Genomic DNA, 115,343 nt, shown 5'->3' with positions numbered 1-115,343 from the left:
GCCCCGAGTGGCGAAGGAGAACGGCGAGGACGATGGACGACCTGAACCGACCCGACCCGATGCAGACCAAGGTGGTCCTGGACGAGTCGCAGATGCCGACGCACTGGTACAACATTGTCGCCGACCTGCCGACGCCCCCGCCGCCCCACCTGCACCCGGCGACGAACGAGCCGCTGGTCCCCGACGACCTGACGGCGCTGTTCCCGATGGGCCTGATCGCGCAGGAGGCGTCGACCGAGCGCTGGATCGAGATCCCCAAGGAGGTGCACGACATCTACCGGCTGTGGCGGCCGTCGCCCTTCTACCGGGCGCGCCGGCTCGAGCAGGCGCTCGGCACCACTGCCCGGATCTACTACAAGTACGAGGGTGCATCCCCCGTCGGGTCGCACAAGACGAACTCTGCCGTGCCGCAGGCCTACTTCAACAAGCTCGACGGGCGCTCCCGCCTGACCACGGAGACCGGGGCCGGGCAGTGGGGCTCCGCGCTCGCGTTCGCGTCCCAGATCTTCGGGCTCGAGTGCGAGATCTGGCAGGTGCGCAGCTCGTACGAGGGCAAGCCGTACCGGCACGTGCTGATGGAGACGTTCGGTGCGAAGGTGCACTCCAGCCCGTCCGAACTGACCAACTCCGGACGCGCGCTGCGCGAGCAGTTCCCCGACACCACGGGCTCGCTGGGCATGGCGATCTCGGAGGCCGTCGAGGCGGCCGCGACCGACCCGAACGCCGCCTACTCCCTCGGCAGCGTGCTCAACCACGTGCTGCTGCACCAGACGGTGATCGGCCAGGAGGCGCTCACGCAGCTCTCCCTGTTCGGCGAACCGCGCGCCGACTACGTGTTCGGCTGCGCGGGCGGTGGCTCCAACTTCGGCGGCCTGGCGTTCCCGTTCCTGCGGGAGAACCTGGCCGGGCACGCGGAGGCGAAGATCATCGCCTGCGAGCCGAAGGCGGCCCCGTCGCTGACCGAGGGCGAGTACCGCTACGACTTCGGTGACACCGCGCACCTCACCCCGCTGCTGAAGATGTACTCCCTCGGCGCGGACTTCGTGCCCGACCCCGTGCACGCCGGCGGCCTGCGCTACCACGGCATGGCGCCGCTGGTCAGCCACTGCTACCACGAGGGCCTGATCGGTGCGATCTCCGTCAAGCAGCGCGAGGCGTTCGAGGCGGGCGTCCTGTTCGCCCGCTCCGAGGGCATCGTCCCAGCCTCGGAGTCCAACCACGCGATCGCGGGCGCCCTGCGGCAGGCCCGCCAGGCCACCGAGGACGGCGCGTCCCCGGTGATCGTGATCGGGGTCTCCGGCTCCGGCCAGCTCGACCTGCCGGCGTACGCCGAGTTCCTCAGCGGGGACATGGCCGACAGCTGACGCGCAGAACGTCGAACGCCCCCGTCCACGGCATTCGTGGACGGGGGCGTTCGTCGTCTGCGGGCTCAGGAGGTCGGGGCGTCCGGCTTCTTCTCCTCCGGCTCGGGCTCCGGCTCGGTGGCGGAGACCGGTGTCACGGGCGGCGCGGTGACCGGGTCGGGATAGCCGAGCCCGGACGGCGTGTCCTGGGGCTGGCCGTAGAGCGAGCCGGTGGGCGGCGGGTACGCGGCGTTGCCGTAGCCGGGGTGCGGGTAGGCCTGCGGGTAGCCCTGCCCGGGGTAGGGCTGCTGCGGGTACCCGGGCTGGCCGTACCCCTGCGGGTAGCCGACCGGGGCCTGGGGGTAGCCGGCCGGCGGCTGCTGCGGGTAGCCCGGACCGGGAACGGGGGCCTGCGCACCGGAGAACGGCCCCACCGGGCCCTGCGCCGGGGTGAACTGGGCCGCCCGCGCACCCGGCATGGCCGCGATCAGGTCCTTGGCCTGCCCTGCCACCTTGTGCTCGGCGAGCACCTCGTACTTGGTCGCCATGGTCTGGGAGACCGAACGGAAGTCGCGCTTGCCCTGGCTCATCCAGTAGCCGATCGCCGCGAAGGCGATGCCGACGAAGATGCCGATGGCCAGCGCGGAGGCGACCAGCAGCGCGAAGTTGACGGTCGGCTGCAGCACCCACATCAGGAGGGTGATCATCAGGCCCGTGGAGAGGCCGCTCTGCACGCCCTGGCTGATCACCGTCCCCCAACTGCGCCGGCCGAGCACCCGCTCGATCGACTTCAGTTCGGTGCCGACGATGCACAGGTTCTCGACGGGGAACCGCGCGTCGGCGAGGTGGTCGACCACCTGCTGGGCCTCGTCGTAGGTGTCGTAGACCCCGACCGACTGCGGGTACTCGAGCTTGAAGAGGCTGCTCAGCCTCGGAACCGGCTGGCTCATCTCGTCTCCTCCATTCCGGCGGCCCGTCCCCGGGCCAGGATCGCGGCGGCCAGTTTGACCCCCGCCTCGTCGACCATCTCCTCGTCCACCACGATCGCGCCGACGGCGCCCCGGGCCAGGTCGGTCGCCTGCGCGTAGGCGGCCATGATCCGCTGCGCCCTCTCGAAGTCGGCGGCCGACGGGGAGAACACCTCGTTGCCCGCGTCCACCTGGGCGGGGTGCAGCACCCACTTCCCGTCATACCCCAGCGCGGCACTGAGCTGCGCCGAGCGGCGGAAACCGTCCACGTCGCGGATGGCGACGAACGGGCCGTCGACCGCCTGCAGGCCGTGCGCCCTCGCGGCGACGAGGATCGACATCAGCACGTGGTGGAACGCGTCCGCGGGGTAGCCGGCGGGCTGCGCCCCGACGTTGAGCCCGCCCATGCCGAGGCTGGCCATGAAGTCGCCCGGGCCGAACACGAGGCTGGCCAGGCGCGGGGAGGCGGCGGCGATGGCGTCGACGTGCAGGAGGCCGACGGCGTCCTCGATCTGCACCTCGAGGCCGATCCGGCCGACCGGAAGGCCGGCGTTGTGCTCGACCTGGGTGAGCAGAAGGTCGAGGGCCTGCACCTGGGCGGCCGACTGGGCCTTCGGCAGCACCAGCGCGTCGATGCGCGCGCCCGCCGCGGAGACGACGTCGATCACGTCCCCGTAGGTCCAGGGGCTGTCCCACCCGTTCACGCGGACGGTGACCAGCCCGGCGGCGAACCCCGCGTCGCTGTTCAGCGCGTCGACGATCCGCTGCCGTGACTCGACCTTCACCGCGGGCGCGACCGCGTCCTCGAGGTCGAGGAACAGCCCGTCGACGGGCAGCGTCCGCGCCTTGTCGATGAACCGGTCCGACGAACCGGGAACGGCGAGGATCGTGCGCCGGGGTACTGCGCGGCTGGAGGTCACGGCTCCACCCTATTGCAGCGTCCGGACACCCGCCTGTGCCCCGGCTGTGGCGACCCTTGGGGCCAGCGGGACCCGCCAGGGCTCAGGCGCCGGCGCCGAACCGCTCCTGGGCGATGACCGGACGCAGCCGCCGCTCGACCGTGCGGGTCGCGAACGCCCTGCGGACGACGTCGCGGCCCAGGACGTTGCCGACCGCGCCCATGACCATCGCCTGGTCCAGCGAGAGGTAGCGCCGGGCCACGGTCCCCGACCTGCTGGCGATGGCGTCGTAGAAGCCGCCGTCGCCGTAGCTGTCGTACTCGCGCTGCAGCGTGGCCAGGTTGGCGTACGCCTGCCGCGGCTCGTGCATCATCGCGAGGAACGAGGCGTGCGGCGTGACCACCCCGTCCTGGAAGTCGGGGTGCGGGTTGGTGGCCTCGCGGCAGGTGCCGAAGCCGGGGTCGTAGTTGGTCTTCTCAACGTCGGAGAAGTAGCCGTCGGGGTTCAGCCCGAGCGCGTCCACCCCGTACTCGCGGTAGTTCGCGAACGGGTCGGACGACGGCGAGAACCCCCACACGCCGTACTTCGCCTCGACCAGCCCGTGCTCGCGCTGCGCACGCACGTGGAGCGGGTGGTTGAGCCCCCACGAGCGGGGCGCCCAGCGTGCCTCCGGCACGAACACGTCCGGCATCAGCTCCTCGAACATGCTGCCGCCCCAGCCGGGGACGATCCGCATGCCGCGGTAGCGGTAGGCACCCTCGTACACCTCCACGCCGAGGTACGTGCGCGTCCGCCCGACCGGCTGCGACTCCTGCCACGACCAGTCGCAGTCGGCGGGGAACGTCCGCCACATCGCGAAGTACTGCCGGGCAGGAATCTGGCCGGTCGCGATGCCGAGGTAGCTGGTGATCCTCGTCTCCGACACGGTGGTGTCGTAGTGGTGGTTGGTGTACCACACGTCCGGGCCCACCCCGATGTGGTTGCCCGCGTACCCGGAGAACCCGGGCGGGGTCTCCCCGTCGTAGAAGCCGCCGTGGATGAGACCGCCGGGACGCACGCCGGGGTGCGCGGTGTCGGCGTCGTAGAACATGTCCCAGCGCATCCGGGTGAACAGCCGGTCGGCCAGTTCCCGCACAGGCGGGACGGCGTTGCGCACCACCCACAGCGCCGCTCCCAGCCAGCCGTTGTCCACGCTGGAGACGAACGGGTAGACGCGACTGCCGTCGGTCGGCCAAGTGGTCAGCACCTCGCCGGTGGCCTCGTCGTACCAGTTGTAGTACAGGCCGGACGGGGCGTGGTGCTGGATGGTGAGCAGCGTGCGCAGGGTCTGCCGGCAGCGCCGGGCCAGCTCCGCGGCGTCGATGATGCCCAGTTCGCGGGCGACCACGGCGCTCCACAGGTACCCGCCGATGTTGGTCGGGGACGTGTACCCGCTGCGGTCGGCCGCGGCCAGGGAGGCGGGGATGTTGTCCGCGGGAAGCCCGGTCTCCGGGTCGGTCATCGCGACCAGGGATCGCCACGTGTCCGCGGCCCAGCCGACGACCCGGCCGGCGTCGAAGGACGTGCCGCCGGCACGTGGCGTGGCAGGGACGCGGACGGGCACGGCGTGCGCCGCGACGGCCGGGAGGCCGGCGGCCAGCCCGACGGCTGTCGCGCCGGTGAGCACGGTGCGGCGGGAGAGGGGTGTGGGTTCGGTCATGGTGGTGTTCCTCACTTGATTCCGGTCGTGGCGATGCCCTCGACGAAGTGCCGCTGGAAGAGCAGGAAGACGAGCATCAGCGGCAGCACCACCACGCACGCCCCGGCCAGCAGCAGCCCGTACTGGGTGCTGTTCTGTCCGGTGGAGTACAGGGCGAGCGCCACCGGCAGCGTGTAGTTCCTCTCCGTCTGTGCGACCACCAGCGGCCACAGGAAGTTGTTCCACGAGCCGAGGAAGGTCAGGATCCCCAGCGTCGCGAGCGCGGGCCCGCACAGCGGCAGGATGATCCGGGCGAAGATGCCCAACTCGCTCGCCCCGTCCACGCGCCCCGCGTCCAGCAGGTCGGACGGGAGCCCGGAGACGAACTGACGCATCAGGAACACCCCGAAGGGGGTCACGAGGAAGGGCAGGATCAGCCCGGGCAGGGAGTCGATCAGACCCGCGTTGGCCACGATCACGAACAGCGGGACGAACGTGACCACGCCGGGGATCATCAGCGTCCCGAGCACCACGGCGAGCAGCACCCTGCGTCCCGGGAACTCCAGCTTCGCGAGGGCGTAGCCGAGCATCGAGCAGAACAGGAGGTTCCCCGCGGTGACCGCGACGGCGACGATCGTCGAGTTGGTGAAGTAGGTGCCGAAGTCGAGCCGCGCGAACAGCTGGGTGTAGTTGTCGAGGCTGGCCGCCTCCGGCCACCAGGTCGGCGGGACGCGACGGAGTTCGCCCTCGTCCTTGAAGCTGCCCAGCACCATCCAGACGAACGGCGAGATGACCAGCACGAGGGCGACGCTGAGCAGCAGGTAGATCCACCAGCGGCCGGACCGGTGCTTCGACGGGTTCACGACGCGCTCCTCACCTGTTCTCGCGCAGCAGCCGGAACTGCAGCGCCGTGACGACGGCGATGACGACGAAGATCAGGTAGCTCATCGCCGCGGCCAGGCCGTAGTTGCCGTAGCCGAACTGGTTGTAGGTGTACATCGACAGCGAGATCGTGCTGTTCAGCGGGCCGCCGGACGTCATCACGAAGGGCTCCTCGAAGAACTGCAGGTAGCCGATCGCCGTGGTCACCGACACGAACAGCAGCGTGGGCCGCAGCAGCGGGAAGGTGATGCTCCAGAACCGCTGCCAGCCGCTCGCGCCGTCGATCGCGGCGGCCTCCTGCAGGGAGGCTGGGACGCCCTGCAGGCCGGCGAGGAAGATGATCATGCCGGTGCCGAAGTTGCGCCAGACGGCCATCATGATCAGCGACGGCATCGCCCAGTGGGGGTCGCCCAGCCAGTTCGGGCCCTGCACGCCGAACCAGCCCAGCACGGTGTTGGCCAGGCCGGTGTCGGGCTGAAGGATGAACCGCCACACCACGGCGACAGCGACGATCGAGGTGATCACCGGGGTGTAGAAGCCGAGCCGGAACACCGAGCGCAGCCGGGTGATCCCCTTGTCCAGGGCGACGGCGGCGAGCAGCGCGACGGCGAGAGTGAGCGGTACCCCGACCAAGACGAAGTAGGCGGTGTTGGCCGCGGCCTTCAGGAAGGTCGGGTCGCCCAGGGCCCGCGCGTAGTTGTCCAGGCCGATGAAGTTCACGGCGAACGGTGTGCGCAGGTCCCTCTGCTTGGTGTCGGTGAAGCTCATGAACAGGCTCTGGAACACCGGCCACACCGTGAACGCCGCGAACAGCAGCGTGAAAGGGATGGCCAGCGTCCACGCTGCCCTCGCCTCGCCGGGATGGCCCCGCCGCCGGGGCGGCGGGACCATCGGTGACGCGGGGGTGGGGGCGGGCACCGGGGCGGCGGGCAGCACGGTGGTCGTCGCCATCGTCAGCTCCCTGTGCCGATCGACTGGGCCTGCGACTGGACGGTCTGGAGCGCGGCCGACACGTCCGCACCGCTCTTGGTCACGTTCTCCAGTTCGGTGTCGAACTTGGCAGCGACCTGCTCCCAGGTCGGGAACGACGGCGGCGCGACCGCGGTCTCCAGCTGCTTCCCGAACGTAGCCAGCTTGGTGTCGGACGCGAGCGCCTCGTCCTGCCACGCCGACTGCACCGAGGGCAGGTCGGTCGACAGCTGGTACCACTTCACCTGCACGTCGGGCTGGGCGAGCCACTGGACGAGCTTCCAGGCCGCGTCCTTGTTCTGCGAGTTCTTGAAGACGGCGAAGTTCGACCCGCCGACGAAGGACGAGGAGGTCTTCCTGACCGGCATCGGCATCACCGAGTACTTGTCGGCGAAGCCCTTGCCGCCGACCTTCTCCACGGCGCTCATCTCCCACGGGCCGGAGATGAACATCGGCTGGCTGCCGTCGACGAAGGAGGGCTCGACGGTCTCGTTCGGCGCCGGCTCGCGGTTGGAGATCCCGTCGGTGAAGAAGCTCTGGTAGTACTGCACGGCCTCGGTCATCTCGGGGGTGTCGAACGTCCACTGGTCGCCGTCGTTCAGCTGCGCGCCGTTGGACCAGGCGAACGGCATCACGCTCTGCCAGGAGCCGGTACCGCCGGGCTGCAGGTTGATCCCCCACTTCGCCCCCGCCTTGTCCTGCATGGCCTTGGCCATCGCCTTGAGGCCGTCCCAGTCGGTGGGCGGCGTGGTGATCCCGGCCTTCTCGGCGAGGTCGGTGCGGTAGTAGACGAGCCGGGTCTCGACATACCAGGGGATGCCGTAGGACGTCCCGTTCACCTCGGTCGTCTTCCACGCGCCGGGGAAGAACACGCTGGAGTCGATCGACGAGGGGGTGGGGTCGAGGGCGTCGAGGCCGGCGAACTCCCCCATCCAGGTCGTGCCGATCATGGCCAGGTCGGGCGTCTTCTGGGCGGTGATCGCGGTGGTGAACTTGTCGTGCGCAGAGCTCCACGGGATCGGGGTGACCGTGATCTTCACGTCCGGGTTGTCGGCCTCGAAGTCCTTCAGCAGGGTGGGCAGGTTCTCTCCCTCCGCGCCCATCGCCCAGATCGTGAGCTCGCCGGTGGCGGGCCCGCTGGCGACGGTGCTGGACGGCGCGGGCGCGCTCGCCTGGGTGTCGGCCGGACGTCCGCAGCCGGCGAGGGCGAGGGCGATCGCGGTGAGTGCGACGGCGAGGACGGGTCTTCTCATGGTTCCTCCTTGGTGGTCGGTCAGGCGGGCCGCGTCCACGGGCTGCGGGGGCAGCCACAGAACCCGCGCCACGGCAGTGGGCAGGGACATGGAGACCTCGTGGGAGACGCCGCCGATGGCGTCGCGCAACGAGGACGCGGCGAGCTGACCTGTTCGCCGGACCCGATCGGTGGTGTTCGATTCAGGTCCTCACGGGTCCAGCGAACCTCGTGGGGGGTGCAAGCGCTTACGCACGCCCAGTACCCCGCCGGACGCAGCCCCTCACGCCGCTACGCAAGGGTGAGTACGCGTCCGCCGCACCCGGCCTGGACCGAAAGGGGGACGGTTCTCGTTCCGCGCCACTTTCGACCGATGGTGGGACGAAAGCGACGCGAGTGGGAAACCGTCCCGCGCGTCACGGCACGACGGGGTCGTCCCGCGCCACATCACGTCACGGTCCCTGAGGAGCCCGGACGGCGAGGAACGAGCAGCCCAGGCGTGACGAAGGGCCGCCCCCACCGGTGCGCGTGACCCGATCTCCACGTGAGTGCGGCGCAACTCGGAGTGGCGCGTTTCCAGGGACGGTTCTACTTCCGCGCCACCGGCACGAAAGAACCGTCCCCGCGAGCCGGGGGCAAAGAACCGTGCCGGGCGGTTCGGGTGTCCGGACGTCGAGGGCCACCGTTCGAGCGCGAGGGCCACTGCTCGCGTCGAGGGCCATTGCCCGGACACAGGCCCTCGGCGCGAACGGTGGCTCTCGGCGACGAAGGATGGTCCTCAGTGTCCGGCACGACGGGACGGTTCCAGCGGACCGGGCACGAAGGAACCGGCCTGCAACCCCGACCCGGGACGTTGCCGACCACGCCCATGACCATCGCCAGGTCCAGCGAGAGGTAGCGCCGGACCGCGGTTCCCGACCTGCTGGTGATGGCGTCGTAGGAGCCGCCGTCGCCGTAGCCCTCGCATGGCGGCGGGCAAGGCGTATTCGAGTTCGACCGCCAGCACGGCCCGGAATGATATTTGCTTTCCGAACCTGCGCCACCATGTTCTCGCACGCGCGTTTGCCGCAGCTGCGCGTTCTTCACCGAAGACGAAATGTACAACCTCGATTCAGCACTTGAGTTTGAATTTGTTGTGTACGCGTGGTTTTCGGGTGGGGTCGACGCGTTTCGGGGGAAGGATTTCCGGGACGCCGTCTGGTCGGAGTTGGATGGTCCATCGGTCGGCGGTGGGGTCGTGGCCGGGTTCGACGATGCCGTGGTGGTGTGGGCACAACAGTGCGAGGTTGTGGAGTGCGGTCGTCCCGCCGGCCCACCAGGGGGTGAGGTGGTGGGCGTGGCAGTCCCGGGGTGGTTTGTCGCAGCCGGGGAACACACAGCCGGCGTCGCGTTGTTCGAGGGCGATCCGGATCTCGGGGGTGACCAGCCGTTGGGCCCGTCCCACGTCGAGGATCTGCGAGGGGCCGCCGAGGACGATGGGCAGCAGGTCGGCGTCGCACAGCCATTGGCGCAGCACCGAGGCCGGGACCGGCTCCCCGGACCCGACCAGCTGCCCGGCGGGGAACCCGTGGTCGATCGCGGTCTTCGCCAGCGTGTCGTAGGACACGGTCAGGGTGATCCGGGGCCGGTCCCCACCATGGGCGGGGGCGAGCGCGTTCTGGGTGTGTTGGTGGACCATGGCGAGCAGGGCGTCGGCCCGCCACATCGCGGCGGTGAGGTGTTCGGCGAGCGGGTCGAGCCGGTCCAGCCCCCGCCTGGCCTGCGCGGCGTAGGCGTCGAGGATCTGGATGAACGGTTCGGCCTCGGCGACCGGCAGGCTGCCCCGGAACCACACCTGCCCGTGCCCGTCGTGGGTGAAGCTCAGGTGCCGGTTCCGCACCGCCCGGGTGTGCTCCCGCTCCAGCCGTTCCGCTTCACGCGCATCGGCACCCTCAGGATCGAGAACCTCGACCAGATGGTGGGTGAGCCGCCGCAACTCCATCGCGTTGTGGCTGCCGGCGAACTCGACCATCAGTTCTTGAGCTTCGTGGACAGACTGTGCAGGAAGGTCGTCGGGCAGCAGATCGAGAACACCGGTGATCGCCTCCGCCTGCCCGGGCAACACCCTGCCCGCGGCCGCGGCCTGCGCCACCGTGTCGAACCGGGCCAGGCCCTGCCCGGCGGTGATGATCCGGCCCGCCTCCCTGCGGGTCAGGTTCAGCCGGTCAGCCAGCCACGTGCTGGTCGAGGTGCCGTGCTCACGCCACGCCACCTCCCCGGCCTCCACGTGCGCGGCGACACCGGCCTGCCAGGCGTGCAGCCGAGCCCCCAGCCGCACCCCCGCCTCCAACAACTCCAACTGCTCCCGATCACCCGCCAGCCGCAACCGGTCATCGGTCAAGGCGTCCAGCGCAGCATTCAACACGGCGACCAATTCGCCGTCCGTGCACTGCCCGAACCCCATTTCCACAACAACGACGCTACACACCGCCACTGACACTTCTTGCCCGGGCGAAGGCTATTTACGGACGGCGGCAAAGAATGCGCATGAATGCCTATACGGCGTCACCACGGCCGATGGTGGCGGCGGCCCAACGCGGGCACTCGCTGGCGCTCGCTCCTCAGGGACCGTCCTCGGCCGGAGCCCGGAAGTGCCGCACGGGCAGGAACTATCGCCCGAGCCTCAGACGGGGGTCACCCCGAGCTTGAAGCCGGCGAGGTTGCGCTTGCGGCTGGACAGGCGCTCGGCGAGGGCGCCGAGCGCGATCGCGGCCGGACGCATCGGATCGGTCGCGATCAGCGGGACGCCGAGGTCGCCGCTGGAGGACATCTGCGGGTCCATCGGCACCTCCGCCAGCAGCGGCACCTCGTAGCCGAGCCGGGTGCTGAGCGTGCCGGCGACCTCCGCGCCGCCGCCCTTGCCGAACACGTCGACGCGGTGGGTCTGCCCGCAGTGCGGGCACTCCGCGTCCAGGTAGGCCATGTTCTCGACGACGCCGATCACCTTCTGCTCGAGCATCGAGGCCATCGTGCCCGCGCGCTCGGCGACCTCGGCGGCGGCCTGCTGCGGCGTCGTCACGACGATCACCTCCGCGTTGGGCAGCTTCTGGCCCAGCGACAGCGCGACGTCGCCCGTGCCCGGCGGGAGGTCGACGATCAGGAAGTCGAGGTCGCCCCAGTACACGTCGGCGAGGAACTGCTGCAGCGCCCGGTCGAGGATCGGGCCCCGCCACGCGATCACCTGGTCGCGACTCTCCTTCAGCATGCCGATCGAGATCACCCGCATGCCCATCGTCGGCACCGGCATGATCATGCCGTCCACCGACGTCGGCATCGCGTCGACGAGCCCCATCATCTGCGGGATCGAGTGGCCGTAGATGTCCGCGTCCAGCACCCCGACGCTGCGGCCGCGGGCGGCCAGCGCGATCGCAAGGTTCACGGTCACCGAGCTCTTGCCCACCCCCCCCTTGCCGGACGCGACGAGCAGCACCTGGGTGAGCGAGTCCGACCGCGCGAACGGGATCTCGCGGTCGTCCCTGCCGCCGCGCAGCTGCTTCTTCAGCTCGGCCCGCTGCTCCTCGCTCATCGCGCCGAGGCGCACCCGGACGTCGGTGATCCCCTCGATCGTCGCGACGGCCTTCGTCACGTCCGCCTCGATGGTGTTCGACAGCGGGCAGCCGGCGATGGTCAGCAGGATCCCGACGGACGCGGCGCCGTCGGCGTCCACCTCCACCGATTCGACCATGCCGAGATCGGTGATCGGACGCCGGATCTCCGGGTCGATGACGGTGGTGAGGGCCTGGTGGACGGCGTCGACGAGAACGGACATGCCGCAACCCTAATCCGGCCCGCCGCGTTGTCAGAATCCGGGCCGGGGCGTCCTCACGACGAGCGGTCGGCGTCCTTCTCCTCGTCGCGCTCGGTGAGCTCCTCCAGCAGCTCGCGGAGCTCCGAGCGGATGAAGTCGCGCGTCGCCACGTCGTTCATCCGCATCCGCAGGGACGCGATCTCGCGGGCGAGGAAGTCCATGTCGGCCCTGGACTGCTCGGAGACCTCGCGGTCGTGCTCGAGGCTGACCCGGTCCCGCGCCTCCTGCCGGTTCTGCGCGAGCAGGATCAGCGGGGCGGCGTAGGACGCCTGCAGCGACAGCGCGAGGGTGAGGAACAGGAACGGGAACGGGTCGGGCGCGTTCGGGACGAACACGTTCCACAGGATCCACGCGATGATCGCGACGGTCATCCAGAGCAGGAAGTTCGCCGTCCCCATCCAGCGGGCGAACGACTCCGCGAAGGACCCGAACGTGTCCTGGTCCATCCGGACGCGGGGCAGCCACTCGCTGCGACGGCGGCCCGGGGTGTCGAGGCGTTCCTGCCTAGCCATCGCTCACCTCCGCGTCGAGCCGGTCCAGCTGCACCCCGCGCCAGTCGTTGGGCAGGATGTGGTCGAGCACGTCGTCCACGGTCACCGCGCCGAGCAGCCGCCGCTCCGCGTCCACGACCGGCGCGCAGACGAGGTCGTAGGTCGCGAAGTAGCGGCTCACCTGCGCGATGTTGCTCTGCGGTGTGAGCGGGGCGATGTCGGGGTCGATCAGCCCCGCGACCAGCACGGACGGTGGCTCGCGGAGCAGCCGCTGGATGTGCACCGCGCCGAGGAACCGTCCGGTCGGGGTGTCGAGCGGCGGCCGGCACACGAACGCGAGCGCCGCCATCGCCGGCGTGATCTCCTGGCGGCGGACGGAGGCCAGCGCGTCCGCGACCGTCGCGTCGACGTTCAGCACCACCGGCTCGGGGTTCATCAGGCCACCGGCCGTCGCGGCGTCGTACCGCAGCAGCGTCCGGACGTCCTTCGCCTCCTCCGGCTCCATCTGCTCCAGGATCGTCTCGGCCAGGTCGGCGTCGAGCTCCGCGATCAGGTCCGCGGCGTCGTCGGGGTCCATCTCCTCCAGCACGTCGGCCGCCCGCTCGGTGTCGAGGGACGCGATCACGTCCACCTGCTCGTCCTCCGGCAGCTCTTCGAGCGCCTCGGCGAGCCGGTCGTCGTCCATCGCCTGGACGACGGCGGCCCTGAGCATCGGGTCCATGTCGTGCAGCTCGCGGGCGACGTCGGCGGGCTTCAGCTCGGACAGGCGCATCGCCTGCTGCTCCGCGTCGCGGGGGGCCGGGGCCTCGATGAAGTCGGGCACCTCCGACCAGTCGACGATCGTGACGTGGCCGCGCTGGAACGGCCGGCGTCCGGTCTCGCGGAGCGCGACCTCGTCCAGCACCCAGTCGCGGGACCGGTTGTGCTTGATGGCGACGTCGTAGATCGTCTCCGGGCTGGTCGCGCCGACCCGGGTGATCGTGCGGTCGAACAGGTTGTCCACCACCAGCATCTCCCGCTCGCGCTGGGAGAACCGGACCGTGTTGACCAGCCCGGAGATGATCACCTGGTTGGCGTCGATCGACTTCACCCGCTCGATCGGGAAGAAGATCCGCCGCATCGCGAACAGCTCGACCACAAGGCCCTTCACCCGCGGCGGGCGCTTGCCCGAGCGGTTCTGGACGACCACGTCGCGCACCTTGCCCACCTGCTCGCCGTTGGGGTCGAGCATGGGCAGTCCCTTGATCCTCGAGACGAAGATCGACGATGCCGCAGTCACGCCCGCAGGCTATCCCCTGCGGGCACTGCTTCCCAGCAGTTCGGGGTCAGGTGGCCTCGGTGTCGAAGAGGACGGGGACGGGCTCCGGCTCGGGATCGGGGAGGTAGGACGGACGTCCCTCGACCGCGGCCTTCACCGGCTCCAGCTCCGCCTTCAACGGCGTGAGCTCCGACTTCACCGGTTCCAGCTCGGCCTGCATCGGGTCGAGCAGGTGCTTGGTGACCATCGCCTTCGGGTTGGTCAACTCCAGGTCGGCGAACTCCGGGCCGAGTTCCTCGCGCAGGCGGCCCTGCGCGTCGTTGGCGATGTTGCGCAGGTAGTTGATCACGCGGGCGGTCTTGCGGGCGAGCTCCGGCAGCTTCTCCGGGCCGAAGATCACGACTGCCAACACGGCCAAGACCAGGATCTCGGAGATGTTGAAGTCGATCATGGGCGCAAGGGTAGCCGCTGGGGGGTCACAGTCCGGCCGCGGTGAGGATCTGCGTGAACGCCGCGGCCTGGGCCGGCGTCGCGTCCAGCAGCGGCTTGCGGACGGGGCCCGGCTCGAAGCCCCTCGCAGCGAGGCCCGCCTTGACCAGCATGCAGCCCTGGGTGGCGAAGACGCCGAGGTAGACCGGCAGCAGCGCGGCATTCAGGGACGCGGCGCCGGCGACGTCCCCAGCGAGGAAGGCGTCGATCATCGCGCGGGTGCGACGTCCGGTGAAGTGGGTGGACGTGCCGACCACGCCGACCCCGCCCACGGCCATGAGCGGGAGCGTCATGGCGTCATCGCCCGCGTAGAACGCGAGGTCGGTGGCCGCGATCACCTGGGCGGAGTCGACCGGCCTGCCCTTGGCGTCCTTCACGGCCACGATCCGGGGGTGGGCCGCGATCCGGATCAGCGTGTCGGTCTCGACCGGGACGCCGCTTCGATGCGGGATGTCGTAGATGACCACGGGGAGGCCGGTGGCGTCCGCGACGGTGACGAAGTGGTCGGCGATCGCGTCCTGCGGGGGCCGGCTGTAGTACGGCGTGACGACCAGCAGCCCGTGCGCGCCGGCCTGCTCGGCCTGGCGGGCGAGCTCGATCGTGTGGTGGGTGTCGAAGGTGCCGACACCGGCGACGACCCCCGCGCGGTCGCCGACCTCGGCGAGCACGGCCTCGAGGACGGCGAGCTTCTCCGCGTCCGTCGTCGTCGGCGACTCCCCGGTGGTGCCGTTGATGACGAGCGCGTCGTTGCCCTGGTCGTCGACGAGGTGCGCGGCCAGGCGCTTGGCCTCCGCGAGGTTCACCGATCCGTCCGCCCGGAACGGGGTGACCATGGCAGTGAGGACCCGACCGAAAGGCAGCGCTGTCATGGACGCAAGCCTAAGTGCTGGCGCTCCCCTGCACGGCCCGGTCGTCTCACACCGCGCGTCGACCCTGCGATCGGGGCCGGTCTCCCCGCAGGCGCGCGTGGGGCCGTAGGCTGGCACCCGTGAATCCCGCACCGAAGAGTTCCGCTCGCACGGTCTCGCCGTCGACCACGCTCGCCTACGCCGAGGCGTTCGTCGCCGAGCCGGACGGGGCCGCGTCCGCCCGCCAGCGCGGGGAGGACCTCGGCGTCGAGAGCGTCAGCACCGGCGTCGCCGCGACCCTCACCGTGCTGGCACGGATGCTGAACGCCCGCGCGGTCGCGGAGATCGGCACCGGCACGGGGGTCTCCGCGCTGGCGCTGCTCGCCGGGATGGCCGCGGACGGCGTCCTCACCAGCATCGACGCGGAGGCCGAGCACCAGCTCGCGGCCCGCGAGGTGCTGACCGGGGTGGGCATCGCCACCCGGCGCGTGCGGCTGATCGCCGGCCAGGCACTGAATGTCCTGCCCAAGCTCACCGACGGCGCCTACGACCTGGTCCTCGTCGACGGCGACCCGCTGGAGTATGTCGAGTACGTCGCGCAGGCCGAACGGCTGCTGCGTCCCGGCGGGGTGGTCGTGCTCCACCACGCAGTGTGGCAGGGCCTCGTCGCCGACGAGCGCGTCGACGACGACGAGCCGCTGATCATCCGCGAGGCGCTGGCCTCCGTCCTCGAGAACGAGGCGTTCACCCCCGCGCTGCTGCCGGTCGGCGACGGCCTGCTGGTCGCCGTCCGCAACTGAGGCGGCCAGCGCCCGCCCGACGCGGCGCGTTCTGTGAGAGACCCCGGGTCAAGCCCGGGATGACAGGGACCGGCTGCCGGGCGCTGCGAAAACGCACAGTGGATGGCCTGGCGCAGCCCGTAGAGCCACCTCCCGACCATCCAGCGCGCAATTCCGCAGCCGCGCCACACCCCGCCCGACGCGGCGCGTCCTGTGAGGGATCCCGAGTCAAGCCCGGGACGACAGGGACCGGCTCCCGGGCGCGCTGCGAAAACGCACAGTGGATGGCCTGGCGCAGCCCGTAGGGCCGCCTCCCGACCATTGAGTGTGCAATTCCGCAGCAGTGCACCCATCGAAACAGCGCCCGGGCCGCCTACGCGAGCGCCTCGGCGTCCGCGGTCGACAGCGGGAGGTCGGCCCCGTTCCCGAGCGCCCTGGCGAGGTAGCCGCACGCGAGCAGGCACACCAGCACCGCCCCGACGAAGGTCACGGCGAGCCCGAACTGCTCGGCCACCAGACCGCCGGTGAGGGCACCCAGTGGCATCAGCCCGAACCCGAGCGCGCGGCTCGCTCCCCCGACCCGGCCCAGCAGCGGCCCCGGCACGAGCCGCTGGCGCCAGGACTGGGTGACCACGTTGCCGAGCGTATTCACCACCCCGACCACGGTCAGCGTCGCCCCGACCACCCAGGGGTTCGGCCACACAACGGGAAGCAGCAGGAGCGCCGCGCTGCCGAACAGCGACACGTTCACCGTGACCAACTCCCCCACCCGACGCTGCACCGCCTCCACCAGCACCGACCCCAGGACGGCCCCGGCCGCGAAGCCGAGCATCAGCAGCGGGTACTGCGATTCGGTCAGCCCGAGCGCCGAGCCGGGACCGACCACCCAGAGGACGAACACCGCGAAGTAGCCGGTGAAGGCGAAGTTCAGCACGCTGCCCGCGATCACCAGCGGACGCAGCGCCGGGTGCCGGAACAGGAACTCCAGCCCTTCGCGCACCTCGCCCAGCGGGCCGCGACGGCCGTCCTGAAGGAGCCCGCGGTCCTTGCGGAACCGCCCCCGCAGCCCCACGGCCAGCACGAGCGCGGCCAGGGCGGCCAGCGCGGCCGAGGTGCCGAAGCCCACGCCGGCGCCGAGGACGACCAGCGCTCCGGCGAGCGGTGCCCCGAGGAAGGAGTTCGCCACCTGCTGTACGCCCACCACCCGGCCGTTGGCGGCCGACAGCCGGTCGGCGGGCACCAGGTCGGGGACGATCGAGGTCGCCCCGAGGTCGGCGAACACCTCGGTGACGCCGTAGGCGAGCACCAGCAGGACCAGCCACGTCATGGTCAGGCCGCCGGACGCGCCCAGCCACCCCCCGAGGCCGAGCACCGCGGCCCTCGCGGAGAGCGCGACGACCTGCGCGCGACGCCGGTCCACTCTGTCGATCACGACGCCGGCCGCGATGCCGAACAGCAGCCAGGGCAGCCAGGTCGCTGCCGACAGCAGGGAGATCAGCAGTGGTGAGCCGGTCAGTGACAGGGCGAGCAGCGGTGCGAGGGTGCCGAGGATGCCGTCGCCCAGGTTGGCCAGCCCCGTGGAGGCCAACTGTGCGGCGAACGGACGTCCCAGCCCGCGGCCGGCACCCGTCGACCGACCGCCCCCGATCGCTGACATCCGGGCCTCCATCCTCCTAGACTGCTGCCATGCAGAGAGTTCTCTGCAAAGAAATCTATGCAAAGGTATCTCTGCATATGGCGGATGGCAAGAGCGGGGAGGCCCGGCGCACGCCGATCAGCCCGGAGAAGCTGAAGGCGTTCACGCACCCGCTGCGGCTCCGGCTGTACGAGGAGCTGCAACGCCGTGAGTCGGCCACGGCCAGCCAGCTGGCCCGCATCATCGGCGAGAGCAGCGGGCAGACCAGCTACCACCTGCGCCAACTCGAGCGGCACGGCTTCGTGGAGGACGACCCGGCGCACAGCGGCGGCCGCGAGCGCTGGTGGCGTCCGGTCGGCTTCGTGCTGTCGGACCCCGACCTGGCGGACCCGGACACCGGCCCGATCGCGGAGTTGATGATCCGGAACGCCATCGCCGAGCGCGCGGCGGCGCTCACCTCGTGGCTGGACCACCTCGACCCGACGTCCGCCGACGACCAGGGCGCGTTGACCCGGGCGAACCTGAGGCTGACGGCGCAGGAGGCCGACGCCCTCGCCGCCGAGCTGTCAGAAGTCCTCGAGCGCCACTCGGCGGCCGTTCGCGGGCGGACGCCGCCGCCGGGCGCGGGCCGCTACGAGGTGCACGTCGACGTCTTCCCCCTCGCCGTGCCGGAGGAGCCGGCCGGCTGAGGGGCGCCGCCCCGGATCACCAGTTGCCGGGGACCTTCTCGTTCTTGGCGACGACGGTGATGCCGCTCTCCACGTGGAAGCCGCGGGCACGGTCGTGTTCCTGGTTCACGCCGATCTCGACCCCGTCGGGGACGACAACGTTCTTGTCCAGGATCGCGCGCCGGACGACGGCGTTGCGTCCGATCCGGCAGCCGGAGAAGATCACCGACTCCTCGATCTTGGCCCACTTGTCGACCATGACGTTCGGCGAGAGCACCGATCGGTCCACGTCGCCGCCGGAGATGATGCAGCCGGAGGACACGATCGAGTCCTCGGCCGTGCCGCGCAGGGTGAACTTCGCGCCGGGCAGCTGGGCCTGCGACGTCCAGATCGGCCACTTCCGGTTGTACAGGTTGAAGTCGGGCTCGACCGAGACCAGGTCCATGTGCGCGGCGTGGTAGGCCTCGATGGTGCCCACGTCACGCCAGTAGTTGCGGTCCTTCTCCGTGGAGCCGGGGACGTTGTTCGCCGTGAAGTCGTAGACCTGGGCCGAGCCGGCCGCGACGAAGTCGGGGATGATGTTGCCGCCCATGTCGTGGCGCGAGTCGGCGGTCGCCGCGTCGTCGTTGAGCGCCTCGACGAACGCCTTCCGCGTGAACACGTAGTTGCCCATCGACGCGAACGACTCCTCCGGGCTGTCCGGCAGGCCGGGCGGGTCCTTCGGCTTCTCCAGGAAGGCGTTGATCTTCCCGTCGGTGGCCGCGTCGATGATCCCGAACGCGCTCGCCTCCTTGCGGGGGACGCGGATGCCGGCGACGGTCGCGTCCATGCCCGAGGCGATGTGCGAGTTCACCATGTCCTCGACGTTCATCCGGTAGATGTTGTCCGCCCCGAACACGACCACGTAGTCGGGGTCCTCGTCGTTGATCAGGTTCATCGACTGGAAGATCGCGTCCGCGCTGCCCTGGTACCACTGCTTGCCGGTCCGCTGCTGGGCGGGCACGGACGTCACGTAGCTGCCGAGCAGGTTGGACATCCGCCAGGTCAACGAGATGTGCCGGTCCAGGGAGTGCGACTTGTACTGGGTGAGCACGCAGATCTTCGTGAGATCGGAGTTCGCCAGGTTCGACAGGACGAAGTCGATCAGGCGGTAGGTCCCGCCGAACGGGACCGCGGGCTTGGCACGGTCGGCGGTGAGCGGCATCAGCCGCTTTCCCTCGCCCCCCGCCAGGACGATGGACAGGACATTCGGCCCACTAGTCATGCCACTGAACCTAGGCCGTCCGCAGGGTCGCCACAAGGAAACACACGAAATGTCGGACGGGAGCCCGAACCGATCCGCCCAACCCCTCCTCGGCGGAGCATCCGGTGTGACACGATCGCCCCATGGCCCTACGAGTCTCCATCCTCACCAGGGAGTACCCTCCCCACATCTACGGCGGCGCGGGCGTCCATGTCGGCCAGCTCGTGCCCCAGCTGCGCAAGTTCACCGACTACGTCGAGGTCCAGTGCATGGGCGAGCCGCGCGAGGGCGCGACGGCCCACGCCGAGGACTTCCCGCCCGGAGCCAACGCCGCTCTCCGGGTGCTCGGCGCGGACGTGTCGATGGCCAACGCCATCGGCGACGTCGACGTGATCCACTCCCACACCTGGTACGCCAACTTCGCCGGCCTGATCGGCTCGAGGTTCCGCGACGTGCCGCACGTGGTCACGTCCCACTCGCTCGAACCGCACCGGCCCTGGAAGGCCGAGCAGCTCGGCGGTGGCTACCGCGTGTCGTCGTGGGCGGAGAAGACCGCCTTCGAGGACGCCGCGGCCGTCATCTCGGTGAGCGAGGGCATGCGCCGCGACGTCCTGGACTCCTACTCCGCGCTCGACCCCGACCGGGTGTACGTGGTGAAGAACGGGATCGACCCCGACGAGTTCAAACCTGACACCGGCACCGACGTCGTCGACTCCCTCGGCGTCGACCGCGACCGGCCGCTGGTGGTGTTCGTCGGACGGATCACGCGGCAGAAGGGTCTGGTCCACCTCGTCCGCGCCGCGCAGCAGCTCGACCCGGACACCCAGCTGCTGCTGCTCGCCGGCGCCCCGGACACCCCCGAGATCGCGGCCGAGTTCGACGGCGCCTTCGCCGAGCTGAACCGGGTCCGGTCGGGCAGCGTGAAGTGGGTGCAGGAGATGCTGCCTCGCGCGTCGGTGCGCCAGGTGCTCACCCACGCCACCGTGTTCGCCTGCCCTTCGGTGTACGAACCGCTCGGCATCGTGAACCTCGAGGCGATGGCCTGCGAGACCGCCGTCGTCGCGTCCGCCGTGGGCGGCATCCCCGAGGTCGTGGTGGACGGGGAGACCGGCACGCTGGTGCCCTACGACCCCAAGCAGGCCGGCGACCCGGCCTACGTCGCGGCCTTCGAGGACCAGTTCGCCGCGGCGATCAACGAGATCACGCGCGATCCCGCCCTCGCCGAGCGCTACGGCAGGGCCGGTCGGCAGCGGTGCATCGAGGAGTTCTCCTGGGAGAAGATCGCGCGGGAGACGATCGCTGTGTACGAGAAGGCGATCGCGTTCCACCAGTCGCGCTGACGACGGAAACGAAAGAATGCGGGCCCCGGGGATCTCCCGGGGCCCGCATTTCTCGATCAGGTTCAGGCGACGACGACGCCCTCCAGCGCGGCCTTCAGTTCCGCCGCCTCGGTGGCGTTCATCTCGATGACGAGCCGGCCGCCGCCTTCAGCGGGGATGCGCATGGCGATCACGCGACCCTCCTTGGCCACCTCGATCGGCCCGTCGCCGGTCCGCGGTTTCATCGCTGCCATCGCATACCTCAATTTCTGGCTGGTTGTGGATCCAACTCCCCCATTATTCCATCCCCCGCCGACTGGCGGGGCACGCTCAGGACTCCGGGCGCTGGTCGGTGTCGAGCTGGCGGGCCAGGAGTTCCAGCAGTTCGTCCACCTGCTGCATCGAGTAGCCACGCGTGACGACGCCGAAACGCAGGCCCCTCAGGTCGTCGCCGGTGAGCTCCCCGGACGGGAGGTGCGGACGCGGCGTGTCGGTCACGGTGGACGGCATCTCGCCCAGTTGCCCGCTCGCGGCCACGGCCGCCAGACCGAGGATCGCCACCGCGATCATCCACAGGACCCACTCCATGCGCGGAACTCTACCCAGCCGGGGCCCCGTCGAACGCCAACCGCCTACATCTGCGGCGTCGGCGCGGGCGGGCCAGCCGGTCCGGGACCGGTGACCAGCGCCACGGCCTCGTCGGGGTCGTCGGCCAGCTGGAACAGGTCGAGGTCGCCCGCCGACACGTAGCCGTCGACGAGGACGCGGTCCTTCAGCCAGCCCAGCAGCGGCGTCCAGAACGCCGACCCGAACAGCACGATCGGGAACGAGGTGACCTTGCCCGTCTGCACGAGGGTGACGGCCTCGAACACCTCGTCCAGCGTCCCCAGGCCGCCCGGCATCACCACGAAGCCCTGCGAGTACTTCAGGAACATCACCTTCCTGGCGAAGAAGTAGCGGAAGTTGATCCCGAGCGACACGTACTTGTTCAGTGACTCCTCGAACGGGAGCTCGATGCCGAGCCCGACCGAGACACCACCGGCCTCCAGCGCCCCCTTGTTCGCCGCTTCCATGATCCCGGGGCCGCCGCCGGTGATCGTCGCGAAGCCGGCCCGCGCCAGCCCTGCGCCGATCCGGACAGCCGCGCCATACATCGGGTCCTTCTTCTGCGTCCGGGCAGAGCCGAACACGCCGATGCCGGGCCCGAGTTCCGCCAGCGTCCCGAACCCCTCCACGAACTCCGCCTGGATGCGCAACACCCGCCACGGGTCGGCGTGCACCCACTCCCCGTCGCCCTTGTTGGCGAGCAGCCGCTCGTCCGTCGTCGTCGGCTGGACCTGGTCGTGGCGCCGGATCACCGGGCCCTGGGTGCGGACGCTCTTGCTCACGGTTCGCATTATCCGGCAGGACGGCGCGGTGCGCGACGGGTCCGCGCGGTACCGCAGGGCCGCTCAGGTCAGCGCAGCCCCCACCGCGGCGACGTCGTCGAGGGTGTTCCAGACGTGAAAGGCGAGCCGCAGGCGTCCCGCCCTGCCCGACGCCCTGATCCCCGCGGCGGCCAGGCGGGCGAGCCCACAGCCGTCGGGATCGGGGAGCGTGACGATCGCGCTGTGCTGCGCGGGCGCGCCCAGCCGGCGGCACGCCTCGGCGCCGAGGGCCGACGCGTGGCGCCAGATCGCGGGGACGTCGGCGCCGGCGAACAGCCCGATCGACACCTCCGCGCCCACGAACGCCTGCCAGGCCGGCGAAACGTCGAAGCGCCGCGCATCGGTGGCGAGCTGCATCCGGGTGCCGTAGATGCTGTCCCACGGGTCGTCCCCGGCGTACCAACCGGCGGCGACCGGACGCAGCCGCGCGGCGAAGTCGGGGGCCACGGTCAGGAACGCGACGCCGCGTGGCGCGCACAGCCACTTGTAGGCGTGGCAGACGGTCGCGTCGAAGCGGCCCGCGTCCACCGGGAACACGCCGGCGGCCTGGGTGAGGTCGACGAGCGTCGCCGCACCACACGCCCTCGCCGCCGCGACGACCGCGTCCGCATCGGCCACCTCGCCTGTCGCGGACTGGACCAACGAGAAGACCACGAGGGCCGTGCGCTCGGTCACCGCCGCGGCGAGCCCGGCCAGCGGCGCCTCCCGCACCACCAGACCATCCACGGCCAGGAACGGGTACACGACCGAGGTGAAGTCCCCGGCCGCGACGAGGACCTCCGAACCCGCAGCAGCGACGCTGCGATGTTGGCGACCAGCGCGGAGGTCTGGGACCCGATCGCGACCTGCGCGACGGGCACCCCCGCGACCCGGGCATAGCTGGCCCGGGTGCGCGCGACCACGTTGTCGTACGCACCCGGGTCCGCCCGACCGCTCCGCCACCGCTCCAGGTCAGCCTGCAACGCCTCGACCGCCCGGCGCGGCACCACCCCACAGGTCGCCGCCGCCAGGTAGCCGGGTCCGACGTCGAATTCGCCGGCCAGCCCGGGCACGGTCAGCAGCGTCGACGGGGCGTTGAGCAGCGCAGTCATGGGACCAGCCTGCTCCGCGTGCCCTGATCACACCAGAGCATGTTTCCTGTCCTATCGATAAGCTGGACGCATGAGTTCGGAGCCGCGCCTCGACCTGCACACGATCCGGATCGTGCGCGCGATCGCCGACCACGGGTCGATCACCGCCGCCGCGGCTGCACTGGGCTACAGCCAGCCGGCGCTCAGCCAGCACCTGCGCAGGGCGGAGGCCCGGCTGGGGGCGCCGCTGGTCCTCCGCGTCGGACGCGGCGTCCGCCTCAGCGAGCCCGGACGCGTCGTCGCGCGGCACTCCGCCACCGTCCTCGCCGCTCTCGCCGCCGCGGAGGACGAGCTCACCCACCTGGTCGACACCACCACGGGGACGGTGCGGGTGGCGGCCTTCCCGAGCGCCTCGTCGACCATCGTCCCCACCCTGATCGCCCGCCTCGCCGAGGGCCACCCCGGCGTCCAGCTCGCCTACACCGAGGCCGAGCCGCCCGAGTCCCTCGCGCTGCTCTCCGACGGCAGCATCGACGTCGCGATCACGTTCAGCTATCCCGGCGACGCCGCCGATCCCCACGCCGAGCTGTCCGGCGCGTCCGTCGTGCCGCTGTTCGACGACCCCGTCGCGGTCGTGCTGCCGGCAGGGCACCGGCTGGCCGGTGCGGCGTCCGTCCGCCTCGCCGACCTCGCCGACGCGGCCTGGATCGCCGGCTGCCCGCTGTGCCGCGGCCACTTGCTGGCCGCGTGCGGCGCGCTGGGGATGACGCCGCGGATCGCCCACGCCACCGACAACTCGGTCGCGGTCCTGGGCCTCGTCGCGGCAGGGGTCGGGGTCGCCCTGCAGCCCCGGCTGGCCCTCGAGCCGCTCGAACTGCCGGCGGGGACGAGCGCCCACGACGTGCTGCCGGCCAGCGACCGGAGCGTGCGGGCCGTCACGGTCCGCGGCGCGGAGGCCGTGCCGACGGTGGGCGCGGTGCTGGCGACTCTGCGCGCGGTCACCGCAGCGCGGCGGCCTCAGGCCAGCCAGCGCAGCAGGGCGTCCCTGCAGGTGTAGAGGTCGGCGACGGGGCAGCACTCGTCGTCGGCGTGGGCCCGGCCCGGGTCCGCGGGCCCGAAGTTCACCGCGGGGACGCCGAGGGCACCGAACCGGGCCACGTCCGTCCACCCGAACTTGGGCCGCGGCTCGCCCCCGACCGCAGCGAGGAACTCCTGCGCGATCGGACGGTCCAGGCCGGGCCGCGCCGCAGGGGCGAAGTCGACGACCTCGAGGTCGTAGCCGGCGAACAGCTGCCGGCAGTGGGCGACGGCGTCCGCCTCGTCGCGGTCGGGAGCGAACCGGAAGTTCACGGTCAGCACGCAGGTGTCCGGGATCACGTTGGTGGCGATGCCGCCGGCGATCCCCACCGCGTTCATCCCCTCGCGGTAGGTGAGGCCGTCGACCTCGACCTCGCGGGGTTCGCAGGCCTGCAACAGCGCGAGCGGGCCCGCGGCGTCGTGGATCGCGTTGTGGCCCAGCCACGACCGGGCCGAGTGCGCGGCGCGTCCCCGCGTGGTGACGGTGAAGCGCAGCGTGCCCTGGCAACCGCCCTCGACGCCGGCGGAGGTCGGCTCCATCAGGACGGCGAAGTCGCCCTCCAGCCACTCCGGGTGCTCGCGGGCGATCCGGGTGAGGGAGTTGTCGGCCGCGGCGACCTCCTCGTGGTCGTAGAAGACCCAGGTGAGGTCGCGGTTCGGCGAGGTCAGCGCGGCCGCGCACGCCAGCGCCACCGCCACCCCGCCCTTCATGTCGGCGGTGCCGCGGCCGTGGACGACGTCGTCGACGAGCCGGGACGGCAGGTTGGCCGCGACCGGAACCGTGTCGAGGTGTCCGGCCACCACGACGCGCTGGTCGCGGCCGAGGTTCGTGCGGGCGATCACGGTGTCGCCGTCCCTGACCACGTCCAGGTGGGGCTGCTCGCGCAGGGCAGCCTCGACGAGGTCCGCGAGTTCCCGTTCGTTCCCGCTGACCGACTCCACGTCCACGATCTGCCGGAACAGGGTCACGAGGTCACCGGTCAGGTCGAGGCGCATGCCCGAAGTCTAGGCATTCGCCCCCTCGGTAGGCTGGCCGCCATGACCCGACCCGCCCACGGCTGGGGCCTGGCGGGAGTCCACGACTCCGGCCAGGTCCTCGACACCTGGTTCCCCGCCCCTGCGCTCGGGGCGGCCACCGACCGCGAGCCTCCCCAGGCCCTGGTCGCCGCCGCCCAGGACGACGACGAGCGGCGCGTGCACACCGAGCCCCGGCTGGTCGAGATCGACCTCGACGCACCGCCCGCGGACACGCCGGACGCGTACCTGCGCCTGCACCTGCTCAGCAGCCGCCTGTGCGCGCCGCGGACGATCGACCTCACCGGGCTGTTCGGGGTCCTTCCGAACGTCGTGTGGACGAACTTCGGTCCGTGTGCGGTCGACGACTTCGAGGACGTCCGGCTCGCCCTGCTGTCCGCCCGGGGGCGCGTCGCCGTCCTCGGCGTGGACAAGTTCCCGCGGATGACCGACTACGTGGTGCCGTCGGGGGTGCGGATCGCCGACGCGGACCGCGTCCGGCTGGGCGCCCACCTCGCCGCGGGCACGACCGTGATGCACGAGGGTTTCGTGAACTTCAACGCCGGGACGCTCGGCACGTCCATGGTGGAGGGCCGGATCTCCGCGGGCGTGATCGTCGGCGACGGCTCGGACATCGGCGGCGGCGCGTCCATCATGGGGACGCTGTCGGGCGGCGGCCAGGAGCAGATCACGATCGGCCGGCGGTGCCTGCTCGGCGCCGAGTCCGGCGTCGGGATCTCCCTGGGCGACGACTGCGTCGTGGAGGCCGGGCTGTACGTGACCGCGGGCACGAAGGTCACGCTCCCCGACGGCTCGGTCGCCAAGGCCCTGCAGCTGAGCGGGCAGAGCGGCCTGATGTTCCTGCGGAACTCCGTGACCGGGGCGGTCGAGGCCCGCTCGCGCACCGGCTCCGGCGTCGAGCTGAACTCGGCGCTGCACGACAACTGAGGTCCGCGTGAAAACGGCCAGGGCAGCGCTCTGGGCAGTCCTGGGGATCGTCGTGGTGCTCGCGCTGGTGGCGGGCGGCGTGGCGCTGTGGGCCGGCTACAACAAGTCGCCACTGCCGATCGAGGACCGCTGCACGGCCACCGCGGGCGACCACACGACGACCATCGACCCCGAGCAGGCGCGCAACGCCGCCATCATCGCGGGGATGTCGATCAAGCGCGGGCTGGTGCCGCGGGCCGCGTCCATCGCGCTGGCGACCGCGTACCAGGAGTCCGGGATCCGCAACCTCGACTACGGGCACGCGGACTCGCTCGGACTGTTCCAGCAGCGGCCGTCGAAGGGCTGGGGCACGCAGGAACAGATCATGGACCCGTGGTATTCGACCCGCTCGTTCTACCGCGAGATGGTGAAGGTCTCCGGCTGGCAGACGAAGGACATCAACGACGTCGCGCAGGCCGTCCAGCGCAGCGCCTACCCCGAGGCGTACCGACGCCACGAGCAGAACGCGCGCACCCTGGCCAGCTCGCTGACCGGGGAGACGCCCGCGTCCTTCACCTGCGTGGTCGCCAAGCCGGCCGTGGCCGACCCCGGGGGGATGGACGACTTCCTGGTCAAGACCCTCGGCAGCGAGAACGTCACGGTCTCCCGGAAGGACGACCGGCTCACCGTCACCGCCGGCTCCCCCATCCAGGCGTGGGCGGTCGCGCACCTGGCGATCGCCAACACGTCCGCCTACGGGCTGTCGGGGGTCACGCTCGGCCCGTACAGCTGGGCGCACTCGACGTCGGGCCTCGCCGAGTGGGTCGGCAACGGGCCGACCGACACCGCCTCCGAGGTGGTGCTGGTGTTCGACGGCGCCACGCCCCGCTGAGGACGCTCAGCTTTCGCCGCGGAGCCGGCGCACGGCGGCGGCGATCCGCTCGTCGGTGGCGGTGAGGGCGATCCGGACGAAGTCGCGGGACGCCGGGCCGTAGAAGTCGCCGGGGGCGACCAGGATCCCCAGCGATGCGAGGTGGTCGAGGCTGTCGCGGCCGTCCTCGTCGCGCGTGCACCACAGGTACAGCGAGCCCTCGGAGTGCTCGATCCGGAAGCCGTCCGCCTCCAGGGCCGGACGCAGCAGCTCGCGGCGGCGGAGGTAGCGCTCGCGCTGCTCCTCGACGTGCGCCTGGTCGTCCAGCATCGCGGCCATCGCGGCCTGCACGGGCGTGGGCAGCATCATTCCGGCGTGCTTGCGCACCTCGAGCAGCGTGCGGACGATCGACGGGTCGCCCGCGACGAAGCCCGCCCGGTAGCCGGCGGCGTTCGACCGCTTCGACAGCGAGTGGACGGCCAGCACCCCGTCGAGGGAGCCGCCGTTCACGAGGGGGTTCAGCACCGAGACCGGCTCGGCGTCCCAGCCGAACTCGCCGTAGCACTCGTCGGACACGAGCACGGCGCCGACCTCGCGGGCGGCCCGGACCCACTCCCTCAGCTCGTCCGCGTCGAGGATCGCCCCGTGCGGGTTCGCCGGGGAGTTGATCCAGACCAGGCCGGGCCGCAGGGTGGACAGCCGGGACGGGTCGTCGCACGGCAGCGGCGCCGCCCCGGCCATCAGCGCTCCGACGGCGTACGTCGGGTACGCGGTCTCCGGGATCATCACCCCCTGCCCCGGCCCGACGCCGAGCAGCGTCGGCAGCAGCGCGACAAACTCCTTCGTCCCGACGAGCGGCAGCACGCCCTCGTCGGTCAGGCCGGACGCGCCCCAGCGGCGGGTCAGGTAGCCGATGATCGCCGCGCGCAGGGTCGGCGTCCCCCACGTCGTGGGGTAGCCGGGCGCGTCCGAGGCGTCGGCGAGAGCGCGGCGGGCGAGCTCGGGGGTGGGATCGATCGGCGTCCCCACCGAGAGGTCGACGATGCCGTCGCGGTGTGCGGACGCCACCGCACGCGCGTCCGCGATCGTGTCCCAGGGGAAGTCGGGCAGCCGGCCCGCCGGCCCGCGGGTCACTCGCCCTGGGGCGGCAGGGCGGCGACGGTCGGGTGGTCGGCGTCGATCGGCCCCAGCTTCGCGGCGCCGCCGGGCGAACCCACCTCGTCGAAGAAGTGGACGTTGATGTCGTAGTACTCGGCCTGGTCCGCGGGGACGTCGTCCTCGTAGAAGATCGCCTCGGTCGGGCAGACCGGCTCGCACGCTCCGCAGTCGACGCACTCGTCGGGGTGGATGTAGAGCATCCGGTTGCCCTCGTAGATGCAGTCGACCGGACACTCCTCGACGCACGCGAGGTCCTTGACGTCCACGCACGGGAGGGTGATCACGTAGGTCATTGCTGGGCTCCTGGTTCGAGACGTGCCAAACTCACGAGCACTCTACAACTGACAACGGGAGATGATGGGGAGTGGCCCACCGGCGTCCCGAACCCGGCCCGGTCCCGGGCAGCCGGGTGAGCGTGCGACGCGTCCGGCCGGACGGTCAGCCCGGCGACCTGGTCGGCTTCGTGCTGGCCGTGGACGCCGACCTGCTGCGGCTGCGGGACCGGCGCGGGACCGACCACGAGCTCGCCTGGTCGAGCGTGCAGGTGTGGCGCCGGGTCGGCGTCGCCCGTGGACGCGACCCGCTGCGCACCCCGCTCGCCGACCTCGACCGACTGGCTGCGGCGGCCGGTGTGGGCGGGCGGACGTTCGTCGCCCGGCTCTGCGACCTCCTCGACCGGCTCGACCCGGTGCCGCTGGGCGCCTGGACAGACCCTCCCCCGGCTCCTGCGAGCGTGGACGGTGAGTGGGTGACCGCGGCGTGGAGCCCCGTGCTCACCGACGTGCTGTGGTGGGCGAGCCACCACGACGCCCGCAGCGTCCAGGTGCGCACCGAGGATGCGGACGTCGCCGCGAGCCTCCTCGCGCAAGGGTTCCGGGAACGGGTGCCCGCTGACCGCTAGCTGGACGGCTCGGCCGCGTCGCTGAGGTCGTCCACCGGGGCCGACGGGAGGCCGATCTGCGAGACGAGGATGCCGGTCACCATGAGGGCGGCGCCGACGTAGCCGCGGAGGTCCATGAACTCGCCGAGCAGGAGGGCGCCGCCGATCGCGCCGAAGACCGACTCGGTCGCCATGATCAGGGACGCGTGGGTCGCCAGCGCGTGCCGCTGCCCGACGACCTGCAGCGTGTAGGCGATGCCGACGGAGACCAGACCGCCGTAGAGCAGCGGGACGAGCGCGTCCCCGACCCCGTCAAACGGGGTCGGCTCGAACAGCAGGGCGACCGCCAGGCTGAGGACCGCGCAGGTGAGGAACTGGGCGGCGGCGAACCGCAGCGCGGACAGCCGCGGGCTGTAGTGCTCGATCACGAGGATCTGGAGCGCCCACGGCAGGCAGCTGACGATCAGGAGGAGCTCGCCGCGTCCGATCATCAGGCCGTCGGTCACGGTGATCAGGTACAGCCCGGCCAGGGACGCCACCACCCCGATCACCGTCGGAACGCTGCTGCGTCGGCCGCGGAGGGCCGCGATCACGGGGACGGCGACCATGTACAGGCCCGTGATGAAGGCGGCGTTGCCGACCGGGGTGTCGATCATCGCCGCCTGTTGGAGGTTCACCGCGACGGTGAGCAGGACGCCGGCCAGGACGCCGGGCCCGATCACGGCCCGGGTGGCCGCGCGACGCCGGGCCGCCGGGACCCGCCGAATCCGGTCCCTGCCCAGGATGATCGGGACCAGCACCAGCGCACCGAGGGCGAACCGGAGTCCGGTGAAGGCGAAGGTGCCGACGTGGCCCGCGCCAACCCGCTGGGCGACGAAGGCCAAACCCCACAGCGCCGAGGCCAGCAGCAGCGCGCCGTTCGCGCGCAGCCGCTGGCCCCGGGAACTCGCCAGTTGGGCGCCGGTCACCGTGCTCGTCGACAGCTCCCGGTCACGCGTTGGCGAGGGCGGTCCTGGCGTGCGCCGCGACGTTCTCGGCGGTGAACCCGTACTTGGTGAACAGCAGGGCGCCGGACGCGGACTCGCCGAAGTGGTCGACCGAGACGATCTCGCCGGTCGGGCCGACGTACTCGCGCCAGCCCATCGCGATGCCGGCCTCGACCGACACCTTCGCGACCCCGGCCGGCAGGACGGACTCCCGGTACTCCGGGCTCTCGGCGTTGAACCACTCCAGGCACGGGGCCGAGACCACCCGGGTGCCGATCCCCTCGGCCTGCAGCTGGTCGCGGGCGGCCAGGGCCACCTCGACCTCCGAACCGGTGGCGATCAGGACGACCTGAAGGTCACCATCGGCGTCCACGAGGGTGTAGGCGCCCTTGACCAGGTCGGACGCGGGCGCAACACCGGCCGCGTCCCTGTCGACCGTGAGCAGGTCCTGCCGGGACAGGATCAGTGCCGACGGCCGGTCGGTGTGGGACAACGCGGCCAGCCAGGCCTGCGCCGTCTCGTTGGCGTCGGCCGGACGGATCACGTCCAGCCCCGGGATCGCCCGCAGCGAGGCGAGGTGCTCGATCGGCTGGTGGGTCGGGCCGTCCTCGCCGACGCCGATGGAATCGTGCGTCCACACGAAGACCGACGGCACCTTCTGCAGGGCCGCCAGGCGCACCGATGCGCGCATGTAGTCGGCGAAGACCAGGAACGTGCCGCCGTAGCAGCGGGTCAGGCCCGACATCGTGATCGCGTTCACGATGTTGCCCATCGCGTGCTCGCGGATGCCGAAGTGCAGCGTCCGGCCGGTGTAGTCGCCCGCGAACTCGTGGCTCGACTGCTCGGGCGGCAGGAAGGACGGCTGGCCCTTCATCGTGGTGTTGTTGCTGCCGGCCAGGTCGGCCGAACCGCCCCACAGCTCCGGCATCACGTCGGCGATCGCGCTCAGCACCTCACCGGACGCCGCCCGGGTGGCCTTCTTGCCGGCCGGGAACACCGGCAGCGCCGCGGCCAGGCCCTCGGGCAGCGCCCGGGTGATGATCCGCTCGAACAGGGCGACCTTGGCCGGGTTGCCCGCCATCCAGTCGGCGAACCGCGGATCCCAGGCGGCCTTGGCCGCCGCGGCCCGCTCGGCCGCGTTCGCGCGGGCGTGGGCGAGCACCTCCGGCTCGACGGCGAAGGAGGCGTCCGGGTCGAAGCCCAGCTCGGACTTCAGGCCTGCGACCTCCGCGGCACCCAGCTTCGAGCCATGGACGGAGTGGTCGCCGGCCTTGGTCGGCAGCGGCCAGCCGATCACGGTGGTCAGCTTGATGAAGGACGGCTTGTCTGTGACGGCCTTCGCGGCCTCGATCGCGTCCCACAGCGCCTGCAGGTTCTCCGTGTAGCCGGTGCCACCGTTGGTCCAGTCCACGTGCTGCACGTGCCAGCCGTAGGCTGCGTAACGGGCCGCGACGTCCTCGGTGAACGCGATCTTCGTGTCACCCTCGATCGAGATCCGGTTGTCGTCGTAGAACAGGATCAGGTTGCCCAGCTTCTGTGCCCCGGCAAGGCTGGACGCCTCCGACGCCACCCCCTCCTGCATACAGCCGTCCCCGGCGATCGCGTACACGAACCGGTCGAACACGCTCGACTCGCCCAGCGGGACCTCCGGGTCGAGCAGCGCCCGCTCCCGCCGGGCCGCCATCGCGAAACCGACCGCGTCCGACACGCCCGCGCCCAGCGGGCCGGTGGTGCACTCCACGCCCTTGGTGTGCCCGAACTCCGGGTGCCCCGGCGTCAGCGAGCCCTCCGTCCGCAGCGACGCGAGGTCCTCCACCTCCAACCCGTAGCCGGCCAGGAACAGCTGGCAGTACTGGGTCAGCGAGGAGTGCCCCGCCGACAGCACGAACCGGTCCCTGCCCACCCACGTCGGGTCGGCCGGATCACCGGTCATCACCTTCTGGTACAGCAGGTACGCCAGCGGCGCCAGCGAGATCGCCGTGCCCGGGTGGCCGTTCCCCACCTTCTCCACCGCATCCGCCGCCAGCACCCGCGCGGTGTCCACCGCACGCTGGTCGAGGTCCGTCCAGGTGAAACCGGTCATCGTTGGCCTTCCTCCAAGTCATTTGAAACGTAACAATAGTCGTTCCCGCGTTCGCGCCCAGCCTTTCACACCCTGACGGACAACCCGAGCGGTGGCCAGCAGTTGCCCGCGGTCCGGAACCGGTCGGGAACTTTGCCGAACAGCTGTGCGTCCGATACCCCCTTGGGTATAATCGTACGTAATCCTGCTGACGGGAGTTCACTGATGAAACGGCTGGTCATCCTGGGTGGCGGCACCGCGGGCACCATGGTCGCGAACAAGCTGCGCGCGGAGCTGGGCAAGCACGAACTGCACATCACCGTCGTCGACAGGGACGACGCCCACCACTACCAGCCGGGCTACCTGTTCATGCCGTTCGGCATCTACAACACCACCGACATCGTGCGGTCGCGGCACCGCTTCCTCGACGACGGCGTGGACCTCGTCCTCACCGAGATCGACCGCGTCGACCCCGACCACAGGGCGGTGCACCTCGCCGACGGCAGGACGCTGGGCTACGACTACCTGGTCGTCGCCACCGGCGTCTCGCCGCGTCCGGACGCCACCCCCGGCATGCAGGGCGCGCTGTGGCGGGAGAAGGTGCACGAGTTCTACAGCCTGCCCGGCGCGCAGGCGCTGACCGAGGCGATGCGGCGGTTCCGCGGCGGCCGGCTGGTCGTGCACATCACCGAGATGCCGATCAAGTGCCCGGTCGCGCCGATGGAGTTCACGTTCCTCGCGGACGACTGGCTGCGCAGCCACGGCATCAGGGAGAAGACCGAGATCACCTACGTGACGCCGCTGGACGGTGCGTTCACCAAGCCGGTGGCGTCCCGCGAGCTGGCGACAGCGCTGGTCGACCGGCAGATCACGCTGGAGACGGACTTCGCCGTCGAGCACGTCGACAACGACGCGTCCGAGCTGGTCTCCTTCGACGGCCGGCGGATCGGCTTCGACCTGCTGGTCACCGTCCCGCTGAACATGGGCGCCGACTGGGTGGCGCGGTCGGGCATGGGCGACGAGCTGAACCTCGTGCCCTGCGACCAGCACACGATGGCGAGCCTCGCGCACCCCGGGGTGTGGGTGCTGGGGGACGCGGGCACGCTGCAGACGTCGAAGGCCGGTTCGGTCGCGCACTTCGCCGTGGACGTGTTCGTCCACAACTTCGTCGACGAGTTCAACGGACGCCCGGTCACGCACGGCTTCGACGGGCACGCGAACTGCTTCATCGAGTCGGGCGGCGGCAAGGGCATGCTGCTGGACTTCAACTACACCACCGAGCCGTTCACGGGCACGTTCCCGCTGCCCGTCGCCGGGCCGTTCCAGCTGCTCAAGGAGACCCGGCTGAACCACCTCGGAAAGCTGGCGTTCCGCTGGATCTACTGGAACCTGCTGCTGCCGGGCCGGCCGATCCCGATGATCCCGACCGCGATGAGCCTGGCCGGCAAGCGCGTCGAGAAGGACGTCACGCCGGCAGCGACCGGGCTCCCGTCCGTCCAGCCCCCGTCCAGCCCTGCCCCGGCGCCGCGGGCGGCGCCGAGGGTCGCTGCGGCTCCGACGAAGGGCCGCGACGTCCCGAAGCCGCGACTGGCGACAACGCCGCTGGCGACGGCCGCGTCCGCAATGCCCGACGAGACGTGGGACGAGCGCAAGGGCGCCCAGCTCGCCCACGAACTCGGGATCGAGATGACGGATGCGCACTGGGCGCCGATCCGGTTCCTGCGGGACGACTACCCGGGGCGTGGTGAGACCGCGACGCTCCGGCGGACCAGCACGGTGGGCGGCTTCCCGATCCCGGACCTGTTCGAGCTGTTCCCCGGCAAGCCGGCCAAGACCATGGCCTACATCGCCGGGCTCCCCAAACCCAAGGGCTGCGTGTAGGAGACGACCATGACGACCACCATCGAGAACCCGACCACGCCCGAGGCGAGCGTCGCGGACGCACCCGTCCCGCCGCCGACCCCCACCCGCCGCAAGCTGGTGATCATCTGCTCGAAGGGCAACCTCGACATGGCCTACCCGGGGCTGATCCTGGGCACGGCCGCGCTCGGGGAGGGCATCGAGACCCACCTGTTCTTCACGTTCTGGGGACTGGACATGATCACCAGGGAGCGCATGGACGACCTCAAGTTCACGCCGCTGGGCAACACGGCGATGCACCTGGTCCAGGCGCCGAGGATGCCCATCCCCGCGCTCGCCGGTGCGATCCCAGGGATGACCGGCATGGCGACCAAGATGATGCGCAAGCAGATCGCGGACCTGGAGATCCCCACCGTCCCCGAACTCCTGGAGCAGGTCGTGGAGATGGGCGGCCACCTGTGGGCCTGCCGGATGTCCTTCGACATGATGAACCTCACCGAGGCCGACCTCTTCGACGGCGTCGAGGCCGTGATCAGCGCCACCGACTTCATGGAGATCTCCGAAGGCGGCCAGGTCATCTTCGTCTGAGGGGCGACCCTGTCATCCCGGCGAACGCCGGGATCTCCACGACGCACCCGCCATCACCGACACGGAGATCCCGGGTCAAGCCCGGGATGACAGGACAAGGAACCCTGTCATCCCGGCGAACGCCGGGATCTCCACGACGTACCCGCCATCACCGACAAGGAGATCCCGGGTCAAGCCCGGGATGACAAGACAAGGAACCCTGTCATCCCGGCGAAAGCCGGGACCTCCACGACGCAGCCGCCACCACCCACACGGAGATCCCGGGTCAAGCCCGGGATGACAAGACAAGGAACCCTGTCATCCCGGCGAAAGCCGGGACCTCCACGACACACGCGCCACCACCCACACCGAGATCCCGGGTCAAGCCCGGGATGACAAGACAAGGAACCCTGTCATCCCGGCGAAAGCCGGGACCTCCACGACGCACCCGCCACCACCCACACGGAGATCCCGGGTCAAGCCCGGGATGACAAGACAAGGAACCCTGTCATCCCGGCGAAAGCCGGGACCTCCACGACACACGCGCCACCACCGACACCGAGATCCCGGGTCAAGCCCGGGATGACAAGACAAGGAACCCTGTCATCCCGGCGAAAGCCGGGATCTCCACGACGCAGCCGCCACCACCCACACGGAGATCCCGGGTCAAGCCCGGGATGACAAGGACGCGGCACGGTGGGGACGGTTCCTGGCGTGCCGCTTCAGCGGGGGCGGACGAAGACGGCGGCCGTGCGGGCCGGGACGGTGAGCCAGTCGGCGCCGACCTCGCAGGTGCGGACTTCCGGGTCGGCGCCGGACGCCTGGACCGGGTGGAGGCGGTAGCCGCGCGCGTCCAGCGGGAGGGTCTGGCGGACGAACCACGGGGTCGCGTTGAAGACGACCAGCACGCTCGACCAGCGCTCCTCGACCTCGCCGGACGGGTCGTCGATCGCCATCACGACCACCCCGGGCAGCTGGTGCCAGCTGTCCGCGACCGGGAAGCGGACCATCGCCGCGATCCGGTCCGCACGGGCCAGCCGGAACAGCCGGGTGGACGCGCGCAGCCGGAGCAGATCGAGCGCCTGCTCGTGCGCGCGGCGGATGTCCTCCGGGTGCGGCTTCAGCCGCGGATCGGCCAGCAGCGGCGCCAGCACGTGCCAGGCGCCCGCGTTGTCCGGCTCCGGCGGCAGCCCCGCGCCGAACCCGTTGTCGGTCATCGTGAAGTCGAGGTAGTTGAACCAGTCGCCCGAGTTGTACGAGTTCCGGTCCAGGCTCTTGCTGCGCAGGATGTCGGTCCCGGCGTGCCACATCACCGGGCTCTGGCCGAGGGTCGCGAACGCCAGGCAGACCGTGTTCAGCCGCACCCTCGCGTCCATCGGCGTCGCCGGGTGCACCTTCAGTGTGATCGCGTCGAACAAGGTCTCGTTGTCGTGCGCGTCCACGTAGCTGATCACCTCGCCGGGTTCGTCGGCGTACCCCGCGGGACTGCCCCCGAACTCCAGTTCGTCGCCCCGCACCACCGCGTGCCGCGAGTTCGACCCGAACCGGTAGCCGCGCAGCGTCCCCGCCAGCCCCAGCTGAGCGATGTCCGTGCACCAGGCCAACCGCTCCCCCTGCGTCGTCTGGTCCCCGTTCACCCCCCCGCCGTTGTCGGCCGTGAACAGCCCCGTCCCCAGCCCCTGGCCGCGGGGGTCTCCGTCCCCCACCGACCCACCGCGGACGGCGTCGCGCAGCCGGTCCGAGAACGTGGCGATGCCGGTGCCGCCGAGCTGGCCCTGGGTGGCCTGCACGAACTGGGCGTTGCCCGCCACCTCTCCGAAGTCCCAGCCCTCCCCGTGCATGGTGATCGCGCGCCCGTCCACCCCGTCCGCCTCGGGGGTGAGCGCGTCGAGCGCGGCCCGCACCGCCAGCATGTTCGCCCGGCTGTGGTGCCCCATCAGGTCGAACCGGAAGCCGTCGACGTGGTACCCCCGCGCCCAGTGGACGCAGGCGTCCACCATCAGCTTCTGCGCCATCACGTGCTCGGTGGCCACATTGGGGCAGCAGGTGGACCGCTCCACCGCGCCCTCCGCGTCCAGCCGGTGGTAGTAGCCGGGGACGATCCGGTCGAGCACCGACTTGGTGTCCTGCCCCGCGCTCGCGGTGTGGTTGAACACCTGGTCGAGCACGACCCGCAGGCCCGCGGCGTGGAACGCCCCGACCATCGCCCTGCACTCGCTGACCCGGCCGCCCCCCTCCGCGCTGGCGAGGGTGGACGAGAACGAGCCCTCGGGCGCGAAGTAGTGCCACGGGTCGTACCCCCAGTTGAACGCGCTGCGTCCCCCCGCCCGCGCCACGTGGAGCTGCTGCTCCGGGCTGTCCGGGGGAAGCCCGCGCAGCACGTCCCACGCCGGACGCAGCTGCCGCGCCGGGTGCTCCTCGACACTCGCGTTGTCGAACAGCGGCAGCAGCTGGACGCTGGTCAGGCCCGCCTCGGCGAGCCGCCGCAGGTGCGCCATCCCGACGCTGTCCACGGTCGGGGCGAGGAAGCTGCCCCGCAGCCCGGCGGGAACGCTGGCGTCGGACACCGAGAAGTCGCGCAGGTGCAGCTCGTAGATGACCTGGTCGACCGGGTCCTCCAGCCGGGGCGCGACAGCCTCGCGCCACTGCGCCGGCGCCCACGCCGCGTCGTCGAGGTCGACGAGCACCGAGTGGGTCGAGTTCACGGTCAGCGAGGTCGAGTAGGGGTCGGTCACCTCGTTCGTCACCACGCGGCGGTGGTGCGGCGCGTAGACGGTGACCTCGAACCGGTACCGCGCGCCCTGCCAGTTCGGCTCGCCCGTGATCGCCCAGGTGCCGTCGATCGCCGGCACCATCCGGCGACGCTGCGGCGGATCGTGCAGTTCGGTGCCGGCCGGCCAGAGCTGGAGGGCGACCGACCGCGCCGTGGGTGCCCACAGTCGCAGCGTCGGGGTGCCGATGTGCCAGGTCGGACCGAGCTCCGCGTCCGGAGCGGCCAGCAGGTCGTCGATCACCCCGCCGAGCTGCAGCGACCCCGCGTCCACCAGTCGCCCCGACGGCAGGTGGACGCTCACCGCGACCTCGCAGCGCACGGCCTCCCGCACTTGGGCCACGGCCGCGGCGGGCAGCCGCAGGCACAGCCGCCCACGCAGGTGTGGGTAGGCCTCGGCGAGGTCCGCGGGCAGGCCCGCGGGGTCGAACCGCAGCAGGGCGTTGGGCCAGGGCAGCGGGTCGCTGGCCTCGGGGTCGATGTGGTCGTCGGCCGACCAGTGCAGGCGCCAGTCGAGGCTCGCCGGGTCGACGCCGGGCGGCAGCTCCCAGCCCGGCCAGGCGATCCCCCCCGCGCGCAGCCAGTGCCCGGGGGCCCGCTCGAGGCCCCGGACGCCATCGCCCGGCCGCAACACCCTGCCGATTCTGCCACCAGTTGCTGGTAGCGCTCCCACCGACGCCCTCAGCGGGCGAGGTGCGCGTACCGTCCGCCCGCGGCGAGCAGGCCCTCGTGGGTCCCGCGCTCGACGATCCGGCCCTCGGCGAGAACGACGATCTCGTCGGAATTCTGGACGGTGCTGAGCCGGTGCGCGATCGTCAGCGTCGTCCGGCCCTCCATCAGGTGGTCGAGGGCGGCCTGCAGTTCGCGCTCGGTCTCGGTGTCGAGCGCGGACGTCGCCTCGTCGAGGACGAGGATCGGCGGGTTCACCAGCAGCGTCCGCGCGATCGCCAGCCGCTGCCGCTCCCCGCCGCTGAACCGGTGCCCCCGCGCGCCCACCACGGTCTCCAGCCCTTCGGGCAGCGCAGCGATCACGTGGTCGACCTGCGCTGCCTCCAGCGCGGCCCACAGCTCCGCGTCCGTCGCGTCGGGGGACGCCTGGCGCAGGTTCGCGGCGATCGTCGTGTGCGAGAGGTAGGTCTCCTGGGTCACCATGCCGATGATCCGGGTCCGGTCGGAGGCCGCGATGTCGCGCAGGTCGACCCCGTCCACCGTGACCCGGCCGGACGTCGGGTCGGCCAGCCGCACCAGGAGCGCTGCGAGGGTCGACTTCCCCGATCCCGTCTCCCCCACCACCGCGACCGAGCAGCCGGCGCCGAGGTCGAGGTCGATGTCGCTCAGCGCATCCGTGTTGCCGTCCGGGAACCGGTAGCTGACGTGCTCGAACCGCACCTCGCCGCGCACCGCGTCGCGGCCCAGCCGCACGGGGTCCACGGGCTCGGCCACGTCCACCCTCAGGTCGAGGTAGCCGAAGATCCGGCTGAGCAGCGCCATCGAGGACACCCACTGGGCGCCGACGTTGAGCAGCCCCATGATCGGCCGGAAGATCGTGCCCTGCAGGCTCGCGAACGCGATCAGCGTGCCGATCGACAGGTCCCCCGACAGCGCGGGGAAGCCGGCCACCAGGTACAGCAGCGCGGGGATCGCTGCGAAGACGATGCCCATCGTCGCCATCCGCCAGCGGCCGGCCAGCTGGGAGCGCACCTCCAGGTCGATCAGCCGTGCGGACGTGTCGGTGAACTCCCGTTCCCGCGCCGGCCCGCTGCCGAGGGTCTTGGAGAGCATCGCGCCGTTGATGCTGAGCGCCTCCTCCACCTCGCTGTGCAGCTCGGCCAGCGCGCGCTGCTGGGAGAGCGTGATGTCGCGGCGGACGAGCGCCACCCGCCGGGTGAGGGCGATCGCGGGCGGCAGGACGAGCAGGGACAGCAGCGACAGCCGCCAGTTCAGGACGACCATGGCCGCGGCGGTCGCGACCGCCGTCGTCAGGTTGGACGCGATCGAGGTGGCGGTGTTCGTGATCACCGACTGCAGCCCGGCCACGTCCTGGAGCAGCCGCGACTGGATCTCCCCGCCGCGGGTGCGCTTGAAGAAGTCCAGGGACTGCGCCTGCAGGTGGGTGAACACCCGCACGCGCAGGGTGTGCATGACCCGCTGCCCCATCGCGGTGGCGAGCCAGGTCTGCCAGACGCCGAGGACGCCGGTCACCGCGGCGATGGCCACCATGCCGACCACCAGCCAGACCAGCAGCGTGGTGTCGCCGTTCGGGAGCGCGACGTCGATCACCTCGCGCAGCAGGAACGGCTGGGCGAGCCCGACGACGGCCGCCACGACGATGATCGCCGTGACCGCGATCAGTTCGAGGCGGTGGCCCTGGAACAGCGCGGCGACGCGGCGCAGGCTCACCGGTGACTCGGCGAGCTGGGTGCGGTCGGCGGGGTTGACCCGCGCGGGCCCGCGGAACTCCTGGTGCGGAGCGGTCATCGTCATGCGGCCTCCCGATATACTGAGGTAACCACAGCATATAAGGACGGGCGACATGGAGGTATTCCCGGAGGCCCTCGCCGAGTCGTTCCTGCGCGTGTCCCGGCGGCTGCGCGGCGAGACCCAGCGCCGGATCGCGCCACTGGGGGTGAACCTGCACCAGTCCCGCGCGCTGCGGACGATCGCCGAGCAGGGGCCGCTGCGCCCCTCCGAACTGGCGGGACAGCTCGGCATCACCCCCCGCTCCGCGACCGACTCGGTGGCACCACTGCTCGCGTCCGGCCTGGTCCAGCGACGGACCGATCCGGGCGACGGACGCGCGTACCTGCTCGCCATCGCCCCCGCCGGTGAGGAGGCGCTGGCCGGGATCGGACGGGCGCGGGCCGAGGTCGGTGCCGAACTGTTCGGACGCCTCTCGCCCGGCGAGCGCGAGGCCCTCGCCACCCTGCTCGACCGGCTGGGCGAGGAACGCCCCTAGACTTGCTCACCGACCCTGGGCTTCGTCGAGGAGGTGTGCGTGGACCGGTTCGGACTGGACACGGTCCTCGCGCTGCTCGTCGCGGTGTGGTTCGTGGTGGCAGGGCTCGTCACCCTGTTCTCCCGCGGACCCGCCGCCGGGCGTCGCGCCGTCTCCGCCGATCCCGGCTGGTTGCGCACGCTGCGCCGCGTCCGCGGGGGGCTGGAGGTCCTCGGCGGCCTCGCCGTCGCCGCGGGCGCCGCGATCTCCGTCCTCGGCCTCCGGCTGGGGTTCCCCGGGCGCGCGGTCGGACTCGCGCTGGCCGCCCTCGCCCTGTGGGCGGGAGCGGAGTCCGCCCGGCCGCCCGTGCGCTGGGTGCGCCTCGTCCTCGCCGCCGTCGGGTTCGGCCTGGCGGTGTTCTACGCGGGTTTCCGGGGCTGACGTGCTCCGCGAGGAGGTCATCGCCACGCGGTTGGCCACCCAGCGCCTGACCGGACCGCCCGCGTCCGATCCCGCCCAGGTGGTCCGCGAACTCCTCGCCGTCCAGGCGCAGGACGCCCCGCTGGCCCGCGCGATGGTCGCCCTGCGCTGCGCGGGGACGGCGGCCGACGTCGCGGCGGCGGTCGCGCGCGGCGAGATCGTCCGCACCCACGTCCTTCGGCCCACGTGGCACTACGTCGCCACGGACGACCTGCGGCGCCTGCTCCGGCTCACCTCGCCGAAGGTCGAGGCCGGGATGGCCTCCCGGCACCGCCTGCTGCAGCTCGAAGGCACCCGTCTCGACGCGGCGATCGAGGTCGTCGCGTCCCGGCTGGCCGGACGCCGTTTCGCCGGGCGGACCGAGCTCGCGGGCGTCCTCGCCGCCGCGGGCGCGCTGGCCACCGACGACCCCCAGTACTGGGCCCAGGTGACGCACGTCCTCCTGGTCGCGGAACTGCGCGGCGTGCTCTGTTCGGCCCCTGTGGCGGACGCCGAGCACCACTACGCGCTCGCCGACGAGGTGCTGCCGGCCGAGGAGGAGTTCGACAGGGACGCCACGCTCGTCGACCTGGTCGGACGGTTCGTCGCGAGCCACGGCCCCGTCGCGCTCCCCGACCTGGTCCGCTGGGCGAAGGTGACGCTCACCGAGGCCCGGCGCGCGCTCGACGTGGTCGGCGAGCGGGTCGACCGCGTCCGGGTCGACAGCGAGGAGCTGTGGTTCGCGCCGTCGGCGCTGCGGCCCGCGACGCGACCGCAGCGCGCCTGGTTGCTGTCGACCTTCGACGAGGCGTTCCTGAGCTATCGCCGGGTCGGGTGGACGCGGTCCGCGGGCAACCCGGACGGGCCGGACGAGCGACGCTTCGCGCAGTCCGCCGGCGGTCCGGTGCTGTGCGACGGGCTCGATGTCGGCGGGTGGAAACGCCGCTGGGACCGCGGCCGCGCGTGGATCGACCTCACGCTCGACCCGGGCCTGGCCGCTGGGGCACGGGACGCGGTCGACGAGGCGGTCGACCGGCTGCTCCTCGTGATCACCGGACCACCATCGAGCGTGGGCGGCAGCACCTACGCTGGGGCGTAACCCCAGGAGGATGAATGAACCAGTGGCCTGAGCCGGAAGGGCCGGGTGTGACGCCACCCGAGCCCGGCGTCGACTCGACGCCGGGACAGGGCTGGGCGTCCACGCAGGTCCCCGCCGCGCAGCAGGCTCCCGCTGCATCCTGGGACCCCCCGCACACGGGGAATCCACAGCAGGGGTGGTATCTGCAGCAGGGTGGGAATCCGCAGCAGCCCTGGAGTGCGCCCCAGGCATGGCCGCCGCCGCAGTACCCGGTGGCGCCGCAGGGGCTGCCCCCCGCCTCGGGGACGGCCGCCTACCAGCCCCCGAACGCGCCGCAGGGCTGGGGCCAGCAGGGCTGGGGCCAGCAACCCGGCCCCCCGCAGCAGTGGCTGAACGCGCCACCACCGCCCCTCACCGACCGCCCGTCGACCCCCCGGCCCCCATCCGGACGAGGCTGGCTGGTCGCCGTCCTCGGGGTCGTCGCCGTCGTCCTGATCGGCCTGGTGGGCGCGCTGGTGGTGCCGTCACTGGTCGGCCTGCCGGCCCGGAACTCGTCGGCCGCCGGCGGCCCCTCCCCGTCCTCGACGTCCGGAACCCCCGGCTCCCAGTCCACGGCGGCCATGCCCAGCGACCCCGAGGTGATCCTGAAGAAGAACCCGGTCTACGCGCTGACGGTGCCGGCGCACTGCCCGTCCCAGCAGATCCCGAACAGCCCGGCCGCCTTCCGCAAGCAGGTGAAGGCGCTGATGGCGTGCGAGAACACGGCCTGGCGCTCGGCACTGGCCGCCACGCCGGTGGAGTTCGCCAAGCCCAAGGTGACCTTCTACGGCTCGTCGACGTCGTCGCCGTGCGGGCACCTCGACACGACCTTCCCCGCCGCCTACTGCTCGAGCGATCGCACGCTGTACTTCTCGACCGCCTCCTACCAGCAGGGCCGGTACTACCGGCTCGCCGTCGCAGAGTTCGTCATGCACGAGTACGCCCACCACGTGCAGGAGCTCGCCGGCATCTTCGACTCCACCTGGGTGACCGGCGAGGGCGACAGCCTGACCAGCCGCAGGATCGAGCTCCAGGCCCACTGCATGGCGCACTACCAGCTCACCCACTCCGGCATCGGCTTCAGCGCGTCCGACCGGGCCGACTCCGAGTACCAGTTCGGCTACTCCAGCGACGCGTCCGGCCACGGGTCGGTGAAGGCCGAGCGCTACTGGGGACGCCGCGGCCTGGCCGCGGAGTCGGTGGGCGCCTGCAACACCTGGAAGGTCACGCGCGCGAAGGTGAAGTAGTGCCTCCGCTGCCACGTCGGTGAGGATGGCAGACGGGCACCGCCACAGGTTAGGGTCACCTCACTTCCGACCCCTTATTGGTCAGACCATTAAGCAATTTCCTGTAGACTGGCCTCTGGCGGGCAGGGCCCGCCCACCGCGTCCGGCGTACTCAGCCCGTTCCCGCGGCGTGCACAACCCCCGCAATGTCGCAGCGCGCGCTCCGCGCTGCCCGCACGCAAGGAGAGACATGACCGCAGAGGTCGAGGCCCCCGCAGCGCTTCACCGCGACGACGCCTGGCAGGGCTTCATCACGGGCCCGTGGACCGGCACGATCGACGTCCGCGACTTCATCCTCGCCAACTTCACGCCCTACACCGGCGACGCGTCCTTCGTGGCCGGGCCGACGCAGAAGACGCTGACCGTGTGGGAGACCCTGCAGCGGGACTACCTCTCCGTCGAGCGCGCGAAGCGGGTCTACGACGTCGAGACCCACATCCCCGCCGACGTGGACGCGTTCGCCGCCGGCTACATCTGCGACGACGACAACGTCATCGTCGGCCTCCAGACCGACGTGCCGCTCAAGCGGCCGATGATGCCGGCCGGGGGCTGGCGGATGGTCGAGACTGCGATCCGCGAGGCGGGCCTCGAACCCGACCAGCGGGTCAAGGACGTGTTCACGAAGTACCGCAAGACCCACAACGAGGCGGTCTTCGACATCTACACCCCGCGGATCCGCGCCGCGCGCTCCGCGCACCTGCTCACCGGCCTCCCGGACGCCTACGGCCGCGGCCGGATCATCGGCGACTACCGCCGGGTCGCCCTCTACGGCATCGACCGGCTGATCGAGGCCAAGCTCGCCGACATGGACTCCGTGGTCGACCAGCCCTTCAGCGAGAACTGGGCGCGCTACCGCGAGGAGCACGCCGAGCAGGTCAAGGCGCTGAAGAAGCTGCGCAACCTCGGCGAGGAGTACGGCTTCGACCTGTCCCGTCCGGCCGCGACCTTCGTCGAGGCCGTGCAGTGGACCTACTTCGCCTACCTGGCCAGCGTGAAGAGCCAGGACGGTGCAGCGATGAGCATCGGCCGGCTCTCCGGCTTCTTCGACGTCTACGCTGAGCGCGACCTCGCGTCCGGGCTGATCACCGAGTCCGACGCCCAGGAGGTCATCGACGCGCTGGTCACCAAGCTGCGGATCGTCCGCTTCCTGCGCACGATCGACTACGACCAGATCTTCTCCGGCGACCCGTACTGGGCGACCTGGTCCGACGGCGGGTTCGCGAATGACGGCCGCACCCTGGTCACGAAGACCTCGTTCCGGCTGCTCCAGACCCTGCGCAACCTCGGCCCGGCGCCCGAGCCGAACATCACGATCTACTGGGACGCCGCTCTCCCCCAGGGCTACAAGGACTTCTGCTCGCTGATCTCGATCGAGACCTCGGCGATCCAGTACGAGTCGGACGCGGAGATCCGCAGCCACTGGGGCGACGACACCGGCATCGCCTGCTGTGTCTCCCCCATGGCCATCGGCAAGCAGATGCAGTTCTTCGGCGCCCGGCTCAACGCGGCCAAGGCGCTGCTGTACGCCATCAACGGTGGCCGTGACGAGGTGACCGGCAAGCACATCGTGCCCGGCTTCGCCCCGCTGACCGGCGACGAGCCGCTCGACTTCGACACCGTCTGGGCGGCCTACGACAGCATGCTCACCTGGGCGGTGGAGACCTACGTCGAGGCGCTCAACATCATCCACTACAGCCATGACAAGTACGCCTACGAGGCGATGGAGATGGCGCTCCACGACGATGAGATCATCCGGACGATGGGCTGCGGGATCGCCGGGCTCTCCATCGTCGCGGACTCCCTCGCCGCCATCCGGTACGCCACGGTGACGCCGGTCCGCGACGAGAGCGGCCTGGTCGTCGACTACATCACCGAGGGCGAGTTCCCGATGTACGGCAACGACGACGACCGCGCCGACGACATCGCCCAGCTGGTCGTGAAGACCGTGATGGACAAGATCCGCAGCATCCGGATGTACCGCGACGCGATCCCCACCCAGTCGGTGCTGACGATCACCTCCAACGTGGTCTACGGCAAGGCGACCGGCGCGTTCCCGTGCGGCCACGAGGCGGGGACGCCGTTCGCGCCGGGCGCGAACCCGGAGAACGGCGCGGACACGCACGGCATGCTCGCGTCCATGCTGAGCGTGGGCAAGCTGTCCTACGACGACGCCCTGGACGGGATCTCGCTGACCAACACGATCACCCCGTCCGCGCTCGGCCGCACCGAGACCGAGCGGGTCGCCAACCTGGTCGGCATCCTCGACGCCGGGATGGGCGAGGGCCTCTACCACGCGAACATCAACGTGTTGAACCGGGAGACCCTGCTCGACGCGATGGAGCACCCGGAGGACTACCCGCAGCTGACCATCCGGGTGTCGGGCTACGCGGTGAACTTCACCAAGCTCACCCGCGAGCAGCAGCTGGACGTCCTGTCCCGCACCTTCCACGAGGACCTCTGAGTGACCGCCCTCGTCGCAGCCCAGCCCTCAGCCGCCCACGCCGGGCGGCTGGGCGGGCTGCCGACCGCAGAGGGACTCGGCAGGCCGGAGCTGCTGCTCGGGCTGCGCACGGGCGAGATCGGCACCGTGCACTCCTGGGAGCTCGTCACGGCCGTCGACGGGCCGGGGACGCGGATGACGACGTTCGTCGCCGGTTGCCCGCTGCGCTGCCTGTACTGCCACAACCCGGACACGATGAGCGCCCGCAACGGGGTGCCGGTGTACGCCGACGACCTGCTGGCGCGGATCCGGCGCTACCGGGGCGTGTTCCGGGCCACCGGGGGCGGGATCACGCTGTCGGGCGGGGAGATCCTCGCCCAGCCCGCGTTCGCGCGCCGGGTCCTGCGCGGGGCGAAGGAGCTGGGCGTCCACACGGCCATCGACACGTCCGGCTTCCTCGGCCGGAACGCCGACGATGCGATGCTGGCCGACGTGGACCTCGTCCTGCTGGACGTGAAGGCCGGCGACGAGACCACCTACCGCCGGGTGACCGGACGCGCCCTCGCGCCGACGCTGGAGTTCGGCCGCCGGCTCTCCGGCCTGGGCATCGAGACGTGGCTGCGCTACGTGCTGGTGCCCGGCCTCACCGACCACGCGGCGACGGTCGCGTCCGTCGCCGACTACGCGGCGTCGCTGCCGACGGTGTCCCGGGTCGAGGTGCTGCCTTTCCACCAGCTGGGCCGCGACAAGTGGACCCAGCTCGGCCTCGACTACGCCCTCACCGACACGCAGCCCCCGTCCGCCGACCTCGTCGAGTCCACCCGGGCGATCTTCCGCGACCGGGGTTTGCTCACCTACTGAGTGGGGTGTCGGACGCGGCCCACGCCCGGTCCAGAAGCTCGGTGATCTCCTCCAGCGCAGCCCGGAAGCGCGCGACCTGCGCCTCGTCCCAGACGATCTCCGGGTCCGGCTCGAGGTAGGACAGCAGGAGGCCGGTCAGGGCGAAGCCCGGCACCGTCCACTCGAGCTCGTCGGCACCGAAAGCGGCGAGGGGGAACGTCCCGGTCAGCAGGCTGGGACGGGAGGCGATCTTCACCACGAACCCGGTCATCAGCGCCCCGGCAGCCTCCGCCATGACCTCGAAGCCGTTCGCGGCGTCCAGCGGAGGAACCAACCGGTAGCCGAGCAGCCGCGGCAGCCGCGCGTAGACGCTCACCCGGTGCGCGGAGAACTGCTGCTCGGCATGGGCGAGTGCGCCGGTCACCTCGGCGCGCAGGTCGCCGTCCGGGAGCCCGCGTCCGGTCGCGCTGAGGGCGAGGTACGTCGCCCAGCGGGGTGAGGCCACCATCCGCTCGATGTCCGCCTGGACGCTGACCCGCAGGCCGTCGACGACCACGTGCCGGCGCCGGCCGGGGTCGGTGGCCAGGTCGGGGTTGCGCGCGACGAGGTCGAGGATGTGCGCGACCTCCCGCGGGGAGTCGACCTCGAGGGTGGTGGCCCGGACCGCGGCCACCATGACGTCCGCGAGGAAGGCCTGCTTGTTCGCCCAGATCCGGTAGGCCGTCGCACGGGAGACCCCGGACGCCGAGATGACCTCCTCCAGCGAGATGTGGTCGAGACTCACGGCCAGCCCGCCGGCCGTGACCTGGGCGAGCGCTGCGGCGATCACGCGCTCCCTCGGAGTGGGTTGACCCATCGGCGTCATGAGACATAGCATCTCATGTGAGACATAATGTCTCACGCAGCCGTGCCGAAGGAGAGAGATGCCTGTCCATGTCCTCATCGCCCACGTCGCAGCGCTGGTCGGGCCCGTCAGCTCCGCGCTGGTGGTCGTCTACGCCCTCGTCCCCGCGGCGCGGGCGCGCCTGCGCTGGCCGATGGTGGTCACCAGCCTGGTGACCGGCGTCCTGTTCGTCGTCACCGCGTCCGCCGGGCGCGCTCTCCTCGCAGACCTCGATCAGACCGGGGTCGACGTCAACGCCGCCTACCGACACGCCAAGTTCAGCGACACGGCGACGACCCTCGCAGTCGTCTCAGCGATCCTCGTGCCCGTCGCTGCCCTGCGGCCATTGCGGCCCGGGGTCGGCCGCGGGCCGTCCACCAGGGTCTGGGCCGTCCTGCTCTGCGTCCTGGCGGTGGGCCTGCTGGTCATCACCGGCTACACAGTCCTGATGGCCGTCGGCGCCGCATGGGGGGCCGACGCATGACCGCCCCCACGGCTGCACTGGTCGTGCGGGAGTCCTGCTGGGGCAACACCGCGGCGGTGGCGGACGCGATCGCCGAGGGGCTCCGGGACGGCGGCGTGGACGTCACGGTGGTGGACGCGGCCGGCGCCCCCATCGGGATCGACCCAGCGGTCCGGCTCGTGCTGATCGGCGCCCCCACCCACAACATGCGCCTGCCCACCGCGGCGAGCCGCCGATCGGCCGCCGAACGCGGCGCGCCCGCGACCGGAACCGGCGTCGCGGAGTGGATCGCGAGGGCCCGGTTCGGGACGGACGCGGCCGTGCTCACCTTCGACACCCACATCGCGTCACGCTTCTCCGGTTCGGCGGCCAGGCACGCCGCCCAGCTCCTGCGGAGGTCCGCCCGCGCCCGGGTGGGCGAACGCTTCGTCGTCGCGGGCGAGCCCCCACGGCTCACCGACGGCGAACTGGACCGGGCACGCGCGTGGGGCGGGATGCTGGCCGCCGACCTCGTCCGCGGGAGGTGATCCGTCCGGTCAGGACCGGGTTTGTTGGAGGGCGTCCACCCCGGCGTTGATCCGCCCGATCAGGGCGATCCGCTCGGGCAGGCGCACGAACGCGCTCTTGGCCGCGTTGACGCTGAACCGGCGCAGGTCGTCGAGGTCGTAGCCGAAGGCCTCGCTCAGCAGCGCGAACTCGCGGCTCATCGTCGTGCGGCTCATCAGCCGGTTGTCGCAGTTCACCGTGACCCGGAACCCCAGCCTCGCCAGCCTCCCGAACGGGTGGTCGGCGATCCGGGAGCAGATCCCGGTCTGGAGGTTGGAGGACGGGCAGAGCTCGAGCGCGATCCTGCGGTCCCTGATGTAGGACGCGAGTTCGCCCAGCGAGCCGTCGGGGGCGATGTCCCCGATCAGCCGGACGCCGTGGCCCAGCCGGGACGCGCCGCACACCTGCACGGCCTCCCAGATCGACGGCAGTCCGAACGCCTCGCCGGCGTGGATCGTGAACTCGAAGTTGTTGCGTCGCAGCAGTGTGAAGGAGTCGATGAACCGGCTCGGCGGGAAGCCGTCCTCCGCCCCGGCGATGTCGTAGCCGCACACCGAGTCGTGCCGGTACTTCAGGGCGAGCTCTGCGATGGTCGTGGTCGGTGTGGCGTGCCGCATCGCGGTCAGGATCTGCCGGGCGATGATCGGACGCCCTTCCGCCTCCGCAGCGGCCATGCCCTCGGCCAGCCCGTCCCGGACGGCCTCGATCGCCTCCCTCAGGGTGAGGCCGGACGCGAGGTGCTGCTCGGGCGCCCAGCGCGCCTCGGCGTACACCACGCCGTCCGCGGCCTGGTCCTCGACGAACTCCCGCGCCACCCTGCGCAGCTGCGCGGCGGTCTGCATCACGGCGATCGTGTGGTCGAAGGTCTCCAGGTAGCGCACCAGCGAGCCGGAGTCGGCCGCGGCGTAGAACCAGTCCCCCAGCGCCACCGGGTCGGTCGTCGGCAGGACGTGGCCGACCGCGGCCGCCTCCTCGACGATGGTCGCCGGACGCAGCCCGCCGTCCAGGTGGTCGTGCAGCGCCACCTTGGGCAGCGCGCGGCAGACCTCGATCGGAACCCCCACTACGAATCCTCCCCGTCCTGCGCAGCCCCGGCACCCCCGGTGATGCGGTCGATGTCCTCGGCGCCGAACGCCTGCGGCAGCACCTCGCTCATCGGCAGCACGCCGAGCGGGGTGTCGACCAGCAGGCCGGCGCCGCCGTGCTCCCACAGCAGCTGCCGGCACCGCCCGCAGGGCATCAGCCGCTCCCCCACCGCGTTGCAGCAGGTCACGGCCACCAGCCGGCCGCCGCCGCCCGCGACGAGTTCGGAGACCAGCCCGCACTCCGCGCACAGGGCGACGCCGTAGCCGGCGTTCTCCACGTTGCAGCCGCCCACGACCCGTCCGTCGTCGACCAGAGCGGCCGCCCCGACCGGGAAGTGCGAGTACGGCGCGTACGCCCGGCCGCTGAGCTCGCGGGCCCTGGCCCGCAACGGCTCCCAGTCGACGCCGCTAATCGGCCTCACCCTTCCGGTAGACCTGCCCGTCGGCCTTCGGCATCCGCAGCCGCTGCGCGGAGAACGCCAGCACGAGCAGGGTGGCGATGTACGGGGTCATGTTGGTGAACTCCGAGGGCACCTCGGTGGTGAACGCGTACCAGGCCAGTACGAGCAGCGACATCCCGATCCGCCACAGCCCGCCGGACAGCGACTTGCCCTCCGCGCGCCGGACCAGGGCCCAGATGCCCCAGCCGAGCAGCAGCAGCCCGATCGGCAACAGGTAGGCGTGGATCACGTCGCCGCCGCCGCGCAGCTGGATCGCGTCCGCGTAACCGAAGAGCATCGCGCCTGCGGCCAGCCCTCCGGGGCGCCAGTTGCCGAAGATCATCGCGGCCAGGCCGATGTAGCCGCGGCCGCCGGTCTGCCCCTCGCGGTACAGGTTGGACGCGACGAGGACGAGGAAGCCGCCGGCGAGCCCGGCCAGCGCGCCGGAGACCAGCACGGCGACGAACTTGTAGCGCAGGACATTCACGCCGAGGGTCTCGGCGGCATACGGCGCCTCGCCGCAGGAGCGCAGCCGCAACCCGGTCGCCGTCCGCCACAGGAACCAGCCGGTGAACACCAGCAGCCCGACGCCGATGATGGTGAGGGCGTTCACGTTGGTGGTCACCGCCCGGAGGATGCCCGCCACGTCCGCCACCAGCCAGGTGCGCGACTGCTCGAGCTGCAGCAGCGCGTCGCCCAGGCCCGGGACGGAGAGGAACGGCAGCTGGTCCAGGGGCGGCGACTGGGTGGGCCCGCCACCGGGCAGCCCGGTGAACGTCCGGACGGCGAGGTAGGAGCCGGTGCCGGCGCCGAGCAGGTTGATCGCCACGCCGGAGACGATGTGGTCGACGCCGAAGATCACGGTGGCCAGCGCGTGGATCGCGCCGAAGACGACGCCCATGAACACCGCGCCGAGGATGCCCGCCCACGGCCCGTAGTGGAAGCCGAAGAAGGCGGCCCCCCACGTGCCGACGATCATCATGCCCTCCAGGCCGATGTTCGTGACGCCCGCGCGCTCGCTCCACAGGCCGCCGAGGCCGGCCAGGGCGAGCGGCATCGCCAGCCCGATCGCCGCGGTCAGCGCCCCGGAGGAGTCGATGTCGTTCGCTCCCGTGAGCACCCGGACGGTCGAGATGACGAGGATCGAGCCGACCACGATCGCCGGCCAGTACCACCACGGACGCGTCGTGGCCGCGGGCAGCGTCGGGGAGAGCGCGGGGGCCGTGGTGCTCATGCCGCCACCGCCTCGGCGCCGGCCTCGGGACGACCCTGCGCGGCCAGTTCACGGGCCACCCTGCGTTGCTCCATGCGCTGGCTGGCGCGGCGGACGAGCTCGTAGGCGATCACGACCGACAGCACGATGATGCCCTGGATGATCTGGACGAGCCGGTCGGAGACGCCCGCGCTGATCTGGAGCCCGTTGCTGAGCTGGTCGAGGAAGCCCCACAGGACGGCGGCGAAGGCCATCCCGACGGGATGGTTGCGTCCCAGCAGGGCCACCGACATACCGGCGAAGCCGAGCCCGGCCTGGACGGTGTCGCCGTAGGCGTAGTCCTGGCCGAACAGCAGCGGCATCCCGACCAGACCGGCCGCCGCTCCGGAGAGGATCATCGCGGTGAGCACCATCTTCTTCACGTTCACGCCGCTGGCCACCGCAGCCGACTCGGACGCGCCGGTCGCTCGCAGGTCGAACCCGAACCGGGTCCGGGCCAGCAGGAACCAGTACGCGATCCCGATCAGGATCGCCAGCACGACCAGCCCGTAGACCTGCCGGGGGGTGCCGAGCAGCCATTCCATGCTGATCCCCGGGACGCGGGAGTCCTCGGCGAGGATCTGCGTGTTGGTGGCGTTCGAGCCCTCCACCTTCACCGCGGCCATCCGCAGGAAATAGGCGACGAGGTAGGTCGCGATGTAGTTCAGCATGATGGTGCTGATCACCTCGGACACCCCGCGGGTCACCTTCAACAGGCCCGCGATCAGCGACCACAGGGCGCCGCTGGCCATCGCGACGATCAGCGAGACGATGATGTTCAGCCACCCGGGCAGGAAATGCGCGCCGGCGAACACAGCAGCGACGAACGACGCCACCCGGTACTGCCCGTCCACGCCGATGTTGAACAGGTTCATCTTGAAGCCGATGGCGACGGCCACCGCCGACAGGTACAGCACGGTCGCCTCGTTGATGATCGACACGACCTGCCGCGGCAGCGGCGCCTTGAAGAGCACCTGCCAGACCGCCAGCACGGGGTCGCCGGCCAGCAGCAGGATCAGCGTCGTCAGCAGCAGCGCGACCACGATCGCGAGCACCGGCGCGGCCAGGCCGAGCCCGATCCTGCGGACGTCCACCTTCATCGACCGTCCTCCTTGTTCGCACCGGTCATGGCGGCGCCGAGTTCCTCACGGGTGACCACGTCGGGGTCGAAGTCGGCCACGAGGCGTCCGCGCAGGATCACCTTCAGCGTGTCGGACAGCCCGACCAGCTCCTCGAGGTCGGCCGAGACGAGCAGCACGGCCATGCCCTCCCGCCGCGCGGCCTTGATCAGGTCCCAGATCGCCGATTGCGCGCCCACGTCGACGCCACGGGTGGGGTGGGCTGCGACGAGCACACGCGGCGACTGGCTCATCTCGCGGCCGATGATCAGCTTCTGCTGGTTGCCGCCGGACAGCGAGCCGGCGCTGACCTGGATCGATGGCGTGCGGACGTCGAAGGCCTCGACGATCTTCTGCGTGTTCGCCCGGGCAGCGGCGCCGTCGATCAGCGGGCCGCGGACGTTCGGCGGCTGGGTCTGGTGGCCGAGGATCGTGTTCTCCCACAGCGGCGCGTCCAGCAGCAGGCCGTGGCGGTGCCGGTCCTCGGGGATGTAGCCGACTCCGGCCTCGCGGATCTCGCGGACGCTGGCCGCGGTGATGTCCGCGCCCTCCAGCAGCACCCTGCCGGCGTCGGGACGCCGCATGCCCATCACGACCTCGACGAGTTCGGCCTGGCCGTTGCCCTCGACCCCGGCGATACCGAGGACCTCACCGGCGTGGATCGTCAGGTCGATCCCGTCCAGCGTCTTCGCGTGGCCGGCGCCGGCGAGCTCCACACCCTCCAGCGCGAGCATGACCCGGTCGGTGACCGTCGACTCCTCGGTCTGGGGGGACGGCAGCTCGGAGCCGACCATCAGTTCGGCGAGCTGGCGGGCGGTGACGGAGGTGGGATCGACCTCGGCGACGGTGGTGCCGCGCCGGATCACCGTGATGTCGTCGGCGACGTCCAGCACCTCGTCGAGCTTGTGGGAGATGAAGATCACGGTCAGGCCCTCGGACTTCAGCTCGCGCAGGTGCCCGAACAGCTCGGTGACCTCCTGCGGCACCAGCACGGCGGTCGGCTCGTCCAGGATCAGGATCCACGCGCCGCGGTAGAGGACCTTCAGGATCTCGATCCGCTGCCGGTCGCCCACGCCGAGGTCGGCGACGAGCGCGTCCGGCGGGACGTGCATGCCGTACTCGGTCGAGATCCGGCGGATCTCCGCGCGGGCGGCGTCGCCGATCCCGTGCAGCTTCTCCGCGCCGAGGACGACGTTCTCCAGCACGGTCAGGTTGTCGGCCAACATGAAGTGCTGGAACACCATTCCGATGCCGGCGCGGATCGCGTCGGTGGGGCTCTTCAGGACGACCGGCTCGCCGTTGATCGCGATCGTGCCCTCATCAGGGGCCTGGACGCCGTAGAGGATCTTCATCAGCGTGGACTTGCCGGCGCCGTTCTCCCCCACGATCGCGTGGATGGTGCCCTTGCGGACCCTCAGCGCGATGTCGGAGTTGGCGACCACGCCGGGGAACCTCTTGGTGATCCCCTGCAGTTCGACCGCCAGCGGGACGCCGTCCGCGCCGGCCTCCGGTGCAGCCGGCTCGGCAGCTGTTGTCATGGGCACGCTCTCCTCGTCGAAGACCCGAACGGACGCACTCTATTCGGAAAAGTGACGGCCCGGACCACACCCTCCGGTGTGGTCCGGGCCGACATCAGTGATTCAGCGGGACCGCGAGATCACTTGTCGGGAACGGTGATCGTCCCGTCGATGATCTGCTGCTTGTACTCGTCCAGCTTGGCGATCGTGTCCGCGGACAGGTGGTCACCGGTGGTGGAGTAGCCGACGCCGTCGGTCTTCAGGTCGAACACCTGGGTGCCGCCCTTGAAGGTGCCGTCGTGGATCGACTTGATGAAGTAGTACACGCCGGTGTCGACGCGCTTGATCATCGAGGTGAGGATGACGCTCTGGACGTCCTCGGCAGCGGTCTTGGCCTGGTCGGAGTCGACGCCGATCGCCCACTTGCCGGCCGCCTTGGCCGCGGTGAACACGCCGCCGCCGGAACCACCGGCCGCGTGGTAGACGACGTCCGCGCCGCCCTGGTACATGCCCTCAGCGGCAGCCTTGCCCTTGTCGACGGAGGAGAAGCCCGAGAAGTCCGGCGGCTGGGTGAGGTACTTGGAGTCGATCTTGATGCTGGGGTCGACGGCCTTCACGCCCGCGTCGAAGCCGGCCTCGAAGCTCTTGATCAGGTCGGTCTCGACACCGCCGATGAAGCCGACGTGCTTGGTCTTGGTGGTGAGCGCCGCGGCTGCACCGACCAGGAACGAGCCCTGGTTGGCAGCGAAGGTGAGGTTCATCACGTTGTCGGCCGTGATCGAGCTGTCGTCGACGATCGCGAACTTCACGTCGGGGTTCTCGCTGGCGACCTTCTGGACCGACGTGGCGTAGGCGAAGCCCACGGCGACGATGTTGGTGTAGCCGGCCTCGATCAGCTGGTTCAGCCGCTCCTCGCGGGCCGACTCGGCCTCGCCGTTGGTGGCGGCGGACTCCTGGGACTCCACGCCGAAGTCGGTCTTGGCCTTGTCGAGGCCGGCGGCGGCGGAGTCGTTGAACGACTGGTCGCCGCGGCCGCCCACGTCGTAGGCCATGCCGATCTTCAGGGCCGGGGCCGAAGAGCTGGCAGCGGACGTGGCAGTGGTGGCAGCGGGGGTGGTTGTGCCACTGGCACACGCTGTGAGGGTGAGAGCGGCGGTTGTCGCCGCGATGACGATCTTCATCACCTGTCGCACGGTGTCTCCTTGTTGGAAAGTCGGGCGCGGGATGCTGCGCCCACCGACGCGACTCTAGACCTCGCGGACAGGTGCTCCTGACCGCATCGGTGCCCTGTGACGAACCGTTACCGAACCGAAACCACAGGCAGCCGACAGCGTTGTCCGGACGATCACGCCCGCCCGGCTCGGCGATCTCCTACGCACCGTCGTAGACTGGGCCGGTGACGATGGACGCGTTCCGCGCCGAGGCGGAGGGGCTCGTGACGAGCCGTGCCCTCGGCTATGACCAGAAGCTCCGCCGGCTCGCGACGCTGGCCGACAACGCCCTGCCCTACCCCGGGTTGTCGCCCCTGTGCGCGGAGGCCCTCGAGGCGCGGGTGATCTGCGACATGTTCGAGGGGAACCGTCCGTTCACCCCGCGCTACGTGCTCCCTGACTACGCGCTCGCGCTGCGGCAGGGGGTGGCGTACCTCGAACTGGAGCCGCCGACGACCCTCGACGACGCGCTGTCGTTCCTCACGATTCTCTACAGCCAGGTCCCGTCGGTCACCACCTACCCGGTCTACCTCGGCGACCTGGACGCGCTCCTGGAGCCGTTCGTCCCCACCGAACTGCCGGACGCCGAGCTGGACGCGAAGCTGCGCCGGTTCTGGATCCAGCTCGACCGGATGCTGCCGGACGCGTTCGTCCACGCCAACGTCGGACCGGGCGACGGCCGGGTCGTCCGCGCGATCTGGCGGGTGGAGCGCTCGCTGCGCCAGGTGGTTCCGAACCTCACCCTGAAGGTGTCGCCGGAGACCCCGGACGACCTGATCCGCGACGCGGTGGAGACGGTCTTCGTGACCGGCAAGCCGCACGTCGTGAACCACCCGATGATGGTGGCCGACCACGGCGACGAGTACGCGGTGGTGAGCTGCTACAACTCCCTCAAGGTGCGCGGCGGCGCGCACAGCCTCGTCCGGCTGAACCTGAAGGAGGCGGTCACCCGCCACGTCGGGGGCATCGACGCCTTCTGCGCGGAGGCGCTGCCGCACTGGGTGGAGCTCACCGCAGAACTGGGCGAGGCCCGGATCCGCTCGCTGGTCGAGCAGCAGGGCTTCTTCGAGAGCAACTTCCTCGCCACCGAGGGCCTGGTCGACCTCGACCGGTTCTCGCTGATGTTCGGCATCTTCGGGCTGGCCGAGTGCGTGAACGAGTTGATGGCGCGCGAGGACGTCGACGCCCGCTACGGCCACGACGCGCGCGCGAACGAGGCGTCCTGGCGGGTCACGCGCCGGATCGCAGAGCTGGTCGCGGCCCGTCCGCTGCCGTACTGCGGGGGCGGGGCGGGCTTCGCGTACCTGCACAGCCAGAGCGGCATCGACCTCGACCTCGAGACCACGGCCGGCACGCGGATCCCGATCGGCGACGAGCCGGGGCTGCGCGAGCACATCACGGCCTGCGCGCCGCACCACGCGCTGTTCGCGGCCGGGATCTCCGACATCTTCCACGTCGACGAGACGGTGCAGGCCAACCCCCAGGCGATGGTGGACGTGATCCGCGGAGCGTTCGAAGTCGGCATGCGCGACTTCACGTTCAACCTCGACAGCAACGAGTTCATCCGGATCACCGGCTACCTCGTCCGCAAGTCCGACCTGGTCGGGGTGGACGAGCACGGCGCCCGGCACTCCTCGGACTACCTGGCCGCCACCGCGGAGGTCAACCACACGGTGACCACCCGCGCGATCAAGCGGGTGATCGCCGCCGAGCTGAGCCCCCAGGCGTGACAACGGTCCCTGAGGAGCGTTCGTGAGGAACGATCGAACGCGTCACGAAGGGCCGCCGTCACCACCGGGCCTCGTCAACAACACGATCGAGTTCTCGGCCGTCGACGGGCCGGGGAACCGGTTCGTGGTGTTCACCCAGGGCTGCAACCTGGACTGCGTGGCCTGCCACAACCCGTACACGATCAACCCCTGCATCGACTGCGGCGACTGCGTGGTCGCGTGCCCGTCCGGGGCGTTGAGCCTGGACGGTGCCGGGAAGGTGGTCTGGGACGCCGGGGTGTGCACAGGCGGGGACACCTGCATCGACGTGTGCGAGTACGACTCGACGCCGAAGGCGCGGACGCTGGCCGTCACGGACCTGGCCGAGCAACTCCGGCCCGCGGCGCCGTTCCTCTCGGGCGTCACGGTGTCCGGCGGGGAGGCCACGCAGCAGCCCGCGTTCGTGCGCGCCCTGTTCACGGCGGTGCGCGCGCAGTTCCCGCGGCTGACCTGCTTCGTGGACACCAACGGCGACACCGACCCGGCCACCTGGGACCTGCTGGACGGCGTGATGGACGCGGCGATGGTCGACCTGAAGTGCCTCGACGACGGGATCCACCGGCGCATCACCAGGGCCTCGAACGCGCGCGTCCTCGACTCGATCCGGCTCCTGTCCGCCCGCGGCAAGCTCCACGAGGTGCGGCTGCTCCTCCTCGAGGGCGTGAACGACGCCGACGACCTGCTGGCGGCGACGGGCCGCTGGCTGGCCGCGGTCGACCCGGCGATGCGCGTGAAGGTGATCGGCTACCGCGACCACGGCGTCCGGCCCTCCCCCGTCCCCCTCCGCGAGCCGACGGCCGCGCAGCGCGCCCACTACGCCGAAGTCCTGCGGGCCCAGGGGAACTTCGAGCTCGTGGCGGTCTGAGCGACCTCCCTGCGGATTCGCCCTCCAGATGGCTCCTGCGCCCTGGGATGGTCGGATTCCGGGCGCCGACAGGGCGATTCCGCAGGCCAGGGGCAAGCGTGCCCGGAACCGCCCGTCCGATGGTCTGAGCGACCTCCGTGCAGATTCGCCCTCCAGATGGCTGCCGCGTCGCAGAATGCCCGGATTCCGGACGACTGCGGGGCAGATTCGCGGGTCAGGCGAGGTCGACCCGCCAGCGCATCAGGACACTGCCGGACGCGGGCCAGGTCGCCGTCTCCAGCAGCTTCAGCGCCACCGGAGGGCGGGCGTCGAACAGGGGGACGCCGCCGCCGGCGACCAGCGGGAACGTGACCAGGTGCAGCTCGTCGACCAGGCCCGCGTGGATCAGGTCGTTCCACAGGACCCGGCCGAGCAGCACGAGGACGTCGCCGCCGGGTTCGGCCTTCAGTCGGCGGACCTCCGCGTGCGCGTCCTCCCGCCGCAGGATCCGGGTGTTCGGGTACGGCGCGATGTCCTCGTCGGTGATTGTGTCGGACACGACGAGCTTCGCGGTCTCGAGGAAGCGCTCCGCGAACTCGGCCCGGATCGGTGACGGCGGCTCGGCCACGACGGACGTCCAGTAGGACAGGTTCCCGAGCGCCGAACGCCGCCCGGCGAGCAGCAGGACGTCGCTCGCCCGGAGCAGCGAGGTCGTGTAGTGGTCGAAGTCGTCGGCTCCGGCGTAGTCGGGGTGCAGGTGCTCGAAGAAGGACGCGATGTCGTGATGGTCGTCCTCGTAGCGACCGTCCACGGTGACGAAGTTGCACACGACCAGCCGGCGTCCGGGCATGCCGAGAGCGTACGAGTTCTTCCGCCAGTCTGCCCAGAGCGGCGGCGGGTGGTCACACTGGGACCATCGGAGGTGGGGCATGAAGCGGAGCGCCGGGCTCGTCGCACTGGCGGTCACGCTCGCCTGCACGGCGTGCGGCGCAGCGACCGAATCGCCGGTCCCCACCCCCGTGCGGGACGCGAGCCCGATCCTCGACGTGAACTGCGACGGTGTCGCCGACGCCGTGTCGGGCACCCCGACCGCCGACTCGCCGGACGGCACCCGTCCGGCGACACCGGGGGCGGTCCACGTGCAGTTCGGCGGTACCGGCCGCGTCCAGACCGTGACGCAGGACGAGCTGGGCGACCCGGCTCCGCTGTTCTCGGGCCGCTTTGCCGGCGTGGGCGGGGTGATTGCCGGTGACCTCGACGCCGACGGGTGCACCGATGTGGTGGTCAGCGACCCCGCGGCCGGCGGTGGCAGGGTGTGGGCGTTGTGGGGGTCGCCGCGTGGCCTCGCGCCGGACGCGGCGAGCCTGCTCATCGTGGGCTCGGGGAGCGAGCAGCTCGGCGGCGTTCTCGCGTTCGTACCGCGCCCCGACCCGGTGCTCGTGGTGAGCGAGGAGTCCACCCGTCGCGTCCTCCGCCTCTACCCGCTGGGGGCGGACGGGTCCCCGGGCGCCCCGGAGCTCCTCGACGTGTCCTCGCCCGTCGACCGGAGTGCCTGGAACACCGACACGTTCGCCTGGCGCCTGGCCGCCGACGACGACCTGCTGGTGATCGGCTCGCCCGAGTACAGCGACGAGGGCGCCGGCTATCCCGGCGAGGTGTTCGTGGTGAGGTTCACCACCGGGTTCGCCCACGGTGTGCTCCGGTTGGCGCAGGACGCGCCCGGCGTCCCCGGCCGCCACCGCCTCGGCGACGGCTTCGGCGACGCGGTGGCCATCAGTGGCGACCGCCTCGCGATCGGCGTCCGCGACCGGGCCGGCGCAGACACGACCCAGCTGTACGACGTCGGGCCGGGAGAGACCCCGTCCGTGACCTGGGTGGAGACGCGCTCAGGGACGCCCTGAGCCCGGCCCTCGCGGGTCGTGCCGCGCCGGACTTCCACAAACGCTCCCGAAACACGCAGACGCTCCTGAAATTCCGGGAGCGTCTGCGCGTTTCGGGAGCGTTTGTCGTGAGGGTGACTGTCAGACCCGAGTGCTGGGATGGAGACATGGAAGATCTCCCGGCCCGGCGCGCTCGAGCGGTTACGGCTCGCGGCGGACGCGCGCGTGCGCGCGGAGATCGACGAGGCGGTGGCGATCGCCGACCTCGCGGCGGAGAACGCGTGGGCCGAGGACGCCACGTTCGACGTGATCGGTGCGCGGCCGGTACGCATCGGAGCGGACGGGACGGCGCTGATCGACGAGTTCCTGCCGCTGGAGGTCGCCGCGCTGAAGGGCATCTCCCTCGCGGCCGCGACCTGGCTGATCCGTGACGTGGTGAACCTGAAGGCGCGGCACCCGCTCCTCTGGTACCAGGCCACCCGGGGCCTGATCCCCATGTTCCGCGCGTGCCAGCTGGCCGCGGAGGTCGCCCGCTTCGACCTCACGCTCGCGCAGGCACAAGAGCTTGACGCCCGGCTCGCCCCGAAGGTGGCGACCCTGCCATGGCGACGCGTGCTGGGCCTCGCCCGCGCGCTGGTCACCGAACTGGCCGCCGACAAGGTGGAGCTCCTGGCCCAGCGGGCCCGGGCGGCCCGGTTCGTCCGCAAGTTGCCCACCGACGACCCGACGGTCGCCTACTTGTCAGCCAGGGTCGACACCGCGGACGCCATCTTCTTCGACGCCGCCGTCGACCGCATCGCGGACATCCTCGGCGACCGTGGCGATCCCGACACCAAGGACATCCGCCGCGCGAAGGCCGTCGGCATCCTCGCCACGCCGGAGCGGGCGCGGCTCATGCTCGCTGAGGCGGCAGGGGTTCCCGATCCGTCGGGGCTGCGGTCGGACGACCCCCGACTACTCCCCTCCGCAACCCTGTACGTCCACGTCGCGGAGGAGACCCTGCTCACCGGCCACGGCACCGCGCGCGTGGAAGGCGTCGGGCCACTGGCAGCGACGATGCTCGCCCGGCTGATCGGGCACGACCGGATCCGGCTCACCCCGGTGATCCGCCCCTACGCCGAGGTTGCCGTCGACTCCTACGAGATCCCCGACTGGATGCGTCGGCAGGTCCTGCTCCGCGACACCTGGGAGGTCTTCCCGCACAGCTCCCGCTCGGCGCGGAAGCAGGACCTCGACCACACCATCCCGTGGCGCCCGGGCGTCCGCGGCCAGACCCGCGCGGGCAATCTCGGCCCGTTGTCCCGCAAGGCCCACCGCGGCAAGACCCACGGCGGCTGGCGGGTCGACCAGCCGCGCCCGGGCGTCTTCTGGTGGACCTCACCGGCCGGCTACCGCTACCGCGTGGTCCCACCGGCACGACGCGTCCCTTCAGCAACCCCCGCCACCATGCCTACGACCAGGCGCGCTGGGACCACGACCAGGGACCGCCGGGCTGATCGCGGTCACCACGTAGCGCTCGTCGCTGATCGGTCCGCCCCAGTAGGACGGGTCGGTCAGCGGCTCGACCGCCACCGCGCGGCCGAGTCCTTCCAGTAGCGCGGCCACGCGCCCGCTCGGCAGGCCGGCGCCGGTCGACCACAAGCCCTCGATGAGGACGATCCTGCCGTGGGGACGCAGCAGTCGGGCCCACCGTTCCAGCGACGCGCGAGGGTCGGGCAACGCCCACAGGACGTGCCGGCACAGGACGGCGTCGAACCCGGCCGGGGCGAGAGGAGGCGTGGACACGTCGGCCTGCACGAAGGTGACTCCGCCCGTGCGACCCGCCTCGCCCGCGAGACCGGCCGTGCTCGCGCGACCTGCCTTCGACGTCGCCACCGCCAGCATGGCCCCGGAGAAGTCGACCCCGACGACCCGATGGCCCTGCTCGGCCGCCAGCATGCTGAGGCTTCCGGTGCCACAGCCCAGGTCGGCGATCACACCAGGGGCCGACGGCAGGACCCGCTCCAGCAGGGCCGCCCACGCCGCCCTAACCGTGCCGTCTGTCAGACCGTGGTCGGCCGCCTCGTCGAACCCGGCCGCGACCGCGTCCCAGGCCTCCGCCGTCCGCTCGCTCACGCCGCCAAGGTAGTGGTCAGGGCGCTCAGCCGGCGAAGCCGGAGTCCTCGGGGACCGGCTGCGTCCAGCGTGCGGGGACATCGGTGGCGAACGCGGCGAGGATGGCGTCGGACGCCTCCAGGGCGCTCAGCTCACCGTCCTCGACCTGCGCCTCCAGGCGGCCGCGGATCGCCGACACCGCCTCGGAGGTGCGCAACGCGTCCACCAGTTCGCCGTTCACCAGCGCCCACAGCCACTCCCGCTGTTGCCGGGCCCTGCGCGCCTCCAGCTGGCCGGACGCCTCGAGCCGCGCCCTGTGGTCGACGATCGCCTGCCACACGTCGTCCAGCCCGGTGCCGGTGAGCGCGGAGCACGTCATCACCGGCGGCCGCGGCGCCTTCGGGTCGGACGTGATCAGCTTCATCGCGATGCTGAGTTCCCGCGCGGTGACCCGGGACTCGCCCTCGTTGTCGCCGTCGGCCTTGTTCACCGCGATCACGTCGGCCATCTCCAGGATGCCCCGCTTGATGCCCTGCAGCTGGTCGCCCGCCCGCGCCAGCGCGATCAGCAGGAACGTGTCGACCATGCCCGAGACCGCGACCTCCGACTGCCCGACACCGACCGTCTCGATCAGCACCACGTCGTAGCCGGCCGCCTCCAGCACCAGCATCGACTCCCTGGTCGTGCGCGCCACCCCACCCAGGTGCGACCCCGCGGGCGAGGGACGGATGAACGCCGCGTCGCTCTGGGCGAGCTCACCCATCCGCGTCCGGTCGCCGAGGATCGAGCCACCGGTCTTCGCCGAGGTCGGGTCGACCGCGAGGACGGCGATCCGGTGCCCCTGCCCGATCAGCCGCTGGCCGAGCGCGTCGATGAACGTCGATTTGCCCGCCCCGGGGACGCCGGTGATCCCGACCCGCGTCGCCCTGCCGGTGTTCGGACGCAGGATCCGCAGCAGGTTCGCCGCGACCGCGTGGTGCGCGGGCTTGCTGGACTCGACCAGTGTGATCGCGCGCGCGATGCCGCCCCGGTCCCCCGCCAGCACCTTCTCGGCCAGCTGGTGCGGGTCGAGCGTCCGCCGTCGGACCGCGGCCGGGTCACGGCGCGGCGGCTCGGCGTCGCCGTACTGGCGGCCGGGGGCCGAACTCGACTCCGCCCAGAGCGGCGTCCGTTCGTCGGTCATGTGTCGAGCCTCTCAATGTCGGGGGTGGAAAGCGAGATCCCGGGCCGGGACCGGGATGACGGTGCGGGCGGGCGCCCTGTCATCCCGGGCCTGACCCGGGATCTCATCGTTCGTCCTCGTGTCCTACGCGTCCAGGCGCTCGCGCAGCTTGGTCAGCAGCTCGATCGCCGCGTCCGGGATGATCGTCCCGGGCGGGTAGATCGCGTCCGCGCCCTTGGCGTACAGCTCGTCGAAGTCCTGCGGCGGGATCACGCCACCGACCACGATCATCATGTCCTGACGGTCGAGCTTGTCGAGCTCCCCGCGCAGCGCCGGCACCAGGGTGAGGTGACCGGCGGCGAGCGACGAGACGCCGACCACGTCGACGTCCGACTCGACGGCCTGGCGGGCCGTCTCCTCCGGCGTCTGGAACAGCGGGCCGACGTCGACGGTGAAGCCGAGGTCGGCGAACGCCGTCGAGATCACCTTCTGGCCGCGGTCGTGGCCGTCCTGGCCCATCTTCGCAACCAGGATGCGCGGACGCCGTCCCTCGGCCTTCTCGAAGTCGTCGACGAGCTCGCGGGCGGTCGTGACCGCCTTGGTCGAGCCGGACTCGGAGTTGTACACACCCGAGATCGTACGGATGTTCGCGGTGTAGCGGCCGAACACCTTCTCCAGGGCGTCGGAGATCTCCCCGACGGTGGCCTGCGCACGCGCGGCGTCAATGCTCAGCTTGAGCAGGTTCCGCTCGGCGTCGGTCGGGTCGGGGTTGGACGCCGCCCAGGTGAGCTTCTCCAGCGCCTCGTCGGTGGCGGCCTGGTCACGCTCGGCGCGGAGCTTGTTGAGCTTCGCGATCTGCTCCTCGCGCACCTTGGCGTTGTCGACCTTCAGCACCTCCGGCAGCACGTCGTTCTCGACGATGTACTTGTTCACGCCGATCAGCGGCTGGCGTCCGGAGTCGATCCGGGCCTGGGTGCGGGCCGCGGCCTCCTCGATGCGCATCTTCGGGATGCCCGCCTCGATCGCCTTGGCCATGCCGCCGGCCGCCTCGACCTCCTGGATCAGGTCCCAGGCCTTGGTCGCCAGCTCGTAGGTGAGCTTCTCCACGTACGCCGAGCCCGCCCACGGGTCGACCGTGCGGCAGGTGCCCGACTCCTGCTGGATGAACAGCTGGGTGTTGCGGGCGATCCGGGCCGAGAAGTCGGTCGGAAGGGCGATCGCCTCGTCCAGCGCGTTGGTGTGCAGCGACTGGGTGTGCCCCTGCGTGGCGGCCATGGCCTCCAGGCAGGTGCGCATGACGTTGTTGAACACGTCCTGCGCGGTCAGCGACCAGCCGGAGGTCTGCGAGTGCGTCCGCAGGCTCATCGACTTCGGGTTCTTCGGCCCGAACTCCCTGACCAGCTTCGCCCACAGCATGCGCGCGGCGCGGAACTTGGCGACCTCCATGAAGAAGTTCATCCCGACGGCCCAGAAGAAGCTGAGCCGCGGCGCGAACTGGTCGACCTTCAGGCCGACCGACTCGCCGGCGCGGATGTACTCCACGCCGTCGGCCAGCGTGTAGGCCATCTCGATGTCGGCGGTCGCCCCGGCCTCCTGCATGTGGTAGCCGGAGATCGAGATCGAGTTGAACTTGGGCATGTTCGCGGACGTGAACGCGAAGATGTCGGCGATGATCCGCATCGACGGCGCCGGCGGGTAGATGTAGGTGTTGCGGACCATGAACTCCTTGAGGATGTCGTTCTGGATCGTGCCCGCGAGCTGCTCCAGCTTCACCCCCTGCTCCTCTGCCGCCACCACGTAGAGCGCCAGCACGGGGAGCACGGCCCCGTTCATGGTCATCGACACCGACATCTGGTCCAGCGGGATGCCCGCGAACAGCTGCCGCATGTCGAGGATCGAGTCGACGGCCACACCGGCCATGCCGACGTCACCGGTCACCCGCGGGTGGTCGGAGTCGTAGCCGCGGTGGGTGGCGAGGTCGAACGCGATCGACAGGCCCTTCTGGCCCGCGGCCAGGTTGCGCCGGTAGAACGCGTTGGACTCCTCGGCGGTGGAGAAGCCGGCGTACTGCCGGATCGTCCACGGCTGGTTCACGTACATCGTGGCGTACGGCCCGCGCAGGAACGGCGGGATGCCCGGGTACGTGTTCAGGAAGTCGAGGCCCTCGTACGCGGACGCGTCGAAGTTCGGCGGCACCAGGATGTGCTCGGGGGTCTGCCAGCCCTCGGAGTACGACGGCGAGGACTCCAGCAGCGCGTGGAACTGCTCTGCGGAGTCGGCGGGCACGCTCGGCGCGCCGAGGTCGACCTCGGAAAAGTTCGGGATGCTGCTCACTTCGCCACTCCAATCCGGTCCATCGCCTCGGAGAGGAACGCGACGACGTCCATGCCGTCGAACACCTCGCCGTCGATCACGGAGTCGACCTCGTCGGAGGCCGTCTCGGTCTTGCGTCCCGCGATGTACACCGTCGGGACGCCGGCTGCCTTCAGCGCCTTCGCGACCTCGATGGCCTGCGCCGCGTAGACCTTCGCCGACGAGCACAGGATCACGAACTTCGCGCCCGCCTCGGTCACCTTGGCGACGATCTCCTCCGGTGTCCCGCCCTCGCTGGACGGACGCGCGAGGCCGCCGACACCCAACAGGGCTCCGGTGAACGTCTCGCGACCACCGAAGTCGCGGCGGGCGCCCAGGCAGGCGAGGAACACCGACGGCGCCGGGTCCGCGGCGGCCGCGCGGTCACGCAGCGCCTCGAACACCTCGGAGTCGCGGCGAGGGGCGAGCCCGTGCCGCTCGGGGGCGGCCGGACGCGGTCTGGCCTGCACCGGCTCCTCGTCCGGCTTGGGGAACATGCTGACGCCCGTCACGGGCAGCTTGCGGGTGGCCAGCCGGGACGTCCGCTCCGCGGTCGTGGCGGCGATCCGCTCGGCCACCTGGCCGGACGTGAGGGCGGTCACCATGCCCCCGGCGGCCTCGATGGCCTGGAAGGCCTCCCACGCCTTGCCGGCGAGGGCGTTGGTGAGCTCCTCCACGTACCAGGAGCCGCCCGCCGGGTCGGAGACCCGTCCGATGTTGGACTCCTCGGACGCGATCGCCTGCGTGTTGCGGGCCATCCGGCGGCTGCGCTCGTCCGGCAGGCCCCAGGCCGTGTCGAAGGGGAGGCAGGTGATGATCTCCGCGCCGCCGACGGCGGCGGCGAAGGTGGCAATCGTGCCGCGCAGCAGGTTCACCCACGGGTCGTCGCGCGTGATCATGCGGTGCGAGGTGACCGCGTGCTGGACGGCGCCGCGGGCGCCGGCCGGAACGTTGCTGGCCTCGCCGACCCGCGCCCACAGGCGGCGCAGTGCGCGCAGCCGGGCGATGGTCGTGAACTGGTCGGCGTTCGCGCTGACCCGGAAGGCGATCTGGCCGAACGCCGCGGACGGCGCGATGCCGGCCGCCTCGAGGTCGCGCAGGTAGGCGACGCCGGTGGCGAGCGCGAACGCGAGCTGGTCGACGTCACTGGCGCCGGCGTCGTCGTACGGCAGCACGTCGACGGTGAGCGCCCGGACCAGCGGCAGCTCCGCGAGCGCGGCGGCCACCCACTCGGCCTGGGCGCCGAGGTCGGGGGCGTCCCCGGTGCGGGCGGCCTGCGCGAGGGCGTCGAGGCCGAGGTTGCCGCGGGCGTGGTGGGCGTCGGCGCCCTTCCACCAGGCGGCGAGCGCCTTGGCCGCGGCGACCTGGTCCTCTGCGCTGCTGATCGAGACCGGGGCGAGGTCGGGCTGGACGTCGGCGAGGACGGTCGCGACGTCGTCGACGGCGATCGCGTCCGAGCCGGTGCGCAGCCACACGGAGCTGGCACCGCGCTCGAGGTCGGCGACGATCTCACGCGCGGTGAACGCCGCGTCGGGGTCCTCGTGCAGCTGGCGGATGTCCCAGCCGGTGAGCGGGCTGGTCTTGACCATCGTTCCGCGGGTGAACGGCATCACGCCCGGGTGACCGAGCGGCACGTCCGTCTCGGTGTACAGGGGTTCGATGGTGAGGTTGTCGACAGTGGTGGTCCGCAGGCGCTTCATGGCCTGCTCGATGGTGAGTTCCTTGCCCTCGGGACGCCGCCTGTTGAGGACCTTGAGGACCTCAACCTCCCAGTCTTCCCTGGTGGGGGTGGCGAAATCTCCGGCAAGCTGCAGGGGCGTGTCGGTCATGGTTTCACCCTATAGCGCACGTGTCGCCCGATGAGTTGGTCCGACCATTTCGGGACGAATGCGCAACCCCGCTCCCACATGCTGGACGCCGTACTGCTACGCAGTGGTTGGTTCGACCGATCCCAGCAGCCTCTCACCGAGCTCCCGGACGGCCGCCCGCAGTTCCGGCCCCTCACCGACGTGGAACGGCATCGGGAGCGCGGCGAGCATCTCGGCGTACCAGTCGGGCGAGTTCGTCGTCCCGACGAGGCGGCAGTGGCCGTCGTCCACCGGCTCGAGGCGTCCGATCGACCGGGGGAGCCAGGGCTGCACCTCGGCGACCGGGCCGTCGACGAGGACGTCCACGGCGAGCTGCCAGCCGACGGCGAAGTTCTCCTCCAGCGCGGCGACGGGGTCGAGGTCGGCGGGCGGGTCGAACCCTTCGTCCAGTTCGACGACGGAGAGCACGCGATCGACGCGGTAGGTGCGGATCGCCCCGTCGCTCGAACGCCGGCACAGCAGGTACCAGCGTCCGTGCCGCACCACGACCGCCCACGGCTCGACCACCGACTCCCACTCGTTGCCCGAGCCCGTGCGGTAGCCGATCCGGACGGCGTGCCGGTTCGACGACGCCAGGACCAGCGCGGCGGTCGTGGTCGGGTCCGGCGGCACGCCGTGCCGGTCGGGCACCGGACGGGCCGTCCTGCGCACGACCTCGGCCTGCGTGGCGATCGCCTCGGGCAGCGCCCGGATGATCTTGCGCAGCGCGTTGCCGACCGGGTCGGAGGTGTCGGCCGCGTCGTGGTGCCCGTCCAGCACGGCCATGACCATGCCGAGCGCCTCGGTCGAGGAGAACACGAGCGGCGGCAGCCGGACGCCGCGTCCGACCGTGTAGCCGCCGCGCACCCCCCGCGTCGACTGGAGCGGGATCTCGGCCTCGCGCAGGATCCCGACGTAGCGCCGGGCCGCCCGCTCGGTGACGCCGAGGGACGCGGCCAGCCCGCCCGCGGTGATCCCCGGGCGGCTCTGGATCAGCTCGAGCGCGAGCAGCGCCCGGGCCGTGGGGCTGGCGGCATCGGCCATCGTGGCAATCCTGCGTAGGTCGGGGTCCGAACAATCCGGAAGCAGATCGTCCGGTATCGATCCTACGGTCTTTCCATGACACAGCGAACCCTCACCCCGCAGCTCAGCCACGGTGTCTGGTCGGCCACGCGGCCGGCACCCTCGCACCACGTCCGCGAGGCGCTCGCCACGTTCCTGCAGCGCCTCACGCAGACCCGCCCCGTCCTGCCGCCCGAGGTCGGACGCGACCACGACCCCGTCCTGCACGCGTCGCTCCGAAGCGCGGAGCAGGCCAGGGAGGCGCTGGACCCCTCGCGCCGAGCGCTGCTGTACTGAACCCCGAGGAGCGGAGGCCGGATGGAACTCGAGTTCACCGCGGACGTGATCGAGTGGCGCGGCCCCGCGCCCTACTACTACGCGGTGGTGCCCGTGGCGGAGAGCGACGCGATCGGCGACCTCGCCGGGGCCCTGACCTACGGCTGGGGCTGCATCCCCGTCGAGGTGCGGCTGGCCGACCAGCGGTTCACGACCTCCCTGTTCCCGAAGGACGGCGGGTACGTGGTCCCGCTCAAGGCCGCCATCCGTCCACCGGGTCTGGGAGCCGGTGACCGGGTCCGGCTCCGGCTGGGCTTCGACATCCACGGCTGAGGACACCCGAGGAGGCACCATGACGCGTTTCACCGGCTCCGACGACCTGCGCGGCGCCGAGTTCACCGACGCCGACCTCAGCGGCGCCCGTTTCGTCCGCTGCTCGCTGGCCGGCGCGGTGTTCCGAGGAGCCGACGTCGACGGTGCGGACATCGACGCGCCGTGGCTGACCGACGGCGGCACCCTCCTCGTCAACGGGGTGAACGTCGCCCCGTTCGTTGACGCCGAACTGGATCGCCGGTACCCCGGGCGCGAGCAACGCCGGGCGGCCGACCCGGACGGGCTGAGGACGGCCTGGTCGGCGCTCCGGCAGACGTGGGCGGCCACCCTCGCCCGGGCCGCAACCCTGCCGGCGGGGACGGTGGACGTGTCCGTGGACGGCGAATGGTCGTTCGCGCAGACGCTGCGGCACCTCGTGATGGCCACCGACACGTGGCTGGGCAGGGCGATCCTCGGGCTCGACGCGCCCTACCACCCGGTGGGCGTCCCGAACGCGGAGGCGGCGTCCGACGGCTTCGACCTGTCCGTCTTCACCATCCCCGAGCCGTCCTACGATGAAGTACTCACCGCCCGTGCCGATCGGGTCGCCATGGTGACCGACTTCCTCGCCGACGTGACGACCGACGACCTCGCGCAGGAGCGCCGCAACCCGTGGACCCCCGACCACCCCGAGACCGTCCTCTCCTGCCTCCATGTGATCCTCGAGGAGGAGTGGGAGCACCACCGCTACGCCGTCCGCGACCTCGCCGCCGCCGAGAACGCGCACCGCCCGCACGAACACGGAGATCCCGGGTCAAGCCCGGGATGACAACCACGCATTCACGGTCCCTGAGGAGCGGTCCCGAGGAACGAGGGACGGCGTCACGAAGGGCCGCCGCCATTCCTGTCATGCCGGGCTCGACCCGGCATCTCACGGCACACCCGACCGGACGCGCCCGCTCAGACCACTTGGCGGACGAGGGCTTCGGCGGAGCCGACCATCGTGGCGGTCTCGCGCTCCCAGTCGGGTTCCTGGCCGCGGAACGGGCCGGTGGCGAGCGAGATGATCACGGCGGCCGAGCGCAGGCGCAGCTCCGTCGGATCGACGCGGGTGTCGAAGACCGGGACCCAGCGCCGGATCAGCTGGTGCACGCGCGCCTCCTGGGACGCGCTCATCCGCTGGATCGTCGACAGGTGGGCGACCAGGCAGGCGAGGTCGTCCGCCCGGCGCCCGGGCCCGATCGTGTCGGTGTCGAGCATGCCGCAGACGTGCCCGCCCGCCACGTGCACCTGGCCCTCGTGGAAGTCGCCGTGCGTGGCCTCACCACCCGGCGGGATCGGCGACAGCCCCTGGCTGATCGTGTCGACCAGCCAGCCGAGCCGTGCCTCGAGGGCCGGCATCGCCGCGGCGACCATACGCGCGTAGTGTCCGACCGCGTCCGACCACGGCGGACGCCGGTCGAGCCGCGCCACCGAGGCCGGCATCGCGTCCAGCAGCCCGATCAGCTCCTCCGCCGTGCAGGGATCGGACGCGTCGAAGATCGCCCGCGCGAGCGGCTGTCCTGACAGGCCGCGCAGCACCAGCAGGTGGTCGTCGGTCGTCGCTGCCACCTCGGGGACGGGCAGGCCCGCGTCCGCGAGGAGGCGGTGCCGCGAGAGCACGTCGTCGAAGAGGCGCGCCCGCAGCACCTTGACGTAGACGACCTGCTCGCCGCAGGTCACCTTGACGACGGCACGTCGGCGCGGACGGTAGCCGATCATCTGCAGCGTCAGGTCGTCGGGCCCGACCGTCCGGGAGAAGATGTGGTGGCTGTTCGCGAGTTCGGCCATCGATTCGGCGTACGCAGCCCTGGCCAGACCGGGCAGGTCGGGGTCCTGCGGGTAGATCCAGACGGCCACCTCGCGCTCACCGTCGGCGAAGATCTCCGCGACGTTGTCGGTGTCGGCCGGCCCGGACGCCCGGGCGCTCACCCCGAGCAGTTCCTCCCTGCGTCCGTACGGCCAGTCGACCAGCGCGGAGTAGGTGGCGGTCGTCGACTGCGCGGGGTTCGCGTCGATGTGGTCGAGTGCCCACGAGACCAGCGTGCCGCCGGCGTGCTGGACGGCCGCGGCGAGAAGGGACCCGACATCGTCCGAGGTGAGCAGCACCGAACCGTCGGGGTCGGACGCGGGCACTTCACCTCCTTGTCAGCGCGGGCAGGCAGCACCTTACTTCGACAGGGCGACGCTAGTACTCCTCGGCGGACACTTCGCCGAGATTCGTCAGGCGGAGCCGGGCCGCCCTGCGTCCGTCAAGCTCGGTGACCCGCAGCTCGAACCGCCGCGGCTCGCCCTGCTCGTGGTCGGGAACCAGGTCGACCGTGCAGCTGTCGCCGACCTGCGGCAGGCTCCCCAGCCGCGCCATCACGAACCCCGCCACGGTGTCGTAGGGGCCCTCGGGCAGGACGTAGCCGATCTGCTGGCCGAAGTCCTCCAGCGTCACCAGGCCGTCGAGGTCGATGGTCTCGTCCGCGTTGTCGGTGGAGCGGACGGACTCGACGTCGAACTCGTCGGTGATGTCGCCGATCAGCTCCTCGACCAGGTCCTCGATCGTGACGATGCCCGCGGTGCCGCCGTACTCGTCCCGCACGATCACCAGGTGCTGCCGGGTCTGCCTCATCTCGGTGAGGGCGCGCAGGATCTTCACCGACTGGGGCAGCGACGCCACCGGACGGACGAGGTCGCGCACCGGGACGTTGCGGCGGGCCGGGTCGAGGTCGGCGAGGTCGCGGACGTGCACGAAGCCGATCACGTCGTCCGGCCCGTCCCCGATCACCGGGTAGCGGCTGTGGGACGCGCCCTGCATGCGACGGAAGGCCTTGTGGGCGGACAGCGACCCGTCCAGGAAGTCGACCTCCGTGCGCGGGATCATCGCCTCGCGCAGGCTGACCTGGCCGGCGGCGAACACCTCGTCCACGATCTGCCGCTCCTCGTCGCCGAGCGTCTGCGAGCTGCCGACCATCTCCCGCAACTCCTCGTCGGTGACCTCCTCGCGGGACGCCTTCGGGTCCCCGCCGAGGACGCGGACGAGCAAGTCGGTGGACACCCCGAGGAACCAGATCACCGGACGCGCGAGCCGCGCGATCGCGTTCACCATCGGCCCCAGCGTCATCGCGAAGGCCTCGGCGCGCTGCATGGCCAGCCGCTTGGCGGTCAGTTCCCCGATCACGATCGAGAAGTAGGAGATCACGACGGTGATCAGCACCAGCGCGAGCGGGGACGCGACGCCGGCCGGCATCCCCCAGCCGACCAGGACGCCCGCCAGGCTGCTGGAGAGGGTGGCACCGCCGTACGCCGCCGACAGGAATCCGGCGAGCGTGACGCCGATCTGGACCGCGGACAGGAACCGGTTGGGGTCTGCGGTGAGCTTCGCGACGGTCTGGCCGCGCTTGCCGCGGGTCGCCAGCTGCTTGACCTGGGACTCGCGCAGGGACACCAGCGCCATCTCGGCGGAGGCGAACACGCCACCGATCACGATGAAGAGCAGGATCAGCAGGATGTCGCCGACGATCGGGTTCAACAGGCCCCCAGGGTTGGTGAGTGCCCGATTCTACCGACACGCCGTGCGGTGTAGCCTCTGGGGCCATGTCGAGCGGGGGATTCCGGTTCGCCCGGGGGAACCTGGGCAAGCTGCTCGCCCTCCCCCGCTACGCGTGGGGCGCCCTGCAGGCCCGCTCGTCGAAGCGGAACCCGAAGCTGTGGGTGGTCGGCTCCGCGTTCGGGCCGGCGGACGGAGCCCTCGCGTTCTGGCGCGCGGCGAAGGCCCTGCCCGACCCCCCGCGCCTGGTCTGGCTGAGCGGGTCGGCCGAGGAGACCGCGAAGGCCCGCGCACTCGGGCTGCACGCGGTGGTCGACCGCGACTCCGCCGAGGCCCACCGCCTCACGCTGCGGGCCGGCCTGGTCGCCGTGACCCACGGCTTCGGGGACGTGGACCGCTACGGCGTCAGCGGCGCGGTCATCGTCCAGCTCTGGCACGGCGCCCCCGTCAAGAAGCTGCACTCCGACTCGCCCGCGGTGACGTCGCTGGGTGGGCTCGAGCGCGTCCCCGGCGTGGCGGCCCTGATGCGCAGGGCCTACCGGACCGGCACCAGCCGGATCTCCCTTCTGCCGACCGCGTCCGGCTTCTTCGCGCCGTTCCTCGCCTCGGCGTTCCACCTGATCAGGGGCGAGGTGAAGGTGCTGGGCGAGCCCCGGACGGACGTCCTGTTCACCGGCACGCCCGAGGAGAGGGGCGCCGCGTCCCGGGCCCTCCTGGCCCCCCACCTGGGCGAGCACGCCGGCAGCAGGGTGGTCCTGTACGCGCCGACCTGGCGCGACGGCGACGCCGATCCCGGGGTGCCGACCGAGCTGCAGTGGCTGCGGATCGAGGAACTGTGCGAGCGGCTCGACCTCGTCCTGCTGGTGCGCCCGCACCAGCTCGGGGTCGGCGAGTACAACCACTCCTCGTCCAGGGTGCGGCTGCTGACCGCGCAGGACCAGCCCGAATCGATGCCGCTGCTGTGGGGCCTGCACGTGCTGGTCACCGACTACTCGTCCATGCTGGTCGACTTCGTCGTCACCGGCCGACCCCTGCTGCTGCTCGCCCCCGACCTCGACGCGTACCGCGCGAGCCGCGGCCTGTACGTCGACTACGGCTGGCTCTCCGGTGGCCGGTGGAGCACGGACTGGGACGACGTCGTGGATCGGCTGGAGGCGCTGTTCACCGACCCGGCTGCGGCGGACGCGGCGTCCGCGCACTCCCGCGAGCTCGCCGCTCGCTTCCACGAGTGGACCGACGGACGCAGCGCGCAGCGCGTGGCCGAGGAGGCGTCCGCCCTGGTCGCCCGCGAGTTCGGCTGAGCCGGACCGAAGGCAGTGGGCTCAGGCCACGCGAGAGCGGTCGACCGTCGTCGCCGCGCCGGTGAGCCAGCCCTTGAGGAAGCCGGAGCCCCAGGCCAGGTGCATGGTGGCGAGGACGACCACGTTCAGGAGCCGGTCGACGACCCCGTCCCCGCCGAGCCGGGTGAGGCCGACGGCGCTGACCCCGGCGAGGTAGCCCAGCGACGGCACGTGCGCGAGCGCCCAGCCGGCGCCGCGGGCGACGCCGAGCACCTGCAGCAGGGCCACGAGCAGGCTGATCGCGACGAGCACGGTGACCGCGGGCGGCGGCAGGTAGCGCCACGGCGTGGACTGCTGCCGGCGGACCAGGTGGCCGCGCCACACCCCGGTGGCGAACATCTGCCGGCGCAGCGCGTCCCAGCTGGCCCGCGGCCAGTAGACGACCCGCTGCCGCGGGGTGAACAGGATCAGGTGTCCGGCAGCGCGGATCCGGTGGTTGAGCTCCCAGTCCTCTGCGCGCCGCAGGCCCTCGTCGTAGAGGCCGACCTCCTCGAGCACCTCACGGCGGAACACGCCGAGGTAGGCGGAGTCGCACTCGGCCTCGTCCTCGCCGTGGTGCCAGGACCCTCCGCCCAGCCCGAAGGGCGAGTTGTAGGCGCGGGCGACAGCCTGCTGGAAGCGCCCGCGTCCCCTGGCCTCCATGACGCCGCCGACGTTCGCCGCGCCGGTGCGGCGCAGCATCTCGACCATCGCCGCGGTGTAGCCCTGCGGGAGCTCGGCGTGGGCGTCCACCCGCACGACCACCGGGTACCGGCTGGCCCGGATCGCGAGGTTCAGCCCGATCGGGATGTCGTTGCGGGGGTTGGCGACCAACCGAACCCTGGGGTCGGACGCGGCGAGCTCGGCAGCGACCGCGTCGGTGCCGTCCGTGGACGCACCGAGCGCCAGCACGAGCTCCTGCTCGCCGTCGTACTCCTGGGAGAGCACTGCCCGCACGGCCTCGGCCAGGTGCCCGGCCTCGTTGAGCACCGGCATCACGTACGACACGGCCACGCCGTCCGGCAGCGGCGCGAGTACCGGCCGCGTCACGGACCCCGGCGTCGCACTCACGTCCGCCATCCTCTCAGACCTCCCCGTGGCCCTCGGCAGCAGCCGTGGCCGGGTCAGGCCAGCGTGGCGGCGAGGTTCTCGTCGAGGGCGGCGAGGAACTCCTCGGTCGTCAGCCACGCCTGGTCGGGGCCGACCAGGAGCGCGAGGTCCTTGGTCATCTTCCCCTCCTCGACGGTGGAGACGCAGACCTGCTCCAGCGCCTCGGCGAAGGCGGTCACCTCGGGGGTGCCGTCCAGCTTGCCGCGGTGCTTCAGCCCGCCGGTCCAGGCGAAGATGGACGCGATCGGGTTGGTCGACGTCGGCTTGCCCTGCTGGTGCATCCGGTAGTGCCGGGTGACCGTGCCGTGGGCGGCCTCCGCCTCGACGGTCTTCCCGTCCGGGGTCATCAGCACCGACGTCATCAGGCCGAGCGAGCCGAAGCCCTGCGCGACCGTGTCGGACTGGACGTCGCCGTCGTAGTTCTTGCACGCCCAGACGTAGCCGCCCTCCCACTTCATCGCGGATGCGACCATGTCGTCGATCAGCCGGTGCTCGTAGGTGAGTCCACGGGCGTCGAACTCGGCCTTGAACTCGGCATCGAAGACCTCGGCGAAGATGTCCTTGAACGCACCGTCGTAGGCCTTCAGAATCGTGTTCTTCGTGGAGAGGTAGACCGGGTAGTCGCGCATCAGCCCGTAGCTGAAGGACGCCCGCGCGAAGTCGCGGATCGACTGGTTGAAGTTGTACATGCCCATCGCCACGCCGCCGTCGTCGCCGTAGTTGGCGACCACGTGCTGGATCGGCTCCGAGCCGTCGGACGGGGTGAAGGTGATGGTCAGCTGGCCGGCGCCCGGCACCTTGAAGTTCGTCGCCTTGTACTGGTCGCCGTGGGCGTGGCGGCCGATCACGATCGGCTTCGTCCAGCCCGGCACCAGCCGCGGGATGTTGGAGATGATGATCGGCTCACGGAACACCACGCCGCCGAGGATGTTGCGGATCGTCCCGTTCGGGGACACCCACATCTTCTTCAGCCCGAATTCGGTCACCCGGGCCTCGTCGGGCGTGATCGTCGCGCACTTCACGCCCACGCCGTGGGCCTTGATGGCGTTGGCCGCGTCGATCGTGACCTGGTCGTCGGTCGCGTCGCGGTTCTCGATCCCGAGGTCGTAGTAGTCGAGGTCCAGGTCGAGGTAGGGGTGGATCAGGCGCTCCTTGATGAACTGCCAGATGATCCGGGTCATCTCGTCGCCGTCCAGCTCGACGACCGTGCCCTCGACCTTGATCTTCGCCATCTCTGCGCGTTCCTCCCGTGTGCGACGTTGCGGCAAACATACCGGAGCGCCACCGCCGCCGAGTTCGCGGTGCGGGGACGCTACCCTGTCAGCCGTGATCGACTCGACCCACTGGCTGCTCACCCTCTCCTGCCCCGACCGGCCCGGGATCGTGCACCAGGTGACGGGCGCCATCGTCGAGGCCCGCGGCAACATCACCGAGCTGCAGCAGTTCACGTCCACCGAGTCGGGACGCTTCTTCATGCGGGTGCAGGTCCAGTCGGGCTTCGACCGCTCACACTTCGAGCGGGACTTCGCCGCGATCGCCGAGGGTCTCGGTGCGCAGTGGGTCCTCGACTACGTGGGACGCCGCCGGCGCACGCTGGTGCTGGCGTCGAAGGCCGGCCACTGCCTCAACGACCTGCTGTTCCGGCAGCGCTCGGGCTACCTGCCGATCACGATGCCGCTGATCATCGCCAACCACCCCGACCTGGCCGACCTCGCGAAGTTCTACGGGATCCCGTTCGAGCACCACCCGGTCACCCCGGACACGAAGGCGGAGGTCGAGCGGCACATCCTCGACGTGGTCGCCGAGCACGACATCGAGCTGGTCGTGCTGGCCCGCTACATGCAGATCCTGTCCCCCGAGCTGTGCGCGGAGCTGGCCGGGCGCGCGATCAACATCCACCACTCGTTCCTGCCGGGGTTCAAGGGCGCCAACCCGTACCGCCAGGCGCACTCCCGCGGCGTGAAGCTGATCGGCGCGACCGCGCACTTCGTCACGTCCGACCTGGACGAGGGCCCGATCATCGAGCAGAACGTGCGCCGCGTCGACCACACCATGGAGGTGCCGGAGTTGGTCGCGATGGGCCAGGAGCAGGAGAGCAGGACGCTCACCGAGGCGGTGAAGCTGTTCGCCGAGTACCGCGTCCTGCTGGACGGCGGCCGCACGGTCATCTTCAGCTGACCGGGTCCGTCGTCAGCTGACCGGGTCCCCCTGCTCCGCGTCGTCGGGCATCCAGTAGCTGCGCACCCCGTCGAGCTCGACCAGGGTCCAGCCCGCGTCGGGGGCACCGTCGGCGATGATGATGCCGGTGTTCTCCAGGTGGCCCTTGCCCAGCGCCTCGTCGAACCCGGGGACGCGGGCCGTCGCCCAGGTGCGCAGGGCGGCGCCGTGGCTGACGACCATCGCGACGGCGTGGTCCGCCGCGGCGACCTCGTCGATCGCGGCGTCGAACCGCGCCAGGAACTCGGTCGCGTTCTCGCCGCCGGGCACGCGCGCGTCCACGTCGCCCCCGTGCCAGGCCACCATCGTCCCGATGTAGCGGGTGGCGTCCGCGGACATCTCGTCGTCGCCGGCCGACACCTCGCGCAGCCCGGGCAGGACCGTGTACCCGAGGCCGAGGCGGCGGGCCAGCGGCGCGGCCGTCTGCTGCGTGCGGACCAGGTTGGACGTGTAGATCGCCTCGATCGGGAAGCCGGCCAGCCGCTCCACCAGTCCCTCGGCCTGTTCGCGTCCGGTCTCGTCCAGGTCCGCTCCCGGCGCCGCGGTGTCGAGCAGGAAGCCGACGTTGGACGTGGTTCTGCCGTGGCGGACGAGGATCAGGCGCATGGTTGCCACCCTAGTCCGCCACGACGGGCCTGCCGGCCCGGAGCCCGGCGGTGACCCGCGCTCAGCCGGCCACCACCACAGGGTCGCTCGGTTCGCTCCAGGTGGTCACGTCGGCGTAGCCGGGGCGCTGGGCGACCACCTTCACCTTCAGCGCGAGACCGAGGTCGGCGGACGCCACCTTGTAGGTGACCTTCGTCGAGCCCTTGATCGCCACATCGCCCGCGTCGGTCACCCGGTACCACTGGTAGGAGAGCACGGGGACGACCGTGGCCCCGCCGGCGGCCTGGTAGCGGCCCGGGTCGGCGACCAGGGTCCGGCCGACGACGGCGTCGCCGGTGATGGCCAGGGTGCCGACCTCGGCGTACGAACCCGCGATGACCTTCGCGGAGACCGTGGACGTGGTCGATGCGGACGTGTAGCCCGACCGGGAGCCCGTGACGGTGGTCTTCAGCCCGTAGCCGACATCGGCTCCCGTCGGCACGTAGGACGCCTTCGTCGCCTTGGAGATCGCCTTGGCCTTGCCCTTGGCGTCCACCCGGTACCACTGGTAGCCGACGGTCACGGGGACGGGGCCCCAGCCGGTGGCGTCCACAGCACACGCGACATCGACCTGGGGGGCGTCGCAGGAGAGCGCGGCCGCACCCTTCGCCAGCGTGCCCTTGATGACCTTCGCCGTGGCAGCGGAGGTCTTCGAGCTCGCCCGGTAGTACTTCGAGGCAGGAACGGACACCTTCGCCTTGAGGGTCTTGCCGAGGTCAGCCGCGACCACGGTGTAGTCCGCAGCGGTCGCGCCCTTGATGGCCGAACTGCCGCGGTACCACTGGAACGTCGGGGTGACGTCGGTGGGCACCGGGCCCGGATCGGCTGTCACGACCGCACCCACGGCGGGCTTGGTCACGTCGAGCTTCGGGGTGGCCTGCGGGTAGGTCGTGGCCGTGTTCGTGATCGTGACGGTGCCGGACACCGCGCCCGCGGCGGTCAGGTCGACCAGTCCGCCGAAGCCCTCCAGATGCCACGAGTACGTGCCCTCCTCCGCCGGCACGCCGGCGATGGTCCCGTCCCACGTGATGCGCAGCGACCCGTCCACCGAGGCGTCCACGGGGACGACGGTGGCGTCCTTGCCGGCAGCGCTGATCACCAGCGAGCCCTCCGGCAGCGCCTTGGTCGCATCGACCGAGAGCTTCCAGCCCGCGGTGTCGCCGGCCCACGAGTTGAACGTGGCCGCGGCGGACGTCCACAGTGCCCGCGGAGCGGAGGTTCCGCCGAACCCCAGGTCGTGGACGACGAGTTCGGAGCCCGTGGCGTACAGGGCGTGACCGGCGGCGTCCAGCGCGGGAGCCACGTTGGCGTCGGAGTCGGAGAGCTCGGTCAGGCTGGAGGCCGCGAGGTCGACCGCCTGCCAGTCACTGCTCTCCCCCGTCTCGACGACCGCCACGCCGTCGCTGAGGGCGGTGAGCCAGAGGCCGTCGTCCGAACTCCGGCTCCACACCACGGTGCCCGTGCGGAAGTCCGTGACCTTCGCGGCCGTGGTGTCGGAGTCGGTGGAGCCCGTGACCGCGACGTTGTCACCCCAGAGGAACACGCCATCGAGTTCCTGGAACTCGTCGATCGGCACCGCTCCCAGGATCTGCGGCTTGCCGGAGCGGATGTCCCAGACCCGGATCTCCCACGAGGTGTCGGTGTAGCTGATCGTCGCGACGAGACCACCGAAGAGGGCGTACGGGTAGTCCCACTTTCCGAACGTGATCGGCGTGGTTCCTGCCAGCACGGAGGGCTTGCTCGCCTTCGCCGAGGCGTAACCCAGCACGTAGGGACCGCTCAGCTCGCCGAGGTAGGCCCACTTGGCCAGTTTGGCGACCTGCGTGCCGCGGTCGAGCAGCAGCAGGCCGTCAGAGGACTGCACCGCCGTGCGGCCCGCCGAGACCAGGACGCCGAGGCCGCGCTCGGACAGTGTGGTCTCCGTGGTCGGGGCGGCAAGGGTGCGCTGCCACGCCGTGCCCCTGGCCCTGCCGTCGAGGCCGGCCATGCGGGAGGGGGCGAGGGACAACTGTTCGGGGACCACGGGTCCCAACGGGCCCTGCGAGAAGCGGCTCGCCTTGCCGGAGGCCGCCACCTCGAACACGCCGCCACTGGTCGGTGTCGTGTCGGAGACGACCGGGAGGTCGCTCCGGCCGACGCGGGCGAACTCGGTGTGGGTCAGGTCGCCCTGGTCCGGCGCGACGCCGGTCACCTTGACGGTGGCGGGGAACTTCCCTGTGCCCGCGGCCCGGACCAGCTTCGTGACGTAGAGCGACGAGCCGACCTCCAGCTGCGCGAAGTCGCCCAGCTTGCGTCCGAACGACATCATCGCGTCGTTCTTGCTGATCTTCGTCTTCAGCACGTCGCACGTCGGAGTCGAGCCGGCGCCGCTGACCGTGCAGTAGTCGAACTGGAAGGTCGAGGCCCCCTTCGTCTTGTGCAGGCTGATGTACTCCACGGCACCGGTCGAGGTGAAGCCGACATGGTCGACCTCACCCGTGACGGTGAAGGAGCGAGCGCCGGTCGAAGAGCCGTCAAGCGGGACGGGGTCGATGCGGGCCGAGCTGACCGTGAAGCTGTCGCTGAACACCTCGTTGACGTGCAGGGCGACCCCGTCTGCGCCCGTCGCCCACCAGGACCATGAGTCGGGGTCGGCCACCTCGGTCTGCAGTGCCACGTCGCTCCCGCCCGACAGCGAGATGGCGCGGGCGGAGTCGTCGTCCCCGTCGACGGCGATCACGAGGTCGCGGGTGGCAGCGCCGATGCTCTTCGCGTCCACATCGTGCGTCGTGACGGTCGGCGTTGCGCCGGACAGGTCGACGACCCAGGCGCGCGCGGGCGTGACCTCGGTGTCCTCGCCGCCGGGAGGGTTCGCGGTGAGGACGGCAGCCGTGCTGTCGATGTACTGGACCTTGGCTTCGGTGGCGAGTTCGGAATCACCCAGGTCCACGCCCGCCCAGGTGTCGCCGTGGTCGGTGCTCGCGTACCAGAGGCCGCTCTGCGCCCCGTTCGTGCCCTCGGCGAGCATGGTGTCGTCCCACACGGCGCGGACGATCCCCCCGACCGGCGCCTGCGCCAGCGGAACGACGACATCTCCGTCCACCGCCTGCGCGGCGGGCGCGGACATCGCCAGTGATCCCAGTCCCAGACACAGGCCCACGGCCCCCGCCACCCAGCGGCGCGCTGCGCGGCGCTCCCCCCACCTCGTCATGGTCTGACAACTTCCTACGCAATTGGTGCCCCTGTGGCGACCCTGTGTGAAAGCTATCATTCGCACTCCCCATGGGAGGGCGTTCCGGGAGGTCCGTACAGTCTCGGCGGTCCCTCCGGGTGCGGCAGCCGACGCGAAGGAACTCAGCCCTGAGCGAGATCCTTGACGCCCGTGAGTACCAGCGAGTTGTACCCGGCCTTCACCAGCGTTGCCCGCACCTGGTACTTCCCGTCGGCATCGGTGTAGGCGAGGCTGGACTCTGTCGCGCCGCTGATCGCCGTGGCCTTCTTGCCGACCACGGAGTACCACTGCCACTGGATGTCGTCCGGCGTGACCGGCCCACTCACACTGGCCTCGAGGACGCCCGGCAGGAAGTCACTGTGTTCGATGTAGAGGGCCATGGCGTCGGCGTCGAAGCTCGCCTTGGCGACCTTGGAGCTCGCCTTGGAGGTCTTCGTCACGCTCGGGTAGTCGTCGAGCGACCCGGTCAGCGCGACCTTGATCGTCTTCCCGACATCCGCGGCGGTCACCTGGTAGGTCGACCCGGTGCCCACCAGCGTCGTGCCGGCGTACCACGCGTACGCGACGTCTACTCCCGCCGGGCCCCACGTGGAGGCCCCCGTCGTGGAGGTGACGGAGAGAACCTGGTCGACCACGGGCGTGGTGTCGCTGAGCTTGGGCGTGACCGACGTGATGCCGGCCACGGCGACGGGGCTCGGGGTCGCGGCGAACACCGTGGCGGAGTTCGTGTACCCCGCCCGCGTGCCCGCCACCGCGACGGTGATCGCGTAGCCCTTGTCGGAGGACGTCACCACATAGGTCTTCTTGGTGGCCTTCTTGATCGCGGTCTTCTTGGTGCCCTTCACCCGGTACCACTGGTAGGTGTTGCCCGTCGCCGCCGGGGCGTACGTCCCCGGTTCGGCCGTCAGCGTCTCACCCACGACCAGCAGCGTCCCCGCAACGGTGATCGTCGGGGTGCCCGCGCTGGTGAAGCGGGCCTTCGCCACCTTGCCGGTGGTCTTGGAGTCGACCGACCTTCCGGTGTAGCCCGACTCCGATCCGGTCACGCGCACCTTCAGCTTCAGGCCGGCCGCCGCCGCACCGACCACGTAGGTGGACGCCGTCGCGCCGCTCAGCGCCTTCGCCTTCCCCTTCGAGGTCACCGTGTACCACTGGTAGGCGAGGTCGACCGTGCCCGGTCCCCAGGTGCCGGGGTCGACCGTCAGCGTCTGGTCGACGGTTGCGGTGCCGGTGATCCGTGGTGTGGCCGAGGTCGAGAGGACGCCCTTGCTCACCGTCGACGTGGCTGCGGAGACCCGCTCAACCGGGTCGTCGTCCCAGCCCTGCACCACACCGCTGACCTTGACCTTCAGGCGGTGGCCGGCATCGGCCGGGGTGACCGTGTAGGTGGCACCGTCGGCGAAGGCGATCTCGGCCGAGTCGCGGTACCACTGGTAGGAGTACTCGATGCCGGTCGAGGGGGTCCACTTGCCGGGGACGGCCTTCAGCAACTGTCCGACGACAGGCGTGGTGTCGGAGATCGTGGGGGTCGCCCCCTTCATCGTGCCCAGGGACTCGTCGACCACCCGGACGGTGCCCGTCACCGGCGACGACCCGTCCTGGGCCACCAGCGCTCCACTGCCGTCGCTGCCCTGCATGTCGAGGACCCACGTGTAGTCCGCGCTCTCCGGCACAGTGGTCTGGGTGTCGTCCTGCCCGTCCCAGCTCGTCGTGACCGTTCCGTCCGCGCTCGCGGCGACCTCGATGGTCCGGACGACGTCCGAGAACTGGTCGGCGATCTGAAGGGTCCCGGCATCGACCGCCTTGTCGACCTTGACGGTCAGCGTCCAACTCGGATTCGCGGGACGGATGTTCAGCGTGGCTCCGCTGGTGGTGATCGACGTCGCCATCGGGGGCGCGACCGTCACCTCGGACGGCGCGACCGGGGCCGCGTTCGCCGGGGTGGGCGCCATGATGGGGCCGCCCGCCAGGAGCATCAGCGCGACGCCGGCAGAGCCGATCCATCGAGCTCGTCCACTCCAGCGGCGCGCGGGGCGCAGCGATCCCTCGTTCATGTGTTCCCCTCCAGGTCGGACCGGCCTCGCACGAATTGTGCAGGGCGCCGGCAACCCCCACCAGTTCCCGGTCGGGGGACAACCCGGAGCCCGCACCAGCGCCGCGCACCATCGCGCCCGAACCGGGGCACAACTGCACCTTTTCCCTGCGGGCGTCCTCCACCCGAAAGCGGTCACTCGACGGTCCGACCAACTGCTAGCGTCGGAGACGACTCTCTGCCACATCTCACCGAGGAGCACATCGTGAGCCAGACACCCGTCAAGGTCGCGGTCACCGGCGCAGCCGGCCAGATCTGCTACAGCCTTCTGTTCCGCATCGCCAGCGGCGCCCTGCTCGGCCCCGACCAGCCGGTCGAGCTGCGCCTGCTCGAGATCACGCCCGCCCTGAAGGCACTCGAGGGCGTCGTGATGGAACTCGACGACTGCGCCTTCCCGTTGCTCAGCAAGGTCGAGATCGGTGACGACGCCTCGAAGGTGTTCGACGGCGTGAACCTGGCCATGCTGGTCGGCGCCCGCCCGCGCACCGCGGGAATGGAGCGCGCGGACCTGCTCAGCGCCAACGGCGCGATCTTCACCGCGCAGGGCAAGGCCCTGAACGCGGTGGCCGCCGACGACATCAGGGTGCTGATCACCGGCAACCCGGCCAACACCAACGCCCTGATCGCGATGAACAACGCCCCCGACATCCCCAACGACCGTTTCAACGCGCTCACCCGCCTCGACCACAACCGGGCCATCACCCAGGTCGCGCAGAAGGCCGGCGTCCCGGTCACCTCGGTCAGCCACATGACCATCTGGGGCAACCACTCCGCCAGCCAGTACCCCGACCTGTTCCACACCGAGGTCGACGGGAAGAACGCCGCCGAGCTGATCAACGACCAGGCGTGGCTGGAGAACGACTTCATCCCGACGGTCGCCAAGCGCGGTGCCGCGATCATCGCCGCCCGTGGCTCCTCGTCCGCCGCCTCCGCCGCCAACGCGACCGTCGAGCACATGCACGACTGGGTGCTGGGCTCCGCCGAGGGCGACTGGGTCTCGATGTCGGTCCCGTCCGACGGCTCCTACGGCGTCCCCGAAGGTCTGATCTCCTCCTTCCCGTGCGTGGTGAAGGACGGCACGTACGAGATCGTCCAGGGCCTCGAGATCAACGACTTCAGCCGCGCGAAGATCGACGCATCGGTCGCGGAGCTGATCGAGGAGCGGGACGCGGTCAAGGAGCTCGGCCTCATCTGAGACCAGCCGAACGCACTCCGCACAGGGCGGGCCACCGGGCCCGCCCTGTGCCGCGTCTGGCGTAGCCGGTAGAGTTTGGGCTGGAAACCTGTCTGCGTCGGGCCGATTGCGCCCGCACGAGGGAGTCAGCGATGGGCCGGATGCGCCGCAGCGCCGTTGCGCTGTGGGCTGCCCTCACCGTGGTCGCCCTCGGGGTCGTCACCGTCGAACCGCACGTGCTGCCGACGTCGTCGCAGGCGTCGGGGGCGGCGTCCACCGACACCTCCACGAGCGACGAGCCCACCGTCGTCGATGGCCGCTACCTGATCCGGACGGGCGCGCAGGCCGCGGACACCGCACAGCTGACGGCGCTCGTCGAGCAGACCGGCGCCACCGTCCTGAAGACGTACGACACGCTCTGGTCCGGCGTCAGCGTCGCCGCCACCGACTCGCAGTTGGCGCAGATCGAGGACGCTCTCGGCACCGACGCGGTGTTCCCCGTCTACCGGTTGCACCTGAGCGACCCCACCGCCTTCTCCACCGACGACGACCCGGACCCGACGGCCGACCCGACCGGCAGCACCACCCCGGAGACCACGGCCCCGGCGAGAGATCCGTCCGCCACGAGCTGCACCCCCGACCCGGACTCCACCCCGACCCCGACACCCGACCCGACGGATGACACCACGACCGGGGCCACCGACGAGCCGAGCGCCGACCCGACGGAGACCTCCACCACGGACCCGACCGTCGACCCGACGGACGACCCGACCACCGATCCCACGGACGCACCCACGGGCACGCCCACGCCCGTGCCTCCCCTCGCGGTCGACGATTCGGCCACGACCCTGCAGAACCAGCCCGTCACGATCTCCCCGCTGGCCAACGACGTGGCCGGCGCGGACGGCGGCGACCCGGCGACGGCGATTCCCCTCGTCCCCGATTCGCTCGTGCTGACCGGCAGCGGCGCGTCCGAGGACGGCAAGACCCTCGACACCGCGGCCGGCGCCTGGACGGTGGGCGCCGACGCCACCGTCACCTTCACGCCGGGGGCGTCCTTCACCGGCGAGGCCACGGCCGACTACGAGGTCAGCGACACCGCCGACACGACCGTCTCCGCGACCATCACCGTGACGGTCACCGCCGTCGTCCCGACGGCGACGGCGGACTGCGCGGCGGTGCCCGCCCGGCACACCGCGACGGTGGACGTGCTGGCAAACGACGCGCCCGGCGACCCGTCCGCGCCGCTGCAGGCGACCAGCGTGCGGTTCACCGCGGACGGCGCCACCGACGGCGGGCGTGCGCTCTCCACGTCCGAGGGTGAATGGCTCGCCGACTCCAGCGGCACGGTGACGTTCACCCCGGCGGACGACTTCGACGGCGCGACGGCGAGAACCACCTACGAGGTGTCCGACGCGAACGGCACGACCAGCCACGCCACCGTCAGCGTGACCGTCGGGACGCTGACCACAGCCACCGACACCACCGGGACCACCCCGCAGAACGTCACCCTCACCACCGCACCGCTCGACGGCGTCACGATCGGGGACGACGGCACCGGCACGCCGGGGACGCTCGTGCTCTCCTCGATGGTGTTCACCGACACCGCGCACACGCTCGACTCCGGGCGCACGCTCGTCGTCCAGAACGAGGGCACCTGGCGCATCGACGAGGCCACCGGGGCCGTCAGCTTCGACCCCGAGTCGGCGTTCGTCGGCACCGCGCAGGCGGCCTGGGCGATCACGGACAGCTTCGGCAACACCGCGTCCGCGACGATCACGGTCACCGTGACCGCGGTCACCCCGGTGGCCGGCGAGGACGACCAGCACACCGCGGCGAACAACCCGGTCACCTTCGACGTCCTCGCCAACGACCAGCGCGGGGCTGACAGCGCCCCGCTGAACCCGTCCACCCTGAAGCTGCTGCCCGCGGCGAGCACGTCCGAGGGCACGTGGACGCTGAACAGCGACCACACCGTGACCTTCACCCCCGCGGAGGACTTCACCGGGATCGCGACCCGGCAGTACGAGGTGCGCGACGCCAACATGACCCCCGCGCCCGGCGTGATCCGGGTCGTGGTGGGTGCGCTGCCGCAGGGGGTCAGCGACGCCACCACCGCCAGCCAGGACGGGACCACGCTCACCCTCACCCCGCTCTCGAACGACGTCGCCGGTGACGACGGCCGCGGGGACGACGGCCGCGGAACCTTCGTCGGCTCGACGGTCGAGCTGACCTCCGGCGGGGCCACCGACGGCGGCAAGAAGCTGGCCACCGACTCCTACACCTGGGCGGTGGCGGACGACGGCACCGTGACCTTCACCCCGGACTGGCGCTGGACGGGATCCGCGACCACCGACTACCGGGTCACCGACAGCTTCGGCAACCCGACCAGCGCCACCATCTCCGTGACGATCACCGCGTCCGCCCCGACCACGACCGAGACCCGACTGACGTCGATCGGCGCGCTCGGGTCCAGTGACCGCGGCACCGGGATCAAGGTCGGCATCATCGACTCGGGCGTCGACTACGACCATCCCGACCTGGGCGGCACGACCGGGGGCGCGTTCCCGACGACCCGCGTCACGACCGGCTACGACTTCGTCGACAACGACACCACCCCGATGGACTGCTACGGCCACGGCACCAAGGTGGCCGGCATCGTCGGGGCCGACGGCAACCCGAAGGTCGGCGGCGCGTACGGCGTCGCGCCGGGGGTGACGTTCGGCGCCTACCGGGTCTTCGACTGCAACGGCAGTGCGACGACCGACGACATCATCGCCGCGCTCGAGCGTGCGGCCAGCGACGGCATGAACGTCGTCAACCTGTCGCTGGGCGCGTCGTCGGCGAGCTGGCCGGACGACCCGCTGGGCGTGGCGGCGGCGAACCTGGTCAAGAAGGGCGTGGTCGTCGTGGCCGCGTCCGGCAACAGCGGCGACAAGGGCCTGTTCACCGCCAGCAGCCCTGCGGTGGCGCCCGGGGTCATCTCGCTCGCGGCGGCGAACGCGGGCAGCACCGGCATCGAGGGCTACAGCGCGATGGGGCTGGCCGCCGACCTGAGCCTGACCCCGACGCTGACCGCGCCGGGCAGCAGCGTCCACACCACCGCGATGGACGACGCGTACTCCGACCCGACCGGCACATCGATGGCCTCGCCGGAGGTCGCGGGCGCGGTGGCGCAGATCCTCCAGGCGAAGGGGTGGACGGCCGCGACCGCCGGAGTCCCGGCGAAGGTCGCCGCCCTGCTGTACGGCAGCGCGTCCCCGCTCGACACGACCACCGCGTCGGTGAAGGGCAGGCCCGAGGCCGTGTTCCGCCAGGGCGCCGGGCTGGTCCAGGTGGACGCGGCGCTCACCGCGACCGTGACCGCGTCCCCGTCCGTCCTCAAGCTCGGCGAAGGCACCACGCACAAGACCAGCGTCACCCTCAGCAACAGCGGCTCGAGCGCGGTCACCTACAAGATCGCGGCCGTGACCGGGGCGAGCGCCGCCGCGAGCACGGGCAGCAGGACGAACGTGGGGACACAGACCCCCGACTGGGCGTACGCAGCCGTCGGGTTCAGCGCCAGCCCGTCGTCGGTCACGGTCCCGGCCGGCGGCACGGCGAAGGTGACCGTCACGATCACCCCGTCCAGCAAGGTCCTGAAGGGCAGGAACGGGCTGCTCTACGGCGGCTGGGTGCGATTCACCGCCACCGACGCGCAGACCGTCTCGGTGCCGTTCGCCGGCGTGCGGGGCGACTACCAGAAGGTGAAGCTCCTGCCGAGCGGCAAGCGCGGCTTCACCGACTCCTCGACCAACCTCCCGTACACGGTCCAGATGCCGGCGCTGGCGTTCCAGAACTCCGCGGGCGCGATCCAGGGCACCTACTCTGGGACGCGCACCTTCCACGTGGCGAAGTCGGGCGGCCAGCCGTACGTGATGTTCCACCTCGACTACCCGGCCAGCGCGATCAGGGTGAAGGCGATCAACCAGAAGACGAAGAAGTCCTACTACGCCGTGCTGAGCGGCACCTCGACCCAGTTCGGCAAGCGCGGCCGGGACGAGAGCTACTCGGTGATCCCGTTCTACGGCGCCTACAAGAACTCCGCCGGCAAGGTCGTCGGCGTCCCCGCGGGCACGTACAAGCTGCAACTGCGCGTGTTGGCGCCGTTGGGGAGCTCGTCCAAGACCTCGCACTGGCAGACGTACACGACGCGCGCGTTCAAGGTCACCTGGAGCTGAGGCCCTCCGGCCAGATTCTGTGCTTTTTCTGTGTATGGGATCGGCCCAACCCTTCGCGGACGGGGTACCGCCCGGATAGGGTGCAGACGTCCGCTCGCTCCGGGGGGAGCTGCCGACGTTCCGTATCAACCGGACCATCAGGAGTAGAGAGCATGCGCGCTCGTCCTCGTACCAGGGCCCTGCTCGGCGTCGTCGCCGGGGCCACCGTCACCGCACTGTTCAGCTCAACCTATGCTCCCTCAGCCGTAGGCGACACCGTCGAACGTGGCAGCAAGGCTCTGACCTCCAGGCAGGTTGCCGACCCCAAGGCAAAGTCCATTCCCGACAAGTGGCTGGTCCAAGTGGCCGGCTCGCCGCTGCTGAGGGGAGGGAGCATGGCCACGGCAAAGGCGCGTCAGAACACGGTCAGACAAGCGGCGGCGAACGCCGGCGTATCGATGAAGGTGTTGAACAGCTACACCCGTGTATGGAACGGCTTTTCTGTGGAGGCCAGCCAGTCCGACGTCAACAAGCTCAGGGGGCTTGCGGGTGTGACCAAGATCTATCCGGTCTACGCCGTCGAACTTCCTCGGACCACGGTGAAGCCTGACTTGTCATACTCCGTTCCGATGATTGGGGCTGACGCAGCACAGGTCGAGGGCTACACGGGCGCTGGGATCAAGGTCGGAGTCATCGACACCGGCATCGACTACAACCATCCTGACTTGGGCGGTTCCGGCGTCGAAGGCAGCACCGCGGACTTCGGCGCGGCGGCTCCGCGAGTGAAGTACGGCTACGACTTCGTCGGCGACGCCTACGACGCTGACAAGGAAGGCTCGGAGCCGGTACCGGACCCCTATCCGGATGACTGCAACGGCCACGGTACGCACGTCGCCGGCATCATCGGTGCGAACGGTGACTCGGCGGCCGGTGGCGTGGTAGGCGTGGCTCCCGAGGTGACCTTCGGGGCCTATCGCGTCTTCAGTTGCGACGGCTCCGCCGACACCGAGGTGATTCTGGCCGCCATGGACCGCGCCGCGGCCGACGGCATGGACGTCGTCAACATGTCTCTGGGCGAGAGCTTCGCGAGTTGGCCCGACTACCCGGACGCCGCAGCCGCCGATGCTCTGAGGCGGGCCGGGACGATCGTGGTCGCGGCGGCTGGCAACGACGGTCTCGACGGCCTGTTCAGCGCCGGCAGCCCCGGCGTCGGCAAGAGCGTCATCTCGGTGGCCTCTGTCGAGAACACTGATATCACGCTGCGCTACTTCACCGTCGACCCTGTCCCTGACGTTCTGCCCGATGGCAGCATCGGGTACCTGGATGCCGAGGGCGCTCCGGCACACAACCCGGGCGATACCGCATCCTTGGCTGTCGGCTATTCCGAGGATGGCTTCCATACGAACACTTACGGTTGTGACGCTTTCGCGGATCTGACCGGCAAGACCGTACTGATCAAACGTGGCGGCACTACTGAGGACACTTCGTGCACCTTCTACGAGAAGGCCTACAACGCACAGGCCGCTGGCGCCGCGGGTGTGGTGATCTACAACAACACAACCGGAATCATCTCCCCCACTGTGAAACCCGCAAGCACAGAGGAGCCCTCAATCGACATCCCAGTGGTGTTCGTCGCGCAGCGCGATGGTCAAGCCCTTGCCAATGCCGTTCCCACACAGACGACGACCGCAACCTGGACGGACTCAACCGAATCGGTCGCGAATCCTGAGGCCGGAGCGATTTCGGACTTCAGTTCCTTTGGACCCGCGGCCGATCTCAGCGATACTCCAGATGTTGCTGCCCCTGGAGGCAACATTTGGTCGACCTACCCCCTCGAACTCGGCGGTCACGCCAGCTTGTCTGGCACGTCGATGGCCACGCCCCACGTCACCGGCTCGGTTGCCCTCCTGCTCGAGGCGACTGCCAAGAAGCTGAAGGGCAACGTTGACGCTGTGCGCGCCGCACTGCAAAACACCTCAACCCCAGTGGACAAGCTCTACGCCTACGGGTACCAGGTGATCGACGGCGTGTACGAACCAACTGTCCGGCAGGGCTCCGGTCTGATCAACGTCGAGAAGGCGATTTCCGCCGCCACTTCCGGCACGACGGTGACTCCGGGGCAGATCAACCTCGGTGACAACCGCACCTCTTTCACAAAGACCCAGTTGAAGCTCACGAACACCGGAACGACGACCGAGAAGTACACACTGGGTGTCGTCAACGCGGCCAACGTGGGCGCAGCTCCGACGACCTACTGGTATGACTACGACGTCAAGAAGGCGACCTCCAAGTTCTCCAGCAAGACGGTCACGGTCAAGGCGGGCAAGACAGCCACTGTCACGGTGTCCCTGAAGCAGCCGAAGCTCGCTGCGGGATGGTTGTACGGCGGGTGGATCACCCTGACGAAGTCCGACAAGTCCAAGACCCTCGTCGTGCCGTTCACCGGCATGGCGGGCGACTACCAGAAGGTGAAGGTCCTTCAGGGCATCTGGGATGTGAACAGCGACCAGACTGCCCTCGAAGAGGTGTACGACCTGCCCGCGCTCGCCGAGTCTGCCGAACTAGGCACGATCATCGAACCCGCGGATGCAAAGCCGAGCTTCGACCTGAGCGACTCCGATCACATGCCGTACGTCCTGTTCCACTTCGATTACCCAGTGGCCGACGCCTACCTGAACGTCTTCAGGGCGACGTCGTCAGGAAAGAAGGGTGCTGAGGTGTTCAGCGGCTACAAGACCTTCCTTGAGACCGGCGAGCTGGGTCGGGACGACTCCTACTATGCAGTCGCCTTCGACGGGAAGATCCCCTTCAACGCGTCTACTTCGGCTGGTCTCACCGTTCCGGACGGCGACTATGTCATTGAACTGCGCGTGCTGAAGGCTGGTGGAAACACCAAGAAATCCACCGATTGGGAGACCTGGACATCGCCGGCGTTCGCAATCCAGCGCGCACATGGCTGAGCAGGCCGATTGAACTCCAGCGGCGCCACGTGTGGCCGGTCCTTCGGGGCCGGCCACACGTGTTTCGCGTCCACCTCTGACGGGAAAGCTACGGTTCCGTAGGTGCAGGCGTAGGCTGGCGGACGGTTCCCCACACCAGAAAGCGGTCAGCCAATGACGCCTGTCGGTCGTCCCGCCACCCCTGCCACCCTGACGGTCCGCGCGGCGCGCGACTTCCTGCTCGACCACGGCACCGACTACGCCGGGGCCGTCGAGGGGTTCGCGTGGCCCGAGCTGGACGAGTTCAACTTCGCGACCGAGTGGTTCGACGTCGTCGCCGGCGAGCACCCCGACCGGTCCGCGGTGACGATCGTGTCCGCCGACCTGACCGCCCGGTCGTGGACGTACGGGGAGCTGTCCCAGCGCTCCGACCAGGTCGCCCGCTGGCTGCGGGGGCTCGGTGTCGGTGCCGGCGACCACGTGATCGTCATGCTGAACAACACCATCGAGCTGTGGGAACTCCTGCTGGCCCTGCTGAAGGTCCGGGCCGTCGCGATTCCCACGTCCACCCTGCTCTCGGCTGCCGACCTCGCCTACCGCGTCGAGTACGGGACGGCGAGCGTGGTCGTCGCCCCCACGCCCCTGAAGGCCCGGCTGGAGGACCTGCCCCGCTCGGTGCTGCGGATCGGCGTCGGCGAGGACACCCCGTCCGGCTGGATCAACATGACCGAGTCGGCCAAGGCGCCGGCCGCCTACACGCCGAGCCGACCGACGAAGGCGTCCGAACTGAGCCTGCTGTACTTCACCTCGGGGACGACGGCGCGACCCAAGCTGGTCGCGCACACGCACGTCTCCTACCCGGTCGGGCACCTGTCGACGATGTGGTGGCTGGGCGTGCGCCCCGGCGACGTGCACCTCAACATCTCCTCGCCGGGCTGGGGCAAGCACGCGTGGAGCAACTTCTTCTCGCCCTTCCTCGCCCAGGCCACGGTGTTCGTGTTCAACTACGAGCGCTTCGACCCGGCCGCGCTGATGAAGGTGATGGACACCTACGACGTCACCACCTTCTGCGCGCCGCCGACCGTGTGGCGCATGCTGATCCAGGCCGACCTGACCCAGCTCACCAAGCCGCCACGCGAACTGCTCGGCGCCGGGGAGCCGCTGAACCCCGAGGTGATCACGCAGGTGCGCAGGGCGTGGGGCGCCACGATCAGGGATGGGTTCGGCCAGACCGAGATGACCTGCTGCATCGGCAACTCCCCCGGCCAGGTCGTCAAGGACGGATCGATGGGACGCCCGATGCCCGGCTACCCGGTCGTCCTGCTCGACCCCGTGACCGGTGAGCCCCGCGCGGACGAGGGCGAGATTCTGCCTCGACCTCGGCCGGCCGATCCTCGGGCTCATGGCGGGCTACCACGAGGACGCGGAGATGACCGCGGAGGCCTGTCGCGACGGCCACTACCACACCGGCGACATCGCGGCCGCGGACGCCGACGGCTACCTCACCTACGTCGGCAGGGCCGACGACGTGTTCAAGGCGAGCGACTACAAGATCTCGCCGTTCGAGCTCGAGTCGATCCTGCTGGAGCACCCGTACGTCACCGAGGTGGCGATCGTGCCCAGCCCCGACCCCCTGCGCGCCGCGGTGCCGAAGGCGTTCATCTGCCTCGTGCAGGACGCCGTCGCGCGTCCCCAGGACGCCGCGGCGGAGATCTTCGCGCACGCCCGCGAGCGGCTGAGCGCCTACCAGCGCGTCCGGATCGTCGAGTTCGTCACCGAGCTCCCCAAGACGATCTCCGGCAAGATCCGCCGCGTCGAGCTGCGCGAGCGCGAGGCCGACCGGGTCGCCCACGCGTCCGCCGAGGGCCAGTACCTGGACCGCGACTTCCGCTGACAGACAACGGACCTCAGACGGGAAGACGAGATCCCGGGTCAAGCCCGGGATGACAAGAACCGGTCCCTGAGGAGGCGTCCCGAGGAACGAGGGACGGCGTCACGAAGGGCCCCGTCCACAACCACGGCCACGAGCGGCAGGATCGCGACACGGGCTCCTGCGGACGCCACACTGGGGGAGTGGAGTGGACGCGGGAGGTCGGACGCGGGGTGTGGCTGCGTCCGCGCCTGGGCGCCCCGGGCACGGTCAGCGGGACCGCGGCGGGCGGGTTCGAGGCGTACGCGCGGATCCTGCACCCGTTCCGGCTCGACCGGGGCGACTCGACGCCGTCGTGGACGTGGGCCGAGCTCGCCGGGCGCACCGGACGGACGCTGCACCCGCTCAGCCAGGCCGCGAACCTGCTCGGGTCGGCCGAGCAGGCCGAGGTCGACGGCTGGTCGGTCGGCCTCCCCGAACAGGGCTTCCTTGATCCGGGCTCGCTCGCTGCGCTGGTCGGGCCCCTGGCCGCGGCAACGACCCGTCCCGATGACGTGACGATCGGGGTGTGGGACGGCTGGGGGGACCTGCACCCGGGCAGCGGGGTCGTGTTCGGCTGGGACGAGGGCGGTCCGCTGCGGGGCGCTCGGCTGAGGGCTGCGCAGGAGGACTACCGCGAGAGCATGGCGTCTGCGCTCGATCCCGGAGTCGCCCGGGCGGCGCGTCGTGGACGCTCGGGGCGCGCGTCCCGGCACGTCCTGCAGACTCCCGGTCGGGCGTACGTGCTGCTGCGCGGGACGCTGGCCGAACTCGCCGACCCGGAGTGGCCACGAGCCGCGGGCATCGGCTGGCGGGACGGCTTTCCCGGCCCCATGCCGGCGCTGATCTGGCCCGCCGACCACGCGTGGTGCGTCGCCAGCGAGATCGACTTCGACTCCACCATCGTGGCCGGCCCCCGCGACCTGGTGGACGCGGTGCTCGCCGCCCCTGCCGTCGAGGCGCTGGAGGTTCCCGAGCACGGCGACCTGACCTGGGACGGCGACCCGGTCAATCCCACGCCGCGGCGCTCCTGACCGCTCCACCCCCGGGGTCGGACGGGCCGGCGTGACTGCCTGCCTTACTGGCTCGGCGGGCTCCACCAGGCGAGGATCGTGATGCCGATGCCGACGCCCAGCAGGACGATCGAGTCCAGCGCCCGGTTGCGGACGGCGAGCAGGCCGACCCGCTGCTGGGGCATCAGGCGCAGCAGGCCACCGAGCGTGATCGAGAGGCCGACCAGCGTGCTGCCCGCCCGCCAGTGGCCGAGGAACACCACCGCCAAACCGATCGCGACCCCGGTGAGCACCGTCGCCAAGGGCCACTGCCCCGCGATCTGCTGCCACCACGTCTTCGGGGGGCGTTCGTCGGGCGCAGCGGTCATCGCGAGAGCTCCTCAGCCCTGTCCACGACGTTCGACAGCAGCATGGCGCGGGTCATCGGCCCGACCCCGCCCGGGTTCGGCGCCACCCAGGCCGCCTTCTCGAACACCTCCGGCGCCACGTCGCCGGTCAGTTTCCCTTCCACCCTGCTGACGCCGACGTCCAGCACCGCCGCGCCCTCGCGGACGAGGTCGGCGCTGATGATCCCCGGCACCCCGGCCGCGGCCACCACGATGTCGGCGGCCCGGGTGTGGGCGGCCAGGTCGCGCGTCCCGGTGTGGCACAGCGTCACCGTGCAGTTCTCGCTGCGCCGGGTCAGGATCAGCCCCAGCGGACGCCCGACCGTGATCCCCCGCCCCACCACGCACACCTCCGCGCCGGCCAGCGGCACGTCGTGGCGGCGCAGCAACTCCACGATGCCGCGCGGCGTGCAGGGCAGCGGTCCGGGCTCGTTCAGGACGAGCTTGCCCAGGTTGGTCGGGTGCAGGCCGTCCGCGTCCTTGTCAGGGTCGATCAGGCCCAGCATCGCGTTCTCGTCCAGATGGCGCGGCAGTGGCAGCTGCACGATGTAGCCCGTGCACTCCTGCGCGGCGTTCAGCTCGGCGATCGCGCCCGCCACCGTCGCCGTGGACGCGTCCGCGGGCAGGTCGACCCGGATCGATTCGATCCCCACCTCCGCGCAGTCCCTGTGCTTCATCGCCACGTAGCTGCGGCTGCCGGGGTCGTCCCCGACCAGCACCGTGCCCAGCCCGGGACGCACCCCGCGCTCGGCGAGGGCCCGCACGCGGACCGTCAGCTCGGCCTTGATCGCGGCGGCGACGGCCCTGCCGTCCAGGATCTGCGCAGTCATCGGTTCCTCAGTGGAAGAAGTGGCGGGTGCCCGTGAAGTACATGGTGACACCGGCGGCGGTCGCCGCGTCGATGGTCTCCTGGTCGCGCACCGACCCACCGGGCTGCACGATCGCCTTCACCCCGGCCTCGATCAGGATCGTCGGACCGTCGTTGAACGGGAAGAACGCGTCGGACGCGGCCACCGAGCCCGCCGCCCGCTCCCCCGCCCGCTCGACGGCCAGCTTGCACGAGTCGACCCGGTTCACCTGGCCCATGCCGACCCCGACGGACGCCCCGTCAGCGGCCAGCAGGATCGCGTTCGACTTGACCGCCCGGCAGGCCCGCCACGCGAACTCAAGGTCGGCCAGGGTGGCGGCGTCCGCGGGCTCGCCGGAGACCAGCTGCCAGTTCGCGGGGTCGTCGCCGGGGGCGTCGATCCGGTCCGGCGCCTGCAGCAGCGCGCCGCCGGAGATCGGGTGCAACTGCCGTCCGCGGTGGGTGTACGGCCCGGCCTTCAGCAGCCGGACGTTCTTCTTGCGGGTGAGCACCTCCAGCGCCCCGTCCTCGTAGTCGGGAGCGATCACCACCTCGGTGAAGATCTCGGCGATCTGGGTCGCCGCCTCGACGCTGACCGGACGGTTGGTGGCGATCACGCCGCCGAACGCCGACACCGGGTCACACGCGTGCGCCTTGCGGTGCGCCTCTGCGATGTCGGCTCCGACCGCGATCCCGCACGGGTTGGCGTGCTTGATGATCGCCACGGCCGGGGAGTCGAAGTCGTAGGCCGCGCGATAGGCCGCGTCGCCGTCGGTGTAGTTGTTGTAGCTCATCTCCTTGCCGTGCAGCTGCTCGGCCTGGGTGATCCCGGCCGGCCCGGCGGCGTAGGAGTACAGCGCGGCGGGCTGGTGCGCGTTCTCGCCGTAGCGCAGCGTGCCGACCTTGTCCCACGCGCCGCCGATCCAGGCGGGGAAGCCGTCCCCGCCGGAGGAGTCGGTCAGCACCGACCCCATCCAGCTCGCCACCGCGATGTCGTAGGACGCGGTGTGGACGAACGCCGCCGCGGCCAGCGCCTGCCGCTGGGCGAGCGTGAAACCGCCCGCGGCCAGGGCGTCGACGAGCTCCGGATACTGGTCGGGGGACGTCACGATCGCCACCGAAGGGTGGTTCTTCGCCGCCGCGCGCACCATCGACGGCCCGCCGATGTCGATCTGCTCGACGCACTCGTCCTCGCTCGCTCCGGACGCGACGGTCTGCGTGAACGGGTACAGGTTGGAGACGACCAGGTCGAACGGCGCGACGCCAAGCTCGGCCAGCTGCGTCCGGTGCGACTCGAGCCGGCGGTCGGCGAGGATCCCGGCGTGGATGTGCGGGTGCAGGGTCTTCACCCGTCCGTCCAGGCACTCGGGGAAGCCGGTCACCTGCTCGACCGGCGTCACCGGCAGCCCGGCCCCGGCCAGGGTGGACGCGGTCGAGCCGGTCGAGACGATCTCGACGCCCGCGTCGACGAGGACGCGACCGAGTTCAACCAGCCCGGTCTTGTCGTAGGTGGACACCAGGGCACGGCGGATCGGCAGCAGGTCGGTCATCGGTCTCCTCGGCTGAGTCGGTTGACGGTGTCGACGAGCAGCGTCCGCTCGACGACCTTGATGCGTTCGTGCAGGGTGGCCTCGTCGTCGCCGGGCTGCACGCGCACCGGCTCCTGGGCGATGATCGCGCCGGAGTCGACGCCCGCGTCCACGGCGAACACGGTCGCGCCGGTGACCCTCACTCCGGCGGCCAGCGCGTCCCGGACGGCGTGCATGCCCGGGAAGGCCGGGAGCAGCGCGGGGTGGGTGTTGATCATGCGGCCGCCGAACCGGGTGAGGAAGGCGGGGCCGACCAGCTTCATGAACCCGGCGCTGACGACGAGGTCGGGCTCGTGGGCGGCCACGAGGTCGGTCAGGCGCTCGTCCCACAGCGCCCGGTCGGACCCCTTCGCGAGCGGGTGCACGAAGGTGGGGACGCCGGCCCGCTCGGCGCGGGCGAGTCCCTCGACGCCGGGCCGGTCGGAGCCGACGGCGACGACGTCGGCGGCCAGCGCGCCGGAGGCGGACGCGTCCAGCAGGGCCTGGAGGAGGGTGCCGGAGCCCGAGACGAGGACCACCAGGCGCATCGGCATGCCCCTGACCCTATCGAACGGCCCCGGGGTCAGGACGCGGCGGCTCCGCGGCGGAACAGCCACGTGACGAGCCCGGCGAGCACGGCGCTGAGCAGCAGGAGGGGCACGCCGATCAGCAGGGACTCCCACAACCGCGGCCCGAGGTCGACCAGCCGGAGGCTGCCCAGGGCGCCACGGCTCGCCGCGGCCCAGCCGAGGAAGACGATCCCGGCCAGCAGGCCGGCCGTCGCCGCGGCGGCGAGCGTGCCGAGGACGCCGCGGCGTCCGGCACGAGCAGCGACGACACCGGCGAGCGCCCCGGCGGCCACCCCCGCGGAGAGCCACGCCAGCATCCACGGATCGGCGGCACCCTCGCTCGGCAGCGCCGCGAGCAGGGGGATCGACGGCAGCATGCCCAGTTGGGTGCCCGAGAGCGAGACGAGCGACCCGGTGCCGACGGTGAAGCCTGCTCCCAGCAGCCACGACAGTGCCCACCCGAGCGCCGTCGGCAGGTACGCGAGCGTGATCAGCGACCACACGAACACCCCGCCGGTGTCGAACCCGACCGCCTGCTCGAGGGTGGAGATGCCGGCCTCGCCGAGCACGACAGCGACGGCGAGCGCCACGCTGGAGACCACCACGAGCGCCAGCCCGCCGGCAGCCGCCCCGCGCAGCCCGCGCCGCAGCCAGGCCGGCCAGGTCGCCCACGGCCGGTAGCCCGAAGCCCGGACGGCGCCGAGGGCGCTGCCGAGGACGCTGACCGCGATCGCGCCGAGCGCGGGCCGCCAGATCAGCGCGGGCCCCTGGAAGCCCCACGCCAGCGCCGCGGCGACGAGGGTGTAGCCGAGCGCGACCTGACCGACCGAACCGAGGACCAGCCGCCGGTCGTCCCGCGGGCTCACGTCGCCGGTGCGGGCCAGACGGGCCTGCCGGTAGGCGAAGCGTCCGACCGGCATGCAGAGCAGGACGAACGCCGCGGTCAGCCCGAGCGGAACGAGGCTCACCCCCACGTCGCCGATGACGAGGACGCCGCCGTGCGCGAGCAGCCACACCTGCGCGGCGAAGCCGAGGACGGTCGGCAGGGCGATCGCGATCGCACTCAGCCAGGCCACGAGCACCACGCCGGCGACGAGGACGGCCCCGGCGAGCGCGGCGAGGACGCCCCCACCGACGGCGGCCACGGGCCACGGCAGCAGCGGCGGACCGTCCGTGGCACCGGCCAGCCGGACCGTCCGCGCAGACGACGTGGTGAGCCTGAGCCGCTCGGAATCGCGGAACCTGGGCATGGGCATGGTGGATCCATGCTCGCGCAGCCGTGTCCCTCCCGGCGGCGGGACACGCCCGCCGTCGCTACACTGGCCGCGTCTCATCACGCGTCGACCGACAAGGGATTGCAGTGGCACAAGAGGGTTCGTCCGCGCCCCGCAGGGCGCTCGGCCCGCTCCCCGAGGAGCCGGACGCTCCGACCGGCGGCCGCTTCGGCCGAGCCTTCTCGCCCGACGAGCCGTCCCCGTTGACCAGCACCGGGCAGTTGCGGCGGCTCGCCGCCAGCCCGTCGAGTCCGGCCAGCCCCGTCGACCCCCTGGACGTCCGGGGTACCACGCCGGTGCCCCCGCCCGCGCCTGTCCTCCCCGAGCCGGAGTCCGCGCTCCCCGCGTCCGCCGGCCGCCGCTTCTCCGCCAGCGCGGAGCCCTCCGAGTTCATCTCCGCAGCCCCGCGCCGGTCCGCGGTCAGTGTCTCATCGCCGCCGTCGCCACCGGATGCGTTCCTGCCCCCGTCGCCGCGACCGTCGTCGGCGTCGGTGGTCACGAACCCGCCGGCCTTCACCCCGTCCCCGTTCGCGCCCAGCCCTGCGGCCAGCAGCCCGCTGGCCTCCTCGGCGAGCGCGAGCGCCGTCGGGTCCTACCCCCGTTCGGTTCCGACTGCACCGACCGCGCCTTCGAGCGGCCCCACGCCGTTCGGCGCGCTGGGCGAAGGCGTCACGGGAGCCGGGACGCCGGTTGCGTCGACGCCCTCGTCGACCTCGACGCCATCGGGCACGCCGGAGGAGCCCTTGAGTCGCCGTGGCCAGAAGGCGCTGGCCAAGGCCGAGGCCCGCTCCGCCGCGCAGGCGAAGAAGGCGGAGGACGCCGCAGCAGCCGAGGCGAAGAAGGCGGACGCCGCCGCAGCAGCCGAGGCGAAGAAGGCAGGGGCGGCGGCACGAAAGACCGAGGCCAAGGCCCGTCGCTCGGGCAAGGGCACCCCGGTCGCCGCAGCCGTGCCGTCCGAGCCGCCGGCAGCGACGACCCCGCCGCCGGTCGCGGCGACAGCCGCTGAGGAGCCGCGCCGGCGCACGGCGCGTCCGGCCCTGATCATCATGGCCGCGGTGGCGGCGGTCGTGCTGCTCGTGGCCGCGGGCGTCTGGGTCCTCAGCCTGCGCTCCGGCGCCCCCTCCGGCACGCCCACGGTGCCGAACACCTCGTCCGCCCTCGATCCGCTGGTCACCGCGGCCGACCTCGGCACGGTCGGCGACGTGACCTGGACCGAGGCGACCGGCACGGCCGACGCCGTCACCCCCACGTGCCTGCCGGCCACCGGCTCGGGGCTGCCCTCCCCGTCCCGCTCCGCCTCGCGCAGGGTGCCGGTCGCGGGTTCCGACGTGGACGCGCTGGTCCAGGTCGTCGACACCTACGCGGACGAGGCGACCGCGACCCAGGCCTACGGCCTGCGGCTCACGCAGGCGGGCACCTGCTCGAACGACGCCGTCTGGATCACCGGCGCCAGCGCGGTGACGGGGCTGGCGGACTCGGCGGAAGCCGTCAAGCTGGTCGTGCAGGACCAGGCGAGTGTGTTCCACACCCTCCTGATCAGCCGCACGGGCCGGTCGGTGAGCCTTGTCGACCTGGCGACGTCCGAGAGCGCCGTGAACGCCCTCGATGTCGCCACGGTGGTCGGCAAGGCCCTGAGCCGCCAGTGCGGTGGGGACCTCGGCACGTGCCCGTCCAGCATCGAGGCCACCACGGAGGTGCCGCCGGCGGGTGACCCTGCGGGGTGGCTCGTCGAGGCGGACCTGCCGCGAATCACGCTCGGCACCGGACGCTGGGGCGCGACCGACCCGTTCACGACCCTGACGATCCCCGGGAGCCAGTGCGAGGGCATCAACCTCGAAACGGTCTCCGGGACGACGTCCGCGGCGCAGCGAACGCTGCTGCTCGCCGATGACGAGAGCGCCCCCCAGGGCTTCGGCGTCGACATGGTCGTCTACACCTTCGGCGCGGCGGACGACGCGTCCTCGCTCTCGGCGAAGCTGACCAAGAACATCTCCGGCTGCTCCGACCGCGCCCCCACCGCGACCGTGGCGGACGGACCGTCGGCGAAGGGCACGGGCGCGGCCGACACCGCGGTCAGCGGCTCGACCTGGACGGTCACGCAGAAGACCGCGACCACCACCGTCGTGTACCGCGTCGCCGTCATCACCGCCGGCACGAGGGTCGTGTACCTGCTCGCCAACCCGTCCAGCGACTACGACTTCACCGACGCCCAGTGGAAGGCCATCACCCTCCGCGCCGGCCAGCGGGTCACCCAGTCCTGACGCCCCCGCCGACCCGGCCCCGCCCACCACAAGGTGGACACTTCATCGCGAGTTCACCACACCGGCGTCCACCACAAAGTGGACGCCGCCGCCCGAACCCACCGACCCGGCCCCGCCCACCACAAGGTGGACACTTCATCGCGAGTTCACCACACCAGCGTCCACCACAACGTGGACGCCGCCGCCCGAAACCCACCGATTGTCATCCCGGGCTTGACCCGGGATCTCCTCGGGCGCCCGACCGGGGCTATCGACCAGGACGCCCGACGTCAGGATCAGGCCAGGCCGCGGATGACCTCGCGCATCAGGGACGCGGTCTCGCTGGGCGTCCGGCCGACCTGGACGCCGGCGGCCTCCATGGCGGCCTTCTTGGCCTTCGCGGTGCCGACCGAGCCGGTGACGATCGCGCCGGCGTGGCCCATCGTCTTGCCGACCGGGGCGGTGAAGCCCGCCACGTAGCCGACCACCGGCTTGGTGACGTGCTCGGCGATGTAGGCGGCCGCGCGCTCCTCCGCGTCCCCGCCGATCTCGCCGATCATCACGATCGCGTCGGTGTCGGGGTCGGCCTCGAACGCGGCGAGCGCGTCGATGTGGGTGCTGCCGTTGACCGGGTCGCCGCCGATGCCGACGGCGGTCGAGAAGCCGATGTCACGAAGCTCGAACATCATCTGGTAGGTCAACGTGCCGGACTTCGACACCAGGCCGATCCGGCCCGGGCCGGAGATCGTCGGCGGGATGATCCCGACGTTCGACTTCCCGGGGCTGATCAGGCCGGGGCAGTTCGGGCCGATCAGCCGGGTGTGGCCGGACTGGCGCGCGTAGTCGACGAACTCGGCGGTGTCCTTCACCGGGACGCCCTCCGTGATCACCACGGTGAGGTCGAGGGCCGCGTCCACCGCGTCGATGACGGCCTGCCGGGTGAAGGCTGCCGGCACGAACACGACGGACGTGTTGGCCCCGGTGGCCTCCTTGGCCTCGGCGACGGTGTTGTACACCGGCACCGGCGCTTCCTCGAACGTGACCGACTGGCCACCCTTGCCCGGCGTCACGCCGGCGACGATGCGGGTACCGGCCCCGATCATCCGCTGGGTGTGCTTGCGTCCCTCGGAGCCGGTCATCCCCTGGACGATGACGGTGGAGCGCTGGTCCAACCAGATCGACATGTGCGCAGATCTCCTATTCGGCCGCGGCGGCCAGCTCGGCGGCCCGGCGGGCCGCATCGTCCATGGTCTCGCGCACCTCGACGAGCGGGTGCGCCGCCTCGGCCAGCATGTGGCGACCGATCTCGACGGCGTTGCCGTCCAGCCGCACCACGATCGGCTTGGTCGCACGGTCGCCCAGCATCGCGAGGGCGTCGATGATGCCCTTGGCGACCTCGGAGCAGGCAGTGATGCCGCCGAACACGTTGACGAACACCGCCTTCACCTGCGCGTCGGAGAGGATGATGTCGAGCCCGTCGGCCATCACCTGCGCGGACGCACCGCCGCCGATGTCGAGGAAGTTCGCGGGCTTCGGCTGCCCCGGCAGGTCGGCGCCGGCGGCGGCGACGACGTCCAGCGTGCTCATCACCAGGCCGGCGCCGTTGCCGATGATGCCGACCGACCCGTCCAGCTTGACGTAGTTGAGGTTCTTCGACCGCGCCTCGACCTCCAGCGGGTCGTCGGACGACTCGTCGGCGTAGCCCGCCCAGTCCGGGTGCCGGAACGCCGAGTTCGCGTCGAGGCTCACCTTGCCGTCGAGAGCGACGATGCGGCCCTCACCGGTCTTCACCAGCGGGTTCACCTCGACGAGGGTGGCGTCGTTGGCCCGGTACACCTCGCCGAGCAGGACGAGGACGCGCGCGATCTCCGCACGGTCGGCTTCGGCGAAGCCCGCGGCGGCGACGATCTCGTCCGCCTTGGCCGCGTCCAGACCGACCAGCGGGTCGACCTCGACCCTCGCCAGCGCCTCGGGCCGCTCCACGGCGAGCGTCTCGATGTCCATGCCGCCCTCCTTGGAGCACATGGCCAGGTAGCTGCGCGACGACCGGTCGAGCAGGAGCGAGAAGTAGTACTCCTCGGCGATGTTGGCGCCCTCGGCGATCATCACGGTCTCGACCGTGTGGCCGTTGATGTCCATCCCGAGGATCTCGGACGCGCGATCGGCGGCCTCCTGCGGCGACCGGGCCAGCTTCACGCCGCCGGCCTTGCCGCGTCCACCGGTCTTCACCTGGGCCTTCACGACCACGACGGGCGTGCCGAGCTGCTCGGCTGCGGCTCCGGCCTCCTCGGGCGTCTGCGCGGTGATCCCGCGCAACACGGGGACGCCGTGCGCCTCGAACAGGTCTCGCGCCTGGTACTCGAACAGATCCACTCCGACTCCGTTCCATCATTCGTTCTGGCTCGGCCAGCTGATGCGGTGCAGAGCCTAGCCCGACCGTCGCTCACCGCGCATACGCAGACACCCGGGATGCGGGACGGCCGACACCTCGTACCCCGTTTCAGACAGATTCTGAGAAACAGCCTAAGAAATGCTAAGGTGGCTCTCGCTCGGCCGGGCCGGGCACAGTGCGTACTCAAGAGGGCTTACGGGGAACCAAGTGAACAGACTGCGACTGCGAGCTGACAAGCCGCGTCGAGCGCTCCCTCCGGAGCAGGTGGTGGACGGCGTTGCAGCCGCACCCGCCGGTTCGCGTCTCCGCCGGATCGTGAAGCGCACGGCCACCGTGGTCGTCGTCTCAGGAATCGCCATCGCAGGGGTTTCCGCCTTCACCGCTTCCTCCACCGGCGGCGCCGGGATCGCCTTCGCGGCCCAGGGCCTGGCCATCTCGAGCATCCCCGCCGTCCAGGCCGCCAGCGCGACCAGCTCGGCCACGTCGATCTCCGACCTCGCCGCCGCCCGCAGTGCGCAGCTGGTCCAGGACGGGGACACGATCTCCGACAGCCAGCAGAGCGCGGCGGCCGAAGCCCGCAGCAGCGCGCTCGACTCCGAGGCCACGCTGATCACCAAGGAGATCGACCGGCTGGAGAACCTCCCCAAGTTCATCTGGCCCACCGCGGGCACCGTGAGCTCCCCGTTCGGGATGCGGATGCACCCGATCCTGCACTACATGCGCATGCACGACGGCGACGACATCGGCGGCAAGTGCGGCCAGGAGATCCACGCGGCGCAGTCCGGCGTGGTGGTGAAGGCCGAAATGGGCTACAACGGCGGCTCCGGCAACAACGTCTGGATCGAGCACGGCAAGATCGACGGCATCGACGTCCAGAGCGGCTACCTCCACATGGAGAAGTACATCGTGAAGGTCGGCGAGAAGGTCGACCAGGGCGACGTGATCGGCTACGTCGGCAGCACCGGCCTCTCCACCGCCTGCCACCTGCACTTCTCGATCAAGCGCAACGGCGTCGAGTCCGACCCGATGACGTACATCGGCTGGAACAAGGAAGCCAAGGAGAAGGGCGACGGCCACGGCGAGTGAGCCACCGCCGCTCTGACGGCAACCGGGCTTCCACGCTCGCCACCAAAGTTCTTAGGAACCACCGGAACTCTCAGAAGCCACCGAGTCACTCGGTGGCTTCTTCGGGTCCTCGATGGTTCCGGCGTGCGAGTGCTCGCAGGGGAGCCCCAAATTTCATCGTTTCATCGTGACGCCGCAGCACCGAGACGATCTCGGCGACTGAAGATCGCCTGAGATACCAACTGTTGGTCGGAAAACTCACCGCAAGAAATTCAGCACCCGTGGTCCATGATGGGGGGACCCGACGGGAGAGATAACATGAACAGAACGTGGCTGGTCGTCGTCGCCGCCTCCCTGCTTGCGCTCCAGGTCGCACCCGCCTTCGCTGACGGCGGGGACAACTCCCCTGATCCAACGACGCAACCGGAGTCCAGCGCCCGCGCGAACCCGTCCCCCAGGCCCGAGCAGGATGAACCCCGGGCAGCGCAGTCCGATCCTCCGTCTTCCACGCCCGAACCGGCCCCGGAACCGGCCGATCGTGCGTCGGGGCCCGCCGACGCCACTCCCTCCGAATCATCGCCACCGACGGACGAGGCCCCAGCCGCAGCGACGAACGATCCAACTGCGTCCGTCACACCTGTGGACTCGCCGACGGGACCGCCGGAGGCGACGACGCCCACCCCGAGTGACCCGTCCACCGACCCGTCATCCGATGAACCTGTCCAAGGTGCCGCCATCGTGGTGCCCGCCGCCGCGCCGACCACACCCAACGTGTCGGTGAACGTGGCGTGTGGCACCGACATGAACCTCGACATCACCTACAACGAGGAACCCGACCTGCCCTGGTCCTTCGAGGTCTACGTCAACGGCACCCTCCTCACCACCCTCACCGACGACGACACCGACCTCATGGGCTTCCACCCCTCCATCCCCGCCAGCCAACTCCCCGACGACAGCTACACCTGGAGCGTCACCGCCATCAACGGCGACCAGACCTTCCCCGACATCGCCAGCGGCACCGTCACCTGCACACCCACGCCGACTGTCACCGCGCCCAACATCACCGTCAACGTCGCCTGCCAGGCCGACATGAACCTCGACATCACCTACAACGAGGAACCCGACCTGCCCTGGTCCTTCGAGGTCTACGTCAACGGCACCCTCCTCACCACCCTCACCGACGACGACACCGACCTCATGGGCTTCCACCCCTCCATCCCCGCCAGCCAACTCCCCGACGACAGCTACACCTGGAGCGTCACCGCCATCAACGGCGACCAGACCTTCCCCGACATCGCCAGCGGCACCGTCACCTGCACAGCCACGCCCACGCCGACGCCGACCCCCACGCCGACCCCGACGCCCACGCCCACGCCGACGCCCACCCCGACACCCACGGCCACGACCGAGCCCACGAGCACCACCCGTCCCGGTGGTGGCGGAGACGGGGGTGACCACGACGGATCAACGCTTGCGTGGACGGGGCCCTCCGAGGCGACCTGGACCGCCCTCGGCCAGGGGATCATGGCCGTGGCGCTCGGCGTCCTGGTGCTGGTCCTGGCGCGCCGGTGGCGTGTCGAGTGAGCCGGACGCCGCGCTGACTCACAAACGCTCCCGGAATTCGCGAGCGTTTGTGGCGGGGACGGGCGGACCCGGCCGCGGGGTCTTCGCTAGAGCTTCTCCATCGGGGCGTGCTTGAGGGACAGGCGCTTCACCCCGACCGAGCCGAAGTCGACGTCCGCCTTGGCGCCGTCGCCCATTCCCGAGGTTGCGATCACCGTCCCCAGCCCGAAGGTGGTGTGCAGGACGCGGTCGCCCACGTCGACCGAGGGCACCGTCTTGATCGGCGGCCGCGTCCCGAAGCTCAGGGTGGCGCGCCGGGCCTGGTCCGTCCGCACCGCAGCGGACGAGGCGTAGCTGGTTCGCGCGACGCCGAGGCGGCGCCAGTCGATCAGGTGGGCGGGGATCTCCTCGGTGAACCGGCTCGCCGGGTTGTACTGCGGTGAGCCCCACTGCGAACGGACGGTCGCGCGGGTCAGGTACAGCCGCTGGCGCGCCCTGGTGATCCCGACGTAGGCCAGGCGGCGTTCCTCCTCCAGCTCTTGCTTGTCGGTCATCGCCCGCTGGTGCGGGAAGATCCCGTCCTCGAAGCCGGTCAGGAAGACCGTGTTGAACTCCAGCCCCTTCGCCGTGTGCAGCGTCATCAGCGTGACCACGCCGGCCGCGTCCGGGTCGTTGTCGGGAATCTGGTCGGAGTCGGCGACCAGGGCGATCCGCTCGAGGAACGCCGGCAGCGAGTCGTCCGGCTCCGGCGCACCCGCCGCCAGCTCGCCCTCGTCCTCGGGGACGTCCACCGCGTGCGCGGCCGCGACGAACTCCCCCGCGACGCTGACCAGCTCGACCAGGTTCTCCAGCCGGCTCTCGTCCTGCGGGTCGGTCGAACTGCTGAGTTCGTCGAGGTACCCGGAGTCCTTCAGGATGCCGGCGAGGATCTCGTCCGCGGGGACGCCGGCCGCGACCTTCGCGCGGTACCCGGCCAGGAGGGACGCGAACGCCTCCACCTGGTTGAGCGACCGGGTGGCCAGCCCCTGCGCCTGGTTGGCGCGGTTCAGCGCCGCCCCGAACGAGATCTGCTCGGACGCGGCGAACGCCTCCAGCATCGCCTCCGCGCGGTCGCCGATGCCCCGCCGGGGCACGTTCAGCACGCGCCGCACCGACACGTCGTCGTCGATGTTCGCGATGGCCCGCAGGTACGCGATCGCGTCCCTGACCTCCCTGCGCTCGTAGAAGCGGACGCCCCCGACCACGCGGTACGGCATCCCGACCCGGATGAACACCTCCTCGAACGCCCGGGACTGGGCGTTCGTCCGGTAGAACACCGCCACCTCGCCGGGCTTCGCCTTCCCGTCGTCGGTGAGCCGGTCGATCTCCTCGGCCACGAACTGCGCCTCGTCGTGCTCGGTGTCCGCCACGTAGCCGACCAGCAGGTCACCGTCCCCCGCGTCCGACCACAACCGCTTCTCCGGGCGTCCCGGGTTGCGGGTGATCACGGCGTTCGCCGCGTTCAGGATGTTCTGGGTGGAGCGGTAGTTCTGCTCGAGCACGATCGTCGTCGCGCCGGGGAAGTCGGCCTCGAAGTCGAGGATGTTGCGGATCGTCGCCCCGCGGAACGCGTAGATCGACTGGTCGGAGTCACCGACGACCATCAGCTCGGGCGCCTCGACCTCCGGCGCGTCCCCCGGCCCCGCGGGGTGGACGCCACACAGCTCCCGGACGAGCGCGTACTGCGCGTGGTTGGTGTCCTGGTACTCGTCGACGAGGACGTGGCGGAACCGGCGCCGGTACTGCTCGCGCAGGTCGGGGAAGGCCTGCAGCAGGTGCACGGTGGTCATGATCAGGTCGTCGAAGTCGAGGGCGTTGGCCGCCTTCAGCCGGCGCTGGTACTCCGCGTAGGCGTCCGCATAGGTTTCCTCCGCCGTCCCCTCCTGCGCCCTGCTGCGCGCGGACTCGTGGTCGACGAGTTCGTTCTTGCAGTTGGACACCCAGTTCATCACCGCGCGGACGGGGAACCGCTTGGGGTCGAGGTCGAGGTCGCGCAGCACCAGCGTCATCAGCCGCTTGCTGTCGGTGTCGTCGTAGATCGAGAAGTTGCGTCCCATCCCGAACCGGGAGACGTCGGAGCGCAGGATCCGGACGCAGGCGGAGTGGAACGTCGAGACCCACATCAGCTTCGCCCTGTTGCCGACGAGCTCGACCACCCGGTGCCGCATCTCCGCCGCCGCCTTGTTGGTGAACGTGATCGCCAGGATCGAGCCGGGGTGGACGTGCCGCTGGCTGACCAGGTGGGCGATCCGCCGGGTCAGGACGCGGGTCTTGCCCGAGCCCGCGCCGGCGACCACCAGCACCGGGCTGCCCGCGTGCACGACCGCGGCCCGCTGCGGCGGGTTGAGGTCGGCGAGCAGTTCCTCCTCCGTGATCCTGCGCCGGCGCTCGGGCGGCTCGGCGGGCCCCCCTGACTCCGCGGGCGCGGCGGGGGCAGGGGTGGTGAACAGGTCGGGGAACAGCGTGTCTGACATGGCTGGACAAGACTATGCGCTGCCACCCTCCCCGGCCGCCAGGACCGTCCGCGGCCCCTCGCCTCCGGGATTGCTCAGGGTCGAGTGGTGGACGCTCCCCATGGGCCGCCGACGGGCCGGCGGCTAGGTTCGGACCCATGGGTTTCATCGCATGGATTCTGATGGGTCTGATCGCCGGTGCGATCGCCAAGGCGATCTTGAAGGAGAAGGGCGGCTGGCTGTCCAGCCTGCTCACGGGCCTGGTCGGTGGCCTGGTCGGCGGCTGGATCGGCAGCGCGCTGTTCGACCGCGGCCTGACCGGCTTCTTCTCGCTGTGGTCCTGGCTGCTGGCGATCGGCGGCTCGGTCCTCGTCCTGTGGATCTACGGCCTGATCGTCAAGAAGCGCTGACCGTCACACCAGCTTGCGGTCGGTGGCCCAGCGGGTGAGCTGGTGGCGGTTCGACAGCTGCAGCTTGCGCAGGACGCTGGAGACGTGGGTCTCGACCGTCTTGATCGAGATGAACAGCTCCCGCGCGATCTCCTTGTACGCGTACCCGCGGGCGATCAGGCGCAGCACCTCCCGCTCCCGGACGGAGAGCCGGTCGAGGTCCTCGTCTATGCTGGCCACGTCGATCGCGCCGGAGAACGCGTCCAGCACGAAGCCGGCCAGCCGCGGCGAGAACACCGCGTCACCGGTCGCCACGCGTCCGATCGCCTCCACCAGCTCGTCGGCGGAGATCGACTTCGTCACATAGCCGCGGGCGCCCGCGCGGATGATCCCGATCACGTCCTCGGCCGCGTCCGACACCGAGAGGGCGAGGAACTTCACCCCCGACTCGATCGCGGACACCTGCTTGATCACCTCGACGCCCCCACCACCGGGGATGTGGACGTCCAGCAGCACCACATCGGGGACGGCGGCGATGATCGCGGCGACGGCGGTCGGCACGTCCTCGCCCTCGCCGACCAGGTGGACGCGGTCGCCGATGTCGTGCCGCACCCCGCTGCGGAACATGGCGTGGTCGTCGACCAGCACCACCCGCCACACGGCGGGGGTGCCCGGTTCGGTCGTGGTCTCGCTCATCGTGGCAGCTCCAGTCTCACCTCGGTGCCCTCTCCGGGCGCCGTCCTGATTATCGCCCGTCCGCCGGCCCGCTTCACCCGCTCGACGATCGAGTTCCGCACCCCCATCCGGTCCTCCTCGACGTGGCCGAGGTCGAAACCGGAGCCGCGGTCCCTCACGTAGACGGAGACCAGGTCCTCGTCCACCTCCGCGTACACGTCGATGCGCTCGGCGCCGGAGTGCCGGGCCGCGTTCACCATCGCCTCCCGCGTGGCCCGGACGAGGGAGGTCAGCTCCCCGGACAGCTCACAGTCACCCACCGACACCAGTTCGATGTCCACCCCGTGCGTGTCCTCGACGTCCAGCAGTTCGGCCGTGAGCGCCTCGACCAGGCTGCCGCCGGCCATGGTCTCGCCGTACAGCCACTGCCGGAGTTCCCGCTCCTGCCTGCGCGCCAGCGCGGTGACCTTCTTCGGGTCCGCCGCCTGCCGCTGGATCAGCGCGAGGGTCTGCAGGACGGAGTCGTGCAGGTGCGCGGCCATGTCCGCGCGGGCATCCGCCACCAGGGCGTCGTCCCTGGCCCTGGCGAACGCCTGGCGCACCCGCAGGACCCACGGCAGCGACGCGAGCAGCAGCGCACCCACGGACAGCCCGACCAGGAGTGCGGTGCGGGGCGCGTCCCCGATCCCCGGCAGCGAGGCGGTCAACACCACGACGGCGCCGGCGAGCGACGCCAGCCCCGCGACGATCGCCATGATCGTCGACCATTGCGCGAGCAGCGGCGTGACCATCCGCCGCCAGCCCGAGCCCGTCCGCAGCTCGCGGGTGGACGCATGGTCGGCCTGCCACCAGATCAGGCCCAGTCCGGCGGAGGCGAGCAGGCCGGAGACCAGGGCCGGCACGGGCAGCCCCCAACCCGAGGCCTGCACGAGCCACAGCAGGCCGACGCCGAGCAGCACGAGGGCCCCGGCGACACCCAGGTCGACCGGCGTCAGCGCCACCGAGCCGCCCGGACGCAGCCCGCGCCGCGCCCCCGACTCCAGCCCCGGCGCGGAGCGTTGCCCGGCCTGCCGCGGCATGACCAGCCACAGCGCGAGGTACAGCGCCACGCCCAGCAGCCCCGCGGCGGCCAGCACGACGAAGATCACGCGCAGCACCAGCACCGACCAGCCCAGGTGGTCGGCCAGCCCCGCGCAGACGCCGCCCACCCACGCCCCGCTGATCGGACGCATCGAGCGCGGCTGGGCGGACGCCACCGGCGGTTCGCCCGCGCGTCCCTGCGGGACCGGGAGACCGGTTCCCTGGAGCTCCTCGGGCTGGCCGTCTGGACGGGTCATGCCGATCCGCGCACCACCAGGCGGCTGGGCCGCATCATCCGCGGGTTCTCCGGCGACTCCCCGGCCAGCAGCTCGATCAGCATCTCCGCCGCCGTGCGCGTGTGCTCGTCGGCGGGGTTGGTCATCGTGGTCAGCTGCGGGTGGCACTGCAGCCCGATCGCCGCGTCGTCGAAGCCGACGATCTTCACGTCCTCCGGCACCCGGCGACCGGACCGCTGCACGACGCCCATCGCCGTGACCGCCATCAGGTCGTTCGCGACGAACAGCCCGTCCAGGCCGGGGCACCGCTCGAGGAGTTCGGTGACGGTCTCGCCGCTGCGCGCGGTGTAGCCGCCCTCCACCCGCAGCGAGCTGTCCAGCCCCGCCTCGGCCATCGCGTCCTCGAACCCGGCCAGCCGCGAGCGCGCGGAGGCCATGTCGAGCGGGCCGGTGATGGTGCCGATCGAGCGGCAGCCACGCGAGATCAGGTGCCGGGTCGCCATCCGGGCGGCCGCCGTGTTGTCGAGGTCGACGTAGCAGACGCCGGGCGCCTCGGGATCACCCACGAAGACGACCGGCTGCCACGAGTGCGCGAGCGCCATCGCGAGCTCGGGACCGTGGTGGGAGACGATGATCGCCCCGTCCACGTGCCCCGATTCGAGGTAGCGGACCATCCGGGACGCGCTGTCGCCGGGCTGGGCCATCGCCAGCACCACCTGGACGTCCGAGCCGGCGAAGGCCTGCAGGGCGCCGTGGTAGGCCTGCGGGAAGTAGGGGTCGGTGAAGACGCGCTCGTCGGTCTCGGGGACGATCACGGCGATGGCGCCCGTGCGGCGGGTCACCAGGGCCCTGGCCGCGCGGTTGGGGTGGTAGCCGATCTCGTTGATCGCCGCCCTGACGGCTTCGGTGGTCTTCGCGGCGACGAGCGTCCCCCCGTTCACCACGCGTGAGACGGTCGCGCGGGAGACACCGGCGATCCGGGCCACGTCCTCCAGCGTCGGCGCCGAGTGCTCCCCGTCGAACCTGGCCACGGGGGTGCCTCCTGTCTCAACGGCCGGAGCGTTCGGACGCCCCCGACCACGTCGTCCGTGAGCGCGCGAGGACCCGGCTTTGTGTGGGAACGCTATCAGGATCGGAACCCCGGTACGTGAAAGCGCTCTCAGCTCTGTTGAGGACATTTCTACACCCTGCGCGCCGATGTCGGGAGCCCTCAGGGACAACCCTTATGGTCCGTTCGCCCGCGCCGACGTTGAATGGAACCGTGCCCGATCACCACCCTGTTCCCGTGATCAGCCGCCCGCGTACGGGCGCGCTGGCCGGTGGGGTGTGCGCGGGCCTGGCCCGCCGCTGGCAGCTCGACCCGAACCTGCTGCGGATCGCCGTCGTCGTCCTCGCCTTCTTCGGCGGGCTGGGGCTCGTCGCGTATGCGGCGGGCCTGCTGCTGATGCCGAGGGAGGGCAGCACCGAGGCGCCGATCCGACGCCTGCTGCCGTTCACCCGGATGTGGTCGAACCGGACCGTCGTGGCGGTCACGCTCGTCGCGGCGGTCGCGCTGGTGGCCGTGGTCGGGACGCAGGGGATCGGGCTCGGCCCGCTGGTGGTCCTCTTCTGTGTCTGGTTCTTCGGCATCCGCGGACGCAACGTCCGCACGACGCCGCCCACCCCGCCCGAGCCCACCCCGTTCGAGCGCGAGGCCGAGCACTGGCGGCAGCGCCTCGTCGAGCAGCAGACGCCCGGCTACGTGGAGGTGGCAGCCGCCCCGCTGGCGGCGTCCGGCGAGCAGCGGTGGACGCAGCCGTACACCGAGCCCGCGTCCGACCTGGCCGTCCGTGACGACGACCTGCCCGTCGCCGTGACCCGTCCGCGCCGCCGCCGCTGGCGCCTGTGGTGGCTGGCCCTCGTCCTCGTCGGCGTCGCCGTCCTCGCCGTCACCGCGCTCGGCCACCTCGGGCTGCCGACCACCCCCCTCGCCTACACCGCCGCCGTCCTGGCCGGCCTCGGGCTCACGCTGGTCGCGTCCACGTGGGGCGGACGTCCGCCGCTCCTGCTCCCGGTCACCCTGCTCACCGGAATCGTGACCGCGTCCATGCTGGTCAGTTCCCTCGGCGTCCGGGTGCCCGAGGCGGGCGAGCGCGCGTACACCTACCTCTCCGGCGCCGACCTGCCGCCCTCGATCGAACTCCAGGCCGGTGAACTGACCCTCGACCTCAGCCGGCTGGACCTCGCGTCCGACCAGAGCCTGTCCGTGCGCGTCGGCGCAGGGCAGCTCAACCTGGTCGTCCCCGCCGGCGTGACCACGCAGGTCGACTGGACCGTGAAGGCCGGCGAGTACAACGCGACCGGCACCTCGTACGGGGAGAGCAGGGACGGCTTCGACCTCGAGGGCAGCACCCGCTACCCGGCGACGGGCGACGGGACGCACACCCTGCACATCGTGGCCGATGTCGGCCTGGGTGAACTGGACGTGAAGCGATGAGGCGGGACAGGGCCGCGTTCGCGTTCGGCGTCCTGGCCGTCGCGTTCGCCGCTCTCGCGCTGTGGACGGTCTACGGCGTGGTCGACCGCAAGCTGGTCGGAATCCTCGTCCCCGCGGCGATGGTCGTCGCGGGCGTCGGTGTCCTGCTGCTCTCCCGCAGGCACAACTGAGTTTCCACGAAAGGAAAGAACAATGAAGGAAAAGCTCACCCGTTCCGCGACCGACAAGTTCGTCGGAGGCGTCTGCGGCGGCGTCGCCCGCTCGCTGGGCATCGACTCGGGCCTGGTCCGGATCATCACGGTCGTGCTGGCGTTCTTCTGGGGCCTGATCGTCCCGGTCTACCTCGCCCTGTGGCTGGTGCTCCCGCTCGAGGAGGGCGGCTCCACCGGCTTCGACGACCTCAAGAAGATGTTCGGCGGCGGCAACAGCAGCACGCCGCCGTCCGACTACCGCTGAGGGATCACTCCCACTCGATGGTGCCCGGGGGCTTGCTGGTCACGTCCAGCACCACCCGGTTCACCTCGGGGACCTCGTTCGTGATCCGCGTGCTGATCCGCTCCAGCAGGGCGTAGGGCAGCCGGCTCCAGTCGGCCGTCATCGCGTCCTCGCTGGAGACCGGACGCAGCACGATCGGGTGGCCGTACGTGCGGCCGTCCCCCTGCACGCCGACCGAGCGGACGTCGGCCAGCAGGACGACGGGGAACTGCCAGATCTCGCCGTCCAAGCCCGCCGCGGTGGTCTCGGCACGGACGATCGCGTCCGCGGCCCGCAGGATGCGCAGGCGCTCGGCGTCCACCGCCCCCACGATCCGGATGCCGAGCCCCGGCCCGGGGAACGGGTGCCGGTTGACGATGTGCTCGGGCAGCCCGAGCTGGCGACCGACCTGGCGCACCTCGTCCTTGAACAGCGTGCGCAGCGGCTCGATCAGCCGGAACTGCAGGTCGTCGGGCAGGCCGCCCACGTTGTGGTGGCTCTTGATGTTCGCCGCGCCCTCACCGCCGCCGGACTCGACCACGTCGGGGTAGAGCGTGCCCTGCACGAGGTAGTCGATCGGCCCCTCGTCGTTGATCCGGCGTGCGGCGTCCTCGAACGTCCGGATGAACTCGCGTCCGATGATCTTGCGCTTGGTCTCCGGGTCGCTGACGCCGGCCAGCGCGGTGAGGAACCGGTCCTGCTCGTCCGCCACGACCAGCTTCACGCCGGTGGACGCGACGAAGTCGTGCTCGACCCGCTCGGCCTCGCCCTCGCGCAGCAACCCGTGGTCGACGAACGCGCAGGTGAGCTGGTCGCCGATCGCCTTCTGGACGAGCGCAGCAGCGACCGCGGAGTCCACGCCGCCGGACAGCGCGCACAGGACGCGGGCGTCGCCCACCTCCGCGCGGATCCGGGCGACCTGGTCCTCGACGATGTTGCCGCTGGTCCAGGTCGGACGGCAGCCGGCGATGTCGTACAGGAAGTGTTCGAGGACGGCCTGCCCGTGCTCGGAGTGCAGCACCTCCGGGTGCCATTGGACGCCCGCCAGGCGCCGGCCGGTGTCCTCGAACGCCGCGACGGTGGCCCGCGGCGAGCGGGCGTTGACGGTGAAGCCGGACGGGGCGGCCGTGACCTCGTCGCCGTGGGACATCCACGACGTCAGCGAGGAGGGCAGGCCGGTGAGCAGGCGTCCGGGCTCGAGCACCTCGACCGTGGTGCGCCCGTACTCGCGCTGGCCGGTCCGGGCGACCGTGCCGCCGAGGGCCTGCGCCATCGCCATGAAGCCGTAGCAGATGCCGAAGACCGGGACCGACGCGTCCAGCAGCGTCCCGTCCAGCTGGGGCGCGCCCGGCTCGTAGACCGAACTCGGCCCGCCGGAGAGGATGACGGCCTTCGGCTCCTTCGCGAGGATGTCGGCGACGGCCATCGTGTGCGGCACGATCTCGGAGTAGACCCTCGCCTCGCGGACGCGGCGGGCGATGAGTTGGGCGTACTGGGCGCCGTAGTCGACGACCAGCACCAGATCGTGTTCGGCGCTCATGGGCACCGATTCTATGGGTTCCCGGACGCCCGGATCCCAAGACGCTGTTGACCACTCCGTGGACGCATCGCTAGCCTGCGAGCATGACCCCGACGTGCTCCGCGGCCCTGTGTTGCTGCTGCGTGCGGTCGATGTCCTGTTGTCGAATGCGCTGATCCACCGGCCCGCAACAGCGTCACCACAGGTCCCCCGCGGACCATTCACCCCATGCCCCACGGGCGGCACCGATGCCCGTCCGGCTCTTTCACCACAGCACGACCAGCAG

At 71.1% G+C, this 115,343-nt stretch carries 95 protein-coding genes and 2 pseudogenes; 39 read left to right on the top strand and 58 right to left on the bottom strand.

All coding sequences use genetic code 11. The features are described 5' to 3' along the window. Positions 1-32: 32 nt before the first annotated feature. Positions 33-1,364 (top strand): TrpB-like pyridoxal phosphate-dependent enzyme, encoded by a 1,332-nt coding sequence (locus tag QM779_RS18005; RefSeq protein ID WP_428538300.1) that lies wholly within the window; start codon positions 33-35, stop codon positions 1,362-1,364. Positions 1,365-1,795: 431 nt separating this feature from the next. On the opposite strand, the pseudogene QM779_RS18000 reads toward QM779_RS18005, so the two are convergent. The 12 genes and pseudogenes from QM779_RS18000 to dapA all read right to left on the bottom strand — a co-directional run. After that, positions 1,796-2,293, bottom strand: a pseudogene (locus QM779_RS18000) (general stress protein); the annotation flags it as partial. Beyond that, on the bottom strand, positions 2,290-3,231 hold the full coding sequence (locus tag QM779_RS17995; RefSeq protein WP_428538297.1) for an HpcH/HpaI aldolase/citrate lyase family protein: 942 nt from the start codon (positions 3,229-3,231) through the stop codon (positions 2,290-2,292). The pseudogene QM779_RS18000 and the gene QM779_RS17995, both read right to left, overlap by 4 nt. An 82-nt stretch (positions 3,232-3,313) precedes the next feature. After that, positions 3,314-4,909 (bottom strand): glucoamylase family protein, encoded by a 1,596-nt coding sequence (locus QM779_RS17990; protein WP_428538294.1) that lies wholly within the window; start codon positions 4,907-4,909, stop codon positions 3,314-3,316. Between the two features lie 11 nt (positions 4,910-4,920). After that, positions 4,921-5,751 (bottom strand): carbohydrate ABC transporter permease, encoded by an 831-nt coding sequence (locus QM779_RS17985; protein ID WP_428538291.1) that lies wholly within the window; start codon positions 5,749-5,751, stop codon positions 4,921-4,923. 10 nt (positions 5,752-5,761) lie between these two features. Beyond that, a complete protein-coding gene (locus tag QM779_RS17980; RefSeq protein WP_428538288.1) occupies positions 5,762-6,721 on the bottom strand; it encodes a carbohydrate ABC transporter permease in 960 nt (319 codons plus the stop codon). 2 nt (positions 6,722-6,723) lie between these two features. Next, entirely contained in the window at positions 6,724-7,992 is a 1,269-nt protein-coding gene (locus tag QM779_RS17975; protein WP_428538285.1) for a sugar ABC transporter substrate-binding protein, read from the bottom strand. Positions 7,993-9,081: 1,089 nt separating this feature from the next. After that, positions 9,082-10,413, bottom strand: a complete 1,332-nt coding sequence (locus tag QM779_RS17970; protein ID WP_428538510.1) for a DUF222 domain-containing protein — start codon at positions 10,411-10,413, stop codon at positions 9,082-9,084. A gap of 219 nt (positions 10,414-10,632) precedes the next feature. Continuing rightward, complete coding sequence (locus QM779_RS17965) at positions 10,633-11,778, bottom strand: Mrp/NBP35 family ATP-binding protein (RefSeq protein WP_428538282.1); 1,146 nt, start codon at positions 11,776-11,778, stop codon at positions 10,633-10,635. A gap of 53 nt (positions 11,779-11,831) precedes the next feature. Next, complete coding sequence (locus QM779_RS17960; protein WP_428538279.1) at positions 11,832-12,329, bottom strand: DUF1003 domain-containing protein; 498 nt, start codon at positions 12,327-12,329, stop codon at positions 11,832-11,834. After that, the gene (locus tag QM779_RS17955; protein WP_428538276.1) at positions 12,322-13,587 is read right to left on the bottom strand and encodes a magnesium transporter MgtE N-terminal domain-containing protein; all 1,266 of its coding nucleotides are present in this window, start codon (positions 13,585-13,587) and stop codon (positions 12,322-12,324) included. Before QM779_RS17955 ends, QM779_RS17960 begins: the two co-directional genes overlap by 8 nt. A 46-nt stretch (positions 13,588-13,633) precedes the next feature. After that, positions 13,634-14,017 (bottom strand): sec-independent translocase, encoded by a 384-nt coding sequence (locus QM779_RS17950; RefSeq protein ID WP_428538273.1) that lies wholly within the window; start codon positions 14,015-14,017, stop codon positions 13,634-13,636. Positions 14,018-14,042: 25 nt separating this feature from the next. Beyond that, positions 14,043-14,924 (bottom strand): 4-hydroxy-tetrahydrodipicolinate synthase, encoded by an 882-nt coding sequence (dapA, locus tag QM779_RS17945; RefSeq protein ID WP_428538270.1) that lies wholly within the window; start codon positions 14,922-14,924, stop codon positions 14,043-14,045. Between the two features lie 119 nt (positions 14,925-15,043). Here dapA and QM779_RS17940 point away from each other — a divergent pair, with 119 nt between their 5' ends. Further along, positions 15,044-15,703: an O-methyltransferase gene (locus QM779_RS17940; protein ID WP_428538267.1), complete on the top strand. Its 660-nt coding sequence runs from the start codon at positions 15,044-15,046 to the stop codon at positions 15,701-15,703. 352 nt (positions 15,704-16,055) lie between these two features. On the opposite strand, the gene QM779_RS17935 is transcribed toward QM779_RS17940, so the two are convergent. Further along, a complete protein-coding gene (locus QM779_RS17935) occupies positions 16,056-17,339 on the bottom strand; it encodes an MFS transporter (RefSeq protein WP_428538264.1) in 1,284 nt (427 codons plus the stop codon). Positions 17,340-17,416: 77 nt separating this feature from the next. Between QM779_RS17935 and QM779_RS17930 the strand changes: the two genes are divergently transcribed. Beyond that, positions 17,417-18,007, top strand: coding sequence for a winged helix-turn-helix domain-containing protein (locus QM779_RS17930; protein ID WP_428538261.1), 591 nt, complete (start codon positions 17,417-17,419; stop codon positions 18,005-18,007). A gap of 16 nt (positions 18,008-18,023) precedes the next feature. Here the strand turns inward: QM779_RS17930 and glgC are convergent, their stop codons facing one another. Then, entirely contained in the window at positions 18,024-19,250 is a 1,227-nt protein-coding gene (gene glgC, locus QM779_RS17925; RefSeq protein WP_428538258.1) for a glucose-1-phosphate adenylyltransferase, read from the bottom strand. Positions 19,251-19,372: 122 nt separating this feature from the next. Between glgC and glgA the strand changes: the two genes are divergently transcribed. After that, complete coding sequence (gene glgA, locus QM779_RS17920; RefSeq protein ID WP_428538255.1) at positions 19,373-20,569, top strand: glycogen synthase; 1,197 nt, start codon at positions 19,373-19,375, stop codon at positions 20,567-20,569. Positions 20,570-20,631: 62 nt separating this feature from the next. Here glgA and QM779_RS17915 read toward each other — a convergent pair whose 3' ends face one another. The 5 genes from QM779_RS17915 to QM779_RS17895 all read right to left on the bottom strand — a co-directional run bounded on the left by QM779_RS17915 (position 20,632) and on the right by QM779_RS17895 (position 23,066). Further along, positions 20,632-20,802, bottom strand: coding sequence for a DUF3117 domain-containing protein (locus QM779_RS17915; RefSeq protein ID WP_300143940.1), 171 nt, complete (start codon positions 20,800-20,802; stop codon positions 20,632-20,634). A gap of 76 nt (positions 20,803-20,878) precedes the next feature. Then, positions 20,879-21,136: a DivIVA domain-containing protein gene (locus QM779_RS17910; protein WP_428538251.1), complete on the bottom strand. Its 258-nt coding sequence runs from the start codon at positions 21,134-21,136 to the stop codon at positions 20,879-20,881. Between the two features lie 44 nt (positions 21,137-21,180). Continuing rightward, a complete protein-coding gene (locus tag QM779_RS17905; RefSeq protein WP_428538248.1) occupies positions 21,181-21,945 on the bottom strand; it encodes a TIGR00730 family Rossman fold protein in 765 nt (254 codons plus the stop codon). Between the two features lie 54 nt (positions 21,946-21,999). Continuing rightward, the gene (locus QM779_RS17900; RefSeq protein ID WP_428538245.1) at positions 22,000-22,719 is read right to left on the bottom strand and encodes an aminotransferase class V-fold PLP-dependent enzyme; all 720 of its coding nucleotides are present in this window, start codon (positions 22,717-22,719) and stop codon (positions 22,000-22,002) included. Then, the gene (locus QM779_RS17895) at positions 22,647-23,066 is read right to left on the bottom strand and encodes a hypothetical protein (protein ID WP_428538242.1); all 420 of its coding nucleotides are present in this window, start codon (positions 23,064-23,066) and stop codon (positions 22,647-22,649) included. The genes QM779_RS17900 and QM779_RS17895 overlap by 73 nt, the downstream gene beginning before the upstream one ends. Before the next feature lie 70 nt (positions 23,067-23,136). Between QM779_RS17895 and QM779_RS17890 the strand changes: the two genes are divergently transcribed. Continuing rightward, on the top strand, positions 23,137-24,102 hold the full coding sequence (locus tag QM779_RS17890; protein ID WP_428538239.1) for a LysR family transcriptional regulator: 966 nt from the start codon (positions 23,137-23,139) through the stop codon (positions 24,100-24,102). Here QM779_RS17890 and dapE read toward each other — a convergent pair. Beyond that, entirely contained in the window at positions 24,063-25,118 is a 1,056-nt protein-coding gene (dapE, locus tag QM779_RS17885; RefSeq protein WP_428538236.1) for a succinyl-diaminopimelate desuccinylase, read from the bottom strand. The genes QM779_RS17890 and dapE overlap by 40 nt on opposite strands. Positions 25,119-25,160: 42 nt before the next feature. Between dapE and dapD the strand changes: the two genes are divergently transcribed. Together dapD and QM779_RS17875 are read left to right on the top strand one after the other, a co-directional pair. Next, positions 25,161-26,084, top strand: a complete 924-nt coding sequence (gene dapD, locus QM779_RS17880) for a 2,3,4,5-tetrahydropyridine-2,6-dicarboxylate N-succinyltransferase (protein ID WP_428538233.1) — start codon at positions 25,161-25,163, stop codon at positions 26,082-26,084. Between the two features lie 7 nt (positions 26,085-26,091). Continuing rightward, positions 26,092-26,955 carry a hypothetical protein gene (locus tag QM779_RS17875; RefSeq protein ID WP_428538230.1) on the top strand — a complete coding sequence of 288 codons (864 nt, stop codon included), beginning with the start codon at positions 26,092-26,094 and terminating at the stop codon, positions 26,953-26,955. A gap of 6 nt (positions 26,956-26,961) precedes the next feature. On the opposite strand, the gene dapC is transcribed toward QM779_RS17875, so the two are convergent. Next, positions 26,962-28,068 carry a succinyldiaminopimelate transaminase gene (gene dapC, locus QM779_RS17870; RefSeq protein ID WP_428538227.1) on the bottom strand — a complete coding sequence of 369 codons (1,107 nt, stop codon included), beginning with the start codon at positions 28,066-28,068 and terminating at the stop codon, positions 26,962-26,964. Then, positions 28,065-28,385: a ferredoxin gene (gene fdxA / locus QM779_RS17865; protein WP_428538224.1), complete on the bottom strand. Its 321-nt coding sequence runs from the start codon at positions 28,383-28,385 to the stop codon at positions 28,065-28,067. Before fdxA ends, dapC begins: the two co-directional genes overlap by 4 nt. Positions 28,386-28,501: 116 nt before the next feature. Between fdxA and QM779_RS17860 the strand changes: the two genes are divergently transcribed. Beyond that, a complete protein-coding gene (locus tag QM779_RS17860; protein ID WP_428538221.1) occupies positions 28,502-28,993 on the top strand; it encodes a hypothetical protein in 492 nt (163 codons plus the stop codon). Here QM779_RS17860 and QM779_RS17855 read toward each other — a convergent pair. Then, a complete protein-coding gene (locus tag QM779_RS17855; protein ID WP_428538218.1) occupies positions 28,990-29,940 on the bottom strand; it encodes a DMT family transporter in 951 nt (316 codons plus the stop codon). The genes QM779_RS17860 and QM779_RS17855 overlap by 4 nt on opposite strands. A 22-nt stretch (positions 29,941-29,962) precedes the next feature. Further along, complete coding sequence (gene tkt, locus QM779_RS17850) at positions 29,963-32,041, bottom strand: transketolase (RefSeq protein ID WP_428538215.1); 2,079 nt, start codon at positions 32,039-32,041, stop codon at positions 29,963-29,965. A gap of 204 nt (positions 32,042-32,245) precedes the next feature. Here tkt and sqr point away from each other — a divergent pair, with 204 nt between their 5' ends. Continuing rightward, positions 32,246-33,901 carry a type III sulfide quinone reductase, selenoprotein subtype gene (gene sqr, locus QM779_RS17845; RefSeq protein ID WP_428538212.1) on the top strand — a complete coding sequence of 552 codons (1,656 nt, stop codon included), beginning with the start codon at positions 32,246-32,248 and terminating at the stop codon, positions 33,899-33,901. A 9-nt stretch (positions 33,902-33,910) separates the two neighbouring features. After that, positions 33,911-34,468: a DsrE/DsrF/DrsH-like family protein gene (locus tag QM779_RS17840; RefSeq protein ID WP_428538209.1), complete on the top strand. Its 558-nt coding sequence runs from the start codon at positions 33,911-33,913 to the stop codon at positions 34,466-34,468. Positions 34,469-35,169: 701 nt separating this feature from the next. On the opposite strand, the gene pulA is transcribed toward QM779_RS17840, so the two are convergent. Further along, positions 35,170-37,851 (bottom strand): pullulanase-type alpha-1,6-glucosidase, encoded by a 2,682-nt coding sequence (gene pulA, locus QM779_RS17835; protein WP_428538206.1) that lies wholly within the window; start codon positions 37,849-37,851, stop codon positions 35,170-35,172. Positions 37,852-37,898: 47 nt separating this feature from the next. After that, complete coding sequence (locus tag QM779_RS17830) at positions 37,899-39,701, bottom strand: ABC transporter ATP-binding protein (RefSeq protein ID WP_428538203.1); 1,803 nt, start codon at positions 39,699-39,701, stop codon at positions 37,899-37,901. Positions 39,702-39,750: 49 nt separating this feature from the next. On the opposite strand from QM779_RS17830, the gene QM779_RS17825 reads away from it, so the two are divergent. The 6 genes from QM779_RS17825 (at position 39,751) to pflA (ending at position 46,315) form a co-directional block, all read left to right on the top strand. Continuing rightward, positions 39,751-40,173: a MarR family winged helix-turn-helix transcriptional regulator gene (locus QM779_RS17825; RefSeq protein WP_428538200.1), complete on the top strand. Its 423-nt coding sequence runs from the start codon at positions 39,751-39,753 to the stop codon at positions 40,171-40,173. Between the two features lie 39 nt (positions 40,174-40,212). Then, on the top strand, positions 40,213-40,593 hold the full coding sequence (locus QM779_RS17820) for a hypothetical protein (protein WP_428538197.1): 381 nt from the start codon (positions 40,213-40,215) through the stop codon (positions 40,591-40,593). Between the two features lies 1 nt (position 40,594). Next, on the top strand, positions 40,595-41,710 hold the full coding sequence (locus tag QM779_RS17815; protein ID WP_428538194.1) for a winged helix DNA-binding domain-containing protein: 1,116 nt from the start codon (positions 40,595-40,597) through the stop codon (positions 41,708-41,710). A 14-nt stretch (positions 41,711-41,724) separates the two neighbouring features. Then, the gene (locus tag QM779_RS17810; protein ID WP_428538191.1) at positions 41,725-42,975 is read left to right on the top strand and encodes a neutral zinc metallopeptidase; all 1,251 of its coding nucleotides are present in this window, start codon (positions 41,725-41,727) and stop codon (positions 42,973-42,975) included. A 229-nt stretch (positions 42,976-43,204) separates the two neighbouring features. Beyond that, positions 43,205-45,475, top strand: coding sequence for a formate C-acetyltransferase (gene pflB, locus QM779_RS17805; RefSeq protein ID WP_428538188.1), 2,271 nt, complete (start codon positions 43,205-43,207; stop codon positions 45,473-45,475). Further along, positions 45,476-46,315 (top strand): pyruvate formate-lyase-activating protein, encoded by an 840-nt coding sequence (pflA, locus tag QM779_RS17800; protein WP_428538185.1) that lies wholly within the window; start codon positions 45,476-45,478, stop codon positions 46,313-46,315. It abuts the gene before it with no gap. On the opposite strand, the gene QM779_RS17795 is transcribed toward pflA, so the two are convergent. After that, the gene (locus QM779_RS17795; protein WP_428538182.1) at positions 46,305-47,150 is read right to left on the bottom strand and encodes a hypothetical protein; all 846 of its coding nucleotides are present in this window, start codon (positions 47,148-47,150) and stop codon (positions 46,305-46,307) included. The genes pflA and QM779_RS17795 overlap by 11 nt on opposite strands. Before the next feature lie 67 nt (positions 47,151-47,217). Between QM779_RS17795 and QM779_RS17790 the strand changes: the two genes are divergently transcribed. After that, the gene (locus tag QM779_RS17790) at positions 47,218-47,661 is read left to right on the top strand and encodes a hypothetical protein (RefSeq protein WP_428538179.1); all 444 of its coding nucleotides are present in this window, start codon (positions 47,218-47,220) and stop codon (positions 47,659-47,661) included. Further along, a complete protein-coding gene (locus QM779_RS17785) occupies positions 47,658-48,167 on the top strand; it encodes a flavodoxin/nitric oxide synthase (RefSeq protein ID WP_428538176.1) in 510 nt (169 codons plus the stop codon). Before QM779_RS17790 ends, QM779_RS17785 begins: the two co-directional genes overlap by 4 nt. Positions 48,168-48,176: 9 nt before the next feature. Here QM779_RS17785 and QM779_RS17780 read toward each other — a convergent pair whose 3' ends face one another. The 6 genes from QM779_RS17780 to QM779_RS17755 form a co-directional block, all read right to left on the bottom strand. Continuing rightward, entirely contained in the window at positions 48,177-49,250 is a 1,074-nt protein-coding gene (locus QM779_RS17780; protein ID WP_428538173.1) for an adenosine deaminase, read from the bottom strand. Further along, positions 49,250-49,684, bottom strand: a complete 435-nt coding sequence (locus tag QM779_RS17775; RefSeq protein ID WP_428538507.1) for a cytidine deaminase — start codon at positions 49,682-49,684, stop codon at positions 49,250-49,252. Before QM779_RS17775 ends, QM779_RS17780 begins: the two co-directional genes overlap by 1 nt. Further along, positions 49,680-50,945 (bottom strand): ABC transporter permease, encoded by a 1,266-nt coding sequence (locus tag QM779_RS17770; protein WP_428538170.1) that lies wholly within the window; start codon positions 50,943-50,945, stop codon positions 49,680-49,682. Before QM779_RS17770 ends, QM779_RS17775 begins: the two co-directional genes overlap by 5 nt. Continuing rightward, positions 50,942-52,063 carry an ABC transporter permease gene (locus tag QM779_RS17765; RefSeq protein WP_428538167.1) on the bottom strand — a complete coding sequence of 374 codons (1,122 nt, stop codon included), beginning with the start codon at positions 52,061-52,063 and terminating at the stop codon, positions 50,942-50,944. The genes QM779_RS17770 and QM779_RS17765 overlap by 4 nt, the downstream gene beginning before the upstream one ends. After that, positions 52,060-53,619: an ABC transporter ATP-binding protein gene (locus QM779_RS17760; RefSeq protein WP_428538163.1), complete on the bottom strand. Its 1,560-nt coding sequence runs from the start codon at positions 53,617-53,619 to the stop codon at positions 52,060-52,062. Before QM779_RS17760 ends, QM779_RS17765 begins: the two co-directional genes overlap by 4 nt. 119 nt (positions 53,620-53,738) lie before the next feature. Further along, positions 53,739-54,791 carry a BMP family lipoprotein gene (locus QM779_RS17755; RefSeq protein WP_428538161.1) on the bottom strand — a complete coding sequence of 351 codons (1,053 nt, stop codon included), beginning with the start codon at positions 54,789-54,791 and terminating at the stop codon, positions 53,739-53,741. Positions 54,792-55,000: 209 nt separating this feature from the next. On the opposite strand from QM779_RS17755, the gene QM779_RS17750 reads away from it, so the two are divergent. After that, positions 55,001-56,539, top strand: coding sequence for a YjjI family glycine radical enzyme (locus QM779_RS17750; RefSeq protein ID WP_428538504.1), 1,539 nt, complete (start codon positions 55,001-55,003; stop codon positions 56,537-56,539). 22 nt (positions 56,540-56,561) lie between these two features. After that, on the top strand, positions 56,562-57,443 hold the full coding sequence (locus QM779_RS17745; RefSeq protein WP_428538158.1) for a YjjW family glycine radical enzyme activase: 882 nt from the start codon (positions 56,562-56,564) through the stop codon (positions 57,441-57,443). Positions 57,444-57,657: 214 nt separating this feature from the next. Here QM779_RS17745 and QM779_RS17740 read toward each other — a convergent pair whose 3' ends face one another. Next, complete coding sequence (locus QM779_RS17740) at positions 57,658-58,272, bottom strand: dihydrofolate reductase family protein (protein WP_428538155.1); 615 nt, start codon at positions 58,270-58,272, stop codon at positions 57,658-57,660. 79 nt (positions 58,273-58,351) lie between these two features. Here QM779_RS17740 and QM779_RS17735 point away from each other — a divergent pair, with 79 nt between their 5' ends. Continuing rightward, the gene (locus QM779_RS17735) at positions 58,352-59,323 is read left to right on the top strand and encodes a hypothetical protein (protein ID WP_428538152.1); all 972 of its coding nucleotides are present in this window, start codon (positions 58,352-58,354) and stop codon (positions 59,321-59,323) included. Between the two features lie 1,407 nt (positions 59,324-60,730). On the opposite strand, the gene QM779_RS17730 is transcribed toward QM779_RS17735, so the two are convergent. The 5 genes from QM779_RS17730 to QM779_RS17710 form a co-directional block, all read right to left on the bottom strand. Beyond that, positions 60,731-61,417 (bottom strand): class I SAM-dependent methyltransferase, encoded by a 687-nt coding sequence (locus tag QM779_RS17730; RefSeq protein ID WP_428538149.1) that lies wholly within the window; start codon positions 61,415-61,417, stop codon positions 60,731-60,733. A gap of 25 nt (positions 61,418-61,442) precedes the next feature. After that, on the bottom strand, positions 61,443-62,579 hold the full coding sequence (gene meaB, locus QM779_RS17725; RefSeq protein ID WP_428538146.1) for a methylmalonyl Co-A mutase-associated GTPase MeaB: 1,137 nt from the start codon (positions 62,577-62,579) through the stop codon (positions 61,443-61,445). A 123-nt stretch (positions 62,580-62,702) separates the two neighbouring features. Further along, a complete protein-coding gene (scpA, locus tag QM779_RS17720) occupies positions 62,703-64,892 on the bottom strand; it encodes a methylmalonyl-CoA mutase (protein ID WP_428538143.1) in 2,190 nt (729 codons plus the stop codon). Beyond that, the gene (gene mutA / locus QM779_RS17715) at positions 64,889-66,739 is read right to left on the bottom strand and encodes a methylmalonyl-CoA mutase small subunit (RefSeq protein WP_428538140.1); all 1,851 of its coding nucleotides are present in this window, start codon (positions 66,737-66,739) and stop codon (positions 64,889-64,891) included. Before mutA ends, scpA begins: the two co-directional genes overlap by 4 nt. 96 nt (positions 66,740-66,835) lie before the next feature. Beyond that, positions 66,836-67,801, bottom strand: a complete 966-nt coding sequence (locus QM779_RS17710; protein WP_428538137.1) for a helix-turn-helix transcriptional regulator — start codon at positions 67,799-67,801, stop codon at positions 66,836-66,838. Between the two features lie 75 nt (positions 67,802-67,876). On the opposite strand from QM779_RS17710, the gene QM779_RS17705 reads away from it, so the two are divergent. The 3 genes from QM779_RS17705 to QM779_RS17695 are packed head-to-tail and all read left to right on the top strand — an operon-like array spanning position 67,877 to position 69,236. Next, the gene (locus QM779_RS17705) at positions 67,877-68,116 is read left to right on the top strand and encodes a hypothetical protein (RefSeq protein WP_428538134.1); all 240 of its coding nucleotides are present in this window, start codon (positions 67,877-67,879) and stop codon (positions 68,114-68,116) included. Positions 68,117-68,137: 21 nt separating this feature from the next. Continuing rightward, a complete protein-coding gene (locus QM779_RS17700) occupies positions 68,138-68,428 on the top strand; it encodes a DUF1905 domain-containing protein (RefSeq protein ID WP_428538131.1) in 291 nt (96 codons plus the stop codon). A 19-nt stretch (positions 68,429-68,447) separates the two neighbouring features. After that, positions 68,448-69,236 carry a DinB family protein gene (locus QM779_RS17695; protein ID WP_428538128.1) on the top strand — a complete coding sequence of 263 codons (789 nt, stop codon included), beginning with the start codon at positions 68,448-68,450 and terminating at the stop codon, positions 69,234-69,236. 131 nt (positions 69,237-69,367) lie between these two features. Here the strand turns inward: QM779_RS17695 and QM779_RS17690 are convergent, their stop codons facing one another. Then, positions 69,368-70,582 (bottom strand): phosphotransferase, encoded by a 1,215-nt coding sequence (locus QM779_RS17690; protein WP_428538125.1) that lies wholly within the window; start codon positions 70,580-70,582, stop codon positions 69,368-69,370. A gap of 52 nt (positions 70,583-70,634) precedes the next feature. Continuing rightward, the gene (locus tag QM779_RS17685) at positions 70,635-71,966 is read right to left on the bottom strand and encodes a hemolysin family protein (RefSeq protein WP_428538122.1); all 1,332 of its coding nucleotides are present in this window, start codon (positions 71,964-71,966) and stop codon (positions 70,635-70,637) included. Positions 71,967-72,031: 65 nt separating this feature from the next. Here QM779_RS17685 and QM779_RS17680 point away from each other — a divergent pair, with 65 nt between their 5' ends. Further along, on the top strand, positions 72,032-73,285 hold the full coding sequence (locus QM779_RS17680; protein ID WP_428538119.1) for a CDP-glycerol glycerophosphotransferase family protein: 1,254 nt from the start codon (positions 72,032-72,034) through the stop codon (positions 73,283-73,285). Between the two features lie 21 nt (positions 73,286-73,306). Here the strand turns inward: QM779_RS17680 and QM779_RS17675 are convergent, their stop codons facing one another. Next, entirely contained in the window at positions 73,307-74,374 is a 1,068-nt protein-coding gene (locus tag QM779_RS17675) for a glycosyltransferase family 2 protein (protein WP_428538116.1), read from the bottom strand. 53 nt (positions 74,375-74,427) lie between these two features. Beyond that, on the bottom strand, positions 74,428-75,645 hold the full coding sequence (locus tag QM779_RS17670; RefSeq protein WP_428538113.1) for an NADP-dependent isocitrate dehydrogenase: 1,218 nt from the start codon (positions 75,643-75,645) through the stop codon (positions 74,428-74,430). A 94-nt stretch (positions 75,646-75,739) separates the two neighbouring features. Here QM779_RS17670 and purU point away from each other — a divergent pair, with 94 nt between their 5' ends. Further along, on the top strand, positions 75,740-76,591 hold the full coding sequence (gene purU, locus QM779_RS17665) for a formyltetrahydrofolate deformylase (RefSeq protein WP_428538110.1): 852 nt from the start codon (positions 75,740-75,742) through the stop codon (positions 76,589-76,591). Positions 76,592-76,603: 12 nt separating this feature from the next. On the opposite strand, the gene QM779_RS17660 is transcribed toward purU, so the two are convergent. The 3 genes from QM779_RS17660 to QM779_RS17650 form a co-directional block, all read right to left on the bottom strand. Then, positions 76,604-77,236 (bottom strand): histidine phosphatase family protein, encoded by a 633-nt coding sequence (locus QM779_RS17660; protein WP_428538107.1) that lies wholly within the window; start codon positions 77,234-77,236, stop codon positions 76,604-76,606. 61 nt (positions 77,237-77,297) lie between these two features. After that, the gene (locus QM779_RS17655; protein ID WP_428538104.1) at positions 77,298-80,381 is read right to left on the bottom strand and encodes a hypothetical protein; all 3,084 of its coding nucleotides are present in this window, start codon (positions 80,379-80,381) and stop codon (positions 77,298-77,300) included. Positions 80,382-80,608: 227 nt separating this feature from the next. Then, positions 80,609-82,540: a FlgD immunoglobulin-like domain containing protein gene (locus QM779_RS17650; protein ID WP_428538101.1), complete on the bottom strand. Its 1,932-nt coding sequence runs from the start codon at positions 82,538-82,540 to the stop codon at positions 80,609-80,611. Between the two features lie 243 nt (positions 82,541-82,783). Between QM779_RS17650 and QM779_RS17645 the strand changes: the two genes are divergently transcribed. The 6 genes and pseudogenes from QM779_RS17645 to QM779_RS17620 all read left to right on the top strand — a co-directional run bounded on the left by QM779_RS17645 (position 82,784) and on the right by QM779_RS17620 (position 93,833). Continuing rightward, on the top strand, positions 82,784-83,773 hold the full coding sequence (locus QM779_RS17645; RefSeq protein ID WP_428538098.1) for a malate dehydrogenase: 990 nt from the start codon (positions 82,784-82,786) through the stop codon (positions 83,771-83,773). A gap of 131 nt (positions 83,774-83,904) precedes the next feature. Beyond that, positions 83,905-87,972, top strand: coding sequence for a S8 family serine peptidase (locus QM779_RS17640; protein ID WP_428538095.1), 4,068 nt, complete (start codon positions 83,905-83,907; stop codon positions 87,970-87,972). 152 nt (positions 87,973-88,124) lie between these two features. Beyond that, positions 88,125-90,911 (top strand): S8 family serine peptidase, encoded by a 2,787-nt coding sequence (locus tag QM779_RS17635; RefSeq protein WP_428538092.1) that lies wholly within the window; start codon positions 88,125-88,127, stop codon positions 90,909-90,911. A gap of 153 nt (positions 90,912-91,064) precedes the next feature. After that, positions 91,065-92,201: pseudogene (locus QM779_RS17630) on the top strand (AMP-binding protein); the annotation flags it as partial. A 91-nt stretch (positions 92,202-92,292) separates the two neighbouring features. Continuing rightward, positions 92,293-92,784 carry an AMP-binding enzyme gene (locus QM779_RS17625; RefSeq protein ID WP_428538088.1) on the top strand — a complete coding sequence of 164 codons (492 nt, stop codon included), beginning with the start codon at positions 92,293-92,295 and terminating at the stop codon, positions 92,782-92,784. A gap of 179 nt (positions 92,785-92,963) precedes the next feature. Then, entirely contained in the window at positions 92,964-93,833 is an 870-nt protein-coding gene (locus tag QM779_RS17620) for a hypothetical protein (protein ID WP_428538085.1), read from the top strand. A gap of 44 nt (positions 93,834-93,877) precedes the next feature. Here the strand turns inward: QM779_RS17620 and QM779_RS17615 are convergent, their stop codons facing one another. Genes QM779_RS17615 through QM779_RS17595 form a run of 5 tightly spaced genes read right to left on the bottom strand, consistent with a single transcriptional unit; the run spans position 93,878 to position 98,438 of the window. Further along, positions 93,878-94,180: a DUF3017 domain-containing protein gene (locus QM779_RS17615; RefSeq protein WP_428538082.1), complete on the bottom strand. Its 303-nt coding sequence runs from the start codon at positions 94,178-94,180 to the stop codon at positions 93,878-93,880. Next, positions 94,177-95,028, bottom strand: coding sequence for a bifunctional methylenetetrahydrofolate dehydrogenase/methenyltetrahydrofolate cyclohydrolase (locus QM779_RS17610; protein ID WP_428538079.1), 852 nt, complete (start codon positions 95,026-95,028; stop codon positions 94,177-94,179). The genes QM779_RS17615 and QM779_RS17610 overlap by 4 nt, the downstream gene beginning before the upstream one ends. A 7-nt stretch (positions 95,029-95,035) precedes the next feature. Continuing rightward, on the bottom strand, positions 95,036-96,595 hold the full coding sequence (purH, locus tag QM779_RS17605; RefSeq protein ID WP_428538076.1) for a bifunctional phosphoribosylaminoimidazolecarboxamide formyltransferase/IMP cyclohydrolase: 1,560 nt from the start codon (positions 96,593-96,595) through the stop codon (positions 95,036-95,038). After that, positions 96,592-97,167 (bottom strand): phosphoribosylglycinamide formyltransferase, encoded by a 576-nt coding sequence (gene purN, locus QM779_RS17600; protein ID WP_428538073.1) that lies wholly within the window; start codon positions 97,165-97,167, stop codon positions 96,592-96,594. The genes purH and purN overlap by 4 nt, the downstream gene beginning before the upstream one ends. A 29-nt stretch (positions 97,168-97,196) precedes the next feature. Continuing rightward, a complete protein-coding gene (locus QM779_RS17595; RefSeq protein ID WP_428538070.1) occupies positions 97,197-98,438 on the bottom strand; it encodes a cell division protein PerM in 1,242 nt (413 codons plus the stop codon). 104 nt (positions 98,439-98,542) lie between these two features. Between QM779_RS17595 and QM779_RS17590 the strand changes: the two genes are divergently transcribed. Further along, complete coding sequence (locus tag QM779_RS17590) at positions 98,543-100,717, top strand: hypothetical protein (RefSeq protein ID WP_428538067.1); 2,175 nt, start codon at positions 98,543-98,545, stop codon at positions 100,715-100,717. A gap of 275 nt (positions 100,718-100,992) precedes the next feature. Here the strand turns inward: QM779_RS17590 and sucD are convergent, their stop codons facing one another. Together sucD and sucC are read right to left on the bottom strand one after the other, a co-directional pair. Further along, positions 100,993-101,880 carry a succinate--CoA ligase subunit alpha gene (gene sucD, locus QM779_RS17585; RefSeq protein WP_428538064.1) on the bottom strand — a complete coding sequence of 296 codons (888 nt, stop codon included), beginning with the start codon at positions 101,878-101,880 and terminating at the stop codon, positions 100,993-100,995. Positions 101,881-101,893: 13 nt separating this feature from the next. After that, on the bottom strand, positions 101,894-103,069 hold the full coding sequence (gene sucC / locus QM779_RS17580) for an ADP-forming succinate--CoA ligase subunit beta (protein ID WP_428538061.1): 1,176 nt from the start codon (positions 103,067-103,069) through the stop codon (positions 101,894-101,896). Positions 103,070-103,295: 226 nt separating this feature from the next. On the opposite strand from sucC, the gene QM779_RS17575 reads away from it, so the two are divergent. Beyond that, the gene (locus QM779_RS17575; protein WP_428538058.1) at positions 103,296-104,174 is read left to right on the top strand and encodes a M23 family metallopeptidase; all 879 of its coding nucleotides are present in this window, start codon (positions 103,296-103,298) and stop codon (positions 104,172-104,174) included. A gap of 717 nt (positions 104,175-104,891) precedes the next feature. Beyond that, a complete protein-coding gene (locus QM779_RS17570) occupies positions 104,892-105,737 on the top strand; it encodes a hypothetical protein (protein ID WP_428538055.1) in 846 nt (281 codons plus the stop codon). 86 nt (positions 105,738-105,823) lie between these two features. Here the strand turns inward: QM779_RS17570 and pcrA are convergent, their stop codons facing one another. Next, the gene (pcrA, locus tag QM779_RS17565; RefSeq protein ID WP_428538052.1) at positions 105,824-108,229 is read right to left on the bottom strand and encodes a DNA helicase PcrA; all 2,406 of its coding nucleotides are present in this window, start codon (positions 108,227-108,229) and stop codon (positions 105,824-105,826) included. Between the two features lie 137 nt (positions 108,230-108,366). Here pcrA and QM779_RS17560 point away from each other — a divergent pair, with 137 nt between their 5' ends. Continuing rightward, entirely contained in the window at positions 108,367-108,618 is a 252-nt protein-coding gene (locus tag QM779_RS17560; RefSeq protein WP_428538049.1) for a GlsB/YeaQ/YmgE family stress response membrane protein, read from the top strand. 3 nt (positions 108,619-108,621) lie between these two features. Here QM779_RS17560 and QM779_RS17555 read toward each other — a convergent pair whose 3' ends face one another. The 3 genes from QM779_RS17555 to QM779_RS17545 are packed head-to-tail and all read right to left on the bottom strand — an operon-like array spanning position 108,622 to position 111,619. Beyond that, complete coding sequence (locus QM779_RS17555) at positions 108,622-109,293, bottom strand: LuxR C-terminal-related transcriptional regulator (RefSeq protein ID WP_428538046.1); 672 nt, start codon at positions 109,291-109,293, stop codon at positions 108,622-108,624. Then, positions 109,290-110,609, bottom strand: coding sequence for a PspC domain-containing protein (locus tag QM779_RS17550; RefSeq protein WP_428538043.1), 1,320 nt, complete (start codon positions 110,607-110,609; stop codon positions 109,290-109,292). The genes QM779_RS17555 and QM779_RS17550 overlap by 4 nt, the downstream gene beginning before the upstream one ends. Then, on the bottom strand, positions 110,606-111,619 hold the full coding sequence (locus QM779_RS17545) for a LacI family DNA-binding transcriptional regulator (protein WP_428538040.1): 1,014 nt from the start codon (positions 111,617-111,619) through the stop codon (positions 110,606-110,608). Before QM779_RS17545 ends, QM779_RS17550 begins: the two co-directional genes overlap by 4 nt. Before the next feature lie 254 nt (positions 111,620-111,873). Between QM779_RS17545 and QM779_RS17540 the strand changes: the two genes are divergently transcribed. From QM779_RS17540 to QM779_RS17530, 3 genes are read left to right on the top strand one after another with little or no spacing between them, the layout of a single operon-like run. After that, on the top strand, positions 111,874-113,064 hold the full coding sequence (locus QM779_RS17540; protein ID WP_428538037.1) for a PspC domain-containing protein: 1,191 nt from the start codon (positions 111,874-111,876) through the stop codon (positions 113,062-113,064). Continuing rightward, the gene (locus QM779_RS17535; RefSeq protein WP_428538034.1) at positions 113,061-113,234 is read left to right on the top strand and encodes a hypothetical protein; all 174 of its coding nucleotides are present in this window, start codon (positions 113,061-113,063) and stop codon (positions 113,232-113,234) included. Before QM779_RS17540 ends, QM779_RS17535 begins: the two co-directional genes overlap by 4 nt. A 22-nt stretch (positions 113,235-113,256) precedes the next feature. Then, entirely contained in the window at positions 113,257-113,520 is a 264-nt protein-coding gene (locus QM779_RS17530; RefSeq protein WP_428538031.1) for a PspC domain-containing protein, read from the top strand. Between the two features lie 4 nt (positions 113,521-113,524). Here QM779_RS17530 and guaA read toward each other — a convergent pair whose 3' ends face one another. Then, positions 113,525-115,078 (bottom strand): glutamine-hydrolyzing GMP synthase, encoded by a 1,554-nt coding sequence (gene guaA, locus QM779_RS17525; RefSeq protein ID WP_428538028.1) that lies wholly within the window; start codon positions 115,076-115,078, stop codon positions 113,525-113,527. Positions 115,079-115,343 lie beyond the last annotated feature (265 nt).

Source organism: Propionicimonas sp., from assembly GCF_049840635.1.
In the GTDB taxonomy this organism is placed as follows: domain Bacteria; phylum Actinomycetota; class Actinomycetes; order Propionibacteriales; family Propionibacteriaceae; genus Propionicimonas.
This window is presented reverse-complemented; position numbering and strand designations above follow the sequence as displayed.

What these genes read in the sequence shown, in the direction of transcription:
- QM779_RS17680 (WP_428538119.1), top strand. Translation starts at nt 72,032, where the DNA reads ATGTCGAGCGGGGGATTCCGGTTCGCCCGGGGGAACCTGGGCAAGCTG.
- QM779_RS17655 (WP_428538104.1), bottom strand. Translation starts at nt 80,381, where the DNA reads ATGTCCGCGCCCGCCGCGCAGGCGGTGGACGGAGATGTCGTCGTTCCG.
- QM779_RS17770 (WP_428538170.1), bottom strand. Translation starts at nt 50,945, where the DNA reads ATGAGCACCACGGCCCCCGCGCTCTCCCCGACGCTGCCCGCGGCCACG.
- QM779_RS17915 (WP_300143940.1), bottom strand. Translation starts at nt 20,802, where the DNA reads ATGGCAGCGATGAAACCGCGGACCGGCGACGGGCCGATCGAGGTGGCC.
- fdxA (WP_428538224.1), bottom strand. Translation starts at nt 28,385, where the DNA reads ATGACCTACGTGATCACCCTCCCGTGCGTGGACGTCAAGGACCTCGCG.
- mutA (WP_428538140.1), bottom strand. Translation starts at nt 66,739, where the DNA reads ATGACCGACACGCCCCTGCAGCTTGCCGGAGATTTCGCCACCCCCACC.
- QM779_RS17740 (WP_428538155.1), bottom strand. Translation starts at nt 58,272, where the DNA reads ATGCCCGGACGCCGGCTGGTCGTGTGCAACTTCGTCACCGTGGACGGT.
- QM779_RS17660 (WP_428538107.1), bottom strand. Translation starts at nt 77,236, where the DNA reads ATGCGCCTGATCCTCGTCCGCCACGGCAGAACCACGTCCAACGTCGGC.
- QM779_RS17970 (WP_428538510.1), bottom strand. Translation starts at nt 10,413, where the DNA reads ATGGGGTTCGGGCAGTGCACGGACGGCGAATTGGTCGCCGTGTTGAAT.
- glgA (WP_428538255.1), top strand. Translation starts at nt 19,373, where the DNA reads ATGGCCCTACGAGTCTCCATCCTCACCAGGGAGTACCCTCCCCACATC.
- QM779_RS17750 (WP_428538504.1), top strand. Translation starts at nt 55,001, where the DNA reads ATGGACGCGTTCCGCGCCGAGGCGGAGGGGCTCGTGACGAGCCGTGCC.
- meaB (WP_428538146.1), bottom strand. Translation starts at nt 62,579, where the DNA reads ATGACCGACGAACGGACGCCGCTCTGGGCGGAGTCGAGTTCGGCCCCC.
- sucD (WP_428538064.1), bottom strand. Translation starts at nt 101,880, where the DNA reads ATGTCGATCTGGTTGGACCAGCGCTCCACCGTCATCGTCCAGGGGATG.
- QM779_RS17930 (WP_428538261.1), top strand. Translation starts at nt 17,417, where the DNA reads ATGGCGGATGGCAAGAGCGGGGAGGCCCGGCGCACGCCGATCAGCCCG.
- QM779_RS17965 (WP_428538282.1), bottom strand. Translation starts at nt 11,778, where the DNA reads ATGTCCGTTCTCGTCGACGCCGTCCACCAGGCCCTCACCACCGTCATC.
- QM779_RS17765 (WP_428538167.1), bottom strand. Translation starts at nt 52,063, where the DNA reads ATGAAGGTGGACGTCCGCAGGATCGGGCTCGGCCTGGCCGCGCCGGTG.
- QM779_RS17895 (WP_428538242.1), bottom strand. Translation starts at nt 23,066, where the DNA reads ATGACTGCGCTGCTCAACGCCCCGTCGACGCTGCTGACCGTGCCCGGG.
- QM779_RS17695 (WP_428538128.1), top strand. Translation starts at nt 68,448, where the DNA reads ATGACGCGTTTCACCGGCTCCGACGACCTGCGCGGCGCCGAGTTCACC.
- QM779_RS17640 (WP_428538095.1), top strand. Translation starts at nt 83,905, where the DNA reads ATGGGCCGGATGCGCCGCAGCGCCGTTGCGCTGTGGGCTGCCCTCACC.
- QM779_RS17595 (WP_428538070.1), bottom strand. Translation starts at nt 98,438, where the DNA reads ATGCCCATGCCCAGGTTCCGCGATTCCGAGCGGCTCAGGCTCACCACG.
- dapA (WP_428538270.1), bottom strand. Translation starts at nt 14,924, where the DNA reads ATGACAGCGCTGCCTTTCGGTCGGGTCCTCACTGCCATGGTCACCCCG.
- QM779_RS17560 (WP_428538049.1), top strand. Translation starts at nt 108,367, where the DNA reads ATGGGTTTCATCGCATGGATTCTGATGGGTCTGATCGCCGGTGCGATC.
- purN (WP_428538073.1), bottom strand. Translation starts at nt 97,167, where the DNA reads ATGCCGATGCGCCTGGTGGTCCTCGTCTCGGGCTCCGGCACCCTCCTC.
- QM779_RS17960 (WP_428538279.1), bottom strand. Translation starts at nt 12,329, where the DNA reads ATGGCTAGGCAGGAACGCCTCGACACCCCGGGCCGCCGTCGCAGCGAG.
- QM779_RS17705 (WP_428538134.1), top strand. Translation starts at nt 67,877, where the DNA reads ATGACACAGCGAACCCTCACCCCGCAGCTCAGCCACGGTGTCTGGTCG.
- QM779_RS17950 (WP_428538273.1), bottom strand. Translation starts at nt 14,017, where the DNA reads ATGATCGACTTCAACATCTCCGAGATCCTGGTCTTGGCCGTGTTGGCA.
- QM779_RS18005 (WP_428538300.1), top strand. Translation starts at nt 33, where the DNA reads ATGGACGACCTGAACCGACCCGACCCGATGCAGACCAAGGTGGTCCTG.
- QM779_RS17785 (WP_428538176.1), top strand. Translation starts at nt 47,658, where the DNA reads ATGACCGCCCCCACGGCTGCACTGGTCGTGCGGGAGTCCTGCTGGGGC.
- QM779_RS17795 (WP_428538182.1), bottom strand. Translation starts at nt 47,150, where the DNA reads ATGGGTCAACCCACTCCGAGGGAGCGCGTGATCGCCGCAGCGCTCGCC.
- QM779_RS17905 (WP_428538248.1), bottom strand. Translation starts at nt 21,945, where the DNA reads ATGCGAACCGTGAGCAAGAGCGTCCGCACCCAGGGCCCGGTGATCCGG.
- QM779_RS17890 (WP_428538239.1), top strand. Translation starts at nt 23,137, where the DNA reads ATGAGTTCGGAGCCGCGCCTCGACCTGCACACGATCCGGATCGTGCGC.
- tkt (WP_428538215.1), bottom strand. Translation starts at nt 32,041, where the DNA reads ATGACCGGTTTCACCTGGACGGACCTCGACCAGCGTGCGGTGGACACC.
- QM779_RS17670 (WP_428538113.1), bottom strand. Translation starts at nt 75,645, where the DNA reads ATGGCGAAGATCAAGGTCGAGGGCACGGTCGTCGAGCTGGACGGCGAC.
- glgC (WP_428538258.1), bottom strand. Translation starts at nt 19,250, where the DNA reads ATGACTAGTGGGCCGAATGTCCTGTCCATCGTCCTGGCGGGGGGCGAG.
- QM779_RS17710 (WP_428538137.1), bottom strand. Translation starts at nt 67,801, where the DNA reads ATGGCCGATGCCGCCAGCCCCACGGCCCGGGCGCTGCTCGCGCTCGAG.
- sqr (WP_428538212.1), top strand. Translation starts at nt 32,246, where the DNA reads ATGAAACGGCTGGTCATCCTGGGTGGCGGCACCGCGGGCACCATGGTC.
- dapD (WP_428538233.1), top strand. Translation starts at nt 25,161, where the DNA reads ATGACCCGACCCGCCCACGGCTGGGGCCTGGCGGGAGTCCACGACTCC.
- QM779_RS17625 (WP_428538088.1), top strand. Translation starts at nt 92,293, where the DNA reads ATGGCGGGCTACCACGAGGACGCGGAGATGACCGCGGAGGCCTGTCGC.
- pflB (WP_428538188.1), top strand. Translation starts at nt 43,205, where the DNA reads ATGACCGCAGAGGTCGAGGCCCCCGCAGCGCTTCACCGCGACGACGCC.
- QM779_RS17990 (WP_428538294.1), bottom strand. Translation starts at nt 4,909, where the DNA reads ATGACCGAACCCACACCCCTCTCCCGCCGCACCGTGCTCACCGGCGCG.
- pcrA (WP_428538052.1), bottom strand. Translation starts at nt 108,229, where the DNA reads ATGTCAGACACGCTGTTCCCCGACCTGTTCACCACCCCTGCCCCCGCC.
- QM779_RS17700 (WP_428538131.1), top strand. Translation starts at nt 68,138, where the DNA reads ATGGAACTCGAGTTCACCGCGGACGTGATCGAGTGGCGCGGCCCCGCG.
- QM779_RS17635 (WP_428538092.1), top strand. Translation starts at nt 88,125, where the DNA reads ATGCGCGCTCGTCCTCGTACCAGGGCCCTGCTCGGCGTCGTCGCCGGG.
- purH (WP_428538076.1), bottom strand. Translation starts at nt 96,595, where the DNA reads ATGACCGACCTGCTGCCGATCCGCCGTGCCCTGGTGTCCACCTACGAC.
- QM779_RS17555 (WP_428538046.1), bottom strand. Translation starts at nt 109,293, where the DNA reads ATGAGCGAGACCACGACCGAACCGGGCACCCCCGCCGTGTGGCGGGTG.
- QM779_RS17825 (WP_428538200.1), top strand. Translation starts at nt 39,751, where the DNA reads ATGGAGGTATTCCCGGAGGCCCTCGCCGAGTCGTTCCTGCGCGTGTCC.
- QM779_RS17790 (WP_428538179.1), top strand. Translation starts at nt 47,218, where the DNA reads ATGCCTGTCCATGTCCTCATCGCCCACGTCGCAGCGCTGGTCGGGCCC.
- QM779_RS17980 (WP_428538288.1), bottom strand. Translation starts at nt 6,721, where the DNA reads ATGGCGACGACCACCGTGCTGCCCGCCGCCCCGGTGCCCGCCCCCACC.
- QM779_RS17830 (WP_428538203.1), bottom strand. Translation starts at nt 39,701, where the DNA reads ATGACGATGACCGCTCCGCACCAGGAGTTCCGCGGGCCCGCGCGGGTC.
- QM779_RS17840 (WP_428538209.1), top strand. Translation starts at nt 33,911, where the DNA reads ATGACGACCACCATCGAGAACCCGACCACGCCCGAGGCGAGCGTCGCG.
- QM779_RS17935 (WP_428538264.1), bottom strand. Translation starts at nt 17,339, where the DNA reads ATGTCAGCGATCGGGGGCGGTCGGTCGACGGGTGCCGGCCGCGGGCTG.
- QM779_RS17610 (WP_428538079.1), bottom strand. Translation starts at nt 95,028, where the DNA reads ATGACTGCGCAGATCCTGGACGGCAGGGCCGTCGCCGCCGCGATCAAG.
- QM779_RS17810 (WP_428538191.1), top strand. Translation starts at nt 41,725, where the DNA reads ATGAACCAGTGGCCTGAGCCGGAAGGGCCGGGTGTGACGCCACCCGAG.
- QM779_RS17550 (WP_428538043.1), bottom strand. Translation starts at nt 110,609, where the DNA reads ATGACCCGTCCAGACGGCCAGCCCGAGGAGCTCCAGGGAACCGGTCTC.
- guaA (WP_428538028.1), bottom strand. Translation starts at nt 115,078, where the DNA reads ATGAGCGCCGAACACGATCTGGTGCTGGTCGTCGACTACGGCGCCCAG.
- QM779_RS17975 (WP_428538285.1), bottom strand. Translation starts at nt 7,992, where the DNA reads ATGAGAAGACCCGTCCTCGCCGTCGCACTCACCGCGATCGCCCTCGCC.
- QM779_RS17910 (WP_428538251.1), bottom strand. Translation starts at nt 21,136, where the DNA reads ATGGAGTGGGTCCTGTGGATGATCGCGGTGGCGATCCTCGGTCTGGCG.
- QM779_RS17650 (WP_428538101.1), bottom strand. Translation starts at nt 82,540, where the DNA reads ATGAACGAGGGATCGCTGCGCCCCGCGCGCCGCTGGAGTGGACGAGCT.
- QM779_RS17530 (WP_428538031.1), top strand. Translation starts at nt 113,257, where the DNA reads ATGAAGGAAAAGCTCACCCGTTCCGCGACCGACAAGTTCGTCGGAGGC.
- dapE (WP_428538236.1), bottom strand. Translation starts at nt 25,118, where the DNA reads ATGCGCCTCGACCTGACCGGTGACCTCGTGACCCTGTTCCGGCAGATC.
- QM779_RS17615 (WP_428538082.1), bottom strand. Translation starts at nt 94,180, where the DNA reads ATGACCGCTGCGCCCGACGAACGCCCCCCGAAGACGTGGTGGCAGCAG.
- QM779_RS17760 (WP_428538163.1), bottom strand. Translation starts at nt 53,619, where the DNA reads ATGACAACAGCTGCCGAGCCGGCTGCACCGGAGGCCGGCGCGGACGGC.
- QM779_RS17735 (WP_428538152.1), top strand. Translation starts at nt 58,352, where the DNA reads ATGAAGCGGAGCGCCGGGCTCGTCGCACTGGCGGTCACGCTCGCCTGC.
- QM779_RS17535 (WP_428538034.1), top strand. Translation starts at nt 113,061, where the DNA reads ATGAGGCGGGACAGGGCCGCGTTCGCGTTCGGCGTCCTGGCCGTCGCG.